The sequence below is a fragment of the Rhodococcus sp. 27YEA6 genome (assembly GCF_044908235.1).
Lineage (GTDB): Bacteria > Actinomycetota > Actinomycetes > Mycobacteriales > Mycobacteriaceae > Rhodococcus_F > Rhodococcus_F qingshengii.
The window spans coordinates 632,717-745,991 of the sequence record NZ_JBIYCY010000002.1 but is presented as its reverse complement, the minus strand read 5'-3'; the positions used below and the strand labels follow the sequence as shown (position 1 = coordinate 745,991).

The following is a 113,275-nucleotide window of genomic DNA, read 5'->3' as shown; positions in this document are numbered from 1 at the left end:
CTCACCCGAGGCGTCGAAATCGATCGGGTAGACCAACGAGGCGAGAAGCACGAAACCCACGAGCGGTCCGGTGACGACCAGCAGGCCGTACCCCTTGCGGAAGAATGCCCCGAGGATCAGGCCGAGCGCGATGACGGCGAGTCCGACAGCACCGACTCGGCCGGGAGTGAACCACTCGTTGCCGGTTGCCGCGCCCGCTGCCCCGGTGACGGCGGCGACGATGATCGCGAGTCCGAGCACTGTCAGCGTCCATCGCGAGCGACGCTTACGTGGTGGCAAAGGCAGCAGCGGCGTGGCTTTGACTGCCGGGTCCGGGAGATCCCAGGCGAACGGAGCGACACCGAGCGGATCCCAGGAGGGCGGTGTGATGGCGGCCTCGCCGATCACCTCGGTCGGATTGGCGGCGGCTGAAGCGCTCGGGTCCTTCGACAGGTTGATCGTCGGATGATCGGCCTGAGATTGCGGTGACTGTTCGGCCGGCGGTTCCTCGGGCACGTAGCTGTCGGGGAGTTTTGTGTACGGCGTGTACACGGGCGGCTGATTGGGTGCGAAGTATCCGGGAGTGAACGGCCCGGGCGTGAATCCCGTGCCTGGATACGCGGTACCCGCGCCGACGTACGGTGACGTGCTCTGTGGCAGTGCAGGCGGCACCGGCGCTCGTTGGTAGAGCAGCCACAGGCCTCCGACCATCAGAATCAGCCCGATCAGACCGGAACCACCCAGGCCGACGCCGACCGGCCCGACGGTCGTAGCCGCGATGGCGAGAGCCACCAACAAGACGATGGTCTTGGTACTGGAATCGGAGCTGTGTCCGCGGCCCATCAACGACTGTGCGGGGGACGATCCGTCACCGGCGCGGGCGAGCACCAACCACCCGGCGAGGTAGAGAAGGATGCCTGAGCCGCCGAAAATAGTGGAGGCCACAAACGCGACACGTACCAGAATGGGGTCGATGCCGTACCGGTATCCGATTCCGGCGCATACCCCGGCCACGTGACCTTGTGCCGGCAGACGCACGGGGCGGGTCCGCCACAGATCCTGGATCTGTTCTTGGAAAGTCGGATTGTTCATGAATCAATCCTGGCTTCCGGGGCGGCCTCCGCGCATCAGGGCCAACCCTGATCTTTGTGACGATCGGGGCCAGGGGCGCCCCCCTGATTCAGGGTTGGACCCTGATGTGACTGCGAGTGGTTCGTGCCAGTATCGACTATGTGCAATATCTGTCAGATCCGCCGTTCGTGAGCGGTCCCGCTCCCGGGTTCACGGGAGGCCCGCCCGTCAACGGGGTACCGGTGCATGCCGTACCCATGAAGAAGGGTGTGCCCATTCCGGGCGGTGTTCCATTGCGAAAGCTGGAGCGGCGCTCCGGCGGTCGCATCGTCGCCGGTGTTGCAGGCGGTATCGCCGATCATCTCGGGATCGACGTCCTGAAGGTTCGAGTCGCCTTCGCGATTCTGGCGGCGATGGCCGGATCCGGCATCGTGATTTACGGCGCCCTCTGGATCTTCACCTCAGCCGGCACGGACACCCAGAAGCCGTCCGCGGCCGAGCGGCAGCGGGCGTACGGCTTGATCGCACTCGGATTGGGCGGCGCAGCCGCGTTGTCCTGGCTGTTCAGCGGCACGGCGGGTTCGGTGCTCGCACCGTTCTTCGTCGTCGCGATCGGTGCCGCTTTGGTGTGGCGCGAGTTCGACTCCGACGGTCCCCGGACCGTCATCGGCTTGCCGCAGCGGCCTACCGTTCTCACGTGGGCGCGGGTGGTCGGGGGAGCGACCTTGATCATCTTGGGTCTCGGCGTCGTCGTCCTCGCTCAGGTCGACCTCGAAGCACTGCGCTCGTCCCTGCTGGCCGTGGTGGTGACGCTGATCGGTGTCGGTTTGTTGACGGTGCCGCTGTGGCTGCGGATGTGGAGGGCTCTCGGCGCCGAGCGTGCGGCCCGAATTCGCAACGACGAACGTGAAGAGATCGCCTCGCATCTGCACGACTCCGTACTTCAGACGTTGGCGCTGATTCAGAAGCAGTCCGACAATCCGCAAGAGGTGGCGCGCCTGGCCCGTGGTCAGGAACGTGAGCTGCGCAAGTGGTTGTTCAGCGGCGGGGATATCGACCACACGAGCCTGACCGAAGGTCTGAAGATCATCGCCGGTGAAGTGGAGGACCAGCATGGCGTCACGGTCCGCCCCGTCACGGTCGGCGACGTACAACTCGAAGGCGAAGGCGTCGAGAACGGTCTGCCCAAGGAAGCGTTCACCGCGCTCCTCGGTGCGACGCGTGAAGCTCTCGTGAACTCGGCAAAGCACTCGGGGGAGAAGGAAATCAATCTTTTCGCCGAGGTCGAGGGCGACCAGGTCAGTGTGTTCGTTCGTGATCGCGGAGTCGGATTCGACGTCAATGCGGTGCCGGAGGACCGTCAGGGTTTGGCCAAGTCGATTCGTGGTCGCATCGAGCGACGGGGTGGCCGCGTCGTGGTTCGATCCGACATCGGAAAGGGCACCGAGATCCGCGTGCACATGCCGCTCGGTGACTCTGCTCTAAAGTGGGACCAGACTGCTGACCGTGTCGACAACCCCGAGGAACAGCCCCAGTGACTTCGCTTGCGCCGCCCCCGTACCGCGTATTTCTTGTCGACGATCATGCAGTGTTCCGCTCCGGGGTGAGGGCGGAACTCTCGCGCGAGGCAGACATGGACGTAGTCGGTGAAGCCGGTGGCGTCGCTGAGGCGATCGCGGGTATCAACTCGACGAAACCGCATGTCGTTCTGCTCGATGTCCACATGCCTGACGGTGGTGGAGTGGCAGTTCTGCGCGGAATCGATTCCGGCCCGGTGTGCTTGGCGCTCAGCGTTTCCGATGCGGCCGAGGATGTGATCGCGGTGATCCGCGGCGGTGCGCGCGGGTACGTGACCAAGACGATCTCGGGATCCGAACTGGCCGAGGGTGTACGACGCGTTGCCGGTGGTGACGCAGTGTTCGGGCCTCGCCTGGCAGGCTTCGTACTGGACTCCTTCACCGGGCGTTCCAACGCACCCGAGCCGCAACTCGATCCGGAACTCGACTCGCTGACTCCGCGAGAACTCGAAGTGCTCAGATTGCTGGCACGTGGGTACACTTACCGTGAAATCGCCGAGGACCTGGTGATTTCCGTGAAGACGGTCGAGACTCACGCATCGAACGTCCTGCGAAAGACTCAGCAGTCCAATCGCAATGCGTTGACGCGTTGGGCACATCGTCGCCAGATCGACTGAATTCCCGCGCGCTCTTTCGCGATTGCGTGTGAAGGCGCACCATGGACCGATGACGGAACCACTGGCGCTCGCGTCGAAGCGTGGGCGTTGGGTTGTCGCCGCCACCGTTCTCGGCTCGAGCATGGCTCTCCTCGACGGCACCGTCGTCAACATTGCTCTTCCTCACATCGGTGAAGAATTGGGTTCCGGTGTCGCCGGACTGCAGTGGACGCTCAGCGGTTACACCTTGGCCTTGGCGTCGCTGATTCTGCTCGGGGGAGCCCTCGGTGATCGTTGGGGTCGGCGACGGGTATTCGTGTGGGGGACGGTCTGGTTCGCGGTCGCGTCGTTGCTTTGCGGAATTGCACCTGACATCACGTTTCTGGTGATTGCACGAATCCTGCAGGGAGTGGGAGCTGCGCTCTTGACACCTGGCAGCCTTGCCATCATCTCCGCGTCACTTCGTGAGGAGGACCGCGGCGCGGCAATCGGATTGTGGTCGGGTTTAGGTGGTGTTGCCGGCGCCATCGGACCGCTTTTCGGTGGTTGGCTGGTGGAAGTGGCGGGATGGCGATCGGTATTCCTGCTCAATATCCCGCTGGCGATCGTCGTGGTGTGGGCAGCGGTGCGCCATGTACCGGAGAGCCGCGACCCGCATCCGCCCGAGCACCTGGACGTGGTCGGATCTGCCTGCGCAGTAGTCGGTCTCGGCGCACTGACGTACGGGCTGATCGAGGTCAACCCGATAGTCGGGCTGATCGGAGTGATCGCGCTCTGCCTGTTCGTCGTGGTGGAACGACGCTCACCGAGTGCCCTTGTGCCGCCGTCCCTGTTCCGTTCGCGGATGTTCGTCGCGGCCAATCTGGTGACCCTTGCGGTCTATGCGGCGCTGGGCGGTGTGTTCTTCCTGCTCGTGCTGCAACTGCAATTGGTTGCCGGGTACTCGCCGGTGGCTGCCGGCGTCGCAACGGTACCGATCACCTTGGCATTGCTGCTGTTGTCTTCGCGCGCGGGCAGTTACGCGCAGACGCACGGACCGCGATTGCCGATCACGGTCGGGCCCGCCGTTGCCGCGGTGGGGTTGGTGTTGATGACGCGGATCGGCCCGGATGCGTCGTACCTGACCGTCGTGCTGCCGGGAGTTCTGGTGTTCGGGCTCGGCCTGGCGGTGATGGTCGCGCCGTTGACCGCCGCGGTGCTTGGTTCGGTACCGGTGGAGCAGTCCGGAATCGCGTCAGGTGTGAACAATGCCGTTGCTCGCACGAGCCAACTTCTTGCCGTCGCGGCCTTGCCTGCCCTCGTGGGTATCGACGCCGAAAGTCTGGTCGATCCGACGAGTTTCTCCGACGGGTTCCGGTACGCGATGTACATCTGTGTGGCACTGCTGTTGGTCGGTGCAGCGATCGCCGCGACGCTGATCCGAACTCCGACAGTAGAGCCTGTTCAGGAAGCGGATTCGGTTGCCTGCAAGCCGCATTGTGATCTGACGGGACCTGCAGTGCAACCGAATCCGATGAGGGACTAGACGCTGATGTCGCGATCGCGGCTGGGCACCAAGGGAATTGCTGCGGCGGGAAATGCCGCGACTATCGCGAAGGCGAGCGGGTAGCCGACCGCGCCGATCAGCGCACCGACCACCGGGCCCACTGCTGACGCGGCAATGAACTGCCCGGTGTTCTGTGCGCCCAATGCTTTTCCTTGCCATTTCGGCCCGGCAGCTTCGGCCACGGAAGTGAATGCCAAACCGTTGTCGGCGACGCTGATAGTGGTTGCCAGCAGCAGGATCAAGGCGGGAACGCCCCAAGGCGCTGCGCCGGCTGCCGCCATTGCCAACATGACCGCAGACGCGGAGACGGCAACCAACCGCAGCGGGCCTACTCTGCTTCCGGCGCGATCACTCCAGATGCCGACAACGATGCGTCCGAGTGCACCCACGAACTGGGAGATCCCGATCAGGAGCCCAGCGGGCGCAGCGTCCCATCCTTGCTCGCTGATCAGCCAGACCAGACCGAATGTCGAGAGGGTGAACTGCGGAAACACCAGCAGTGCCGAGACGACGTGAATGCGCCACAGGAACCAGTTCGAGCGATAAGGATTTACCGTTTCGGCCGGGATGTCTGTGGGCCGCGCCGCCGGCCGCGGGGGATTGATCAATGCGACGGCGCAGATCAAGGCGAGAACGCCGTTGAGAGCTACCGACAGTCCGACGGCCGAACCGATTCCTACGTTCGCAGCGAGAGTCGGGATGGTCAGCGACGCGATGGTCACGCCCAGGGGCTGTGACATCTGCCGGATTCCCATCGCGAGGCCGCGCCGATCCTTGGGAAACCAGCCGACCACAACACGTCCACTGGCAGCGTTGGTGCTCGCCGCAGCCATTCCGCCCAGCAGAAATGCGATCCCGAGGAGGGTGTAGTTGTCGGTGGTGGTCGCGGCCAGCGCGGCGATCGCCGTCAGGCCGAGCCCGATGGAGATGACCCATTTCTCGCCGAATCTGTCAGCCATCGCTCCCCACGCCACCAGCGTGAGAACCATGCCGAAAGTGGGTGCAGCGGCCAGAGTTCCGGCCTGCGTCAACGAGAGGCCGTGTTCGGAATGCAGTAGCGGGATCAAAAAGGCGGGGGTGCTGACGAAGACGGTGCCTGCGGCCTGGGCTGCGACGCCGATTCCGAGCATCGTCCACGCCTTCGGGGAGACGGCCGTCTTTTCCAGCCGCGACGCCTGCGTCATGGTGCCCTCCGATCTCTACGCTGTTCGACGATGCCGACGCTACTCGCGTGGTTTCACATGTTGAAACCAGAATCCCACTATTTGGTCGAACGCGGACGGTTCAGGGTGCGAAGTGCCCACCCCTTTTCGAGCGAACGGTACGACGATCGCCTTGGGTGCGCCGAAAGGTACGTTCGCTCGGGAAGGGGTCAGCGACGGGGCAGGCGAACCGTGAAGACCGTGCGACCATCCACCTGGCCGACGCCGATGGTGCCGCCGTGCAGGTGCACGTTCTCGACGGCGAGCGAGAGTCCGAGTCCGCTGCCCTCGCTGCGTCCGCGCGCGGTGTCGACCTTGTAGAACCGCCGAAAGATCGCCTGCCGGTCTTCGGGTGAGATGCCGGGGCCGTGGTCGACGACGGTGATGACGGAGAAACCGGATTCGACGCTCAACTCGACGCGAACCGGGGGCGCTCCGTGGCGCAGCGCATTGCCGACGAGGTTGGCGACGACAATGTCGATCCGACGCGAATCGACTCTGGCGCTGACACTTTCGGGTGCGCGCAGTTCGACGGTGTCTGTCCATCCGCGGCTCTCGAGTGTGCGCTCGGTCAATTCGACGAGGTCGACGTCGTCGAGGACAAGGTGCGCTTGCTGAGAGTCGTGGCGAGACATTTCGATGAGGTCTTCGACAAGTCGAGTGAGCTTGCCGATCTCACTGCTCACGATGCGCGCGGCAGCGGCGGCGTCGGGCGGAAGATTGGGGATCTCTTCACGGAGGATCTCACTGACCGGCACCAGTGCTGCGAGCGGCGTCCGGAGCTCGTGGGAGACGTCTGCGACAAACCTTCTCGACTGCTCTTCCGATTCTTCCAGACCGCGGATGACCGCTTCGTTGCGAGCGACCATGTTGTTGAACGTTGTTGTGACCTGGGCGAGTTCGGCTACTCCGTCTTCGGGGAGTCGGACGCTGAGGTCGCCGTCGGCAGCACGGGCGGCCGCCTTGTCCAGGCGTTTGAGCGGACGGACAAGCGTCGACGCGATCCACAGCCCGAGTAGTCCGCTCACCAACACACCGGCGGCGAGGGTGAGGCCGACAGCTCGAAGCAGGTCGTCGAACTTGTCCTGCACTCCTACCAGCGGCCGGATGGTGACGGCTTTGACCAATGTCTCGTTGTCGTAGCTGTCGTCCGCGCTCATGTCCACGACATTGACGGACATTCCCAACATGATGCGCTGGGAGTCGAGCCTCTCGAAACGGATCAGCTTCGGACTGTCCAAACCTTCGTCGAAGCTGGGCGGAATGGTCGCCGCATCCACGGATCCTTGACGGATGACTTCGCCGTCGACGATCAGCGTCATGTCGGACTGGAAAATCTGTTGGAGGTTGGCAGGCGTCAACTCGTCTACCGGTGTTCCGTTGACGTATTGCAGTTCGTCGCGAAATTGTGCGGTCGCGACATCCTGAGCGTTGGAATAGATCCACGACCGCGCCATGAACGAGACGACACCCGCGGTTGCCCCGGCGATGATCACGACGATTGCGATGAACACGAGCACGAGCCTGGTTCGCAGACCGTCGACCTGAAGCCAGGTCGGTCTCATCGGGCTGGGCTGGTGTTGAAGCGATACCCGAACCCGCGCACCGTTTCGATGACGGTCGGTGCGGCCGGGTCGTCCTCGATCTTTCCGCGCAGCCGCTGCACTGCTGCATCGACGATTCTGGAATCACCCAGATACTCCTGGTCCCAGGCTGCGGACAACAACTGTCGGCGGCTCAGGACCTGTCCGGGGTTCTCGGTCAGCGCCAGGATCAGTCGGAGTTCGGTCGGGGTGAGGGTCAGCAGCATCCCGGCCTTGCGGACCTGCAGCGACGACCGATCCAATTCCAGGTCGCCGAACGTCTCTGCACCCGGCGTCGCATCCGGGCGCGTCGTTGCCGGTGCCGAGCGCCGCACGACGGCTTTGATACGAGCGTCGAGGACGCGCGGACTGGCCGGTTTGACGACGTAGTCGTCGGCACCGGCTTCCAGGCCGGCGACGGTGTCGATGTCGTCGGATCGAGCGGTCAGAATGATGATCGGGATCGAACTTCGGGTGCGGATACGTCGGCAGATCTCGTAACCGTCGGCACCCGGCAGCCCGAGGTCGAGTAGGACGAGGTCCGTGGCACCCAGGGCGTCGTCGAAATCACCGTTACCGTCGGGGCGATGGCTGACGTCGTGCCCGAGTCGGTTCAGTCCCAACGTGATTGCCTCGGCCACGGCTGGATCGTCTTCTATGAAAAGAATGCTCACCATGAGCTCACCTTGGACTCGCCATGATCAGGGGCCTTCTGCGGTCGGAGAAATCTCGGTCAGCCAAGGGTACAGGGGTCACACTCGCGAGAGTCGCTCGTTGCCTGAGTCTGCCAGCACCGCATGCCGGGCGACGCTGGTGTTCAACGGAAATGCCGACACAGCGAGGGTGTAGCAGCCGACGAGCAGTAGTGCACCGATCACGTCGCTCGGGCGGTGCCATTGCAGCACGACTACCGAGATCGCGGTTCCGATGGTGATCAGCGCACCGTTGACCGCAACGACCGCCCGCCACCTCGAGGGCGTGACGATCACGATCGCGCAGACCAGAGCAGCTATGGCCGTCAAAGTGCCGCTGGGGAAGGAATTGTGCATCACCAGACCGTTCAGGTCCGGTCGATTCAGCGATTGTTTGAGAACCCAGGCCGTCGTGATGGGACCGAGGGTCACGACGACGACGCGTAAAGCTAGCGCAATCGGGTTGTTGCGCAATGTGATCATGAGCGCCACGAGCACTCCTCCCACTATCAGTATCGGGGTGACGAGGCCGATGAACTCGGCGGAGAACACGCTGAGGCGTTCGGAGGTGGCCGCGCCCACCATGAGTTGTTGGTCGACGATCTGACCACCGGTGGTGTTGACCGCCAATTCGAATTCGACGACTCCGAGGATCAAGAGTGCCAGTGCGGCAATCAGTCTCGCTGGTTTGACTCGTGTCATGATCAGCCTTCCGCTCTCTCGTCCGAGGGGTTGCTCAGTTGTGGCGGGCATTCCCCGCCAGGAGTGGTTGCCAATTCGAAATGCCACATCTCGTTGGCGTAGGTCTGGCAGAGGCCGTAATCGCTGCCGTGCTGAATGAGCCAGTCGTCGGCGTCGGTCGGTCCGATGTCGACGGCCTGTCCACTGACATGCTTGGACAGGCTCGGCGAGTGCACCCACTTGGACGCTTCGTCCACGCTGCCGTACTTGACGACGGCTTCGTCGAACAGTCGCTGTTGGTATGCCGCGGACCGCCAACCCGACGTGACGTGCATGTCCACGCCGGATGCCTGTGCGTCGGCCGCTGCCGACTGGAGCGCCGCGAGCAGTGCGGAATCGAGACGGGCAAGCGCGGGCACATGAGTGTCCTGCAAGCTGATGCCGTCCTCGATCTCGCCGCCTGAGGGTCCTGAATCAGGCTGAGTGGCAAGGTAGTTACCGCTCTTCGGTTGTGCTTCTTCTGTGTACGAGCAGGAGCTGAGCGCGACCGCACCGAGCACGACTGCACCGAGTGCGATGAAGCGGATGATTCCGCGGTGGCTGGGCATACAACAGAGACTTCTCGGTCAGTGTCACCGGCAGGTGGTCACCGTTCGTCGACGGTGTCACGGTCTGCAACAGCTCTGTAACAGGACGGAACGGGGCTGGTGAGCGCGCGCTACGCGGGGCGCGGGATCGACGCGAAAGTCGACAGCTCGAACCACGATGGCAGGCTACGACGCAACGCAGTAGGCCCAGAAATGGTGACGTCACCGGACCGTATGGCGTCCGACCAGGTCAGGTTACCTCGCCAGATCTCGGTCATCTGTCGCAAGCCCGCAGAGACCGACACTGCAACGTCGAAACCCGGATCGATATCGCACATGTCCACCTCACCGGAATTGATGACGAGCCACCAGTTCCGCGAATGTCCACGTACTCCGGAGAATGCGAAGTGCACCACGGTCTTGCCTTCAGGCACCACGGAATGATCCACGCGGCGATGCATGTCCCACAGCAGCAGCTTCGGATCCAGATCTTCGTCGCCCAGTTCACCGATCCACCTGGTACCCCAGATGCCGAGAGCTTCGACCACAGGGCGCAGTTCGCGGCCGGCGTCGGTCAGACGATAGCTGACGACACAGTCGGTTTCTTCTCGCTCCACGATGCCGGCGACCGCGAGTTGGTGAAGCCGGGTCGAGAGCAGAGTCGGTGACATTCGCGGGAGCCCGCGGCGGAGATCGTTGAAATGTTCGCTTCCCATGATCAGTTCGCGGAGGAGAAGCAGTGTCCACCGCTCGTCGAGTAGCTCCATCGCCTTGGCGACGGGGCAGAACTGGTGGTACGAGGACCCCATCTCTCGATCGTAGGCCTCCGGGGTGCTCCGGTACAGATTTCGTACTGGAGAGGAGCGAACCGTCGTCGTAGCGTCGGAGTAACGGCATGAACGCTGTCGGGCTCCGAGTACGAAAATTATTGAAGGAGAACGGTAATGAGTGAATCAACGGGGACTCTCGGGTTGGACCGGGAGCTGAAGGCCAAGCACCGGGCAATGTGGGGGCTCGGTAACTATCCGGCGGTGGCGACGCAGGTCATCGCGGAACTCGGACCTGTATTGGTGCGTGAATGCGGCGTGCAGAAAGGAGATCGGGTGCTCGACGTCGCGGCGGGGTCCGGCAACGCCGCCATTCCGGCGGCTGCGCTGGGTGCGCAGGTGATCGCCACCGACCTGGCTCCCGAACTGTTCGTGGCAGGACGGGAGGCCGCGGCACTCGCGGGTGTCGAACTCGATTGGCAGGAGGCCGACGCCGAGGCTCTTCCGTTCGGCGACAACGAGTTCGACGTAGTGCTCTCGTGCGTCGGTGTGATGTTTGCCCCGCATCATCGGCGCGCCGCGGACGAACTTTTGCGAGTATGCCGACCCGGCGGAAAGATCGGAGTGCTGAGTTGGACTCCGACGGGGTTCATCGGCGAGATGTTCAAAACGATGAAGCCGTATGCACCGCCCCCGCCTCCTGGTTCGCAGCCGGCGCCTTTGTGGGGCGACGAGAACCATGTTCGTGATCTGCTCGGCGATGTTGCCGCAAGGAAAGACGTACTTCGTGTGGACACATTCAGCGGGCCGGAAGATTTCCGCGATTTCTTCAAGAAGAATTACGGCCCGACCATCGCGGTGTACCGGAACATCGCCGGCGATCCTGACCGCACACAGGCGCTCGATCGCGATCTGCTCGAGTTGGCAAAGAAGTACGGCAGCGGAAGCGAGCCGTTCGTGATGGAGTGGGAATACCTGCTTCTCACCGCGACACCCGACGAGGGCGGTGCATGATGACGACGGTCGAGTTCGCGCCACTGAAATCGGCGATCACGGGTTCTGTGTTCAGCCCCCGAGATCCGGAGTACGACGACGCCAGGTCGATCTGGAACGGGCAGATCGATCATCGTCCGGCGGTGATCGCCAGGTGCCGGTCGGCGTCGGATGTATCTGTGGCACTAGCATTTGCCAGAGCCCATTCGTTGGAGGTTTCGGTCAGAGGTGGTGGGCATTCCTACCGAGGTACCTCGGTGTGTGAAGGCGGTGTGATGATCGATCTCAGTGCGATCAACGTAGTCAGTGTCGCCCCGTCCGCGAAGCGAGCCAGGGTCGGTGGTGGTGCGACGATTGCCGACCTCGACGCCGCGACGCAGGAACACGGATTGGCAGTGACCGGTGGAGTGATCAGTGATACCGGCGTCGGTGGCCTGACCCTCGGCGGCGGCATGGGGTGGTTGACGCGCACGCTCGGCCTGGCGATCGACAATCTGGTGTCGGCAGAGGTGGTGCTCGCCGACGGTTCGATCGTGCGGGCCTCCGAGAACGATCACAGCGACTTGTTCTGGGCGCTGCGCGGCGGCGGCGGAAACTTCGGAGTGGTCACCGAGTTCGAGTACCGTCTGAGCGAGATCGGTCCGGAAGTGCATCTGGGACTGTTCTTCTGGGGGATGGAGGACGGACCCGCAGCGCTTCGTCTGTGCCGCGAAGTGGTGCCTGCCCTGCCGAGAAATGCCGGAGCGATGGTTGCCGTCGGTTTGTCCGCGCCTCCGGCACCGTTTGTTCCGGATCAGTTTCACCTGCTGCCCGGATACGCGTTGCTGGTAGCCGGTTTCGGATCGGAAGAGGAACACTCGAACGCGATTGCGCCGATTCGAGAGGGCGTGCCGACGCTGTTCGAGTTCGTCACCCCGCTCCCGTACATCGGTTTACAGTCGATGCTCGACGAATCGGAACCATGGGGTGCATACGCCTATGAGAAGGCCTTGGACCTGGTGAATTTCTCCGACGACGTGATCGATGTTCTGACCGAGCAAGCGGGCGAGAAATCGTCGCCGATGTCCTTCATGCCGATCTTTCCGCTGCAGGGAGCTTTCACCTCCGTCGGGGAGGACGACACTGCGTTCGGTGGTTCTCGCACACCACATTACGTGTGCAACATGACGGCTACGGCCACCGATGCCGGGACACTGGAATTGGATCGATCGTGGGTGCGTGAGACCTGGGAAGCCTTGCGTCCGTTCTCGTCCAATCAAGGCGGGTACGTCAACTTCATGACCGATGTCGACGAGGACCGAGTGCGAGCGTCCTACGGTGCGGCGAAGTACGCGCGATTGTCCGCCGTCAAGGCGAAGTACGACCCGGACAACGTGTTTCACCTCAACGCAAACATTCTGCCCGCGTAGAGCGTCCGGTCAGGCCGTGAACACCAGGATGACGACGATCAGTGCGGCCAAGATGATGACGGCAACCATGCCTGTCATGGCGAGGGGAGCCCAAGCCACTACCTTGTCGCGGGTGCTGGCATCGGCGGGGCCGGTCGGTATCCGCGGCGGCCAGGAGAACATGTCCATGGGGCTGGGAACGTTCCGCAGTGGCGTGTTCTGTTGCACTGCAGGCAGTCCGGTGATCGTGGAGCCGGTCAGGCGATTGCGGCGGTGTGGGTCGGCGAGTTGTGTGGTGCGGTGAGCCCACGCCGGCACGGCGCCTTCGGACGAGTAGACGGGAGCGTCGATCAACTGCTCGATCGTGCCACCGCCCGTCGCGGCTGCAGCGAGCGCGTCGCGTGCCTGAGCCATCGTCGGCCGACGGGTGGGGTCCGGCTCGAGGAGCTGAAGGAGAACGTCGGTGAGCGGTCCGGACTTGGTGGGTCGGTAGATCTCGGCCTTGGCGACACGATGCAGTAGAGCGATGGCGTCCGAGTCGATGCCGAAGGGCGGTTGACCCTCGATCACCGTGTAGAGCGTCGACCCGAGTGAGAAGACGTCACTGGCCTCGGTGGGATCGTCGCCGCGGGCAACTTCGGGTGCAAAGTACGCGGGAGTGCCGGTGATGACCTCGTCCTGGGTGTCGGATACGTCGCTCTTTGCGCGGGCGATGCCGAAGTCACTGATCTTGACGGTGCCGAGAGACTTGCCTCGGTCGGCGATCAGGATGTTGCCGGGCTTGATGTCGCGGTGGACGATGCCGGCGGCGTGCGCCTCGGTGAGTGCCGCAGCGATCTGCGCGCCGATCTGCGCGACCTCCAGCGGTGGCAACGTGTCGGCCAGGTTCATCGCCTGGGCGAGGCTGCGGGCGGGGAAGTACTCCATGACCAACCACGGTTCACCGGACTCGATCGCGACGTCGTACATGGCGATGGAGTGGGGGTGGGTGAGCTTTGCGGCGTTCCTGCCTTCGCGCAATGTACGTTCACGGACCTCTTCGGCCGTTTCGGTGTCGAGGCCTTCCGTGCTTGTGACCTGTTTCACCGCGACGTCACGGCTGAGGAGGGTGTCGCGGGCCAGCCAGACGGCGCCCATGCCTCCGTCGCCGATCTTGGAGCGGAGTCGGTACCGCCCCGCCAGCAGGTATTCGGGCCCGATGCCCCTCCCGGTCTGCTCCTGAGCTGTCACATCTCAAGGTTAATGGATTGATGCCACTGTGACGCTCGAGGCTCCTGTGAACTGGGTTTTTTGCTCTGCTTGACGTGTCGGGGGTGACACGGTTTACTGAAAACAGTTCGAAAATATGTTCGAAATTGCTGTTCGTTGGATGCATGTCAGACCCGACTTCCCCGCGGTTTGCCGGCTGGTTATGGATTGCTGCCGAGTGAGTTTTTCCGGTGTTCCGGAGGATGGGGATGACCGAGGTGACCGAGTTGGTGGAGCTGTCGGCAGATGCGGCGGGGTTGTCCCGTCAGGATCGGCTGGCACAGCTCCGCCGACAGATCGCGTCCATTCCCTCTCGCGGCGATACGTCGTTTTCGGGACCGAGTGTTTCCGTGGCTGGTGTTTCCGGGACAAGTGCAGCAGCCTTCGAGAGTGTTGCCGACCGGGAAATGCCGGTCGTAGACCGCGCGCACAAGGCTGGTGTTCTCCCAGTGCCGGAAGGTATCGGGGCATTGCTACCGCAGGGCGGTTTGGTGCGCGGAACCGTGGTGTCCGTCGAGGGCGCTGCTTCCTTGCTCTTGGGATTGGTCGCGTCGGTGACGGCGTCCGGGGGGCATGTGGCAGTCATCGGGCAACCTCGACTGGGATTGCTGGCGGCGTACGAGATGGGTGCGCAACTGGAACGTCTGGCGCTCATTCCGGCGCCTGGGCCGGATCCGGTCGAGATCGCTGCTGTGCTGCTCGACGGTATGGATCTGGTGATTCTGGGATTGGCGGGTGCGTCGGTATCCCCGTCGCGTGCGCGAGCGGTGGTGGCGCGCGCCCGGAGCAAGGGCTCGACTCTTGTTGTCACCGAAGGTCACTGGGACGGGGCCGAAGTTCGGTTGGACGCTCGGGTTCATGGTTACGGTGGGTTCGGTCAGGGCCGTGAGTTGGGGCGTGGTCGGCTCAGTTCCCTGAGCCTCGCGGTTCGTGCTCGGGGGCGCTCGTTCCAGCCCCGGACCACGCGTCTGGACATCTGTAGTGCAGCCGGGCGGGTCGAGTGGGTACCTTCCCGGCCGGTCGAGGCCGTGTCGGAGCAGGTGGTGTCGGAGCAGGTGGTGTCGTCGCGGGTGGTGTCGTCGCGGGTGGTGTCACTGTGAGCAGAGTTCTGGCGTTGTGGTGCCCGGACTGGCCGGCGGTGGCAGCGGCAGCGCTTGCCGATCTTCCTGCCACGCATCCTGTCGCGGTCACCTCGGGTAATCGGGTGATCGCATGTTCGGCGACGGCCCGCGCGGAGGGAGTGCGACGAGGCCTGCGCCGACGCGAGTCGCAGGCCCGCTGCCCGGAACTGTATGTGGCGATGGCAGATCCGGAACGCGACGCCAGATTGTTCGAGCCGGTCGCCGCGGCCATCGATGCGGTGGCACCGGGCGTCGAGGTACTTCGTCCTGGTTTGTTGGTGCTCAGTGCGCGAGGTGTCAGTCGGTACTTCGGTTCGGAGGAAGCCGCGGCGGAACGATTGGTGGATCAGGCATCTGCTGCGGGCGTCGAGAGTCAGGTGGGTGTGGCGGATCAACTGTCCACAGCGGTCATTGCCGCGCGCCGGGCAGCGCTGGTGCCGCCGGGGGAGGGGGCACGGTTTCTGGCGCCGCTACCCATGCCGGAGTTGGCGGCCGAGCCCAGTCTGTCTGCGCCGCATCGCGGGGAGTTGGTGGATCTGCTGCGCAGGCTCGGGATCAGAACCATCGGTGCTTTCGCGGATTTACCGGCAGTGGACGTCGCTTCGCGTTTCGGGGCCGATGCGGTGCTCGCGCATCGTGCGGCGCGCGGTGAACCCGAGCGGCCACCGTCGGCGCGGACGCTTCCGCCGGATCTGGAAGTGGAGCAGCATTACGATCCGTCGATCGAGCGGGTGGATGCCGCAGCGTTTGCCGGGCGCGCCTTGGCGAGTCTCCTGCACGACAAATTGTCGGCTGCCGCAGTGGCGTGCACCCGCCTGTCGATTTCGGCCAGCACGGGCAACGGTGAAAATCTTTCTCGGACTTGGCGTTGCGCCGAACCTCTGACACCGGAGGGAACGGCCGATCGAGTGCGATGGCAACTGGACGGCTGGCTCACCGGGCGCAGTGAGACCCGGCCGACCGCAGGCATAGCGGTGTTGCGTCTGGAACCGGTGGAGGTGGTCAGTGCCGGCGCTTTGCAGTTGGGGCTGTGGGGCGGTGTCGGCGACGAGGAGGAGCGGGCCAGGCGAGCATTGGTGCGCGTGCAAGGTCTTCTGGGCGGCGAATCTGTTCAGGTCGGTGTCCTGAGCGGTGGTCGAGGGCCCTCGGAGCGAATTACCCTGTTGCCCTTGGGTGACGAGCGGGTAGCTGCTCATGATCCGACAGCCCCGTGGCCTGGTCGTCTGCCGCAGCCGTCTCCGGGGTCGATCTTTGTCGACAATCCCAAGGTATGGCTGGAGGATGTGGCCGGCAACGCCGTGTACGTCACTGAGCGCGGTGTCTTCAGCTCGCAGCCGGGAAGGCTGAAGTGGGGGAGCAAGGAATGGGCAGTGCAGGGATGGGCCGGGCCCTGGCCGGTGGACGAGCGATGGTGGGACGCAGCCTCGGCGCGCACGGCCGCGCGGGCTCAGGTGCTGTTGGAGGAATCGCGGGCGTTGCTGATGATCTGTGAAGGCGGTGGATGGTCGGTGGAGGGCGTGTACGAATGAGCTCGTAGGTACAGCCAGCTGTACCGGACATGGTCGAGTCGACTGTACGAACAGTAGGGGCGCTGGCGCCATCGCACCGACGCCATCGGGCGCCTAGCGTTGATGACATTCAAAAACTCACTGTTGCAATGATTCTCGTCGTTGCAACTCTTCGCGAGGAGTGTCATGAAAACGGCGGGTCGAGCTGACGTTTCCGGAACCGATCGACTTCACTACGAGCCGATGGAGCTACGCGACGCACAACTTCTGGCGTACGACGAGACCGGCGAAGGCCGGATCGTGGAGGTGTTCGGCGATGTCGCCACAGTCGAGCACATCATGATCTTCGTGCCGGGCAACGACAACGGACTGGGAAACTACTTCGACGAGAACCGTCCGACAGGACCACGCGCGAGCGGATGGACACTGGGAAGGATGCTCCGAACGCTCGGGCCGAACGACCGCGTCGCGGTGATCGTGTGGGTCGGTTATCGGACGCCGTGGGGATTTCTCGAGTCGTTCTCCCGGACACTTGCAGAACTTGGTGCGATAGATCTGGCGCGGTTGACTCGTATCCTGCCGCGATCGGCGCATGTGACGCTCGTCGGACACAGCTACGGGGCCGTGGTGTGCGGACTCGCTCTCCCGTCGGCGCGAGTGGACGATTGCGTGGTGCTGGGTAGCCCGGGGATGGGGACCAGTTCGCGCGAAGACCTGTGCTTTGCCGGAAATCTCTGGGCTGCGCTTGGTCCGTCGGACTGGATCCGCTATTTCCCACGCGTCAAGATCGGCCGCATCGGCCACGGCCCGTCTCCAGTTCGGGCGCAGCACGGAGCCATTGTTTTCGGTACCGGAGCCGTTCGAGGGCATTGCGGCTACTTCGCCGATGCAAGCGAGTCGCTGCGAAACATCGCGAGGATCGGACTCGGTCGCTACGACGAGGTCACGCGACCAGGGGAGTTGCAGCCTCGGCTGACCGCGTCAGCAATCCGCGAGGACGGGTCTATCCTGGGAACTCGTGAGTGTCGCTAACGTACGAAGTGCCGGCGGGGTCCAGATCAGCTACCGCGATTCCGGCTCGCATCCCAGTGTGGCCGATCTGCCTCCGGTAGTCCTCGTGCACGGGATGGGCGGCGACAGCGGTACCTGGGACAAGTTCGCGCGGACCTTGCGATCACGCAACCGGCGAGTTGTCTCGGTCGACCTTCGCGGCCACGGCCGGAGCGCTCGTGCGTCGTCGTATCTGTTCGAGGAGTTCGCGGACGACGTCATGGACGTGTGTGATCATCTCGAACTCGAGCAGGTGGATCTGGTCGGCCACTCGCTCGGCGGGCACGCGGCGTCGTTGATCGCGCAGAAACGTCCCACTGCGGTGCGGAAGTTGGTCATCGAGGAAGCGCCGTTACCATTACGCGCGGGTGACCCGGAACAGGTGTTCGCGAGGAAATTGCCGAGTGTCCCAGAACTGTGGCACGCCACAACAAGTTTGGTGCGGCATCCGCGAGCCGCGTTGACGTTCGATCGCTCGATGACGCGGTCCGCGCTCGAGCAGTTCCGCCGACCGGATCCGCAGTGGTGGGATCGGTTGCCGCTCATCGAGGCTGACATGTTGTTCCTGCGTGGAGGTCTGGGCGGGATGGTGGATCCTGTTCGCCTCGACGCTGTTGCAGCCACCGTCGCACGCTGCGAATTGGTCTCTTTCCGTACCGGCCACAGTGTCCACCGCGACGGTCATCGCCAATTCGAATCCGTTGTGTTGCCGTTCATTTCCTGAAAGCGCAATACTCGATCGGTGATGCCACGAACCCATCCGAAACGTGTGTGGCACCGAATGTACTTCCATGCATACCAACGGCAACGACTGGTCCGCACACGAATACATCGACGCGGTAGCACGGTCCGTTCACGGTGAGACCGTCCGATGGCCGCAGGGGCCGAGCATGGATGCGGTGATCGTCCTTCCCGTTCATGCCAGGCACCATCCGGGGAAGAACGCAGTTCTGCTCTGGAATCACGACTTCGGTTGGTCGTGGGGTGTCGAGGAGGCTGATGTGCGAAGGACGATTTCGATAGTCGACACCCTCGGTATCGGCCGGACACCGGATCCGCTGCGCTGTGCGGATCGGGTTATCGAACTGATCAGCGCACGGGCAGTTTGCTCGCGCATGTGTAGCGAAGAGTGATTCGGTCAACTCTGGGGCGACAACGCCTCCGAGAGGACGACGCCCGTGAACCCAGAGAACGTTCCAGCCCCGCATTGTCATTCATTGCCGCGCCGGACGTTCCTCGGTGGCGTCGGTGCCCTTGTCCTCGCGGGAGTGGCAGACGTCGCGGCCGGCGCGGTGAGCGCGGCGCCGGTACAAGCAGCACCCGCCGATCGGTTTCCGCAGAAACCCAACATCGTTGTCATCGTCACCGATCAGGAACGCCGGCCGATGTACTGGCCCCAAGGCTGGGCTGAACAGAATCTGCCCAACCGCAAGAGGATTGCCGATCACGGGCTGAGTTTCGACCAGGCAGTGTGCAACACCGCGATGTGCTCGCCCAGTCGCAGTACGTTCTTCACCGGCCTCTACCCCGCGCAGCACGGGGTCACCAGAACGCTCACCGAAGGTGGCACTGTCTCACCCACCGAGCCACAGTTGCAGGTCTCCGAACAGAACATGGCAAAGCTGCTGGCGTCGGCCGGCTACAACGTCCAGTACCGGGGGAAATGGCATCTGAGCAAAGGCGTCGAGGGTGGTGATCCGACAAGCGAGGACGTGGCAGGATTCGGCTTCGAGGGGTGGATTCCGCCGGACGCGGGCCAGGACACCAATCCGGATCATTTCGGTGGCGGGTGCGCAGACCATGATCGCCGTGTCGCCGAGGAAGCTGTCGAGTTTCTCTCCGGACCCGCAGTCGCATCCGGACAGCCTTGGGCGCTGATCGTCTCGTTCGTGAACCCGCACGATGTCCTCGCGTACCCCCAGACGTGGAACGCGATGAACGGCACGTGCGACAACTACGGATCGGACGCGCCGGGCGCCTTCGAGCAGGGTATCGACTTGCCGCCCACCTTCGACGAGATCCTGGCGCTCAATCACAAACCGACAGCCCAGGTTCAGTCGGAACTGCTGTTGGCAGCCGGGCTCGGGCCGCTGCTCGGACCCGATCAGGCGCGTAACTACATCAACTTCTACGCCTATATGCACAAGGTGGTCGACGAACACATCGGCAGCGTGCTCGACGCGATCGAAGCCACTCCACAGATGCTCGACGACACGGTGATCGTTCGGATGTCCGATCACGGGGAGATGGGGATGAGCCACGGAGGTTTGCGGCAGAAAGTGTTCAACGCCTACGAGGAAACACTGCGCGTTCCACTGGTCATCAGCAACCCCTTGCTGTTTCCCGAACCCGTTCGCACCGACGCCCTGGCGTCGTTGATCGACGTGATGCCCACTCTCGCCACACTCGCCCAAGTGCCTGCGCGTCAATCGTGGAACTTCCTGGGTACCGATCTGACACCGGTCATCGTCGACGCTGCGGCGTATCCGAAAAGTCCCAGCGCGCAGGTTCAGGACACGATTCTGTTCACCTACGACGATCAGAACTGTGCGACGCCCGACGGTCAGAACATCGTCACGCAGCCCAACCACATTCGGTGCATACGCGAGAGCCGCTGGAAGTACACGATGTACTTCGATCCTGCGGGAGTTGCTGCGCCGCAATACGAACTGTACGACTTACAAGCCGACCCCTTGGAACTGAACAATCTCGCCAATCCGCTCAACATCGGTTCGTATCGGCCGGATCTGGCAGCTCAGATGAACGCCAAGCTCTTCGCAGTGATGGAGACCAAGGGTGTTTCCCTGAAGGAATAGATCGAATTTCGTCAAAACTGATTCACGTTTCAGTTCTGCGGGCATGCTGGTGGGGCATCTGTCTTCGGTTCGGGAAGAAGGAATGTCATGACTGTCACCTCGCCGGGGCGAGAAGGTTTCAGTTCTCTTCGGTCGGGAGGGTTGAACTGGGATTCGTTCCCACTCCGATTGTTCACCAAGGGAAACGCCAAATTCTGGAACCCAACCGACCTCGATTTTTCGCAGGATGCCCGTGACTGGCAGGAGCTGACCAGCGAACAACAGCGCAGCGCCACCTTCCTGTGTGCGCAGTTCATCGCCGGTGAAGAAGCCGTCACCGAAGACATTCAACCGTTCATGAAAGCAATGTCGACCGAGGGACGATTCGGCGACGAGATGTACTTGACGCAGTTCTGTTTCGAGGAAGCCAAGCACACCCAGGTGTTTCGGCTGTGGATGGACGAAGTGGGATTGACCAGTGACCTGCATTCCTACGTCGCTGACAATCCGTACTACCGGCAACTGTTCTACGAGGAGCTGCCGTCGTCGCTACGCATTCTCGAGACGGACCCCAGCCCGGTCAACCAGGTGCGTGCCAGCGTCACGTACAACCACGTCATCGAGGGCAGTCTGGCGCTGACGGGTTACTACGCCTGGCAGAAAGTTTGTGCGACGCGCGGAATCCTCCCTGGCATGCAGCAATTGGTGCGAAAGATCGGTGACGACGAACGACGGCACATGGCTTGGGGGACGTTCACCTGCCGAAGGCACGTCGCCGCCGACGATCACAACTGGGACGTCGTCCAGCAGCGGATGGGTGAACTCATGCCCACGGCCCTCGGAATGATCAACTGGGTCAACGATCAATTCGAGGTGCAGCCGTTCGGTTTGGACAATCAGGAGTTCCTCGAGTATGCCGCAGACCGTGCACAGCGCCGACTTTCGGCGATCGAGTCTGCACGCGGGCGCGACGTCGCCGAGATCGACCTCGACTATTCGCCGGAGACCCTCGAGGAAAAGTTCGGGGCAGAAGATGCCGCTGCGATGAGTGAGGCGGCCAAATGACTGCGAATTCTATTGGGGCCAAGCCGAGTTCTGGATGACCTCGACAAAATCGATGTGCCGAAATCCCGGCACAAAATGTTCGAGTACGTCAGCGTTCACCGTCCCGAACGTACTTTCGGGACGGTGCTTGAAGCCGTCGGTGAAGGCCTTCAAGATCTGATTCTTGAAATCCGGACGGGGGTGGGCCGCGGTGACGGCGTCGATGTCGGCCCGGTCGAGTTCGCTGTATCCGATTCCCAGTACATCGGTCTCCACACCCGCTGTCACCAAGGCGATTTCGGGCTCCAGCCGCGAGGGGACCTCGGGCGTCGTATGTAGAGCGATGCCTTCCCACACTTTGCGGATGTCGGTTTCGTCGACTTCGTAGCCGGTGAGGAATCGCCGCGCTTCGTCCGCGCTGTCCAATTCGAATCGCGCCGTACTGTCCCGGAATTTCTCGGTGAGCCCCAGGTCGTGAAACATGGCGCCGACGTATAGCAATTCAGGGTCGGCGTGCAGTCCCAAACGCGCGCCTTGCAGCGATCCGAAGAGGAAGACGCGTCGCGAGTGGTGAAACAGTAACTCGGACGCCGTATCTCGGACGAGTTCGGTGGCGTCGGCAGCCATCTTCGAATCGGGGATTTTCACACCGGCAATGATCGTGTTCATCGGTACCTGCTCTGCTCGTCGCTGCTGCGAATTTCTCGGTCTGTCCCAGTGTCGGTCGAGCACGCACGCGGGCGCACCCTGATCTCGGCCATACTGTCCACAGATCAGGACGAAGGGGAGCGATCGTGACCGCAGTGCATCGAGTTGCCGTCCTGGTGTTCGACGGCGTCAAACTGCTCGACGTCGCAGGTCCGAGCGAGGTGTTCGCAGAGGCCAATCGCGGCGGAGCGAACTACGAGTTGGTGATCTGCTCGGTGGGTGGACACGATGTCGACTCGTCGACCGGCATGCGCATTCCGGTCGACTGTGACGTCGCAGATTCCGGTTCCTTCGACACGTTGCTGGTCATGGGTGGCGACGTGTTCCCGTCGATGCCGGTGAGTCCGGAACTGCGTGAGGCAGCGAGCGATCTTGCGGGACGTTCGGGTCGGGTTGCCTCGATCTGTACCGGGACATTCATCCTGGCGGCGAGTGGACTGCTCGATGGACGCCGCGCAACGACGCATTGGCAACACACGGCAACGCTGGCGCGCGCCTATCCGCAGATCACGGTAGTTCCCGACGCCATTTTCATCCAGGACGGCACGGTGTTCTCGTCTGCGGGTGTGACCGCCGGGATCGACCTCGCGCTCGCATTGCTCGAGCGAGATCATGGTGCAGAAATGGCCCGACGTGTCGCACAGCTTCTGGTGGTATTTCTCCAACGTCCAGGTGGGCAGTCACAGTTCTCGCCGTCGTTGAGCGGGCCGCGGCCCCGGGTGCCCGCGCTTCGCGCAGTGGTCGAGGCGGTGGCCGCCGATCCGGCGGGGGAGTACTCGGTCGACGAACTGGCTGCCCTGGCGCACCTGAGCCCACGGCATCTGACGAGGCTCTTTCGGGAAGAACTCGGTACGACGCCGGCCAAATACGTCGAGTTGATCCGTTTCGACTCCGCGAAAGCGCTCCTCGATGCCGGCCACTCGGTGACCGAAGCCGCGCAATTGGCGGGATTCGGCAGTTCGGAATCCCTACGACGAGCATTTTCGACGCATCTCGGAATCTCGCCGCAGGTGTACCGCCGTCGTTTTCAAGCTTTCGGCTGAGACTGACTTTCGTGCTTGCCTTGCGGCGGGCTCATGCCCTGCTTGTCGAGCCAGGCAAGGCTGTAGTCCGCGATCTCACGCCAGCCGTGGTCGATGGTCAGCGAGTGACCTCGATCGCCGAAGACCTTGTATTCGTTGATCGTCGGGGCCTTGGCGTACTTCTTGAACGAGCTGTCCGAACTGGCTTTCGGGACTGTGCGATCCTTGCCGCCGCCGATCATCAGGAGTGGCCCGCGGCGAGCGTTGAAATCTACCGCAGCGGGGCTGTGGGGCGCGAAGTTGGCGAGTGCTGCCTCGAACAACGGCCGACCAGGGGCGGGAATCGCATACTGCTCGAACAAGGCGTCGGACTCGTCCTTGGACACGGCGCTGGCAAAGGATTTGTGGAACGACTCTCTGTTGTGTGAGTACGCCTTCCGGTAGTTCCCGGGGTTGGACAGGACCGGGAAAACACTGCCCAGTTGAACGAGGGGAAGTTTCAACACCCCTTTGGGCTGAGCCGGGTCGATGGCAATTGCCGCGGTCGCCAGCTTCTGGCCCAGAAGTTTCTGCGCGATCAAACCTCCGAACGAATGCCCCACCACGATCGGTGGTTCGTCGAGATCGGCTATCACCTTGGCGTAGTGATCCGTCACGTCCTCGATGCCGTGTCCCGCGATGTCTTCCGGGTGTTCACGCGTCTCACCCACGGTCGACGCGTCCCCTGGCCATCCCGGCGCCATTGTGGAGTACCCCTGCGCGCTGAAAACCTGCGCCCAGGGGTCCCAGGTGGTCGGGTGCATCCAAAGTCCGTGGATGAACAGAACAGTCGGGTTGGACTTGGGCGACATGCGCGCTCCCCGCTATCGGACCGATGATCGATACGGGATGCCCGCTTTTTACAACCTCATTCACATTTTCGGCGAGCTCTTCCGTCGGGCCGTTCCGTTCTGTTGTGCGAAGATGGCACGATCGTGGAATGGCACCAACTGGATCTGCGAAGGCGATGGCACTGTGGACCACCGCTTTTGTTGTCTCACAAGCGAATATTGCTCGCCTACTCGGGCCGGTGGCTCCCAAAGTATTGGAAGTGCAGACGGCGTTCTCCGCTCGCCGGTACGTCGAGATCTTGGACTCCATGGACGAAGAGGCCACGGCACGATTTCGTAGTCACTACTACCCCGACTTCGTACATCCCGCGATCTACGCGATGGCTTTGCGGTCAGCGGGCACGAGGCTCGGGGAGCGGGTTCCCCTTTCCCCGGCAACTCGGCGCGCCCTTGCCGTAGTGCCGGTACTGTCGGCGGCCGGCGACTACGTCGAGAACGTGGTCGGACTCCATTTCCTCGATCATCGCGACAGGATCACCGACTCGAGGGTTCGCGCCGCTTCGACCGTCAGTATTGCCAAATGGGTGCTCGCACTCGGAACTCTCGGATATTTGTCGCAGGGTTTTGTCAGAGTATGGGTATCGCGAAAATGAGGAGCACTGATGGCAGTCGAACTCGATACCGAATACTTCGCTGACGGAGCAGAGTTCCGTCGATGGCTGTCCGAGAACCACGAGGTGGTCCCCGGCCTTTGGCTGAAAATGGCCAAGAAGACCTCGTCGCACAGTTCGATCGACTACGACCAAGCGTTGGACGTTGCCCTGTGCTTCGGCTGGATCGACAGCCTCGCACGGCGAATCGACGACGATTTCTTCGTACAGAAGTTTTCGCGACGCACCGCGCGGAGTCCGTGGTCCAAACGCAACGTCGAGATAGTCGCCCGCCTCGACGCTGCGGGACTTCTCGAGCCTTCCGGCATCGCCGAGATCGAGAAGGCCAAGGCCGACGGTCGATGGGATCGCGCGTACGAGGGATCAGCCAAGGCCGAGGTCCCCAAAGACTTTCTCGATGCGCTCGCGGAAAACCCGAAGGCTCGTGAGTTCTACGCGACGCTCAATTCCACCAACCGATTCACCATCGCGTACCGACTGCAGGAGGCAAAGCGTCCGGAGACGCGAGCCAGGCGGATCGAGAAGTTCGTGAACCAGCTTGCGGAGGGCAAGAAGTTCTATTGAGTTGCCGCGTCACTGGGCCACAGGGACTTGCGAATCGACACCCAGCGAGGCTGACACAATGGGCCTCGTGATCGAAGCCGAAACCTGTTCCGCACTGTCTGCTGTCGATGAGCCGCTGGCAGGCAGCGCTGCCGTCGTGCAGGGCTGGGTATGCCTCGAATTCAATGCCGCGTGGGGTCGTGACGTGTTGGACGGTACGGCCTTGGGAGAGGAGCTTGCCGCCGAGCTGAGCCGCCGAGCCGATGCAGCGAACGTACGAATCATGTTCGTTCGGCGACCCGGGCGTACCGATCCGATGACTGATGGACACACCGTCCTGCTTGCGCGCTCCGATCCGAGCGACTCATGGTGTGAAAGGTTGCACATCGATTCGCCGATGGACTTACTCGACGTCGATTTCTCCCTGTTGGATGGGCCGCCACCAGGACTGGGCGAGCAAGTGACCGAGCCAGTCGTATTGGTCTGCGCGCACGGCAAGCGCGACCAGTGCTGCGCTGTATTCGGCAGGCCGATCGCCGCAGCGCTGATGTCGTCCTTCGGACCCCAGGTGTGGGAGTGTTCGCATACCGGCGGGCACCGATTCGCGCCGTCGATGATCCTGTTGCCGAGCGGCAATACGTACGGCCGTCTGTCGGCAAGTGAGAGTGTCACGGCCGTGGAGGTGGCTTCCCGAGATCAGGTCCATTTGCCAGGCCTGCGTGGACGGAGTTGTTGGTCTCCTGCGGGGCAGGCTTCGGAAATTGCTGTGCGACAGCAAATAACCTGCGGAATCGACGACTTGGCTGTCATCGAGCAGGCGAGTGACGGGACATGCGTCGTCACACATGTGGACGGCCGGCTATGGGCGGTGGAGACGGCACTCTCCGAACTCGCGCCGCGTCCACCGAGTTGCGGCGCGGCGCCCAAGCCGGTCAGGCCAGTTGTGGTCACGTCGATTCGAGACCTGTGATTTCATCGTCGGTTTTCTACGATCAGTCTCGATGAACTCGGGTGTGGGTCGCTACTGCAACAGGAGCGCAATGACTGCGGGCGGTAATTGACGTTGTCCGAGGAGGTTTACGCGTTGGCATCCGTCGAGTTCGACTGCCATCCGCGTGCCGCCCGATCCGTCGGGACGAAGTACGTCGATCGAAGCGATGTGATGGGCGACGAGATCGCATGGGCCTGCAGGTGGCGCGGTGGATGCAACCTCCATCAGATCAGTACTCTGCTGGCGTGACAAGCGGATTCGGGACTCGGGCAGCGGCGGTTCGGTGGAATAGCGGCACACCAGTAGTCTGCCGACGTCGGAAATCGGTGTAGCCAAAGCTGTTTCCGTCAGTGGGCGCGCGTGAGTGTCTTCGTGTTCTGCCATGCGACTCATGTCAGCTTCAGTGGTCGTCGGGAACGGTTGTCCGATCGACTCCGCGCAGGTTCCGGCGTCATCGGAGGAGATGCCGTCGACCGGATGCTGCGCGCGGCTGATCTCATGTAGTTGGCTCAGGGCTGCGTGTGGTTTCTCTTGCAGTCCGCAGGGCGCGGTCGGCCAGGTAGGGCGTATGGCTGCTCCTGCTTCGTCTACCAGCCACAAACCGGCTGGCGGGACGAGACGGTACGCGCAGTCGGCCCGGACGTTGGCAGGAAATCGACGAGACTGCTCGCGGAATGCATCGTCCACCGCGTGGATGTCCCCCTCGAGGCGTATGGAGTCGATGGTCAACCCACCGTCGGACGTTTCTCCGCGTTCGCATCGAACAACGGCAACGGGGCTGAAATCAGGAGGCGGGTAACCACTTCCCTCGGGGCGAAGTGCGATGCTGCTGTCGCGTGCCTCGGGGGCTACGAGCGCGGCGGTGATATCAGGGGCGAGGCAGTCTGCCCGATCGACCGCCGTCGCGACCGGTGGAGTGAAAGATTCATAGTCTCGAACGCCGGTCCAAACCAACGCAACGGCGACGACACTGACGACGACGATAAAGACCCCAGCTGTGAATCGTCCACTCATACATCGACACTATGTGCTTTTGCGATGGATTGAGGCGAAGTCTCGACCATTGCGGGTGCGACGTAGCATCGCTGCTATGACAGTCGATTTGGTTGCGCCTGACGAGGCCTTGTGGGTGTCCTGGTTGGAGTCGCGTGACGAGTGGGGCGGACCGCAGGCGGATCAGCCCGGCTCGGCCTTGGGAGTTGCGCAACGTCTGGATCTCGACCTTGCCTCCCGCGATGGGTTCGGGCACTGGGTGCAGGAGTTGTTGGCGCAGCCCGAGGCGTTGCCGGGGCCCGACATTGTCCCGGCAACCAACTGGTGGATCGTTCGAGACGGCAGGTATCTCGGTGCTATCCAGTTGCGGCACAGCTTGAATGAGTTCTTGGCCGATGTCGGTGGTCATATCGGCTATGGGGTCAGGCCGTCGGAACGCCGGAAAGGGATAGCGTCGGCTGCTCTGCGGGAAGTGCTCACGTATGCCGGCGACCCGGTGGGGCTCAGTCGCGTCCTGATTACCTGCGACGAAACGAACGCGGGTTCGCGTAATGTTATCGAAGGGTGTGGGGGACTTCTCGATAGCGTGCGCCCGGCTGATCAGTTGTCGCGCAACCTCGGCCATGCGGGAGACACGCTTCGCTACTGGGCGGCCACGGGCCGGTCAAGCGTCAGTTGACCGTTTTTGACCGTCAACGGGAAGTCGCGGTCGCAGGGTAGGCGACACGGGACGCGATGCTTTCGCTGAGGTCGTGGATTTCTGCGGCGAGGACGTCTCGGCTCTTCGTGTCCGACTCGTGAACGAAGGTTGTCGATCCCAGTGTGGCACCGCAATATTCGATGATTCCGCGTTCGATCTGTGTCCGGAAGGCCTCGTACACGCCGTGTCGGTCGAAACTCTCGGCGTCGTCACCTGCGACTGGAATCAGGTGGACGGTGAGTCGGTCCAGTTTCTTCACGAATTCGCTTCCCGGGGTGAATTCGTACGCCCATCCGCTGACGAAGACTCGATCGATCCAACCTTTGAGTAGTGCGGGCATCGACCACCAGTACATCGGAAACACGAGAATCAGATCGTCTGCACGATCGATTCGGTCCTGCTCGGCTACAACGTCGGCCGGGGGAGTCCCTTTGCCGCGGAACAGGTTCACATCGGCTTCGGCGAATCGGGGATCGAAACTCTCGGCATGTAGGTCCGCGAAGTCGACGTCGCCGCCCAGGTCGCGGATCGCGTCGGCGGTAGAACGGGCGACATGCTGGGTAAGTGACTGGGGATCGGGGTGGGAGACTACGACGAGTGTGGTCATGAGCGTCCTTCGGTAGATGGTGCGCTTATGTACTAAGAGTAGGTTACTATTGGTATATAGCGCAAGGAGGTGTCCGATGGCACGTACGAGACTGTCGCGAGCCGGCAGGTACGAACAACTCGTGGAGGTGTCGTGGGCATTGGTGCGAGAGGAGGGTGCGGACGCGCTGACCCTTGGCCGGTTGGCTGAACGTGCCGGCGTTGCAAAGCCAGTTGTATACAGCCATTTCGCCTCTCGCGCCGCGTTGTTGGCAGCGCTCTTCAAGGAATTCGACGATCGTCAGACGGTGATGCTCGAGGAGTATCTCGATGCCGCGGATGAGTCTCTGAACGGACGCGCGAATGCCATCGCCGACTCCTACGTCGGATGTTCGCTGGCGCAGGGGCGTGAACTGACGGGTGTGCTTGCAGCGCTGGAGGGTTCGCCCGAGCTGGAGCGGGTCAAGCGTGAATCGGAACACGCCTATTCCGAACGATGTCGGGAGGTGCTGACTCCCTTTGGTGCGGGCGGAGGACTTGCGCAACCTTCGATGACCGCAATATTCGGTGCTGCAGAGGCACTCTCGCATGCGGCGGTAGCGGGAGCGCTCTCGCCCGACGATGCTCGAAGCGAACTTGCCGCACTGATAGTCGCGGTGGTCGGCCGGACCTGAGGTCACCGGTTATCTTGGTGCCCATCCAATTCGACGCGCTCACGCATGGATTCGGATATCGCTGTCAGAGTTCTGACGAACGCGTCGATCGCGGGAGCAAGTGGAGGTTTGCCGTAGGTTGCGACGGAGACAGTGCGTCGCTCGCCGGGAATGCGGTGTGCGCGGATACTCGGGTTCTGATGTGCCTGGAGGGCGAGGGCCGGAAGGGTGCTTACCCCGCTTCCGGAGGCGACCAGGGCTTGGACGGCGACGTAGTCGTCGGTCTCGAACTCGATCCGCGGAATGAATCCAGCTCGATTGCAAGCGGTGAGGAGGTGGGCTCGGCAGCTCGGGCAACCGGCAATCCAGGTCTCACCGGCGTAGTCCGTGATCTCGTTGGCGGCATCTGCATTCCGCGCAGAGGTGATCAGGTACAACGGATCTTCCAGTAAAGCCGTCTGCGCGACATGCTTGAGCCCGACTTCAGGGGTGTCCTCGTGCGCGAAGACAACAGCTACGTCGACATCGTTGTTACGAAGCAGTGCAAGTGCTTTGGGTGGTTCTGCATCAACGAGGCTGATGGACACATCGGGGTACTGGGACGTGAACGCTGCCATCGCCTGCGGAATCAAACTCGCCAGGGCTGACGGGAATGCGGCCAGTCGTACCCGCCCGGCCCTCAGTCCTGCGTACGTCTGGACTTCGGCTACCGCTGCGTCGACGTGGCCGAGGATCTCGGTGGCTCGCCGAACCAGCACTGCGCCGGCGTCCGTCAGGCGCAGTCCACGACCCGCTCTCTGGAACAGTGGAACCCCGACTTCCGATTCGAGCTGTCGAAGGTGGTGACTGATGGAGGGCTGCGCGTAACCGAGAGAATCGGCGGCGGCTGTCACCGACCCTTCCTGTGCAACAGCGACCAGGACCCTCAGCCGAATTAGATCGAGCATGCCAAAATCATAGAAGATTTCGATGCTTTGGACGAAAACACGTATTGGATCTATGAATCGGTGTTTGGCAGGGTGAATCACATGGCACCGGCATCTGATCTCACGGCATCAAACCAGCTACATCCACCCGTATGGGCAGACATCGAGCGTGCCAGTCAGGTCGTCCGTCGGCATCTACCGGTCACGCCCCTGATATCGCACCCGACCTTGGGTGCGGGCTCGTGCAGCCAATTGTTCGTCAAACACGAGAACGTGCACCCCACGGGTGCGTTCAAGGTTCGCGGCGGACTGAACCTGGTGGCAGGACTGGATGAGGCGACGCGGGCGCGGGGGATTGTCGGCTACTCGACCGGAAACCATGCTCAATCCTTGGCGTATGCCGCGGCGGGTGCGGGCGTGCGGTGTGTGATCGTCATGCCGGTTGGGGCGAATCCAGTCAAGGCTCACGCTGTCCGCATGCTCGGAGCCGAGCTCATCGAGCACGGTGTGAACTTCGACGAGGCACGTGCTCATGCCGATTTCATCAGCGAACGTGACGGCCTGCGTCTCGTGAGCGCCGCCAATGAGCCGGCAATCCTCGCCGGTGTTGCAACGGCCTACGTCGAACTCCTCGAACAACAACCTGATCTGGACGCGGTGGTGGTCCCAGTCGGTGGCGGCAGCGGTGCGGCGGCGGCGTGTCTCGTCGCCAGTGCGCTTGCACCGCACCTCGAGGTGTTCGCAGTGCAGTCTGAGGCCGCACGAGCCGCACATGACTCGTGGAGTTCCGGCACGTGCGTCGAGCGCCCGAACACCACCCGTGTCGAAGGGCTTGCGACCGGTGCCGGGTTCGCACTGACTCAACGTGTCTTGCGTGAACGCCTCGGGGGATTCCTGCTCGTCACGGACGACGACATCACCCTCGCACAGCGGGCGTTGCTCTACGACGCTCACACTTTGAGCGAAGGTGCTGGTGCGGCCGCACTTGCTGCGGTCTATTCGCATCCGAACACCTTCGCTGGCAAGCGCGTTGCTGTTGTCTGCACGGGCGCCAATGCCTCCGAGAATGAGATCCGCAGGGTCGTCGGCTGACCGATGGCATGATCGGAACCATGGGCCAGTTTGGTAGGGCGGCACCAATTTTGCATCGCGTATGTGTGTCTGGAACAAGATTTCGCTTCCACGATTCAGCAAAGTGAACAGGGTCGCATCTCGCGACAGCAAGGCCACCGTGGAGGAGACGTGATGCTGCCGACAATCGTCGTTCGGGACGGGACTGTGCTCGATGGTAGAGGGAGCCCGCCCAGGAAAGCGGATGTTGCGATCTCCGGTGACACGATCGTGGAAGTCGGAACGATCGGTGCTGTGCCGGGGGCGATCGACATCGATGCTCGCGGTTGCATGGTGGCTCCCGGTTTTGTGAATGTGCTCAGCCATAGTTACCTCACGCTGCAGCAAGACCCACGAGGATTGTCGGACTTGTATCAGGGGGTCACAACCCAGGTCTTCGGTGAAGGCGTGTCTCTCGGACCGGTCACGGGTTCGATGACTCCGGCGATGCTCGGATTGGGCGCGATTCCAACTGGGGTGCAATCACATTGGCCGAGGTTGCATGATTTTCTCGAATCCTTGGAGACGAACGGCGTCGGTTTCAACGTGGCGAGCTTCGTCGGCGCGGCGAATCTGCGCATGGTGGTTGCGGGAGTGGACAATCGCCTGTTGAGTGAACAAGAGCTGACCGAAGCGTGTGCCCTGCTCGACGAGGAGCTTGAAAATGGAGCTCTCGGAGTGGGTTCGGCTCTGATCTATCCACCCGGAAGCTATGCGGATTCCGGCGAGTTGCGAGCATTTTCGCAGGTGCTCGCCAGACACGATGCCGTCCATATCTGCCATCTCCGAAGCGAAGGGCAGAGGTTTCTCGAAAGCATCGAGGAACTGGTCGATATCGCTCGAACGACAGGAGCGCGCGGGGAGATCTACCACCTCAAGGTTGCTGGTAAGTCGCACTGGCACAAAATGTCCGAGGCCTTGCAATTGGTTGAGTCGGCTCGCGAGGACGGTGTGCGAATCACCGCGGACGTATATCCGTACGAGGCGGGGAACACGCTGCTCAGTGCCGCGTTGCCACCGGAGTTTCGGTGTCGTGACACGACGGCCGGGCGCACGCACCTGAACTCGACCGGTGTCCGAGAGCAGATCCGCGAGAGGATCCATCGTGAGGACGAGGACTGGGAGAATCTCTACGCTGCGTCCGGAGGCGCCGATGGGGTGACGATCTTGTCCGAGGTACCGGCACTCGGGATCCGAGCGGGGGAAGCTCTGGGATCTATTGCTCGGAGGATGGGGCATCACGACCCGGTAGACACCGTACTGGCTGTTCTCGACGCTCTCCCCACAGCCGAGGCTGCCTATTTCATTGCGTCGGAGGACAACACGCGAATTGCCTTCGAGCGTCCCTGGGTTTCGGTTGGTTCCGATGCCGATGCTCAAAGCACGGAGACCCTTTTCGCGGGGCAACCCGTCCACCCCCGTTCATTCGGAACTTTCGCCCGTATTCTGAGCCGCTACACCCGCGGCATTGGCGGGCAACCAGTCGAGGAATGCGTTCGCCGAATGACCAGCCTTCCTGCTGAAAACTTCGGTTTGGCGAAGCGGGGCTACATTGCGCCAGGGGGATACGCCGATCTGGCGATCTTCGACCCCTCGCAGGTAGAGGATCTCGCGACATACGACAACCCAAGAGTGTATGCGACCGGAATGCGGCACGTTGTGGTCAATGGGCAACCGGCACTGTCGGACGGGGTGCCGACGGGGAAGCTTGCAGGGCGCGCACTTCGGCGCTCGCGCAACGGGTTCGACGCAGTGAGGTGACGAGCTGGCACCGGGGTCAGCTCCGGATCGGCGAAGCGGCCACTGCCGGGAACGACCCTTCAGCGGCCACTTCGCCGGACCACGTGAGAGCCCTCAGAATTTCGCCGGGGTTTGCGGAACGATCATGGCCACCAAAGCCGCCGCAGCCGTCGCGCCGACCAGGACTCCGAACGCGGCCATGTACGAGAACTGGTCCACCATCCATCCCATCACGAGGGGGGTGATGAAACCGGCGAGCTGTCCACAACCGTTGATCAAACCCATTCCGGAACCGAGGAATTCGGCAGGCAATGCCCGCAACGGGAGGGCGAAGATCGACATCGAGCACAGTCCGCTGACGCCCATCGCGAGGGTTTGATAGAACGTGAACATCGCGACGGTATCGGTGGTAGTCATCAAGAACAGCAGAATGGCGGAGGTGGCCATGCACGGAACGAGCAGAATGCGCGCGCTGTCGTGAAAGTACTTGTCCACCAGACGTCCACCGACGACGATGGCCAATGCCGTGACGATGAACGGGATCGCCGCGAAGATTCCCGTATCGATCAGCGAGAGCCCCTTTTCGTTGAGGAGGTAGCTCGGCACCCAGGTCAACAGCCCATATCCGGCCATGTTGGCCAGGCAGAACAGAAGTGCGAACTTCCAGACCGAAACGGACTTGAATACCGCGGCGCGTGAGTGTTCACTGGCGAGCGGTTGCAGTGCGGCCTCCGGATCTTCCGTGATCTCTGTGTCCAACGGCGCCGGGAGCACCAACCAGACGACTGTGCCGATCACGGCGCCGACTATGGCCACCAGCCAAAATGCGTCCCGCCAACCGACGGCCATGAGAACTGGGGCGATGATCAATGGTGCGATGCCGGGGCCCAGGTTGTTTGCACCGATCATGAAGCCCATGGCCGTGGCGCGAGTTTTCGGACGGGTTCGCTCAGCCAGAGCTTTGAACGACGCTGCTGGGAAGAGACCCTGGCTGAGACCGAACATCGCACGCATGACCATCAGCGAGACGAGTCCCCAGGCGAATCCTGTCAGTGCGGTGAACACCGACCACAGGATCAACGCAACGATCAACAGTGGCCGGGGTCCGAATCGGTCGGCCAGCATGCCGCCGGGGACCTGCCCGAGCATGTAAAAGATGGCGAAGATCGACACGACTCCGCCCAATTGCGTATTACTGAGGGAGAATTCGTCTCCGATCATCGGCAGTGCAAGCCCGATCATCACGCGATCTATCATGTCGATCATCCAGATCGTACTGAGCAGCCCAACAGTCATAGTCGTTGTTCGACGAATTGACTTGTTGTCCAATATGTTTTGTATCGACTTGCCGCCGCTATGCGAGGGTTCCTCAACTGTGGCGCGTTCCGACTTCATCATGCCTCCTGAATTGCGTTGTGCCGCATGGACTGATGAAGTGTGGCAGCGGACACGTAGGCCGCATTGGTCCGTTTGGCCAATAACCGACCGAATGTTTCGTCGGGCGGTACAGCGTCACTCGGGTGAGATTCCGGGTGACGCTGTCACCAGAGCTTTAACTGCACAAAGCTCTGTCCACGGTGTCTACGACGTGTTGCGTGGCGGACGCAGTCGTGGGAAGAGCAGTCACCGCAAGGTTTACGGCGCGCCCGTTGTCGGTGATGCCGCCGCGGGTCTCGTAACCGACTATGTCGCCGCCATGGCCCCAGTAGACCCCGCCGCACGAGAGAGTCCTGCTGGTGAGGCCGAGGCCGTACTCGAGTCCGGTGGGCCCGCCGACGTGGACGGTCGTACGCATCTGGTCGAGTTCGGCTGCGGGGAGCAGTCGTCCGTCGAGTAGCGCGTAGAGGAACTGGTTGAGGTCCGAGGTGGTGGAGATCAGCTGCCCTGCGGCCCATCCCCACGACGGGTCCATCTCTGTGACGTCACTCAGTGGGCTGTCTGGTGCGGTGCGGTGGTATCCCTTGGGATGGGGACCCCGGATGGTCATGTCTCCCGGGGATGGGAAGTAGGTGTCGCGCAGGCCGATCGGCACGAAGATACGTCGATTCATCTCCTCGGCGAGGGGGCGGCCGGTAACCTTCTGTACGAGTAGGCCGGCCAGAATGTAGTTGGTGTTGCTGTACCCCCAACTCGTTCCGGGCGGTGCGTCGGCGGGGTGTTGGAACGCGACGTCGAGCAAATCGTGGGGGTCGGCGTAGCGGTATCTGATCTCTTCGTCATTGACGTGTATTCCGTAATCGGGGAGTCCGCTGGTGTGTTGGAGGAGTTGGCGGATGGTGATGTTGTGGCCGTCGATCCCGTCTCCGCGGACGAGTCCGGGTAGGTAGGTCTCGATGGGGGTGTCGAGTTCGATCTTTCCTTCGGCGACCAGTTGCAGGACCACTACTGCGGTGAAGGTTTTGGTGTTGCTGCCGATTCGTATCTGGCCGTTGGGGGGTACCTCTGATCCGGTGGTCAGGTCACCCACTCCTGCGGTGTAGTTGTGGGAGTTGCCGTTTCGGTCTTGGATGCTTGCGAGGGCGGCGGGTAGTCCGTCCTCGCTCACCAGTGCGTCGAGGGAGCGTTGAACCGCGTCGGACTCGGTGGAGGAAGAACCGACGGTATCGGGACTGAGGGCGGATGACGGCGAGCAGGACGCCAGCGTCATGGCACCGAGGGCCGCCGCGGCAACGACCGAAAAGGTCCGGTGCCGTTTGCGGTCCTGCCGGCGATCTGAGGAAGGGAAGCCCTTTCGAATATTGTTACGCATCAGTAGAACTCCTGAGGATTGGTAGGTTCGGGACATCGTTCGCTCGGGAAGAATTGTTGTTCGATGTTGCGTGCGAAGTCGTGCACGAACATGTTTCCTTCACTTCTCGCACATCGCTGCGTCGACAACTCGCTGTGCTGCTACGAAGGCGTCCTCGCTCATCGGGATGTGATTGAGGGTGAGAGTCACAGCGCGTCCTGTGGTATCGACTCCGCCCGAGGTGCCGAAGCCGGGAATTCCGCCGCCGTGACCCCAGATCTCCTTCCCGCAGGAGCTGTTCACGCGGACTAGTCCGAGTCCGTAGCTGTCCTGCGGGCTCCTGTCGAACGGCACGGTGTGTTTCATCTCGGCGAGCCTGTCATTCGAGACGAGATCGCCGCGTAGCAAAGCCGTGAAGAAAGTGTTGAGGTCGGCGCCCGTTGCGACCATCGCACCTGCGGTGTCGGCCCACGACACGTCGCCATCGGTGACATCGACCTGAATGCCGTCAATCGGGTGATAGCCCTGTGCATGAGAACCGCGGATCTGTGTCTCGCGGGAGGCGGGAAAATAGGTGTCCATCAGTCCGAGCGGATCGATTATGCGGGTGGTGATCTCCTGCGCGGCAGGGCGTCCTGTGACCTTCTCGATGAGCATCCCGAGCAGAATGTAGTTCGTGTTCGAATAGACAGCCTTGTCTTTGGCTGCCGGGCCGGGTGGAAGAGACATCGCGATATCGACCAGTTCAGTGGGGGAGAAGTGCTCCGGTGGTTGTGCGCTTGTCCCCACCAGCAGCTGGCCGGGCTTGATGTCTTCCGGCCGTGCTCCGCCGGCGGCGAGGTAGTCCGTCAGGCCACTGGTGTGCTGCAAGAGATCTCGAATGGTGACTCGGTTGCCGTCGTTCCCGTTGCCTACGACCGTTCCGGGCAGGTAGTGCTCGATGCTCATATCGAGGTCGAGCAGTCCGTCGTCGACGAGTTGCATGACGACGGTCGAGACGAAGGCCTTTGTGTTGCTGCCGATTCGGACCCGCGCATCATCGGGGATAGGCTCGCCGGTGGCGGTGTTTCCCATTCCTGCACGAATGATGCGAGTGCCCCGCGACGGGTCGGAGATCACGAGTTGTGCGCCGGGGAGCCCCTGCTCGATGACGCCGTCGAGCGCCTGTTGCACGGCAGCGTCGCTTTGCCGAGTGGAATCAGTGGAGTCAGTGGTGTCACCACATCCGCTCACGCCCAATATGAGGGCTGCAGCGGTGACTGCCGGAAGCACGGTGAGCAGGGGGCGACGTCGAAGGGTGGTCATTGGTTGTGGTCTCCTGTTCGTCGAATCTCGTGGTGAGTTCCACATGCAGAGAACAGTATTGACGTGCGTACGCGTCCTCCATGGTGCGAAGTGCAGTCTCTCGGTGGTGCGTGCCGGAGCGTACGGGGTGTAGCTGGCTGCACCTCGGAGTCCGGCGTCTCGCGGCCGATACTGTCGGTTTGACGAGCTATTTCGGAGTAGGCGGCCTTTGGTGATTGACAGGAGGCCTCAGCGACAAAGGGCGATATCCACCGCGTGTTCGAGTTTTCTCCGGGTGGCGTCGTCGACTACTTGCATGCTGACCGCGATGTTCGCTTCGCGTCCGTCGTCGGTAGCGCCCCCGCGTGTCTCGTATCCAGGGAAACTGCCGCCGTGGCTCCAGGACAGGCCGCCACACGGTAGCGGGCGGCTGACCAATCCAAGTCCGTAGCGGGCATCGGGTCCGAAGGTTTCCTCCGCGGGGACGGTAGTGCGCATCTGGTCGAGTTGGGCTGCGGGGAGCAGTCGTCCGTCGAGGAGTGCGTGGAGAAACTGGTTGAGGTCCGAGGTGGTGGAGATCAATTGCCCTGCGGCCCATCCCCACGAGGGGTCTATCTCTGTGATGTCGACGGGAGGCGCGTCCGATGACTCCCGGTAGTAGCCGCGGGGGTGAAGTTCCGAGATCTTCTCGTCGTATGGTTCAGGAAAGTATGTGTGCTGCAGATCGATCGGCGCGAAGATTCGCCGGTTCATCTCCTCGGCGAGGGGTTTTTCAGTGATCTTCTGTACGAGTAGGCCAGCGAGGACGTAGTTGGTGTTGCTGTACTTCCAACTCGTTCCGGGGGCGAAGTCGGCAGGATGTTCGAGCGCGATGTCGAGAAGTTCCCGTGGGTCGTAGTATCGGACTTCGTCTTCCAGGTAGTTGCTGTAGTTGGGGAGTCCGCTGGTGTGTTGGAGGAGTTGGCGGATGGTGATGTTGTGGCCGTCGATCCCGTCTCCGCGGACGAGTCCGGGTAGGTAGGTCTCGATGGGGGTGTCGAGTTCGATCTTTCCTTCGGCGACCAGTTGCAGGACCACTACTGCGGTGAAGGTTTTGGTGTTGCTGCCGATTCGTATCTGGCCGTTGGGGGGTACCTCTGATCCGGTGGTCAGGTCACCGACTCCTGCGGTGTAGTTGTGGGAGTTGCCGTTTCGGTCTTGGATGCTTGCGAGGGCGGCGGGTAGTCCGTCCTCGCTCACCAGTGCGTCGAGTGAGTGTTGAACCGCATCGTGCCGCGCAGCGACGGTATCGGCGGACGACGAGCACGCACCGAGGGTGACCACGCTGAGAGTCATTGCGACGGAACAGAGGGCGCGGTGCCGTTTCCGGCTTTGTCTTTGGGGTGAGGGAGGTTGGCCCTGTCGACTGTGGCGGCGCATCAGTAGAACTCCTTGGAGAGATTGATCGGTCTGGACACGATCCTGTCTGCTGGAGGATTGGTCGCGCATCGCTCCGACGCGGGAAAACCATCTCCCTCGATCGGGGGAGGCCATCGCCGAGCGGCCCAGTCATACTTGTCGAATCATGATCACAGGACTACGACCGCTGATGCGGGGCTCTACATACTCAGCTGTACTTTTCGCCTTTTGTGGTGTGTTGGCAAGCCTGCCACTTCTGGTGGTTGCGATGTTGCCTGCTCTCGCGTGGCAATCCGCACCCGAGTTCGTCCGGGTGCTTTCGGTCCTGCTCATATGGGTGACTTTGGTAGGAGCACTCGGCCTGGTGCATCCTGTGCGACGCGCGCTCATCGTTACTGCCCGCCGACTGCTGCAGGTGTCGCTGCCGAGTCCAGCGCTCGGACACCGTACTCCTAACCTCTCGGAGATTGATCGCTGGCGGGCCCCGCTCTGGATTGTCCTGCATGTCATGGTGGGTTGGCTGGCGGCGCTCGCGACCAGCGTCCTTTTCATCATGGGGATTTCGCTCCCGGGGAACTGGCTCGGCGGCACGGCGCGAATCAGTCTGTTCGATACGTCGGTTGACGTGACGGGTGGATGGACCTGGATCGTGGCGGCCGGCTGCCTCCTGCTTGCGGTAGGAATTTGTGTCCTGGTGGCAACACTGCTGAGATGGCTGGCGCCACGACTGTTGGGGCCGTCCACGGCTGAACGGCTCGCGCTGGCGGAAGAACGCGAACTGCAACTGGCCGAACGTAATCGGGTCGCTCACGAGTTGCACGACTCGATCGGACACACGCTCACCGCCGCCACGATCCAGGCGGCGGTGGCCGGCGAGGTGCTTGCCTCCGATCCTGCCGCAGCGAGGGCCGCCATGCGTAGCATCGAGGAGTCGACACGGGCAGCGCTCGAGGACCTGGACTACGTACTGGGTGTACTTCGCGAGGAGAGGCCTGGGGCTGTACCTTCTCGGACGCTGTCGGACTTGCCTGCGTTAATTGATCGGTTGCGGCATGCGGGGGCGGTTGTGGAGGTGAACCTTTCGGGTGACCTTTCACAGATCCAGGGGACACTCTCTCGCGCGGCGTACCGGATCCTGCAAGAGGGGACGACCAATGCTCTGCGGCACGGGGACAGCGGGCCGATCGAAATCACGGTGGCAGTCGGCTCGGAGAGCGTCGAGCTCAGAGTGGTCAACAGCATCGGGGCAGTGACCGGGGGAAAGGCAGACGTAGTTCGAAGATCAGGGCGCGGCCTGGCAGGTTTGGCCGAGCGCGTGCGACTCTTGAACGGTGAGTTCAAGGCTGGACCGGACGGAGCCCAGGGCTGGCGATTGAGTGTTCAGTTGCCGGTACGGGTGGCACGATGACCGAAGCCAATTGGAGTGAGGACGCCGCCAACCCTGCAAGCATGCCAGTCACCCTGCTGATTGCGGATGACGACGACGTTACCCGCAGCGGCCTGCGTATGCTGCTCGCAGCTCAGCCCGGGATTGTGGTCGTCGGCGAGGCTTCCGACGGTATCGAAGCAGTGGAGCTTTCGCGGCAACTTCGTCCGGATGTGGTGCTGATGGACGTGCGGATGCCGCTGCGCAACGGAATAGAGGCAACTCGGCACCTCCAGGCCGAGTGCACCGAACCGCCGAAAGTCTTGGTAATCACCACTTTCGAAAACGATGGCTACGTCACGGCCGCACTCAGTGCGGGCGCGAGTGGCTTCGTGCTGAAGCGGCTCCCAGTCCCGCAGATCGCAGCGGCAGTACGTGTGGTGGCGGCGGGCGAAGTGATCCTGTTCCCTGCCGCGCTACGCCGGATGGTTACGCCCCGCCCGTTGGTCTCCGCTGAGGCGTTCCCGAATGCAGCGCTGACAGCAAAGGAGGAAGAGGTATTGCGGTTGATGGCCACCGGGCTGTCCAACTCGGATATTGCTCAGGTTCTGGTTGTGAGCCTGGAGACAGTGAAAACGCATGTCGGGAACGTGCTGGCAAAGCTCGGTGCTCAGAATCGGACGCACGCTGTCGTCATCGCCTACGAGTCTGGTCTGGTGGTCCCGGGGTCAGGCACCGATACGGAACCCTGTGCAACTGGCGGTTGATTGATTTTGTCAGCGTGACCCGGTGAGGATTCGCCGACTGAACCTACAGATCCGTTCCTCTTGCCGAAACGCTCCGAGACGAAGTCACACCACCGGTCACCAGTGCGTACCGGGCACGAGTCGGGCGGCACGACGGCCGAGTTTGCGGATGCGCGAGCGCGAGTGGTGCTGTCGCGCCGGTGTTGCCGGAGCGTCTGCCGGAGTTTCCTTGTCTACCTGACCCTTTGCCGCCGGAGAATCGGGGAAGGCCTGGTACATCTGGTTGAGAATTCGGTCCTTGGTGTGCGGTGCGAACAGGGTTCCCAGATCACCCAGGGTTCCCAGTGGTACGTCGATGCGTTTGGGGCGGTCGATCAGCGCGCGGATCACCATTGCCGCAGCCTTTTCCGGGCTGGTGATCGGGCCGTTGTTGTATTCGCCGGTCGGAGCGATCATCGGTGTTTCGACCAGCGGCATGTGGATGGTCGTGAAAGTGATTCCGTCCGCCAGGGTTTCAGAGGCGGCTACGTCCGAGAAACCGTCGAGGGCGGCCTTGCTCGCCACGTAGGCCGAGAATCTAGGCGTTGCCGCCTGGACTCCCGCGCTGCTGATGTTCACGATGTGGCCGAAGCGGCGAGAACGCATGGTCGGTAACAAGGCGAGCACCAATCGCACAGCGCCGAAGTAGTTCACGGCCATCGTTCGTTCGTAGTCGTGGAAACGATCAGTGGAGTGGTAAATGCCGCGCCGGATGGATCGGCCGGCGTTGTTTACCAACATGTCTACGTGATCGTGTTCTGTCAGAATGCTTTTGATCGTGTGCTGGACCGACTCGTCGTCGGTGATGTCGCAGGGGTAACCGAACGCCTTGCCTCCGGCTGATCGAATCTGCTGTACTGCGGCATCGAGTTCGTCGGTGCGGCGTGCGATCAGGAGAACGGTGGCGCCCTTCTGAGCGGCGGCAATGGCCGATGCCTTGCCGATTCCGGAAGAGCCTCCGGTGATCAGAACGATCCGACCCACGAGTGGTCCTTCGGGACTGTTACGTCGTGCGCGATTGGGATCGAGGTTTGCGCGCCAGTACTTCCACAACACAGTGGAGTACGACCCGAACTCGGGGACCGCCAGTCCCGATCCGGCCAGGGCGGCAACGGTTCTCTCCGAGGTGAAGGTCGGCGCCATCGTCATGTTGTCGAGCAATGCTGCAGGCATGCCGATGCGATCGAGGAAGACCTTCCGTGCCGATTCTGCCGAGTCCATCGGCAAGGGCGAGACAAAGGGTTTGGCGATCACGCCCGGAAGGCTGAGTGCGGGCCGGGGTGCTCCGGCGGCCTTGGCGAGTCCGGCATAGATTTCGCGTACCGGTTGAGGTTTCGGATTCACGAGATGGAATGCTTCGCCGTCGTGGCCGGGCGCGTGCATCAATTCGACGAGGGCGGCGGCTACGTAATCGACGGGCACCACATTGGTTGCGCCGAGGTTGGGGATCGGGACGGGGAGTGCTGCAGGTAGTTTCGCGAGTAGCGCCAGTCCTGGAAACAAGTAGTACGGACCGTCGATCTTGTCCATCTCCCCGGTGACGGAGTTGCCGACCACGGCAGACGGCCGATAAACACGCCAGGTGAGGCCTTCTCGTTCTCGAACGAGCTTCTCGGCCTCGAACTTGGTTCGGTGGTAGGGCGTCGGAAAGCCTTGGCCGCAATCGAAATCGGTCTCGCTGAACGTGCCCGGATAGTCGCCTCCGACTGCGACCGATGACACGTGATGAAGGGTGGCTCCCAGTTTCGCAGCAAGTTCGACCACGGAGCGTGTGCCCTCGACATTCGTCGAAGCCTGCTCGTCTCCGGCGGTGATGTCGTAGATCGCGCCGAGGTGAAGGACGTGGTCGGCAGGTGGGGGAGAATCGATGCCCAGCCCAGGCTCGGTCAGATCTCCAATGAGCGGATGCACGCGATCGCCGCCGGGAATTGCCGACACCTGTTCTTCGAGTTTGGCGACAGAACCGGCTCTGACCAGCACATGGATCTGAGCAGTTTGATCACGCTCGAGCAGGAGTGGCAGTGCAGCTCGTCCGAGAAACCCGGTACCGCCAGTGACGATGTAAGTGGCCATAGTCGGTAACTTACTCCAAAGTAAGATCAGCGGCTAGAGGGAAACGAACATCAATGCGTCATGACCCCGTCCTCGGCGTCGAAGTCGATGCCCGCGGAGATGATTCCGGAGAACAAGAACGCGACGGCAAGCGCAAGAGCGGGGATTGCAAGGATCCATTCGAAAATTGTCATGCTCCAAGTCTGACGAAATCAGCTTCGGAGAACATCGCCCTGCGGAGCGATTTAGACGATCGGGCAGTCATCCTCGAGGACGACTGCCCGATCAGGGAAATCCACTAGGTCTGTTGCTGAAGAGTTTCGGGCGCAGTGGGGTGCGCGCTCGTCCTTGCGTCGCGTGACGTGATTTCGGATGAGATGTGGGCGGCCGTTGTTCCGAGGGTGTGAAGGCCATGCGCCGTCCGCCAGTAGACCGGCGCACCATCGTCGAGGCGATGGAGTGGCCAGGCCGGCAAACCCTAGGCCGGTTCAGCGCCCGACAAGTCCTCGACCGCATACGGGGTCGTTCCTTCGAACAGAACACCGATCCCGAAAGGATCGGCCATCTCGAGCCTTGACTCAGCGAACCGCAGCAGCCAGGTTCCGTCAGCCCAGATCACCGCCTCAGGTTCGCCGAACAGTGACTCCGTGGCGTCCAACTCCACGAGTTCGGAGTGGCGGAGGCCGAACTGTGGCCCACGCAGCTGTTGACGCAGGTAATCGGCGGCGACTTCGGCAAACTCACCGAACCGGGCCATCACGGTCGCAGCGAGCTCACACACCGCAGACTCCGGCACGGTGGCCGGCTCGATAACCAGACTCACCGGCCTGGAGTCACCGACCCCCTGGACATCGATGATCGATGTCCAGCACGCCAACGAATCGTCCGAGTCGACACGCGAAAACACTGCTGAGCCGACCACAACACTCTCAGGTAAGTCATCCACGACCCCTAGTCAAACACGGCTCTCCGCAGGATCCCAGGCACTCTTCAGCGACATGATCCAGTCGCGATCAGTGGCCGATGCCGACCTTCTCGTGAACCTTTTTCATCCACACAGGAGCCCACCAGTTCGCTTCGCCCATCAACTTCACGAGCGAGGGCACGAGCAACATGCGGATGATGGTCGCGTCGACGATCAGCGCGACGATCATGCCGACGCCCAGGAACTTCATCACTGACAGCCCTGACATTGCGAAGGCCCCCGTCACCACTATCAGGAGTAAGGCGGCAGCCGTCACGATGCGGCCGGTGCGCTCGGTTCCGAACTTGACCGCTTCCTCTGTCGTCGCTCCCGCGTTCTTGGCCTCGACCATCCGTGACATCAGGAAAACCTCGTAGTCCGTGGACAATCCGAACACCACCGCCAGGATGAGCACGACGAACGTCGCCTCCAGCGGAGTTTGACTGACCCCGAGGAGTTCGACGCCGTGTCCGTCCTGGAAGACGAAGGTGAGGACACCGAAGGTGGTCGCGAGGCTCAGGGCTGCCATCAGCACCGCCTTGATCGGCAGCACCACCGAACCGAACGCGAGGAACAACAGGATCAGGGTGGATCCGACCATGATGAGGATCATCACCGGTAGCCAGTGCAGGACGGCGTTGTTGCCGTCGTCGACCATGGCTTGACCGCCGCCGACAAGCAGCACCGTTCCGTCGGGAGCGGAGATCGCACGCAGATCTGTCACTGCGGCGCTCTGTGATTGGGGTGTAGAGCCCTCGCTGTAGAGAGCCTGAACCGCGACGAGTTGATTGGTGCTCGCGACGACGGTCGCCTGACCGATGCCCTCGACTTGACCGGCGGACTCGGCGATCGCTGCACCTTCGGCCGGGGTGAGAGTGTTCCCGTCCTCGGCCTGAAGGATCATCGTTGCGCCGTTTCCGGTTTGCGGGAAGTCGTTGACCAACGTGTCCATTGCGACGCGAGCGGGGTCGTTGTCCGGTAGTGCGGTGTACGAGAGTTCTCCCAGCCGGGCGCCGAGCAGCGGCGAGGCCATCACGAGCAGCACAGCCACGATCGTCACCGAGACTGCGACCGGACGCTTCATCACCCACGTGACGACGCGGCCCCAGAACTTGCGCGAGCGTTCCTCGCCGCGTTGCGCCGCATCCTTGCGCCACGTCAGGGCGTTGATGCGATGCCCCAGAATGGCAAGCAGCGCAGGCACAGCGGTCAGCGACAGGACGGCCGCGCTCAATACCGCAGCGATCGCGCCGAAGCCCAGAGACCGGATGACGGCCTGGGGGAATACGAGCATGCCGCTGAACGCACAGATCAGCAGTAGACCCGAGAACATGACGGTGCGACCCGCCGTCAGAACTGTCCGCTGAGCAGCCGCTCCCGGGTCCGAGCCCGAATTCAGTTCTTCACGGAACCGACCGACCACGAACAGTCCGTAGTCGATGGCAAGTCCCAACCCGAGAAGAGAAGCGACGTTGATCGAGAACGAGGACACATCGGTGATCAGCGTGAGGATTCGCAGAACGGCCAAAGCGCTCAGGACACTGAGTACACCCACGAACACGGGCACGGCAGCGGCGACGATGCCGCCGAAGATGAAGACCAACAGCACCAGAGTGATCGGAATGGCGATGGCTTCGGCGACCACCAGGTCCTTCTCGAGCTTGGTGTTGAATGCGACGCCGACGACGGTGTTACCCGCGAATTGTGCCTCGGCACCTTCGACTTCGAGCTTCGGCAGGAGATCGGCGAAAGTGGCGGGCGTGACGCCCGAGTCCGGTGCCAACGTGATCGCAACGGCCGCCATGGATCCGTCGTTCGAGAGCAGGCTGGCCTTCGCTGCGGCGTCTGTTCCCCAATACGATTTCACCGAAGCGGTCGGCACTTCGGTTTTGAATTGGTCGACGGCGGCTGTCACTGCCGGCCCGATGTCGTCCAGAGTCTTGCCGTCCGTGGGCGAGTAGATCGCGATGATGTCCGGGGTCTGCGGTCCGAGATTGTCTTCGATGATGTCGGCGACCTTCGCGGAGTCGCTGCCCGGATCGATGAAGCCGCCCTGGCTGAGCTTGCCGAACACTCCGAGTCCCCACACCCCACTGATGAGAACTATCAGAACCGCGAGGCTCAGTACCCACCATTTCCGGGCGACGACGGTTTGGGCCCAGCGTGTCATGTATCAACTCCGGTGTGTGGGGGCGTCTGGCCAGATCGACTGTAGTGGGCGTTTGGTCTTGAATCGGAAACGTCATGCATACTGCTCGAAGCACTTGCAAGCCACGCGTGTGGGGGAAGCCGGTCCGAATCCGGCGCTGACCCGCAACGGTAGGTCGATTCTCGGTAGTCACCGAGTGTCGGCAAGCCCGATTACCCGCCGCGCGGTGTGCGACATCCATTCGTCGTGGTCTACGAAAAGGAAGTCCAGCAGGAGCTCTGGCCGAGGATCAGCGTGCGGGCGGAGTTGTCTGTCGGATTCTCATTCGTGGCTCAGAGCCCTTACGAGGTCCCCGTGTCACTTCAGTTCTCCCCGTCCCGCGCCGCCGCTGTTCTCATCGCGGTCGCCTTGGTTTCGGCAGGTTGTTCCAAAGGTCAGGAATCAGAGTCGGCGTCTGCTGCGGAATCCTTCGCACAGCCGGTATCCGTGACCAACTGCGATCGCGAGATGACCTTCGATTCGCCGCCGCAGCGCATCGTGTCTTTGAACGGACACGTCACCGAAGCCCTCATCGAGATCGGCGCGGGTGATCGGATTGTCGGGCGGGCGTACAGCGACAACCCGCCAACTGCCGAGACCGCCGATGTATTCAACAAGATTCCCAGCCTTTCCGATACGTTCCCCAGCATGGAGCAGGTCCTCGACGTCGATCCGGACTTCGTGGTCGGAGGAATGACCAGTGCCTTCAACGAGAAGCAAGGCCGTTCCCGAGACGCTTTCGGCGAGCGCGGAATCAACACCTTCCTCTTCTCGGAATACTGTGGCACCGGTTTCCCCGACATCGGATTGCTCGAGAACGACTACACGCAACTCGGTCGAGTCCTGGGCGTCGAAGATTCCGCCCGCGAGGTCGCAGAGCAGATCAGCGATGGTCTCGATTCCGTCCGCGCTTCGGTCGGAGACGCGGCGCCGGTACCGACCTTCTTCTACGACAGCGGTGACCAGGTTCCGACGACCATCGGCGGAGTCGGCGTCGGTCAATTGGTCGCGGAATACTCCGGCGTCTCGAACATCTTCGCCGAAGGGACAAAGCCCTACATCGACGCATCGTGGGAAGCTGTTGCCGAGCGTGCACCCCAGGCAATCGTGGTCATCGACTACGGCGACAAGACCGCCGAGCAGAAGATCGACTTCCTCCGTGCCCAGCCGTTGATGGCGACCACCCCTGCTGTGCAGCAGAACCGGTTCGTCGTGGTTCCTCTCGCTGACCTGTTCGAGAGTTCACGGTTGGTGCGTTCGGCACAGACCATCGCAACAGCCTTCCATCCAGGCGCTGACGCGGCGAAGTGACCCGCACGCATTACGGGTACGGCGCCCTGCTTGTCGGCTTGGCGGTCGCCTTGGCGATCGTCCTGGGGTTGGCCGTCTCCTTGGGATCGGTTCGCATTCCCGTCGGTGACGTCTGGGCGATAGTCGGAGCCCGTTTGGCGCCAGGGACTTTCGAGACGTGGTGGACCGCGGCGCGGGAGTCGATCGTGATCGACTCCCGCCTGCCACGTGCACTCACTGCCGCGGTAGTGGGTGCTTCGTTGGCCATGGCAGGTGCAGTTGCTCAAGCTGTCACCCGTAATCCGCTTGCCGATCCGTATCTGCTCGGAGTCTCGTCGGGCGCGGGATTCATGGTGGTGCTCGTGTCGGTGCTGGGTTTCGGCGCCGGCCTCCTCGGGGTTTTCACGATTCCGGTCGCAGCATTCGTCGGGGCGATGATCCCGTTGTTTCTCGCACTGCTGATCGGCGGCCGGTATCCGCAGCCGACCGCGATCATTTTGGTGGGTGTCGCGCTCGCCCAGATATTCTCGGCGCTCATCACCTTTTGCATCCTGGTATTGGCCGATGATCGGCACGTGACGTCGGTGATGCACTGGATTGCCGGCGGATTCGGTGATGCACGATGGTCGACGCTGATCTTCCCGACGATCACACTGGCCGTCGTCGGCACAGCCCTTCTGTTCAGTTCGCGATGGATGGACGTTTTGCAGACCGGTGACGACGGGGCTGCTGCACTCGGTATGAACGTCCGACGGTTCCGTGTGTTGTCCTTGCTCGCGGTCTCCGTACTGGCGGGCGCAGCAGTCAGCGTTGCCGGTGGAATCGGTTTCATCGGTCTGCTGATCCCGCATCTGGCCGGCTTCATCGTCGGCACCAGAGCAATTCGACTGCTCCCTGCTGCAGCCCTGCTGGGCGCCGTCGCGATGGTTGCCGCAGATACCGCTGCGCGCTCGGTGGCACAATCCACTGAAGTTCCGGTCGGAGTGATCACGGCCCTCGTGGGTGCACCGATCTTCGTCTGGATGCTCTACCGGCAGTATCGGAGGCTCGAACAGTGACACAGGCCAGAACAGTGACACAGGCCAGAACAGTGGCACTCCCGAAAGACTCCGAAACTGCGCCCCTGCTCGAACTCGTCGAGACCCGGGCGCGGCTCGGAAATCGCGAAGTGTTGCGCGGCATCACTTTCGCAGTCAAGTCCGGTGAAATATTGGGCTTGGTCGGGCCGAACGGCAGTGGCAAGACGACGGCGCTGCGCTGCTGCTACAACGCTTTGACGCCGACAGGTGGCGCAGTTCTGATCGATCAAGTCGACTCGACGACGCTCTCGCGTAAGGACATCGCCCGAACTGTCTCGGCAAGTGTTCAAGAACCCACTGTCTCGGCAGGACTGTCGGTTCGTGAATCGATCGCGCTCGGACGAACTCCGCACCGCAGCTGGTTGGACCGAAGCACGGAGCGCGATACCGCCATCGTGGACCGGTGCATCGAGCAGGTCGGTTTGGTCGAGCTTGCCGGACGAGACGTATCGACCCTGTCGGGTGGTGAGCGGCAACGTGTCTCGATAGCTCGCGCATTGGCTCAGGAGCCCAAGGTTCTGTTGTTGGACGAGCCGACCAATCATCTCGATCTTCGTCACCAGTTGATCGTGATGGAACTGCTTACCGAACTTGCGTCGGCGGGGCTCGCAGTTGTGGTCACGATGCACGATCTACGGTTGGCAGTCGAGTACTGCGACAACCTTGCCGTGCTCACCGAAGGTGAACTCCGCGCGTGTGGGTCTACGGTCGAGGTGTTGGACGAGCCGTTGTTGGCCGAGGTTTTCGGCATCAGGGCGCGAGTCGAACGCGGAGTACGTCCGCGGATGGAGATATTGGGGCTGGCATGACGGAATCGGTGGCCGGGATCTACGCCCGTATGGCAGTAGCTGTGCCGTTCTTCGACAACCTGAGCGCGTATCCGGATACGGTGCCCGCGGTCTTGATGACCGACCCCCAGTGGTTGGCAGCACGTGTCGCCGATACGGCAGAGCGATGGGGGAGTGCGGACAGTCGAGTGAACGGCACGTTGTGGTGGTACTCGGCCAGCTCGACGCTGACCGGCATTCCGATCGGAACCGGGATGGTCACCGGGTTCGCGGCCGATCCATCGTTGGACGGTGGGCGGATCTTCTTGCGTGACAACGGCTATCTGGGCGGGTTTGCTGCCGGATCGGTCATTCCGATCTCGCGGAGTGTGGCGGAGTTGGGCCACGCGATGTTCCGCTCACTCAGTCCCGTGATCGAGGTACTCGCCGAGGTGTCCGGCGTTCGGCAGCAGGCGCTGTGGGCGATCACAACGGACTCCATCGCCAATCGCAGCCTCGATGCCGCCGGTAATGCGCGGGAGCGCGGAAGTGCATTTGCGGCCGGTCTGATCGAAGTTCTCCGCGGTGAGAACCCGGGCATTCCGGTCCCGCGTTTCGTGGACGTGGATCGCAGAGAATCTGCTGTGCGCGTAAGTAATCCATTGACGCCGGTGGCATTCGGGCGACGCAGATTCACGCAGCGGGCGTCGTGCTGCCTGATCTACGAGGTACCCGGTGAAGGCAAATGCACCAGTTGCCCGAAGCGCGCACCCGAAGATCGGGTGCGCGCCTTGGCTGCTCTGGTGTGACTGTGGGTGGGCGGATTCAGGTGTTATCGGATCAGTGAGCTGCGACCTTGGAACGGTCGAGTCCCAGCGCGTCGGTCATCGTGAAGAACAGGTCGGTCTGGTCCGTGAGACCGCTGACGTTGGCCGCATGCGGGCCGAAAGCTGCTACGCGCAACTGAGTTCCGGTGTGTCCTTCGGACTCGACGGCCGGATCCTCGGACGTTCCGTAGCTGATCGTCATCTCCGAGCCGTCCTTGGTGGTCAGCTTGCGGGTCAGGCCGGGGTAGACGATTTCCTGGGCGCGCTCGACCGGGATGTTCTGGTCCTTGGCGATGGTGGCGATGTCGTCGGCGCTGACATTGGTGACGATCTGGCTGGTGTGAGCGTGGTCGGCTGTGACGATGACCAGGGTTTCTCCGTCGGTCTTCGCGAATTCGAGTGCCTTCTGCACAGCTTCGTCGAGGTCGACGGTTTCACCGATCTGACCGCATGCGTTGGCTGCGTGATCCTGCTTGTCGATCGAGGCACCTTCGACCTGGAGGAAGAATCCGTTGTCGTTGACCTTCAGTAGGTCGATGGCCTTCTGAGTCATGTCCGCGAGCTTGGGCACGTCGGAGGTTCGCTTGGGGTTGTCGACGCAGGTTTCTGCGGGCTGCAGGTAACCGTCACGGGTGGCGACAGAGCCTTCCCAGCGGACGGGCATGTTGCCGTCGGCGAACAAGCCGAGCACGGGTGCATCCTGATCGGCCTTGCCGACCTCGTTCATCTCGGCGGCATTCTTCACCAGCTGGTAGCCCCGAGCTGCGGCCTGCTCGTTGAGTGTCTTGCCCTGCCAGTCACCGGCTTTCGCAGTCTCGGCGAAGGACTTGGCGCCGCCGGCGAAGGTGACGTCGGCGCGGGTGTCGAGGAGTTGTTCGCTGATCGACCCCTTGCCGCCGTTCTCGAGGGCGTTCTCCGGGCAGGACTTGGACGTTGCCTCCGGTCCGTAGCACTTGCGGCCACTGACGTGCGCGACCTGCACTGCGGGGGTGGCGTCCTGCACCTCGGCGGTGGAGACGTTGCCGGTGGCCTTGCCGTTCGCCTTGGCGATCTCGAGGACGGTCGACTGGGCCTGACCCTTGATGTCGACGGAAATCGCGCCGTTGTAGGTCTTGGTGCCGGTGGACCATGCCGATCCGCTGGCTGCGGAGTCGGTGACGTAGTCGGGCTTGCCGTCCTTGGTCAGTGCGTAGTGCGTGTACTGGCCGGTGATCGGCAGGGCATCGAGACCGGGGAAGCTGCCGGCAGCGCCCTCGGCGTAGTTGCGCGCGGCGGTGATCTCCGAGTCGCCCATGCCGTCGCCGATCAAGAGAATGACGTTCTTCGCGCCGGAAGCGTTGACGGCGTCGCGCACTGCGGCCGACTGATCACCGTCGATGCGGCGAGCACCACCGTTCGAGGACAGTTCGCCGGTCGCGGCGCGATCGACGGTCGTGCCGTTCGAGCCGGTGGCCTCGTCGGCGCTGCTGCTGCAGCCGGCAGCGGCCAGAACGGCGACGGCGCCGGCGACGGCCGTCAACCTACGTGTGTTGCGCGAGAACGACATACGAGTAGTACTCCTGGAAACAGTATGGATGGAGATTATGAACGCCGCTAATGATCTGGGGCGAAAGTGAACGGAGTGCAGACATGCGTACATCTGAATGTGACGAGACGGTGAGGGTTGAGATTCGCTCTGTTGACTGTGGGTGAGTGACCTGTCAGACTGAATCTGCATCGAACATCAGTTCGATGCATGTGGTGCGTCTTCCCTTTCGGCATCCTCGAGCAGTCGGTCGTCCCTGACGGCCGACTCGATCAGGTGCGAGGTCAGTGTGGGTTGGGGAAATGGGCCGCCGACGTGGTCCGAGATGGAACGGGTGCTTTCCGGACGACCCGGCCGTGTGGAACATGAGGATTTGTTTCCGGGCGATGGAAGCGACAGCCCCGCCTGGTCAAGAAAGCGCGGCGAGTACCACGCGGGCGAGCTCACCCGTGGTGCCGGTGTAGTTCCTTACGCAGAACTGCACGCTCACTCGGCCTTCAGTTTCCTCGACGGTGCATCACCGCCGGAAGAGCTGGTCGAGGAAGCAGTGCGTCTCGGGCTCGAAGCTATCGCCGTCACCGATCACGACGGCTTCTACGGCGTGGTGAGGTTTGCGGAAGCCGCACGTGAATGGGGAATGCGCACCGTGTTCGGGGCCGAGTTGTCTCTGGATTCGGTACCCAGAACCGGCACGGCAGATCCCGGTGGAACGCACCTCCTGGTACTTGCCCGTGGGCAGGAAGGGTATCGCCGGCTCTCGCGGGAGATCGCTGCCGCGCATCTGGCGGGCGGCGAGAAGGGCAAACTGCAGTACGACTACGACGTGCTGACCGAAGCGGCCGGTGGTCACTGGCAGATCCTGACCGGGTGCCGGAAAGGTCATGTGCGGCAAGCCTTGACGTCGGGTGGTCGCGAAGCAGCGGCGGATGCCTTGGGGGATCTGGTCGAGCGTTTCGGGGCGGAGCGAGTGTCGGTGGAACTCACTCATCATGGGTTGGCGGAGGACGACGAGCGCAATGCCGTTCTGGCCGAATTGGCGAGAGAGCATGGACTACGTACGGTGGCGACCACCGCCGCGCACTTCGCCGCTCCTCCGCGTCGACGCCTCGCCATGGCAATGGCGGCTGTGCGGTCGCGTCAAAGCTTGGACGAGGCAGCAGGATGGTTGGCCCCTACCGGCGGAGCGCACCTGCGGTCCGGCGCGGAGATGGCGGCACTGTTCTCGCTCTATCCCGAGGCTGTCAGTAGTGCCGCCGATCTTGGTCGTGAGTGCGCTTTCGATCTCAAGCTCATCGCGCCCAAATTGCCACCGTTCGACGTGCCAGCCGGGCATACCGAGGCGTCGTGGTTGCGTGAGCTCACCATGGTGGGGGCGCTGGAACGCTACGGACCGCCGGAAGGTGCACCGAAGGCATACAAACAGCTCGAACATGAACTTGCCATCATCGAGGGATTGAACTTTCCCGGATATTTCCTGGTGGTGCATGACATCGTGTCGTTCTGCAAGAACAACGACATCCTCTGTCAGGGAAGAGGTTCCGCTGCGAACTCGGCGGTGTGTTACGCGATCGGCATCACCAATGTCGATCCGGTTCGCAACAAACTGCTGTTCGAGAGGTTTCTTGCGCCTGAACGTGACGGCCCGCCGGACATCGACGTGGACATCGAGTCGGATCGCCGGGAAGAGGCGATCCAGCACGTGTACGCGAAGTACGGGCGTACGTATGCCGCGCAGGTAGCCAATGTCATCACCTATCGAGGAAAGTCGTCGGTGCGGGACATGGCTCGGGCGCTGGGCTTTTCGCAGGGACAGCAAGATGCGTGGAGTAAGCAGGTCGGCCGGTGGGGTGGTATCGACAAGAATGCGGATACCGATATTCCGCGTCCGGTACTCGAACTGGCGGCGCAGATCGAAGGCTATCCGCGGCACCTCGGTATCCACTCAGGCGGCATGGTCATCTGCGATCGTCCCATCGCCGACGTCTGCCCGGTGGAGTGGGCGCGGATGGCCAATCGCAGTGTCCTGCAATGGGACAAGGACGATTGCGCTGCCGCTGGGCTGGTCAAGTTCGATCTGCTCGGCCTCGGCATGCTCTCAGCTTTGCACTACATGATGGATCTGGTGGCCGAACACAAAGGCATCACAGTCGATTTGGCGCAACTCGATCTGTCGGAAACAGCGGTGTACGAGATGTTGCAGCGGGCAGATTCGGTGGGTGTGTTCCAAGTGGAATCACGTGCGCAGATGGCGACACTGCCGCGTCTGAAGCCTCGAAACTTCTACGACCTGGTAGTCGAGGTCGCGCTCATCCGTCCGGGGCCGATCCAAGGCGGGTCAGTGCATCCGTACATTCGTCGGCGCAACAAACTCGAACCTGTGTCCTACGACCATCCGTCGCTCGAGAAGGCACTCGAACGCACGTTGGGGGTTCCGCTGTTCCAGGAACAGTTGATGCAGATGGCCGTCGACGTTGCGGGCTTCACGCCGTCCGAGGCCGATCAATTGCGTCGGGCAATGGGATCGAAACGCTCCACCGAGAAGATGGAACAACTGCGTGCGAGGTTCTATCAGGGCATGCGAGACCTACACGGCATCGGTGACGAGGTTGCCGACCGGATCTACGAAAAGCTGTATGCATTCGCTAATTTCGGTTTCCCGGAAAGCCATTCACAGAGTTTTGCCGCGCTGGTCTTCTACTCCTCGTGGTTCAAACTTCATCATCCCGCTGCGTTCTGCGCCGGACTTCTGCGCGCGCAGCCCATGGGTTTCTACTCGCCGCAGTCCTTGGTTGCCGATGCGCGCCGGCACGGAGTGCAGGTACACGGTGCAGACATCAATGTCAGCCTCGCGCATGCCACCGTCGAGGCAGGTGGATTCGAGGTTCGGCTGGGGCTGGGGGAAGTGCGCAACATCGGCGATGCACTCGCCGAGAAAATTGTCGAACAGCGCGACCTCGGTGGACCGTTCACGTCGTTTCTCGATCTGACGGGGCGGGTGGAACTGACTACCGCACAAGCTGAATCGCTGGCGACCGCCGGTGCGCTAGCCAGCTTCGGTATCTCGCGTAGAGAAGCGCTGTGGGCAGCGGGCGCTGCGGCGGGGGAGCGCCCCGACCGCTTGCCCGGTATCGGTGCGTCGGTCACAGCTCCCACCTTGCCCGGCATGAGTGACGTCGAATTGGCGGCGGCGGATGTCTGGGCGACAGGAGTATCTCCCGACACGTACCCGACACAATTCCTCCGCCCACAGCTCGACGCGCTCGGCGTGGTGCCGGCGTCGAGACTTCTCGACATCCCGGACGGTGACCGTGTGCTGGTGGGGGGAGCAGTCACACACCGGCAGCGTCCGGCCACAGCTGCGGGCGTCACGTTCATCAACCTCGAGGACGAAACCGGCATGGTCAACGTCGTGTGTTCGGTGGGGTTGTGGGCAAAGTACCGAAAATTGGCAAATACGGCGCCGGCGTTGCTTATTCGAGGGAAGGTGCAGAATGCAGAAGGCGCTGTCACCGTCGTGGCAGACCGGATGCAGCTGATGGATCTGCGAGTAACGGCCAAATCGCGAGACTTCCGTTAACGCCTGATTCTGGCCACCGTGTTAGTGCCGAGAGACAGTTTTGTGCCGAGAGGACAAATGTGGAGCTCAACTCTGACCTCCGAGCATATGGTGCGGGTCACATTTGCTCCCTAGGGTTGTCGCTTGAGCGCGATCGATTCACCACACGCAGCCGCGGTCAGTTGCCTTGCGCGTGAATATCGTCGCCTTCCAAACGCGCTGAACCAAAGCACTTCGAGTCGAAGAGGAACTTCATGAGCACAGCGATTCTCGTCGCACACGTACACCCCGCCGATCCGTCTTCGGAGGATGCGTTCAACCGTTGGTACGACGACGTGCATATTCCGCAGGTCGTCGAACGAGTGCCCGGAGTTGTCTCCGCCTCCAGATTCTTCCTGGCGGATGTGCAGTTGCTGCCCGAGGATGCATTGCCCGCGCGCCGCTACCTGAGCATCTATCAACTCGACACGGAAGATCTCGCGGGCACCGCGCAGGCGTTGGGAAGTGCTTTGGGCGACGGAACTCTCGACATGTCCGAGGCCATCGCGACCACCGGCGACACCGGACCCGAATTGCTTTTCTACGTCCCGACCGAGAATTGAAGGGGAACGCTGACATGTCCGATCTTCTCGCGAACAAAGTTGCAATTGTCACCGGCGCAGGTGCCGGAATCGGCGCCGCCATTGCCCGGGCGTTCGGGGCGGAGGGCGCGAGGGTCGTGGTCTCCGACATCAACGGTGGCGGAGCACAGGCAGTGGCGGACTCGATCGACGGAGCTATCGCTGTCACAACTGATGTCACCGACGAACAGCAGGTCAAGGATCTCGTCGCCAGAGCGGTCGAAGAGTTCGGCGGACTGAACGTCGTAGTACCCAACGCCGGTATCGCCACCACGACCCCGCTGATCGAGACCTCGTTCGAGGACTGGCGGAAAGTGATGTCGGTCAACCTCGATGGAGTGTTCTTGACAGTGCGTCATTCGCTGCCCGCTCTCGTCGCATCCGGTGGCGGTTCGATCGTGAACATCTCGTCGATCTCGTCGACCACCGGCTCGCCTTTGATCGGCAGCTATGCCGCAGCCAAAGCAGCAGTTCGCAATCTCACCGAAACCCTGTCAGCCGAACTTCGCTTCCACGGAATCCGCGCGAATGCATTGCTGCCCGGATTCATCGATACCGACCTGGTCAAGAGTCACCAGCAGGATTTCGAGAATGCCCTCGGCCTCGAGTCCGGGGGATTCGACGACTTGATGGTCACGAAGCAGACGCGCTACGGCCGGACCGAGGAAGTTGCCGCCGCCGCAGTGTTCTTTGCGAGCGACCAGTCGTCGTGGTGCAACGGCAGCAGCCTGGTTCTCGACGGAGGGTTCACCGCTTCTCTCCTCTGAGCAGCAGAACCCTTTCCGAACGTCACCCGATCACCATTCGTGCGAGGATCCACACCATGACCAACCGCGCCGTGTACGTACTCCCGCCTGGAGGATTGAACAACCTCGAATCGAGGACGATCGAGACCCCGGGCCCGGGTGCGGGTGAGGTGACGATCGCGATCCACGCGAATTCGCTCAACCACCATGACTACCTCGTGGCGACCGGAGAGATAGCAACCGACGGTCCGCGGATCCTGTTGTCCGATGCTGCCGGGGAGGTCGTTGCGGTCGGAGACGGCGTAACGCAGTTCAGCGTCGGAGATCGCGTGATGAGCACCTATTTGCCGCATTGGCGGAGCGGCACACCGGATTTCGACGGATTCGGAAATTCGCCGGGTGACGGTGTCGACGGGTTCGCCCGCGACACCGTCACCGTGCCGGTATCTGCTGTGACAGTGATGCCGCGAAACTACACCTACGAGGAAGCCGCTACCTTGCCCACCGCAGGTTTGTCAGCGTGGCGCGCACTATTTGCCGGAGTCCCGATCATCCCAGGGTCGTCGGTGTTGATCCCTGGGACCAGCACGGTGGCGCTGTTTGCCGTCCAGCTGGCCAAAGCTGTTGGAGCTCAGGTGATCGCAACGTCGTCGGCCCCCGACAAGATGGCACGATTGGTCGAGCTCGGTGCCGATCACGTGGTCAACTACCGTGAGCGCCCGGACTGGGGTTCGGAAGCGATGCGGCTCAGCGGCGGGATCGACCTCGTCCTCGACGTCGGCGGGCCGTCCACCCTCGGCCAATCTCTGGCGGCAGTCCGACCAGGCGGGCGAATCTGCGCGCTTGGCATCATGAACGGCCCCTCGTCGTCGATCGACCTGACTTCGCTACTGACCAAACAGGTCACCATCGAAGGTGTTCTGGTGGGCAGTCGTGCACATCAGGAGGAGATGGTCGCCGGGCTGGAGAGCCTGGCGCTTCGTCCCGTCATAGATTCTTCCTTCAGCCTCGACCGCCTCGCTGACGCTTTCGAGCAGCAGAAATCCGGGCAGGCCTACGGCAAGATCGTCATCACAAACCCTTGATCGCTTGCCGGTCCCAACGGGGATCGGTGAGGATTTCCGCCGAGTCGCCGACAAATGCACGTGCGGCAGTCTGGTCGCCGCTCAGGGTGAATCTCAGCCACGCGGTGAGGTAGCCCCGGAATCCTTCGCCATCTGCGGCCCAATTGTGGCCGACGCCAAGCAGTCTGCCGCGGACCGCCGGTCCGGCGGTTTTGTCGAAGTACTCAGCTTGCGGATCGGCGGTGGAGACCGGGTCGTCGGCGCCGGTCATGAAGAACGTCGGTCCGGTCAACTGGGCCACGTCGATCACGTCGACAGGTCGCGAGGCCCACCACGGGTCAGGCAAATCGAGTACCGCCGTGGCGGTGATCAGATTCGCGGACTGGGTTGCCGCGTTGATCGCGCCACCGGCGCCCTGGGAGTGTCCGACCGAGGCAATGTTGTCGGTGTCGATCCGCTGGTGAAAAATGCTCTCAGCGTTGGTGTTCTGATCGACGACGTACTGGGCAGCCCCCAAGATCTCCGTCCCGTCGCCGGTGACGCTGCTGTCGGCCACCACAACGACAAAACCCCAAGAAGCGAGATGCTGCAGGAGCGCTTCGTACTCTTCGTAAGTCGCATAGCTGCCGTTGCCGAAGGTGACGACGGGATGCCGATTGCCATCAGACGACAAGTCGGCTGGGTAGAACAGTTGGTACCCGGGAACTGAATCGGCAGCCACTTCGTGCGCGCCCTGGGCTGCATACAGATCGCTGATCGATTCCGACGCGATGGATTCGGTGGTCGCGACTTCGGGAGTTGTCGGAACCCCCGCGGTGGCATGAGTGACGGCACCGGAGAGTGCCAGCACACACGATGCAGTCACGACGGCGAACGAGTACTTGGTTCGAGAAGGCATGGGCACAAGTATGTCTTGTACGGTCGCGGTCGGTCAGGCCGAGACGGGTGTGTGCCGTTCTTCGCCGATTCGATCTCGGATGAGGAAGACGGCGATCACCCCGAAGACGACCAAGAGGACCGTCAGTAGAGAGGTGATGGCGGCGGCGCCGCTCACTTCCGTGGTCACCGAAGTGTCCAGCCCGCCGGTCGAGAGAATTGTGGTGGGGTCGGTGAGGCCGTGTAACACGATTGCGGCCCAGATCGTGCCCGTCACACGCATTGTCAGGTACATGCACATACCGAAACCGAAGGTGTAGACCACGGTGACAAGGACGGTTGACGCCTTCATCCCGGCGATGAGGTTGACGGTGTGCATGAGTGCAAACACCAGGGACGACACGACGGCGACAAAGCGTTCCCGGTGGCCGGCGTCGCGCAACATCTTCACTGCCAGGCCACGGGTGGCCAATTCCTCGGTCAGGCCGACGCACGCACCGAGCACCAGCAGGGCGATTACCTCGCCGGTGGTCCAAGCGCTCCAATCGGTTCCCGCCAGATGCGCAACAATGGCGGCGACCACGATGATCGGACCGATCCACATCCAACCGCGCCCACGAATGGGTTGTGGGCCGAAGACGCCGCGCAGCCAGCCGACCTTTGTCGTGAAAACCAGCAGGGCGATCCCGCCGATCGCGATGGGCAATGCGACGCCGAGGAGGATGCTGGAGGCGCTTGCCACGACATTGTCCGTGTCGATCTGGTCTGCAAAAACCCTGGAGGTAACCTGCCCGACAGCAAGATAGAACGCCAGGTAGACGACGATCAGCAGGAGCACTTTCCATACGGTGGGGCGACTCCAAAAACCGGACTTTTCGGGAACCGTATTGGTCATTGTCAGATCGTAAAGGGAGCTGCACGAAAACGCGCGGGTACCGTCTATTCGGACAGCAGCGAACACGAAGGCAGGCGCAGAAGAAATGTTGGAAGTCGATTTGAATGCACTGGACACGGCTTTGGCAGCGGGTGAGCCGTTGATCGACGTCCGTGAGGCCGATGAGTTCGCTCAGGTCCGAGTTCCCGGTGCGACGCTCATTCCGCTCAGCGAATTCGTCTCTCGCGTGGGTGAAATTCCGGACGCGGAAACGGTGTACATCATCTGCGCCGTCGGTGGTCGGAGCTTGCAAGCCGCTGAGTATCTGCAGGCTCGCGGCATCAATGCCGTTTCGGTGGCCGGTGGAACGATGGCGTGGTACCAGTCGGGGCGCCAGGTCGAGACCGGCGAATAGTGCGTAACTGTTGGGGCAGCTCCCGTTTACGGAGCTGCCCCAACACGTCACTTCCGCCAGAACAGGTGGTGCGTCACGCCGCTCGGGCTCGGCACAACGTCGAGGTTGAAGCGGTCGAGTAACTCGTCAGGTGTCTCCCACAGTCGTAGACCGGATCCGAATTCGATCGGGGAGACAGCGATGTGCATCGTGTCGACCAGATCGGCGTCGAGGAATTCACGGATAGTGCTGACTCCGCCGCCGAGTCGAACGTCCTTGCCCTGCGCTGCCTCACGTGCCTGCGCGAGGGCCGTCGCGGGGTCGGCGTCGACGAAGTGGAATGTCGTGTCCGATAGCGTGAACGACGGCCGCACGTGGTGGGTCAAGACAAAAACCGGGGTGTGGAACGGTGGCTCGTCGCCCCACCAGCCCTGCCACTCGAGATTCTCCCAAGGGCCGCGGTAGGGTGAGAATTTGTTGCGGCCCATGATTTCGGCGCCGATGTTGTTGGAGAAGTCCCGCGTGAAATAGTCGTCGAGGCCTCGGCTGCCGCCGGGATCGGTGCGATTGGGCCAGCTGGCCGTAGCTCCTGCCCACGCAAACATTTCACCGTGGTCCAGGCCGAACGGGCTCTCGAAGCTCTGGTCCGGACCGCAGGCTATTCCGTCACTCGAAACGCCGAAATTCTGCACTCGCAATAACTGACTCACCGTGTACTCCTGCTCTCGACAATGGTCTACGTGAGTACAGACCGTACGGCGAGCCAAAACTCATCGGTGCGAATTCATGCAGCCGCCGGTAGAACTCCACTGCGGATCGACCGGACGGTCCTGACCGCGACGGTTGCCCAGATGGGGATCAGTACGGTCAGCAGGGCAAGTGCGATTCCCAGGATCAGGGTGGAACCGGTGGCGACTCCGAAGGCATTCGCTCCGACGGCACATGCTCCGATGGGGAAGGTGAAGCTCCACCAGCCGAGCGAGAAGTCCAAGCCGCGGCGCAGTGCGTGGATGGTGACGACGGTGACGGTGACAAACGCGATCACGCCGATGATTCCGACGACGGTTCCGTAGGCGATCCCGAATTCGTGCAGGGTGTCGGCATGCTCGGGGCTGAGTGCATGCCGTGAGGCGGCGGCCAACAGGTTGGATGCCGCGATCGACTGTCCGATCACGCCCAACGGAATCCACAGTGAGGGAATGGCATTGAACGGGATCACGTCGACGCCGGCCGAACGGTTGCGTGCGAACTGCCTGGCGACGGCTACCAGAATGCCGATGGCGGCGGTCAGCGCCAGAGCGAACAGGATGTAGCAGAAAACCAGTACCGCGATGCGTGGAGCGCCTTCGGGCATGTGGGTGCTGACCGCTGCGCCGGTGGTGGCCGAGACCATCGGAGGTACGACGGGCATGAGCCAGAACGGCATTGCCGTCGCCATCCCGGCATCTCGAACGAGTCGAATCATCATCACGACGTAGGTGACCAGGCCGAGTGCCGTGCCGAGTGTCCACAGTGTCAGCGACACGGTGATCGCCACGTCGTGGCCGAGGAAGTCCGGGCCGGTGATGCCGGTTGCGGATCCCACGGTCAGCAGTGCCATTGCGACGGCGCCGTAGAAGGGGAACATCGCGGGGCTGTGCAGGTAGGCGAGGGCCTGACATCGATGTTGTGACCAATGGGTGGCAAATGCTCCGATCAAGGCGCACAGTACGAGAACCGCCAGAACCCAGAAGATCTCGGAGACCAGTTTCAAGCCCTCGATCTCCGGTTCGAGCGAAGCGGCGGCCACCGACACGATTCCCGTTCCCATCGCTGCCGCGAACCAGTTCGGAGTGATGTGGGCGAAGGTGGAACTCGTTGTGGTGGTCATGTATTTCACTGTCGTCTCATCCGGTCCGTACCGGTAGACCGGTTGTTCTTGAATGCCCACAAACTCGCCTTGTGGGTCTAATCTTGGGACTATGTCGTTGTCTCCTCGGGTGCCGGAACTCAGTGCCCTCGACGTCCTCCTTTCCGTAGGGCGTCTGGGCAGCATGGGTGCTGCCGGCCGGGAGCACGGACTCAGTCAGCAGGCGGTCAGCGCCCGGGTGCGTTCGGTCGAACGCCAACTCGGAATCAAGGTGTTCGATCGAGCGGCGACCGGTGTTCGTCCCACCGCCGAGGGCGGTCTGATTCTCGAGTGGGCAAGTCACATCCTCGTCAGTGCCGAGGAAATGGCATCGGGAGTTGCCGCACTTCGCGGTGAACGTGATGCTGCCGTCACGGTTGCCGCCAGCATGACCATCGCCGAGTATCTGGTTCCCGGATGGACGGTCGCGATGCGGCACAAGTTCCCCAACGTCGTGGCGTCGGTGAGCTTGCACAATTCCTCGGACGTCTCTGCTCAAGTTCAGGCCGGCCAGGCCGATATCGGATTTGTCGAAGGGCCGGATGTGCCGTCGGCGCTCGCGTCGTGCGAAGTAGCGCGTGATCACCTCGTCGTGGTTGTGCCGCCGGGACACGACTGGGCGAATGGTGTGCCCGTTCCGGTCGAGGAACTCGCACGCACACCGCTGATTCAGCGAGAATCAGGGTCCGGTACGCGCCTGACGCTCGAGAATGCTGTTCCCGATTGTGTGCCGCCGCTGCTCGAGCTCACCTCGTGTACCGCTGTCAAGGCTGCGGTGGTGGCAGGCAACGCCCCGGCTGTTCTGTCGTCGCTGGCAGTTGCCGCCGACCTGACGGACGGCCGACTGGTCGCGGTCAACGTCGACGGCTTGCGGATGCCGCGTCGACTCCAAGCCGTCTGGGATCCCGATCGCGGATTGCGCGGTGCGGCAAGAGATTTCCTCGATATAGCGCTCGGATCCAACACCGCTGTTCATTCACGCTGACGGCTACGGCCGCTATCGGACGGTGTCGATCCCCGCGAGGATGAGCTCGATGCCTGCCAGAAACTGTTCTCGGTCGTCGTGGTCGCGCAACTGCGCCGTCACCTGATTGAGGAACGGGTACTTCGCAGAGTCGAGTTCTTCCCATCGCGTGGCGACGCCCGCGAGGAAAGCGGACCGATCTGTCTCACGGGGGAGCAGACGGGCGCCCGCGGCGTACTGTCCGGCGAGACCGAGCACGTAGTTCAGGAGCGCGGACGCGCAGTCGAACTGTGCCGATTCGGGAACGCCGAGCGCCTGGAGTTGCTCGCCGAGACTTTCGAAGATCTGCATCACCGCTGATTGCCACGGTTCACGTGAGAGTTGGGTGCCGACCCAGGGGTGGGCGTCGATCGCGTCGAACACGCCGAGGGTGATGGTCCGGATCGCCTCCCGTGGGGCTGCGCCTTCGGTTGCACCGGTTGTCACGCGGGCGATGACGTCGTCGGTCGCCGCGGCGAGCAGTTCGCTCTTGTTGGCAACGTGCCAGTAAATCGCCCCGCTACCTGTTGCCAGGCGTGCGGAGAGTGCGCGAAATGTCAGCGCGGCTTCGCCCTCGTCGTCGAGGATCTCGATCGCAGCCTCGACGATTCGCTCCTTCGAGAGCGCATCCGTACGTCGTTCGGTCCGCTGATTCCTGGTCGCCATGCGAACCATCTTGACATATCTGGAACGCCGTTCCAAGATGTCATTGGAACGACGTTCCAATCGAAGCCTGAAAGGAAACAAACATGAGCAACTCGATAACGATCATCGGGGCGGGCCTCGGCGGTCTGACCCTCGCGCGTGTCCTTCACGTTCATGGAATTCGGTCGAAGATCTACGAGGCGGAACTGTCGGCAGAAGCTCGCACGCAGGGCGGTCAACTCGACATCCACGAACACAACGGTCAGGCCGCGCTCGACGCTGCCGGCCTTACCGACGAGTTCCGCGCGATCATCCACGCGGGCGGCGCCGCGTCGCGCGTACTCGATCAACACGCCGCCGTGCTCCTCGACGAACCCGACGACGGCACGGGAGCACGTCCCGAGGTGCTGCGCGGCGACCTCCGTCGAATCCTGATTGATTCCCTTCCGGACTACACGATCGAATGGGGACGCAAAGTCGACACTGTGCGCTCGCTCGGAGATGATCGCCACGAGTTGACCTTCGTCGACGGTTCGACAGTGACCACCGACTTTCTCGTCGGTGCAGACGGTGCCTGGTCGAAGGTCCGGCCGCTGCTCTCCGATGCGAAGCCGGAATACGTCGGCACCACGTTCGTCGAGACCTACCTCTACGACGTCGACGAGAAGCATTCGGCTGCAGCCGAAGCCGTCGGGGACGGGGCGATGTACGCGCCCGCACCAGGAAAAGCGATCGCCGCGCATCGAGAGGCGGGAGACATCGTGCACACCTACGTTCAGCTGAACCGTCCGGCGGAGTGGTTTGCCGGTATCGATTTCACCGACGCCGCCGCTGCGACAGCGCGGGTCGCGGCCGAGTTCGACGGTTGGGCACCGGAACTCACGGCGCTGATCACCGATGGCGAAACCGCTCCGATTCCGCGCGCGATCCATGCACTTCCCGACGAGCACCGATGGGATCGCGTGCCTGGGGTGACGCTTCTCGGTGACGCGGCGCACCTGATGTCCCCGTCCGGTGAGGGTGCGAACTTGGCGATGTTCGACGGCGCCGAACTGGGAAAGGCGATCGCCACGCACCCCGACGACATCGAAGGGGCACTCGCCGAGTACGAAGAAGCGATGTTCGTGCGCAGCGCATCCGAGGCCGCGGACTCGCACGTGATCCTTGATCTCTGCCTCGGTGAAGGCACACCGTATTCACTGGTCGATTTCTTCACCGGCGCTGCTTCCATATCCGGATAATGGGCGAATGCCTGTTGATTCCACTCCTTGGTCTGCCGCGATTGCGCACGTGAGCGGTCTCTCGAAGGGCGGCCCGTTGGATCGAAATCACCGGGTGACGTTGCACTTTCATCCGGACCTCCCGTCTGAACGTGGTCTGACACTGGCCTCGATCGCACGTCAAGGCACCTATGTGACCCAGTTCGAGACTCGAACGAGCAACGGCGGACTGACGGCGCATCACGGCGGCGATCGTTGGCGTTGGGAGAGTCGGATATTCGGCGGAGCTTACGACGAGCGAGAGCCCTCGGAACGGCCGAAGTACGGAGCGTTGAACTTCTCCGCCGATCCCTACGGGGCATCCCCTCGGTTCGGCTCGTCCTACTTCCGGCTTGCCGAGCACACACTCGACCGCACCACCTTCTGCTTTCCCGACAGCGTCTTCGAGCCTGATCTCTTCGGAACGGCCGAAGCGATGAGCTTGGTCGACGCCGCACGGGCTGCCGAGCTCGACGATCCGCTCGACCACTACATCGAGGCGCACGTCCACGGCGCCGTCGACATCGGAACGGACGTCGAGGCGCTCGTTCTGGATCCGAGTTACCGGGGCACACTGATCGAAGAGATCGCCCACTCGTTCACGTGCCCGGTGCTGTGGCACGAGGGATACGCGGTCGATGTCGACGAGATAGCCGAACATCCCGAATACCGGGGAGCGGCCGTGATCGACCTTGCCCGAGAAATTGCGCACGGCAGGCGGCTGACGCCTGCCGTACTGGGGCTCGCACGGGGTGCATCCTTCGATCCGCAGGACGTCAAGAAGGTTTGGCACTACATCGCTCGATTCGGCGGCAGAGCGTAGAACTGGGCATTCGCGTACAGCTGCCCGTCGACGACCGCCGGTCCCGGGACCGCACATCGGTCCGAAGGGCGCGGTGAGGAAAGAGTGATTGATACGCAACATCGAGCATGAACTCCCGAAACAACTGCATCCGAAGATAGAAGTCGACCTTGATCCTCGGTCGAAGGGATGCATGAATCGATGGGCGCTCAACTCACCACCACCAGTGTCGACACACTCTGCGCGTACTGCGGGGTCGGCTGTGGTCTTGTCCTCGCCATCATCACCGATCCGGAGACGGGACGTCGGAAGGCTGCGAAGTCTTCCGGTCTGAAGACACATCCCACCAACTTCGGGCGTCTGTGCACCAAAGGCACCACGACCGCAGACATGCTCGCAGGCCCGGGGCGCATGGAATCTGCATATCGCCGTCCGCGCCGAGGTGATGCGATCGAAGCGGCGGACATGGCCGCAGTCATCACTGACACCGCCCAGCGCCTGCGGGCAATCATCGACGAGCACGGTCCCGACGCGTTTGCGTTGTACGTGTCCGGGCAGATGTCACTCGAAGCTCAGTACCTGTCGAACAAACTGGCCAAGGGCTTCATCGGGACCAATCAGATCGAATCGAATTCCCGACTGTGCATGGCAAGTGCCGGCACCGGATACAAGCAATCGCTCGGGGCCGACGGACCGCCCGGTTCCTATCAGGACTTCGAACATGCCGACGTGTTCTTCGTGACCGGCGCGAACATGGCGGACTGCCATCCGATCCTCTTCCTTCGAATGCAGGAGCGGGTCAAGGCGGGCGCGAAGTTGATCGTCGTCGATCCTCGACGCACCGCCACCGCCGACAAGGCGAACTTGTTCCTGCAGATCGCTCCCGGCACCGATCTCGCGCTACTCAACGGACTACTCCACCTGCTCGTCGTAAACGGCCACACCGATCCGGACTTCATCGCCGACTTCACCGAAGGCTGGGAGGTCATGCCCAGTTTCCTCGCGGAGTACACGCCTGCGAAGGTCAGCGAGATCACCGGTATCTCCGAAGCCGACATCCACACGGCAGCGCAGTGGATCGGTGAGGCCGCCAACTGGATGAGCTGTTGGACAATGGGTTTGAACCAGAGCACCCACGGCACGTGGAACACCAACGCCATCTGCAACCTTCACCTCGCGACCGGTGCGATCTGCAAGCCCGGCAGCGGTCCGTTCTCGTTGACCGGTCAGCCGAACGCCATGGGTGGGCGTGAAATGGGCTACATGGGGCCAGGTTTGCCAGGTCAGCGCGCCGTGATGGTCGACGCCGATCGCGACTTCGTCGAGGACCGATGGGGGATCCCGCAGGGCTCGCTGCGCACCGACATCGGCGGTGGCACCATCGACATGTTCTCCCGAATGGCGGCGGGCGACATCAAAGCGTGCTGGATCATCTGCACCAATCCCGTTGCGACGGTAGCCAACCGCAAGACCGTCATCGACGGCTTGGAGAAGGCCCACCTCGTCATCACCCAGGATGCTTTCCTGGGCACCGAGACCAACGAATACGCCGATGTTCTGCTGCCTGCTTCGCTGTGGACAGAGTCCGACGGAGTGATGATCAATTCCGAACGCAACCTGACGCTCTTTCAGCAGGCACTGGATCCGGTTGGGCAGGCGCTGCCTGATTGGCAGATCATCGCCCGGATCGCCTGCGAGATGGGGTACGCCGAAGCGTTCACCTACACCTGTGCCGAAGAGGTGTTCGAAGAGATCAAGCAGTTCTGGAATCCGAAGACCGGCTACGACTTACGCGGCGTCACCTACGAGCGCCTCCGCAAGACATCGATTCAGTGGCCATGCCCGCCAGACAGTGATCAGGACCGTCATCCCATCCGATACGTCAATGACGGTGTCAGTCAAAGGCTCCTGATCCGCGAGGACGGCAGCACTCCGCGGCTCGCATTTCCCACCGCCACTGGCCGTGCGATGTTCTTCGCACGGCCGCACATGCTTCCCGCCGAAATGCCCGACGACGACTACCCCTTCCTGCTCAACACCGGTCGTCTCGCGCACCAGTGGCACACCATGACCAAGACCGGCAAGGTGGCCAAGTTGAACAAGCTCAACCCAGGTCCCTTCGTCGAGATCCATCCCGACGACGCCGCCAGGCTCGGCATCGTCGACCAGGATGCGATCGAGGTTGCCTCACGTCGCGGTCGCGCTGTGCTTCCGGCTGTTGTCACCGACCGAGTGCGTCCGGGGAACTGCTTTGCCCCATTTCACTGGAACGACGCCTTCGGTGAATATCTGTCCATCAACGCCGTCACCAACGACGCCATCGACCCTGCCTCGCAGCAACCGGAGTTCAAAGCCTGCGCTGTCACTATGACGAAGGTCGCCGTGAACACACCTGAAACAGTGCTCGCCGAGGCGGCGCTGCTGGCTCCCGCGCCAGCTGATCGGGCGTTGTCGCGAACCGATGTCCTCGCGGGCGTCCTCGGTCAAACTGGAACACCTGCAGTGGTATTCGATGCGCTCCAGCAGAGCTACCTGGCCGGCCTTCTCGCTGCGTTGCGTGCGGACGCCGATCGCACTGCCGGGGTACCTACCTTGCCGTCGACGGCACCCTTCGATGCCGAAAAGCGGATGTGGGTCGACGGTGTTCTGGCCGGCCTGTACTCGCGGATCTCACTTCCTGACACCGACGGGCCTGCGTTGTCATCGAGTCCGAGTATTGGATCCGAGCGCGCGCCGATCGTGGTGCTCTGGGCATCGCAGACCGGAAACGCGGAAGAATTCGCTGCTGAGTGCGCCACTCGTCTCGGGGGAATCGGCTTGCCCGTCGTGATGCACGCGATGGACGAATTCCCGGCCGCCGACCTGGCAGCTACCAGAGAGGTCCTGCTGATCACCAGTACCTCCGGTGACGGCGAATCCCCGGACAACGGCAGCGGTTTCTGGGATGCGTTGTCTGCTGACACGGCGCCCCGCATGTCCGAGACACGTTATGCAGTAATCGCTTTCGGTGACTCGAACTATGCCGACTTCTGTGGACACGGACGAAAGCTCGACGCCCGCCTTGCCGAACTGGGAGCCAGTCGTATCGTCGATCGCGCCGACTGCGAGCCCGATTTCGAGGACACCGCTGCTGGATGGCTGGAGGCGGTCACGGCTGAGCTTCGGAGCTCGGTGGCCGGCGAGACGACCGACGTCGTCGTTGCAAAGAAGAATTCTGGGACAACCGTTGCAGCCGCGCCGATTTCACCGGCGATGTCGCCGCCGCTGCGATACAACAAGAAGGCGCCACTGACCACAGCCTTGACGCGCAATGTCGTGCTCAACCGTCCGGGTTCTTCCAAAGACGTGCGGCAGTTGGGCTTTCACCTTCCAGGTGACACGGTCAGTTACGAAGCCGGCGACGCTCTCGGAGTCTGGCCCCGAAACAGCTCTCCGTTCGTCGACGAGTGGCTCACCCTTACTGGCCTCGACGGTGACGAGACCGTCGAACTGGGGCTGTACGGGGAAATGACGCTGCGTACCGCGCTCACCGAGCGCCTGGAGATCACTCGAATCTCGACCGACATGATTCGATTCGTGCATCAACGAACCCGCGATTCGGACCTGGCCGAGTTGTTGAAGCCGGAGAATGTCTCCACGTTCAAAGACTGGTCGTGGGGACGACAGTCCGTCGACATTCTCGCGCAGTCGCCCGTTCGTGCCTCGACCGACGAATGGCTCTCGCTGCTCAAACCGATTCAGCCGCGGCTGTATTCGATATCTTCCAGTCCGAAGGAGAACCCACGCGAAGTGCAGTTGACGGTGTCCGCGGTGCGATACAACGTTGCGGGTGTCCCACGGCGTGGAGTGTGCTCGACTTACCTCGCCGACCACGCTCACGATGACGACATCGGTATCTACGTGCAGAAGTCGACCCACTTCCGGCCACCTTCCGATCCCGAGACCCCGATGATCATGGTCGGTCCGGGGACTGGCATTGCACCGTTCCGTGCCTTCCTGCATGAGCGGCGGGCATTGGGGCACACGGGCCCGAACTGGCTGTTCTTCGGAGAACAGCACGCCGCGACCGACTTCTACTACCGCGAAGAAATCGAAGAATTGCGGAAAGACGGATTCCTCACCGAACTCGACCTCGCGTTTTCCCGGGATCAAGCCGACAAGGTCTACGTGCAGGACCGGATGCGTGAGCGGGGTGCGCTGCTGTGGGAGTGGTTGCAGAAAGGAGCGCACTTCTACGTCTGCGGCGATGCCAACCGGATGGCCAAGGACGTCGACAGTGCCCTCAACGGGGTGGTCGCTCAACACGGAAAACTGGCTCCTCGCAGTGCCGAGGCATACGTGAAGGCTCTTTCGGCGGAGAAGCGCTATGTCCGGGACGTCTACTGACGTCGATCAGACAGCGCCCTTGAACCCGTGCTGACGCCAGGCCTCGTACGTCACGAGGGCGGCAGCGTTGGACAGGTTGAGGGACCGGCGTCCGGGCAGCATCGGGATACGCAGGCGCTCGGTGACGTGTTCGTCCGCCAATACTTCTTCGGACAGTCCGGTGGGTTCGGGTCCGAACAGCAGGACGTCGCCGGGTTGGTAGGCGATATCGGCATACGACGTGGTCGCGTGCGCGGTGAAGGCGAATACGCGAGCGGGGGTGACGGCTTCCCAGGCAGCGGTCAGGTTTTCGTGGACCGTGACAGTCGCCAGGTCGTGGTAGTCCAAGCCTGCGCGCTTGAGCTTCGGCTCCGACAAGTCGAACCCGAGAGGGCCGACCAGGTGGAGTTCGCAACCGGTGCCCGCGACCATGCGGATCGCGTTTCCGGTGTTGGGTGGGATGCGGGGCTCGTGGAACATCACTCGGAACACTCGAGGAACTGTACCGGGCGGCATATCGGTGCCCGCGTCTGCGAGAAGAGCGGTGGAGAAGTGTGGGCGAATTGGTAACAAACCGGCCAGTCCGTGCGAACCTATTTCCGGCACTCTTCTCAGAACGGACATTTCATGAACCCTCCCGCCGGTTGGAACCCCGACCCCTTCGACCCCACGATCGACCGTTACTGGGACGGTCAGCAGTGGACCGCGCAGACACGGCCCAAGGGCGTCGACGCACCCACTCAGGCTTTCGGCACTCCCACGCAGGTCTTCGGCGCACCCGGATCGGCGGTGCCGGACACTAACGCCGAGGAAGGCAAGACGCGGCGTAAGTGGCCGTGGATCGCCGGCGCGGCAGTCGTGGGGCTGGTTGCCATCGCCGCGGCGACGGGAGCGGGCAAGTCGGAAGAATCGACGACGCCTGCTGCGACCTCTTCGACGACAGCTGCAGCGACGACAACCAAGAGCACTGTCCCGTCGACGACGAAGACCACGACTTCGTCCCTCTTGCCGACGACGACAACGATCGTGCCGCCACCGACGACAACCACCGTGGCAATAGTGCCGCTGGTTCCGCAGGTCTCGGAGACCACGACTACGCCGTATGTTCCGCCCGCTCCGGCGTACACACCGCCGAAGACAACGGAACCGGCGTACGTTCCGCCGAAACCGTCGGGAGGAACGGTGAATCCGGGCTCGTTCTGTTCGACCCCTGGAGCAACAGGCGTGACGACAAAGGGCAGAGCGATGGTGTGTGGGATTGGTAGCGACGGACGAGATCGCTGGGTGTCGGCCGGCTGATTGTCCGCCGCCACCAGGGGCGCCGAACCGGTGTCGGTGCGGCGGGGCAGTATGGACGGCATGCTCCCCGAAGAATCCGACGATGTCGTCGGCGAAGATTATTCAGACGCGCGGCTGGCCGGGCAGAAGTGGCGTCAGCGCACTTTCACCAATTGCAATTTCCGAGATGCCGATCTCACGGGACTCACGACGGAGTCTGTGGTGTTCACGGACTGTGATTTCACCGGCACCGATCTGGGGGAGTCCGTGCACACGGGAACTGCGTTTCGCTCGTGCAATTTTGCCCGGACCAGCCTGTGGCACAGCACGTTCCGAAACTGCAGTCTGCTCGGGTCGACGTTCGACGGTTGCCGCATCCGGCCGTTGACGCTCGACGAAGTCGACTTCTCGTTGACCTCACTCGGCGGGGCGGACCTGAGAAAGATCGACTTCACCTCATGCCGCTTCCGTGAAGCGAACCTGGTTCGGGCCGACATGCGGGGCGCGGTGCTGGCGTCGGCGGATCTGTCCGGTGCTCGTACGGGTGGACTCAAACTCGAAGGTGCAGACCTGCGCGGTGCACGGATCGATCCGAGCCTGTGGACGTCCGCGTCCGTCGGAAACGCGCAGATCGAGTTGATGCAGGCGGTGGCGTACGCGTCGGCGCACGGTCTTGTCGTCGACATGAAGTAGCAGCGCCTAGCTCTCCAAGCGCTCCTCGAGGCGCACCGTCACCAGCTCGCCGGTCTCCTTGCCGATGGCTTTGCGAAGATCGGCTTTGACCGGCAGCTTGTGGTTACCGTCTCCCAACGCCATGAACGAACTCTGAAACGGATGTCCGTCGATCGTCCCGCGTACCTTGACCAGGCCGCGGGTGCCGAAGAACTCGGCGGACTCCGGCCAGATCACATAAGTCCACCCGCCCTTGGCGTCGCTCTTCTGCAGGGTGGCCGTGAATTCCTTGTCCAGCAACATGATGTCGGTCCTTTCGAACTCGTCCCAGTCGATCAGCGGATGAATTCCCGTGCGAGCAGATCCATCAGCAGTCCGTCCTTCCACACACCATGGCGATCTCGCGAATACTCGCGCATCACCCCGACGTCTTTGAACCCCACCGATCGGTAGCACGGGATGGCGACGGAGTTGTCGACCTCCGGGTCGATGACCAGACGGTGGAATGCGAGGTCGTCGATCAGGTGGGCACACAGCACGCGAATCGATTCGCGACCGAACCCTCGGCCGTGGAAGTCGGGATCGAGGAACAAGTCGAGCCCGGCGTGGCGGAAGTCGGGGTTGTCCTCCGCCTCATACCACTGGATGAAGCCGATCAGGTGGTCGCCGTGGAAGATGCTGTAGCGCGTGGTGCCAGCCTCCGGCGCTGCAGGCCAGTCGTCGTCGGGATTTTGCCACCAGTGCACGACGTCCGGGTGCAGGTGAATTGCCCGCAGACGGGCGTGATGATCGGGCGCGACGGGGGAGAGGAGCACCCTCGGGCCGCGTAGTTCCGGAGCCGTTGTCACTCATCGACCCTAACCTGGAACAATGGTCGCCGTGACTGCAACGATCCTCGACGGCAAAGCTACCCGCGACGAAATCTTCGAAGACCTGAAGGTGCGGGTGAGCGCTCTGAAGGCAGAGGGCATCACACCCGGCTTGGGCACCATCCTGGTGGGCGACGACCCCGGATCCGCGGCTTACGTGCGCGGCAAGCACAACGACTGCGCCAAGGTCGGTATCAATTCTTTGCGACGCGACCTGCCTGCCGACATCACGCAGGAGCAGCTCAACGCGACGATCGACGAGCTCAATGCCAATCCCGAGTGCACCGGCTACATCGTGCAGTTGCCGCTTCCCAAGCACCTTGACGAGAACGCAGCCCTCGAGCGCATCGACCCCGACAAGGACGCCGACGGCTTGCACCCGGTCAACCTCGGTCGACTGGTGTTGGGCAAGGAAGCCCCGCTGCCGTGCACCCCGCGTGGAATCCTGCATCTCCTGCGCCGCTACGAGGTCCCTATTGCAGGCGCACACGTGGTGGTAGTCGGACGAGGCGTCACAGTCGGTCGCCCGATCGGATTGCTGCTGACGCGTCGTAGCGAGAACGCGACGGTCACGCTCTGCCACACCGGTACCCGCGATCTCGCGGCCGAGGTTCGCCGCGCCGACATCATCGTCGCTGCCGCCGGCGTTCCCGGCCTCATCACCGCAGACATGGTCAAGCCCGGGGCAGCGGTCCTCGACGTCGGCGTCAGTCGCACCGACGACGGCCTGCGCGGCGACGTCGCAGCCGACGTCAACGAGGTCGCCGGCTTCGTCTCACCCAACCCCGGTGGTGTCGGACCGCTGACCCGCGCGTTCCTGATCACCAACGTGGTCGAGCGCGCCGAGCGGGTTCTGGCCGGAGTCTGAGTCCGATGTCCTCACTGGTCGGCCTCGCGAAGAAGAATCTGCCCATGCTCGCGGTCCTCGCCGTGATCGCGGCGGCCGTGGTTCTCGTGCTGGCCGACCGGTGGCGCCGCGGCGCCCTCGTCTTCGGTGTTGCCGTCATCATCGGAGCTGCCGCTCGGTGGTTCGTTCCCGAGAACCGTGTGGGGTTGCTCGCGGTGCGTGGAAGGGTCTTCGACACTGCGGCGATGGGCGTTATGGGTGTGCTGATCGCGACGCTCGCCCTGACCATCGATCCGCTCGGTACCGACTGAGAAGGTCAGTCCCCGTAGAACGAGCGGATGTTGATGTCGCTCAAGGGGATCCACTCCGGTGACTGAGTGGATGCCGACTTCTTTCCGGCCTTGTCCGGTGCACTTCGCAGCGTCACTGCGAGGACCGGTTCCTCGTCGATTCGCCCGGCCAGGGCGTAGATTGCGGCGAGATGGTGAACGCACGGCGAGCGTCGGCCTGAGCAGTCGCAGCTGGCAGTACACTCCGAAAGATCAACGGCTACTGCGATATTTCGAGCCTGCAGTTCGGTGACGACGCTGTCCGGTAGTTCGCCGGTGGAGACGGATCTGTTCGCCTTTCCAGCCGAACGGAGAAGGCTCTTCACTGCAGCGATCTCGGATTTGGTCCAGAGCGGGACACCAATCGTCACTGACGAAGTTTTTGCCTTGGTGCTCACCTCGGCGACGACGGTCCCCGACGAGACGACGGTGAACTCCACGGAACCGTTGCGTGCCAGGGTGCGAGCCGTCGGCAGGGACGGGTTCGGACCGGACGCCGCGGTCCGCTCCACCGTGCGCAGCCACGCTCGACCCCAAGCGGTGACGCCGAATTCGTTGGCCATCAGATGATCACCGCGCCGTCGAGTTCGAGAAGTTCACGCAGTTCGGCGTCGGGGAGATCGGCCAGCGCGGCCTCGACGTTCCCGGAGACAGCATCGGCCACAGCTCGTTTGGACTCGTGCATCGCTGCTATGTGATCCTCCACGGTACCGCCCGTCACCAAGGTATGGACGTTGACGGTGCGTTTCTGGCCGATGCGGTGTGCCCGGTCGGTTGCTTGATCCTCGACGGCTGGGTTCCACCACCGGTCGTAGTGCACGACATGACTTGCGCGCGTGAGGTTGAGGCCGAAGCCGGCGGCGCGCAAGCTCAGAATCAGAACCGGTGGTGAATCCGTCTCGTTCTGGAACGCGTCGACCATCGCGTCTCGTTTGTCGGTGTTCAGGCCGCCGTGGAGGAAAGGCACGGCACCGATACCCAGTTCGGCTCCCAGGTGTCGCGAGAGCATCTCGCCCATCGTCCGGTACTGCGTGAATATCAGCGCGCGATCGCCGTCGTCGACGATCTCGGCGATCATTTCCGTTGCGCGGTCGAGCTTTCCGGATCTTCCGTAGAGGTCGTCCGTATCGCCGGTGACCTGCGCCGGGTGATTGCATACCTGCTTGAGAGTGGTCAGAAGCGCAAGGATGTTGCCACGCCGGGCAATTCCCGTGCCCAATCCGGAGTCGAGCGCATCGGCAACTGCCGACCGGTAGATGCGCGCCTGTTCCGACGTCAGAGTGCACGAGACCGTGGAGAACTGCTTGGGCGGAAGATCCTTGGCCACTGTGTCTTTGGTTCTGCGCAGAATGAAGGGATCGATGACCGCGGCAAGCCTGGTCGCCGCGGTGGCCGATCGACCGGACTCGATCGGTACGGCAAAGCGTTGACGAAACCGTGCGCGAGTTCCGAGGACGTCGGGATTTGCGACGCGAAAGAGTGACCACAATTCTTCGAGGCGGTTCTCCACCGGCGTGCCGGTCATCGCTACCTTGACGTCCGCCGACAACTGCATTGCTGCTTTCGCGGCGAGGGAAGCGGGGTTCTTGATCTGTTGCGCCTCGTCGAAGACCACTGAACTCCAATGGACCGGGGCAAATTGGGCTGCGTCGGAACGCAAGACGCTGTAGCTGGTCAGAACCGTAGTGCCGGCGGGGATACGAGTGGGAAGTGCACGGGCGGCCCCGTGATGAACGTGCAGTGGCAGATGCGGAGCGAATCGCTCGATCTCGCGGCGCCAGTTTCCTATCACCGAGGTGGGACACACAACCAGATGCGGACCGTCGCCGGCGCGGATCGCGATCATCGAAATCGCTTGCAGTGTCTTACCCAAACCCATCTCGTCGGCCAAGATCCCACCACCCGAACCCGACAGAGCCGTCAGCCAGGCAACTCCCTGCATTTGATACGGGCGAAGAGTCGCCTGAATCTTTGCTCGGCGAAGGCTGTCCACGGCTGTACGCGCATCCGTGAACAACCGCACCGTGGACTCGGCGCTTCGGATCTTCGTGTCGTCGCGCTCGATAGCGGCATGCGCTGCGGTCGGAATGTCATGTGCGCCGGTGTCGATGACGCGCTTCCACGCGAGCAGCGACGATCCGAGGTCGCCGCGACCAGCATCGAGGTTGTGGAACGCGTCGATCGCGGTGGTGAGGTCGAGCAGTTGCGCTCCGACGTCGGTTGCTGTGATCGACTCGTCGACCGGGATCGCAAGCCTGCACACGCCCGGCGACCCGGTCGGCATCCCCAGTGCCGACAGCCGCGCTGCCGGGTCTGCGTCACCCCAGAACGCGAAGGACATGTGCTCGGGAATGTACGTAGCCTGCAGGCGCGTCGAGCATGGCTGATTCACGTTCGCCGATGCTAGCCGCGCCGGCTCACGTTCGCCAATGAGAATGTCGGGAAAACCCGCAGATCAGCTGTGGTTTTCCCGACATTGACGAATCCTGAAAACGTGGCTCTGTGCCGAATCAGCGAGCCGTACGTGCGAACTCCATCGTTCGGCGAAGCAGTCCGGCGACGGCGTCCGCCTCCGTCAGGAAGCCGTCGTGGCCGTCCTTGGACTTGAGAATCTCGAGGCCGCTGCACGTGGAAATTCCGTCGGCGATCTCCTCCTGCAAGCGAAGGGGATACAGCCGATCCGAGTCGACGCCGCCCACCACGACCGGTGCCGTGATCGATGCCAACGCCGCCGCAACACCGCCGCGTCCACGACCGATGTCGTGCCGGTTCATGGCCTCGGTCAGGAGGACGTACGTGCTCGGGTCGAAGCGGTCGACCAGCTTGTCTGCCTGATGTTCCAGGTAACTCTGTACGGCGTATCGTCCACCGTTCCAAGGATTTTCGTCGTTCTGAGCGGAGTTCTCGAAGCGCGCGTCCAGTTCGGACTCGGTGCGGTACGTCAGGTGCGCGATGCGACGGGCGATGCCGAGTCCGGTGCGAGGTGCCCGCCCCGTTCCGTGGTAGTCACCGCCCTGCCAATCCGGATCGGAGACGATGGCAGCGATCTGCGTCGTCTGGGTGCCGATCTGATCTGCAGTGGCCCGTGAACCGGTTGCGAGAACCAACGCGGAGCGAATGCCGTCCGGGTAGGTAACTGCCCATTCGAGGGTGCGCATGCCCCCCATGGATCCGCCGACTACCGAGGCCAACTGGTCGATCCCGAGGAGATCGACGAGCTTCTTCTCCGCCGCGATCTGATCCCGGATGGAGATCTCCGGGAACCTGCTGCCCCACGGCTTGCCGTCGTCGGCCGGCGAACTGGGACCGGTCGTGCCGCGACAACCACCGAGGACATTGGTTGCGATGACGCACCATTCGCCGGTGTCGATCGGTTCGCCGGGGCCGACCATCCCGTTCCACCAGCCGGGGGAGGGCTGATTCGCGGAGATCGGTCCGGTGACGTGTGAGTCTCCGGTCAGTGCGTGCTCGACGAGTACGACGTTGTCGCGGTTCGGGGAAAGCTCACCCCACCGCTGAACGGCGAGCGAAACCGATGGGAGCACCGCGCCGCTCTCGAGTTCCAAGGCACCGATGTCGACGAACCCCACCTGGCCGTCGGGCGGGGGCAGGAGGTCGATCCTGGGCTCCAATTCGTTCACGGTCACGAGTTTGCCACCGCTGCCAGGCCGACGGAGAGATCGGCGAGGATGTCGTCGATTCCTTCGATGCCGACCGCGAGGCGGACGAGTCCGGGGGTGACACCGGAGGCGAGCTGCTCTTCGGGGGTGAGCTGCGAGTGTGTCGTCGAGGCGGGGTGGATCACGAGTGAGCGAACGTCACCGATGTTGGCGACATGGCTGTGCAGCGTCAGGGCGTTGACGAACGTCTTGCCCGCATCGATACCGCCGGGCAATTCGAAGGTGACGATGGCGCCGGTTCCCTTGGGCGTCAGCTGCTTTCCACGTTCGAACCATGGCGAGGAGGGAAGTCCCGCGTAGGAAACGGAGGCCACCTCGACGTGACCGTCGAGGAATTCGGCGACCTTCTGTGCATTCGATACGTGGCGCTCGATGCGCAGGCTCAAGGTTTCGATACCCTGCGCGATGAGGAACGCGTTGAACGGCGCCACGGCGGAGCCGAGATCGCGCAGCAGTTGGACGCGGGCCTTGAGTGCGAACGCCGGCGCGCCGAGGTCCGCGAAGGTGACGCCGTGGTAGCTGGGATCAGGCGTCGTGAAGTTCGTGTGGCGACCCTGTGTCCAGTCGAAAGTGCCACCGTCGACGATGACGCCGGCGATCGCGGTGCCGTGTCCACCAAGGTATTTGGTGGCGGAGTGAACGACGATGTCGGCGCCGTGTTCGAGTGGGCGAAGCAGGTACGGCGTCGCGACTGTGTTGTCCACGATCAACGGAAGACCGTTCTCGTGGGCCAGCGACGAGATACCGGGTAGGTCGAGGATGTGGTTCTTCGGATTGGCGATCGTTTCGCCGTAGAACGCCTTCGTATTCGGGCGAATGGCTTCGCGCCACTGCTCGAGATTGTCGGGATCCTCGACGAACGTGACTTCGATACCCAGCTTGCGAAGGGTGTAGTGCAGGAGGTTGTACGTGCCGCCGTACAGGTACGGGCTGGAGACGATGTGGTCGCCGGCCTCGGCGATGTTGAGGATCGCGATGGTCTCGGCGGCCTGACCCGAGGAGAGGAGGAGTGCGGCGACTCCGCCTTCGAGGGCAGCGATGCGCTGCTCGACGGCGTCCTGTGTGGGATTCATGATCCGCGTGTAGATGTTGCCCGGCTCGGCGAGGCCGAACAGTGCAGCAGCGTGATCGGTGCTGTCGAAGACGTAGCTGGTGGTCTGGTAGATCGGCAGAGCGCGCGCATTTGTGGCGGTGTCCGCTGTTTGTCCGGCGTGCACCTGCTTGGTCTCGAACGACCAGTTCGCGGTCGGATCCGAAGTTGCTGCGGCGTCGGCTGTGTTGTCGGTCATGATTTGTTCACTCCAGTGGTCTGACGGATAGATGTCGGACGGGGGCGAATGATCGCCGCCCCGTGCTGGGGTCTATCTACAAGTGCGACACATACTGAAATACCTCCGTGGGGCTCGGCCCGGTCTGGGGTCCGTCCCTGTCGGACCCGCGCTTGTCACCCGAATTGCGGTGGAACTGCGCGAGCAGATCCACGTCGGGAAACCTGGTCATCACCCGGGGCACCCCACCGCGGTTGGAGGGTTGCCGTCCAGCGAGCCGGGGCTTGACGCTGGCACTCATGACCAAGTCGGATTCTACCGGGAAGTGAGCGCAGTCCTGACACGGGGCGAAATGTGAGCCGCAACCGCACGCGAGACAGAGCGACGCAGCCCACTAGCAGGCAAAAGTTACTCGCGAGTAGAGACCGATGAGTGGACCTGCCGGTTGCGGCCTCACGGGTTAGCAGTACGCTTGTCTTGTTTGGGACTCATCTCCCGAGATCAGTCCACACCGTCTAGGTTTGATAATCGAACCGTTCGCGGACCCACTCACAAAGTGTGACCGCAACCGTGTAACCAGGGAAACTTCCTAGGAGGACGCGAAGCACCCATGTCCAAAATCAAGGTTGAGGGCACCGTCGTCGAACTCGACGGCGATGAGATGACGCGCATTATCTGGCAGTTCATCAAAGACAAGTTGATCCATCCGTATCTCGATGTGAACCTCGAGTACTACGACCTCGGTATCGAGTACCGCGACGAGACCGACGATCAGGTCACCATCGACGCAGCGCACGCGATCCAGAAGCACGGCGTCGGCGTCAAATGCGCCACGATCACGCCGGACGAGGCACGTGTCGAGGAATTCGGTCTCAAGAAGATGTGGCGTTCCCCGAACGGAACGATCCGCAACATTCTCGGCGGCACGATCTTCCGCGCACCGATCATCATCTCCAACGTTCCGCGACTCGTTCCGGGCTGGACCAAGCCGATCATCATCGGCCGTCACGCATTCGGCGACCAGTACCGCGCCACAGACTTCAAGGTCCCCGGCCCCGGCAAGGTGATGATCACCTACACGCCTGAGGACGGCAGCGCACCGATCGAGCACGAACTGGTCAACTTCCCCGAAGAGGGCGGCGTCGTCCAGGGGCAGTACAACTTCACCACGTCCATCCGTGACTTCGCTCGCGCGTCGCTCACCTACGGACTGCAGCAGAACTACCCGGTGTACCTGTCCACCAAGAACACCATTCTCAAGGCGTACGACGGTGCCTTCAAGGACATCTTCCAGCACGTCTACGAGACCGAGTTCAAGGCTGAGTTCGATGCTGCAGGTCTGACCTACGAGCACCGCCTCATCGACGACATGGTCGCTTCCGCACTCAAGTGGGAGGGCGGATACGTCTGGGCATGCAAGAACTACGACGGCGACGTCCAGTCCGACACCGTGGCCCAGGGCTTCGGTTCGCTCGGCCTCATGACGTCGGTTCTGCTGACACCGGACGGAAAGACCTGTGAGGCAGAGGCTGCTCACGGCACCGTGACGCGTCACTACCGTCAGCACCAGCAGGGCAAGCCCACCTCGACCAACCCGATCGCGTCCATCTTCGCGTGGACCCGCGGGCTCGAGCATCGTGGCAAGCTCGACAGCACCCCTGAGGTCATCGGCTTCGCGCAGGCGCTCGAAGACGTTGTCATCAAGACCGTCGAAAGCGGCCAGATGACCAAGGACCTCTCGATGCTGGTCGGCGGCGATCAGGGCTACCTGACCACCGAGGAGTTCCTCGGCGCGCTCGACGTGAACCTGCAGAAGGCCATGGCCGCGAAGTAGATTCACCGCTTCACCTGTCAAATGGGACGTCTGGGAAACCGGGCGTCCCATTTGTGTTCGCGGTCTCAAGTGAGTGAACTCACCCGCTCTCACTTGGAAGTTCAACCAGGTGTGAGACCACAATTGATCAGTGACTTCGTCTACCCTCTCCCTTTCTGACACCTCGACACCCGGGGTTCGTTCCGCCAGAGGTCCGGCGATGCTCGCTCTTGCCCTCGGCGGTTTCGGTATCGGCACCACCGAGTTCGTCGCCATGGGATTGCTCCCGGAAATGGCAACCGGGCTCGGTGTCTCGGAACCCATCGCGGGCCACGTGATCTCGGCATACGCGCTCGGGGTTGTCGTCGGTGCTCCACTGATCGCTGCACTCACCGCACGGGTTCCGCGCCGCACCCTGTTGATCGCACTCATGGTCGCGTTCACCGTCGGCAATGCCGCTTCGGTTTTCGCGCCCTCGTACACGACGCTGATGATGGCCCGCTTCGTCGCCGGATTGCCGCACGGCGCCTACTTCGGAGTCGCCGCACTGGTCGCAGCTCACCTGGCCGAACCGGGAAAACGCGCGAAGGCCGTCGCGATGGTGATGATGGGTCTTTCCGTGGCCAACGTGATCGGTGTGCCGGTCGCGGCCTGGATCGGCCAGGCACTCGGCTGGCGCAGCGCCTTTGCCTTGGTTGCGGTGATCGGAGTGGCAACGGTTGCTTCGCTGTTCGTCTGGATTCCGCGGTTGGACGGTATGCCGGTGACGAATCCGATCACCGAACTCGGGGCACTGGGCCGCGTTCAGGTGTGGATGACCTTGATCGTGGGCATGGTCGGATTCGGCGGGATGTTTGCCGTCTACACCTACATCAGTACGACTCTCACCGACGTGTCCGGGCTTGGCGCTTCGTTCATTCCCCTCGCACTCATGCTGTACGGACTGGGCATGGTGGCCGGCAACTTCGTCGGTGGATACCTCGCGGATCGCGCACTGATGAAGGGCTTGTTCCTGTCGATGGGATCCCTCGTTGTGATCCTCGCGGTCTTCGTGATCGCCGTGCGCAATCCGTACACGGCACTGATCTTCGTCTTCCTCATCGGGCTCGCCGGGTCGTCGATGGTGCCTGGCCTCCAGACACGGTTGATGGATGTCGCCGAGGATGCTCAGACCTTGGCCGCGTCTCTCAATCACGCCGCACTCAACATCGCCAACGCCTTCGGAGCGTGGATCGGCGGCGTCGTCATCGCAGCCGGTTACGGGTACACCGCGCCGGCAGCGGTGGGGTCGTTGCTGGCCGTCGCGGGTCTCGTCGTGCTGGCGGTAGCGGTGATTCTGCAGCGTAGGGCCGCGCGCTGACCTGGGCGCCCATCCGCGTCGGTGGAATCGGCTACGGTGCTTGCCGTGCCACAAACTGCTGACTCCCACATTCTTGCGCCCCACACCATCACGTCCGTGAACGTCAACGGCGTTCGAGCAGCTGCCCGCAAGGGCATGCTCGACTGGCTGGAGAAGACGTCGGCGGATTTCATCTGCCTTCAGGAAACGCGTGCGTCGGACGATCAGCTTCGCGAGACTCTCGAGCCGGCACTCGGCAACGGATGGTTCCTGGTCTCCGCCGAGCCGTCCGCGAAGGGACGCAACGGAGTCGCGGTGCTCTCACGCACGGAACCGGACGCGGTGCGGATCGGTCACGGGGACGACGAGTTTCTCGACGCCGGTCGATACATCGAAGCCGACTTCGCGGATCTGACCGTCGCGAGCCTGTACCTGCCCTCCGGTGAGGCGCTCACGCCGAAGCAGGAGGAGAAGGAGCGGTTCATGGCATCCTTCGCAGTTCACCTCGCTACCACCGCTGCGGCGGCCGAGGCTGCCGATCGTCACGTGGTGGTCAGCGGCGATTGGAACATCGCGCACACCGAACTCGACCTCAAGAACTGGAAGACCAACAAGAAGTCTTCGGGATTCCTCCCCGAGGAGCGCGCCTGGATGGATCTGCTGTTCGCCGAAGATTCCGCGTGGGTGGACGTCTTCCGCACCCTCCATCCGGGTGTCGAGGGCCCGTACTCGTGGTGGTCGTACCGCGGAAAGGCATTCGACAACGATTCGGGTTGGCGTATCGATTACCAGGTTGCCACTCGCGGATACGCCGAGCGGGCCAAGGTCGCGCTCGTGGAACGCGCTGAGTCCTACGACCTCCGTTGGTCGGATCATGCGCCTGTCACCGTCTCGTACCGATAGAGACGCGTATGTCTGAAGGTCTGAAAATGCCGAGCGCAAAGACGCGCAACGCCATCATCACCGTCGTGGTGGCGGTGGTTGCGCTCGTACTGGCGGTCACCCTTTCTTCACGTGACTCCGACAGTTCGGCGTCGTCGGTGACGAAGTCCTCGAGTGCCCAGTCCTCGACTGTTCAAGCCAAGCCGGGTGCTACCACCAAGGCTGCGCCGTCGAGTTCCGTGCCCTCGAGCTCCGCTGTCAAGACAACGCAGCAGACGAACAGCGATGTGCCGGCGCGGGTTCTCGCCACGCTGGTGGAGATCGACGCCGGGCGGTGGCCGGATTCCGCCAATGCGCCGGGCACCAAGGGCGGCATCACCTTCCGCAACAGCGAAGGCCGTCTGCCCGCTGTCGGTGCCGGTGGCGGACGTGTCGTCTATCAGGAATGGGACGTGAACCCGAAGAAGAACGGCCAAGGACGCGACGCCGAGCGAATCGTCACCGGCAACGACGGTTCGGCGTGGTACACCCTCGATCACTACGACACGTTTGTGAGGATTCGCTGATGTCCGATTCGTCTACGGTCAGCGTGGCGCAGTGGCTGGATCCGTCTTCGGATGTGGCTTCGGTGGCGCTGCAGAGCGACCCGGCCGTTGCAGATGATCTTGCACGTCAACTCCGTGCCGAGAATTTTGTCGTTCGGGTGGTTCGCGGAGAGAACATGCGGACAACGGCGCAGGTCTTCGACGAGTTTGCGGCAGCCTTCCAGTTTCCGTCCCACTTCGGGCGAAATAAAGACGCTTTCGACGATGTCATGCGCGATCTCGACGACGTCCTCGGACTCGGCGCCGGATATGTAGTTGTGGTCCGAGGCGCGGGTTCTCTACTGTCCGAGCAACAGGATCAGTTGGAGTGGTTCTGCGAAACGATGGACTTCTACGCCGAAGAATGGGAACCCGTCGTTTTCCGGACCGTCTACCAGTTCGGTGCGGAGGACCTCACCGCCCACGGTGAAGACCTCGTCGAACTCGACTACCCGGGCACCACGCCACTGCACTGATTTCCACTCGTGAAAAGATCGGAACCATGTCGACCCCTGCAGAACAGAAGCCCACCGCAAAGCCTCGCGTGCTTTCCGGAATCCAGCCGACGTCGGATTCTTTCCACCTCGGCAACTACCTGGGTGCGCTGCAGCAGTGGGTTCCGTTGCAGGACGATTTCGACGCTTTCTACTTCATTCCGGATCTTCACGCCATCACGGTGACGCAGGACCCGAAGGAATTGCGTCGTCGCACCAAGGTTGCGGTCGCTCAGCTCCTTGCGGTGGGGATCGATCCGGATCGGGCGACGCTGTTCGTACAGAGTCAGGTTCCCGAGCACGCACAGTTGGCGTGGGTCCTGAACTGCATCACCGGTTTCGGTGAAGCCAGCCGTATGACGCAGTTCAAGGACAAGTCCGCCAAGCAAGGCAGCGACAACGCCAGTGTCGGCTTGTTCACGTATCCGGTTCTGATGGCCGCGGACATCCTTCTGTACCGCCCGCAGCGAGTCCCCGTGGGTGAGGATCAGCGTCAGCACCTCGAACTCGCACGCGATCTGGCCGGACGGTTCAACACCCGCTACGGCAAGGCGTTCGTCGTTCCCGAGCCGCAGATCATCAAGGGCACGGCAAAGATCTACGACCTGCAGGATCCGACCGCGAAGATGAGCAAGTCCGCTGCCAGTGCGGCCGGACTGATCAATCTGCTCGACGATCCGAAGGTGTCGGCGAAGAAGATCAAGTCGGCCGTCACCGACAACGAGCGCGAGATTCGTTTCGACCCGCAGGCCAAGCCGGGCGTCAGCAACCTGCTCACCATTCAGTCGGCTCTCTCGGGAGTACCGATCGAGACTCTGGTGGCCGGTTACGAGGGCAAGGGGTACGGCGACCTCAAGACCGATACCGCTGACGTGCTGACCGAGTTCGTCACCCCACTCAAGGCGAAGGTCGACGGTTACCTTGCCGACGAGGCAGAGCTGGATCGCATCATCGCGGCCGGAGCGCACCGCGCCCGTGAGGTGTCTTCACGCACTCTCGCCGCTGTCTATGACAAGGTCGGATTCCTGGCACCGAAGGGCTGACTTACGCGAATTCGGACTCACGACGCCTGACCGAACATGAGGGGGACGGCAATGGCTGACACGGACGACGACGCACCGAGCTTCCTCGAGAAGCAACGGGCAGCGCGACCCTGGCTCGATCATCTGGTTCGCGCGGCCGGACGGTTTCAAGAGCAAAAAGGCGACTATTACGCTGCTGGTATCACGTACTTCAGCGTTCTCGCGTTGATTCCGATCATGATGGTCGCGTTTGCAGTGGCCGGTTTCGTATTGGCCGGGCATCCCGAGTACCTGGAGTCGATTCAGGAGCAGATCACCAAGAGCATTCCGGGCAGCTTGGGTGACACCATCAACACGCTGATCGATTCGGCCATCGACTCGCGCGCGAGCGTCGGAATCTTCGGCCTCCTGGGTGCCGCGTACGCGGGTCTCGGTTGGATGGCAAACGTTCGCGACGCGCTGACGGCGATGTGGGAGAGCAAGCGCGAGCCGAAGGGTTTCGTACGTACCAAACTTGGTGACGCGGGGGCCCTCGTCGGTCTGGCTCTCGCCATGGTCGTCTCACTGGGAATGTCGGCGCTGAGCAGTGGGCCGGTTGCGACTCAGATCGTGAAATGGCTCAACCTCGAGAACATCACCGGTGTCGGCGTGGGGCTCAGAGTCATTTCACTGTTGCTCTCACTCCTGGCGACGTGGGCGGTGTTCCTGTGGGTGATCGCCCGGCTGCCGCGCGAGCCTGTCACGCTGCGTAGCGCTGCGCAGGCAGCGCTTATCGCCGCAGTTGTGTTCGAGATCTTCAAGCAGGTGGGTGCGATCTACCTCGCTGCCGTCACCAACGGACCAGCGGGCGTGGCATTCGGTCCGATCATCGGTTTGCTCGTGTTCGTGTTCACGGCGTCACGGATGCTGCTGTTCTGCACGGCGTGGGCGGCGACGACCAAGGAAAGTATGGCCCTGGCGTTCGTTCCGCCGCCGGATCCCGCCGTGATCTCGCCGCGAATCGTTGTCAGTGACGGTGCTTCACCGTCTCGCGTGGCTGCGCTGATCGCCACGGGTGCGGTTGCCGGCCTGGGTCTTTCGGGCTTCATGCGTCGTCGGCCGCGCTAGCGCCTCCGACGGTTGAGGGCAACGGCTCCCGCCACCAGCGCGATCACCACTACTCCGCCGACCGCACCGATGAGTATGCGGTCAGTGGTGTCGGATTCGGCGTCGGTAGCGGTGGGTGCAGCCGAGATCGAGCCTGGTGCAGCGGCAGACGGTGTGCGAGTGACCTCGGGCGAGGCATCGTCGGTGGATCGGTCCGTCAACGAGCCGACGGTTGTGCTCGCGGGGAGTGCATATCCGTAGTCGAGTAGACGGGCAGCTTGTTCCCACGGACGGATCGGCTTGGCTTCGCCGCCCATCAATGTCACCAGTAGTTTCCGGCCGTTACGCTCCGCGCCACCCACATACGTGTGGCGGGCGTCGTCGGTGAAGCCGGTCTTGCCGCCCAATGCGCCGTCGTAGTTGTAGAGCAGCTGATTGTCGTTGGCGAGAGTGAATCCGGGGCGGTCCTGATCGTCGGGAATCGTCGGATCCTTGGGGAAGCCGGGAAATTCGACGGTCTCGGTATGGATCAGACCGGCAAACGTCGGATTCTGCAGGGCGGTATGGAAAATCACGGCCAGGTCGTACGGCGAGCTGCTCATCCCCGGGCCGTCGAGTCCGGATGGAGTTGCCGTGCGAGTGTCGAGGGCGCCGAGTTCGGCCGCGAGCGCGTTCATTTTCGACACGGCTGCAGCGTCACCGCCGAGTTGGCGGGCAAGAGCATGCGCGGCATCGTTTCCCGACGCCATGACCAGACCCTGCATCAGTTGCCGGTTGGTGTACTTGCCGCCCTTGCCGATGCCGACAGCGCTACCTTCAGCGTCCGCGTCTTCGGCCGTTGCGGTGATTTCGGTGTCGAGATCGAGTTCGTCGAGCGCGACAAGAGCCAAGAGCATCTTGATGGTGCTGGCCGGGCGGTAGCGACCGTGCGGATCTTTGGCGGCGAGGACCTCGCCGGTTTCGGCGTCCGCGAGTACCCATCCTGATGCCGCGATGTCGGCCGGGAGCGGGGGAGCGCCGTCAGGGAGCACAACACCGCACTCGCCGAGCTTGTCTCCACCGACGGGGCTTTCCGGAATCGGGACAGCAGTCGGGGCCGTGGATCCGGGCGCGGGTGCTTCGGAGAGATCGATCGCCGGTGCCGGGCTACTCGTGAACGGGCAGCTGTCGGTGTTGGGTGTTGTGAACGGCGCTTCGGTGGTGGTGGGCGGCGGGGCCGGTTGGGCGCCGGCCACTCCCGAGGTCCCTACGACACCGGTAAACGCAATGCTCCCTGAGAGCACTGTTCCGGCTACTGCCACTGCACACTTTCGACGCCACATCATCGATATACGAGGGTATGCGAACGTGAGGGAACGTCCGAATCGCCACGCAAGCAGAGGGATCGAAAACAGGCGATTCGGTTTGTACATCGGTCATAGTGGACGATCGCCGCCGATGAGTTCCACCACCACGCAGAGTCTGTAACAGTGGGGTAGTCGGCTACTCGAATGGCGCACACGCACTGACGACAGGGGATCGGTATGGGCAAGATCGTGGTGACAGAATTCGTGTCCTTGGACATGGTGATGGAAGCTCCCGGTGGCGAACCGGGTTATGCGCACACTGGATGGGTCTTTCCGTACCAGGAGGGCGATCAGATGAAGTTCAAACTCGACGAAACCCTCGCCGCGGACGTCCTTCTGCTCGGGCGGCGGACCTACGAGAGCTTCGCCGGTGCCTGGCCCGAGCGCGAGGACGACCAAGGCTTTGCGGACAAGATGAACGAGATGCCCAAGTACGTCGTCACGAGTTCGACCGAACCGCTCGAATGGAACAACTCGACGGCGCTCGACGGTCCCATCGAGGAATCTGTCCCGAAGCTCAAGGAGCAGATCGACGGCGAGATCCTGGTCGCGGGAAGTCGGACGCTCGTCCACGCGTTGTTGCTGGCCGGTCTGGTCGACGAGCTTCGTCTGATGGTCTTCCCGGTCATTCTCGGGTCCGGCGGGAGAGTGTTCCCCGAATCGGCCGACAAGATCGTCCTCGAGTTGAAGGACGATCGTCGGTACGAATCCGGAGTTCAAGTACTGACGTACCACCCCACGGTCACGTAGACCTCTCGAAAACATCTGTGGCCGAGACTCTTCGAGAGTCTCGGCCACAGATGTCTTGCCGGCTAACTGTTCTCGGGGAATCCGAGGTTGATTCCGCCGTGGCTGGGGTCGAGCCAGCGACTGGTGACGGCTTTACCTCGCGTGAAGAAATGAACACCTTCTGTCCCGTGAGCGTGGGTGTCACCGAAGAGGCTGTTCTTCCAGCCGCCGAAGCTGTAGTAGGCCATGGGAACCGGGATGGGGACGTTGATGCCGATCATTCCGACCTCCACCTCGTTCTGGAAGCGTCGGGCAGCGCCGCCGTCGTTGGTGAAGATGGCGGTGCCGTTTCCGTACGGGTTGTTGTTGATCAGTTCGAGGGCTTGGTCGTAGGTATCGACACGCACGACGGACAGGACAGGTCCGAAGATTTCGTCGGTGTAGATCGACATGTCGGTGGTGACGTGGTCGATGAGGGTGGGCCCGAGCCAGAAGCCGTCCGGTCCACCATCGGCCTGAACTGTGCGTCCGTCGACCACGATCGTGGCACCGTCCTTCTCGCCGGCATCGACATAGGACGCGACTTTGTCGCGATGGGCCTTGGTGACGAGCGGACCCATGTCGGAGTTCTTGGTGCCGTCACCGGTGACGAGGGGAGTGGTGCGTTCGACGATCTTGGCAACCAGTTCGTCGGCGATGTCGCCGACTGCGACCAGGGCGGAGATCGCCATGCATCGTTCGCCCGCGGAGCCGAATCCCGCGTTGACCATTGCGTCGGCGGCGAGGTCGAGGTCGGCGTCCGGCAGAACGATGGCGTGGTTCTTGGCGCCGCCGAGTGCTTGCACGCGTTTGCCGTTGGCGGTGCCGGTGGCATAGACGTACTGGGCGATGGGGGTGGATCCGACAAACGAAATCGCTTTGACTGCTTTGTTTTCCAGAAGTTCGTCGACGGCGAGCTTGTCACCTTGGAGGACGTTGAAGACACCAGGAGGCAGACCGGCTTCGGCCCAGAGTTCGGCGAGCCAGATCGCGGCGGTGGGGTCCTTCTCCGAGGGCTTGAGAATCACGGTGTTCCCGGCGGCAATGGCGACCGGGAAGAACCACATCGGGACCATCGCGGGAAAGTTGAAGGGCGAGATGATGCCGACGGGGCCGAGGGGTTGGCGGATGGAGTAGACGTCGACCTTGGTCGATGCATTCTCGGTGTATCCGCCCTTGAGGAGATGCGGTATTCCGCAAGCGAATTCGACAACTTCCTGCCCGCGGCTGATTTCGCCGAGGGCGTCGGAGAGAACCTTGCCGTGCTCGGCTGTGATGATCTCGGCGAGTTCACCTTTGCGAGCATTGAGGAGTTCGCGGAAGCTGAACAGTACCTGTGTGCGCCGGGCCAGTGAGGTGTCACGCCAGGCGGGGAAGGCCGCCGCAGCCGCGTCGATGACAGCGCGGGCGTCCTCGAGGTTCGCCAGGGCCAGTCGGCCGGTGATCTGTCCGGTGGCGGGGTTGGTGACGGTGGCGGTGTCCTCGGACGTTCCGGCGAACGGCTTGCCGTCCAGCCAGTGCGCGATGACGCGAGTATCAGTGCTGGTCATGGTATTTCCTAGTGGTCTGGTGACTCAGGAGTTCGGGGAGGTGTACTTGGCGACGTAGTCGTTCATCGTCTCGCGCTGGTACCGGGAAACCTCGTGCGCGTTTTCGTTCTCGGCGAAGACGCTCGACACCATCACGGTGTTCTCACGTTCGTAGAAGCCGAGTTTGCCGAGACCGCCGAAGAATTCGTCCCAGTTGACGTCTCCGTCACCGATTTTGAGATGCTGATGCACTCGAACGGCATTGCCTGGCGGGTTGGTGATGTAGCGCAGTCCGTGGGAACGGTGATGATCCATGGTGTCCGCCACGTGAACGAGTCGGACCATGTCGCCGGCGGCCTCCATGATGGCGGGAAGGTCCCCACCCATGTGGAATTGGTGGCACGCCACGATCACCATGCCGAGGTTCTTGGAGTTCACACCACGGATCGTGCGGATCGCGGCTAGTCCGTCTTCGACAAAATCGTCCGGGTGGGGGTCGATCAGGACGTCGATTCCCTCGCGTTCGATGATCGGAACCAGTTCCTCCATCGAACGATAGAACGCACGCTCGGACTCTTCGGCCTTTTCGGGGCGGCCGGAGAATTCGGTGTTCATGACGTTGACACCGAGATCGACCGTGATCTGGATGGCCCGCTTCCAGTAGCGCACGGCTGCTTCGCGAGCGTCCTCGTCCGGGCCGGACCACCGAAGGACCGGGAGCACCGACGCGATGCCGACTCCCGCACTCGCGCAGGCCTTCCGGAACTCGGTGACGAGCGCGTCGTCGGCTTTCGGGTGATTGAAGAACGGGATCATGTCGACGTGCGGTGTGAGCTGCAGGTACTCGTACCCGAGATCGGCAACAACTCGGGGTAGCTCGAGTAGTGAGTAATCGTGATGGAAAGGTGTGGGGTCGAGTGCGACCTTCATCGCTAAGCTCCGGCCACAGAGTCGCGCGCAACCATGTCCACGACGACGCGCTGACCCGTCTCCAGAGACTTCACACCGGCGGCGCAGACAGCGGCCGCGGCGTACCCGTCCCAGGCACCTGGTCCGTCGATGTAGTTGCCGGTGCCGGCGCCCGTCTTCACTGCCTTGATCCACCGGGCGAACTCGGTGTCGTAGGCCTGCCCGAAGCGTTCGCGGAATCCTGGGGTGATCTGCCCACCCCAGTTGCCGGGCTTGGTCTTTCGGATCAGTCCCACGTCGAGTCCGATCATCGCGCTTCCGAGTTCGCCGACAACTTCGGTGCGCACCTCGTAGGCAACTCCGGTGGTGACAAACACCTCGGCGTCGACGTGTCTACCGGACTCGGTCTCGAATATCGCGATCTGTGGGTCTTGAATGCCCTCGGGAGCAAGCGAATTCGCGGCCGGTCGGATGATCTGCACCGAGGTGATCTCTTCGTCGAGCAGGAATCGTGTCACGTCGACCTCGTGGACGAGTGAGTCCTTGACGATCATCGCGCTGTCGAAGCCGTTCGGAACCGCAGGATTGCGGTGAGCGCAGTGCACAACGAGAGGGCGACCGAGATCGCCGCTGTCGATCAAATCCTTGAGCTGGGTGTATTCGTGGTCGAACCGGCGCATGAAACCAACCTGGATCAGTCTTTTTCCCAGCGCTGCTTCGGCTTTGACGATCGTGAGCGAACTGTCCGCGTCGGTGGTCAGCGGCTTTTCGCAGAGAACAGGCTTGCCCGCTTCGAGGCAGGCAAGAACCTGCTTCTCATGGGTCGGGCCCGGGGTTGCGAGAACAACGGCGTCGACGTCCTCGGCTGCGATGGCATCGAACGGATCGACGACGACGCGCGCCCCTGGCGTCAGTGCTGCGATTTCCTCGGCGCGGGCGAGAGAGTAGTCGTTGACGACGGTGACGCGGGCACCGCCGATTTTGTTGGTGATGCGGTCGACGTGATCGGCCCCCATGATGCCGACGCCGAGCACTGCGATCCGGAGATCCTGGTTGTCAGACATGCGGTGGTACTCCTCGATTGTGTTGCTCAGTTGAAACGGACGGCGGGGACGCCACAGGTGGACAGGTATTTCTGAGTGCGCGCTGCGATGGGCAGCGGTGTGTCGGGATGGCAGGGATACATGTCCTGCTCGACGATCGCGAACACGTCGATGCCGAGCTTCTCGATGGCCTCCAGAAGCGGCGGCATGTCGGGGATTCCGCGCGGCGGTTCGATCATGGCACCGAGTTTGACGGCCTCACCGAACGGCAGGTCCTCCGCCTCAACCTTGGCGACTATCGCCGGATCCACCTGTTTGAGGTGTAGGTACCCGATGCGCTCCGGATGTTTGTTGATAATTGCGAGATTGTCGCCGCCGCAGTAGCTGATGTGGCCGGTGTCGAGACACAGATTCACGAAACGCTCGTCGGTCCCTTCGAGGAACTTGTAGACGTTGTCTTCGATGTCGACGTGACTGTCGGCATGAGGATGGTACTGCGCCATGACGCCGTACTCCTCGAGCATTGCCTTCCCGAGAGCGTTCATGCCGTCGGTTTTCTTACGCCACTGCTCGGGCGTCAGATTGCGGTCTTCGAGTACCGCTCCGGTGGAAGGGTCGCGCCACATCTCAGGGATGACCACCACGTGCTTGCCGCCGACGGCTGCGGTCAACTTGGCGACGTCCTTGATCTGATTCCAGACGGCATCCCAGGAATCGTCCTGGTGCAGGTGTTCGAAAACGGTACCGGCCGAAAGCTTCAGGCCGCGGGCGCCGAGTTCGTCCGTCAACTTGGCTGGATCGGTCGGAAGGTATCCGAACGGGCCGAGTTCGATCCATTCGTATCCCGACGCGGATACCTCGTCGAGGAATCGTGTGTAAGGGGTCTGCTGTGGATCGTCCGGAAACCACACGCCCCAGGAGTCGGGGGCTGATCCGACGCGAATCGCGCTCATGTCTAGATTCCTTTCGCGGGCAAGCTTTATGGGGTGTGGTTGTGCGGAATTTTCATTCGGATGGACGGAGGTACGGTCGCTGGATCTTCTTCCAGGACTCGTACGTTGTCCGTGCTTTCTTGGTGGACTCCAGTTCGGAGGTGGCCGATACCGGTACATCCCACCAGGATTCGCTGTCCGGGGCGCCGATCAGCGGATCGGTTTCGACGTGGATGACGGTGCTGGTGTCGCTTGCTTTGGCAACCTTGATCGCGTCGGCGAACTCTGCAGCGGTGTTGGCGCGGATGACGTCGACACCGAGGCTGGCGGCGTTCGCGGCCAGATCGACCGGGAGAACCCCTCCGTCGAGACGTCCGTCATTCGAGCGGTAGCGGTACTGCGTGCCGAAGCGCTGGGAACCCAGCGACTCGGACAGTGAACCGATGGAGGCAAATCCGTGATTCTGCACCAGGACGACGATGACCTTGAGGCGTTCCTGTACGGCGGTGACCAATTCGGTGGCCATCATCAGATAGGAACCGTCGCCGACCATCACGAACACGTCGCGATCGGGGCACGCCATGCGGACGCCTAGACCGCCGGCAACTTCGTATCCCATGCACGAGTACCCGTATTCGACGTGATACCCCTTGGAATCACGGGTTCGCCACAGCTTGTGGAGGTCACCCGGCATGGACCCGGCAGCGCACACCACGACGTCACGTGGATCGGACAGCGTGTTGACCAGGCCGATCACCTGATTCTGATTCAGTGACCCGTCGGCAGCGGATTCGGCTGGGTTGTAGACGGATTCGACGATCGCATCCCAATCGCGAGCGAGGTCACCGATCCTGGACGCATATTCGTCGTCCACCCAGTAGTCGTTCAGTGCAAGTGCCAGCGCGTCGAGTGCCTCACGTGCGTCGGCGACAACGCTGACTCCGCCCTGCTTCACGGAGTCCAGTGATGCGACGTTGATGTTGACGAAGCGAACGTCGGGATTGGTGAACGCGGTGCGGGACGCGCTCGTGAAATCGCTGTACCGCGTACCGATTCCGATGACGACGTCAGCCTCGGTGGCCAGTGCGTTTGCAGCCGTAGTGCCGGTGGACCCCACCGCCCCGACGGATTGTGGATGGTCGTAGACCAATGAACCCTTGCCGGCCTGGCTCTGCCCCACGGGGATTCCGGTCTGCGCGCAGAACGCTGCCAGAGAGTCGGTGGCCTGGCTGTAGATCACGCCGCCGCCGGCGACGATCAGTGGCTTGCGAGCCGAGCGGATGATCGCGGCGGCGCGTTCGATCACCGATCGTTCGGGCAGCGGGCGGGCCACGTGCCACACCCGTTCGGCGAAGAAGGACTCGGGCCAGTCGAAAGCCTCGGCCTGCACGTCCTGCGGGATGGCGATGGTGACCGCGCCGGTCTCGACGGGATCAGTGAGAACGCGCATCCCGGCGAGCAGAGCGCTCGGCAACTGCTCCGGGCGCCATACCCGATCGAAGTATCGTGAGACGGGTTTGAAAGCGTCGTTGACTGTGACGTCGCCGCTCGACGGGAGTTCGAGTTCCTGTAAGACGGGGGCACTGGCGCGGGTCGCGAAAGTGTCTGCGGGAAGGAGTAATACAGGTAGACGGTTGATGGTGGCCAGTGCCGCGCCGGTGATCATATTGGTGGCACCGGGGCCTACGCTGGACGAGACCGCCCACGTCTGCAGGCGGTCCTTCATGCGGGCGTGCGCGACAGCCGAGTGCACCATCGCCTGTTCATTGCGGCCGAGCACGTAGGGGAGTGTCGGCTCACGGCCGGCGTCGAGATCCTGGATCTCGGCCTGCAAGAGTGCCTGCCCCAACCCGGCGACGTTCCCGTGCCCGAAGATTCCGAAGCAGCCGGCAAACAGCTTGGTGCGCTGGCCGTCGCGTTCGGTGTACTGGTTGGCGAGGAAGCGGACGACAGCTTGAGAAACGGTGAGGTATACGGTCGGCTCGTCGCGAGGTGGACGATTGCCGGTTGCGTTGTTGGTGGGTGCCACAGCTTTCACTTCCGTCAGTTGTGGGACTGCAACGGCAGTCGAGGGTCGATGTCCTGGTGATCCCAGCTTCCACGTAGCCAGGTGTGTTGCGGATCGTCACAGATGTTCCACGCCCGGATCTCGCCCGAACCTGCCATGACATTGAGGTAGTACATGTGGTGGCCCGGCGCTGCGATGGACGGGCCGTGATAGCCGTGCGGCACGAGAACGACGTCGCCCGAGCGGACTTCCTCGAGCACTTCGATAGGTCTCTCGGCGGTTCCGTACACGCGGTGGTAGCCGAAACCTTCGGTCCCGGTGGGGCTTCTGTCGATCTCGAAGTAGTAGATCTCTTCCAGGGCCGATTCGACGTCGCTGTTCTCGTCGTGTTTGTGGCTGGGATACGACGACCAGTTCCCGCCGGGGGTGATGACCTCACACGCGATGATGGAGTCGGCCTCGAAGGTGTCTGCGGTGGCGAAGTTGTGAACCTGTCGGCTGCAGTTCCCGGCACCGCGGAGCTCGACCGCAACTCCTGATGCGGGACCGTATCGATGGGGGAGCTTTGCGCCGGCGCGTGCTCCGCACAGAGCGAAGCGGCCCCCGTCAGCGCTGCTGACCGAGTAGTCGGCGTCGCGTCCTACGTACGCGAAATCGCTCGGGCCGTCGAAAACCGATGCGCGGCCAGTGAGGGGAATCTCCGTCCCCTCGGCAACAACCACGGCCGAACCCGCCAGTGGAACGACGATGATCTCGTTATCGCCGGACTGCAGGTGGACGTCAGCGCCAGGGGCGAGTTCGAGTGTCCACAAGCTGGATTCGGTCCACCCGGCGGACTCCGGCGTGACCACTGTCGTGAAATCACCGTCGGCGGACGATCCGGCGGGGACGTAGTACTTGCTGAACATCTTGCTCCTGCCAGGTCGCTTCTAGTGGACGAGCTTGACTGCGGTGTCGACGGCCGCGGTGACGTCGCCGTCGGGTGGGTAGAGCAGCGCGCGTCCGACGATCAGTCCGCGCACGGACGGCAGCTGAAGTGCAGCGTCCCACTTTGCGTACGTTTCTTCCGGCGCGATCTGCGGATCGCCGCCCAACAGGAGCGTCGGGAGGGTGGTCGCATCCATGACGCGTTCCATCTCGTCGACGACCGGCAGTTTCATCCACGTGTACGCCGAGGTGGAGCCGAGACCTTGGGAGATGTGGATGGATTTGATGACGGCGTCAGGGCTGAGATCGTTGACCACCTTGCCGTTTACGCGACTGGAGAGAAACGGCTCGAGCATCGCGATCAGTCCGGCCGCGGCCAGTTCGTCCACGGCTTCGGCACATGCCGTCATGGTGGGCAGTGTGCCCGCGTCGTCGAGTGCGATGCGTAGCAGCATCTTTCCGCCGTTCATTCCGAACTTCGCGGTGCCCGCCGCGGTGTATCCCGTCATGCGGTCGTCGAGTTCGAAGCTTGCGCCTGCCAGGCCGCCGCGGTTCATCGACGAGAAGACGACCTTGTCGTCGAGGGCGCCGAGGAGGAGCAGATCGTCGAGAATGTCCGCGGTGCCGAGAACGCCGTCGACTCCGGGGTTGTCGAGCGCAGTGCGTAATCTGTCGAGCAGATCTGTACGACTGTTCATCGCTGTCGGCTTGCCACCGACAGACAGTGCCCCACGGGCCGGGTGATCGGCAGCGACGATCATCAGTCGACCATTGCCTCGAACAGTGGCGCGAGGAGTTCGCGCTGCCCAGGCCTTTTCGATGATCTGCGGATCGCTCGCACGCAGTTCCGTCACTTCGGCGTAGGTGGTGGCGAGGGGGCGGGCGGCGAGCTTGTCAGACATTGACTGCCTCCGTGGCTGTGGCTTCGGCGAGATCGTGGACTTCTTCGGCGGTCGGCATCGCAGTGGAGCATTCGAGCCGAGCTGCGACTATCGCGCCGGCCGCGTTGGCGTACCGCAGTACCTTCTCCAGCGGCCACCCGGCCAACAGTCCGTGGCACAGTGATCCGCCGAAGCTGTCGCCTGCTCCCAGCCCGTTGACCACGTCGACGGCGTTGGGCGGCACGGTGATCGACTGCTTTCGCGTTTTGCCGAGTACGCCCTTCGGGCCCTGCTTCACGATGGCCAGTTCGACGCCGAGGTCGAGAAGCGCGTCGGCGGCCTTGTTCGGATTGGTCTCACCGACCGCGATCTCGCACTCTTCGCGGTTTCCGACGGCTACTGTCACGTGCGCCAGAGCGCGCTGCACCTGAGTGGTTGCTTCCTGGGGCGTCGACCAGAACATCGGGCGGTAGTCCAGATCGAGGACCGTCAGCGGGCGTCGTTCGCGGGCTTCCCAGGCCGCGAAGTGTGCACTGCGACTCGGTTCTTCGGACAGCCCCGTCACAGTCGACCAGTAGAGGGACGCTGTTCGAACGGCGTCGAGGTCGATGTCTTCCGGGGTGATCCGAAGATCGGGCGCATGCGGCTTGCGGTAGAAGTACAGCGGAAAGTCGTCAGGAGGGAAGATCTCGCAGAACGTCACCGGTGTCGGGTACTCGGAATTGGTGACGACAAACCTGTTGTCGACGCCCAGACGTGCCAACTCGCGTGTGACGAACTTCCCGAAAGGATCGCTGCCTACGCCGGAGATCAGTGCTGCTCGCCGGCCGAGGCGTGCAGCCGCCACCGAGACATTGGCTGCGCTGCCGCCGAGGAACTTGCCGAACGTCTCGACGTCCTCGAGTCCGACACCGGTCTGAAGTGGGTAGATGTCCACACCCGATCGGCCGATGGCAAGCACGTCGAAGGGTGCGTCAGGGATGTGTGACCCGCTCTGGTGAGTGTTGATGCTTGTCAAAACTGACTCCCGAGAGTTCGTGGTGGGTTGCCCACGCAGGGCACCGATGTATGACTGAAACTGTGCGCCGCGACACAGCGATTGTCAATAGTTTGTCTGGACATTATGACTTGCGGTCAAGTGAATGTTAGTGTTCGCATACACTGCCGAGAGAAGTAGCGTCGATACGGCGCCTTCCCAAGACAGATCGGAGTTGGCCGTGGTCGCAGCACTCGCCGTCGAGTTGGACCGCTCGAGCCCGGTGCCGCTGTATTTTCAGCTGGCACAGGCAATCGAGGGCGCTATTCTCGGTGGCGAACTTGCCCCAGGTGATCGCTTCGAGAACGAACTGGCGTTGGCCAAACGGCTCAATCTCTCACGTCCGACCACTCGACGCGCGATCCAGGAACTGGTGGACAAGGGACTACTTGTTCGTAAGCGGGGAGTCGGAACACAGGTGGTGCAAAGTCCGGTGCACCGCCCGGTCGAGCTCACCAGCCTGTTCGACGACCTTGCGAGGGCCGGCCAGGCGCCGACGACCAAGCTGCTCGAGTTCACGGTGGGAGTTCCCGCCGAGGACGTTGCCGCGGAACTCAACCTCGAACCTGACGCCGAAGTGGCCACCATCAGGCGTCTGCGAAGCACCAACGGCGAACCGCTTGCCGTGATGACCAATTACATTCCGGTGGACATCGCACCCGATCCCGAGGAGTTGGAGACGCAGGGGCTGTACCAAACCTTGCGAACTCGCGGCGTTCACATCCGTGTCGCGCGGCAGCGAATCGGCGCTCGGGCGGCGACTCGCGAAGAAGCAGGATTGCTCGACGAGAAAGTGGGTGCTGCCCTCTTGACCATGAGCCGCACTGCATTTGACGATTCAGGTAGCGCCGTCGAGTACGGCAGCCACTGCTACCGAGCGTCGCGTTACTACTTCGACACCACCGTGGTCGACCGCTAGATCTCGATCCCGGTGACACGAGTACCCGCCTGACCGAGTCAGTGGGGGTGATTTGTGATCCCAGCATTTCTGCGATCCTTCGATCATTTGACCCGAACGGAGCCTCATGACAGGCATTTCAGTAGCAGTTGCCGGATTCGGATGGATGGGCCGCGTCCACACGCAGGCGTATCTGCGTCTGCGGCAGCACTATCCGCAGCTTCCCGTGATCCGCCTGGCCGCCGTCGCCGACGAGGTGCCTGGCAGAGGGGAGGAAGCAGCGGACCAGTTCGGTTTCGAAGCTTTCACCCAGGATTGGCGCGATATCGCAGCCGATCCGGCCATCGACGCGGTGAGCATCACGGCCCCGAACTTCTTGCACCGTGAAATCGGCGTCGCAATGGCAGAGGCCGGCAAACACATCTGGATCGAGAAGCCCGTCGGCTTGTCCACGGAAGACGCCAAAGCTGTTGCCGTAGCAGTCTCGAAGGCCGGTGTGCAGTCGACCGTCGGCTTCAACTACCGAAACGCGCCGGCTGTGGCCCTGGCAAAGAGCCTGATCGACTCAGGGGAGTTGGGCACGATCACGCACTCGCGTTTTCGTTTCCTCAGCGACTATGCGGCCCACCCTGAAGGTGCTTTGAGTTGGCGATACGAGCGTGAGCGCGGCGGCGCCGGCGTCCTGGGCGATTTGGCTTCGCACGGCATCGATCTGATTCGTTATCTTCTCGGTGACGTCGACGCTCTCGTTGCGGATACTGCGATCTTCATCCCGGAGCGTGCGCGTCCGTCCGCCGCTACCAGTGGACATGCGCGGGCCAGCGGTGGGGAGATGGGGGCTGTCGAGAACGAAGACTTCGTCAGCGCACTGCTGCGCCTCGGGTCGGGTGGCCGGTGCACCCTCGAAGCATGCCGCGTCGCCGTGGGAGAGCAGAACAATTACGGATTCGAGATTCACGGCACGAAAGGTGCCGTGTTCTGGGACTACCGGCGGATGGGTGAACTGGGCACCAGCCTCGGCTCGAAGTACCAGGACCAATCCGTCACGACGGTTCTGGTCGGCCCCGAGTCCGGTGAGTTCGGCCGCTTCCAGCCTGGCGCGGCCAACGCGATGGGCTACGACGACCTGAAAGTGATCGAGGCTCGCAATTTCATCGCCTCGATCGTGGACGGAGCGCCGCAGGGCGCGACCATCGCTGATGCAGTCGCGTCCGCACAGGCTCTGGACGCGATGGTCGCCTCGGTGACCTCCGGCAGCTGGATTTCTCTCGGCTGATCGACAGCTCCTCCGAAAGGCTCTGGTGCAGTGACATTTCCCCGCGGACTGGCGCTGCTCGTGGCAGCAGCGCTGTTCATGGAGATGCTGGACGCGACGATTCTCGCAACGGCACTGCCGTCGATCGCCCAATCTTTCGGAGTTGATGCCGTCGACGTCAATGTCGCCGTTTCTTCGTACCTCCTGGTGTTGGCCGTCCTGATCCCGGCGAGCGGATGGATGGCCGACAGATTCGGAACGCGACGTGTCTTCATCTCTGCCATAGCCGTTTTCGCGGTGGCATCGGTGGGATGTGCACTGAGCACCTCCCTCCCGATGCTGGTGGGAATGCGTGCTTTACAAGGGGTAGGCGGCGCCATGATGGTGCCGGTAGGGCGGCTCGCAGTATTGCGGGTGACGTCGAAGGCGGAACTCGTACGGGCTATCGCTTACTTGACGTGGCCGGCGCTCACAGCGCCGGTTCTTGCGCCCGCTGTGGGTGGAGCCATCGTGTCGATCGCTTCGTGGCGCTGGATCTTTCTGATCAACGTTCCGATCGGGATCGTCGGGTTTCTGCTGGCATTGCGCATGGTGCCCGACATTCGGCAAACGCAGAAACGGAGCCTTGACTGGCTGGGATTGGTGGTGATCGGAGCAGGCGTCGCAGTGCTTGTCGTGGCGCTCGATAACGTGCACAGTGCCGGAACCGACTGGCTAAGAGTGTGCCTCGGGATCGTTGCGGCTCTGATCTTGTTGAGCTTGGCCGTCATTCACCTCGTCCGGTCGGATCATCCGCTCATCGCGCTCGGCGTCCTCCGACTTCGATCGTTTCGGCTCGTCGCGTCGAGCGGCTCGCTGTACCGGCTCGTGATCATGGGCGTGCCGTTTGTGCTGCCGTTGTTGTTCCAAGTGGGATTCGAAATGTCGGCGTTCAAGGCCGGTCTGCTGGTGATGGCTCTGTTCGCGGGGAATATCGCGATCAAACCGCTCACCACTCCGCTCATGCGCAGGTTCGGGATCAGACTAGTTCTGGTGGGAAACGGAGTTCTGTCGGTGGTGTGCTTCGGTGCGCTGGTACTGATCTCGTCGACGACACCGGACGTCGTAATCGCTGTCGCACTGTTTGTCAGTGGCGCGTTGCGATCCATCGGGTTCACCGCGTACAACAGCTTGGCGTTCGCCGACGTCGACTCGGGTGAGCTGACCGATGCCAATACTCTGCATGCAACGCTGCAAGAGTTGGCATCCGGTCTGGGTATTGCACTGTCCGCGTTGGTGATCACGCTCTGCACACCGTTGGCGGAGTCGGGGGATCTGAGCGGCGGAGTGCCGTTTTCTCTGACGCTGGGTGTTCTCGGGGCCATGCTGGTGCCGACGGTGATCGAGAGTTGGCGGCTCCCACGCGATGCAGGTGCTGTGGTGTTGGTGCGCCGATGATGAAGCGTCTTCCGCCACCTTCATCATAACGCGGGACCCGGGGCTTGCGGCAAGGCCCCGGTGATGGTGCACACTCGTCTGCTGCGAGCAAGCAAAAGCCTTGCCCGAAGGAGGGGATCGCATGAGTGACGTCATCATTGTCGGTGCTGGACCAACTGGATTGATGCTGGCAGGTGAGCTCCGGCTGCAGGGCGTCGATGTCGTCGTCGTGGACAAGGACGAGGAGCCGACTCAGTTCGTCCGTGCCCTCGGCATCCATGTGCGCAGCATCGAAATCATGGAGCAGCGCGGGTTGCTGGACAAGTTCCTCGCGCACGGCCGCAAATATCCGCTCGGTGGATTCTTCGCGGGGATCAGCAAACCGGCACCGGCGCACCTCGATACTGCGCACGGGTACGTACTGGGCATTCCTCAGCCCGAGATCGACAGGATTCTTGCCGAACATGCCACCGAAGTCGGTGCGGACATTCAGCGAGGGAAGCGCGTCGTCGCGATCCGTCAAGACACCGATAGCGTCACAGCGGAATTGTCCGACGGCACAACACTTCACGCGCGTTATCTCGTGGGCTGCGACGGCGGCCGCAGCACTGTTCGGAAGCTGATCGACGTCGGGTTTCCCGGCGAGCCGTCGAGCGCCGACACGTTGATCGGCGAAATGGACGTGACCATGCCGGCTGATGAACTGGCCGCCGTTGTCGCCGAAATCCGGGAAACGCACAAACGATTCGGAGTCGGTCCCGCCGGCAATGGTGCTTTTCGCGTCGTGGTACCCGCGGCCGAAGTTGCCGACGGTCGCGCGGTTCCCACCACCCTCGACGACATCAAGCAACAGCTACTGGCCATTGCGGGCACCGACTTCGGTGTGCACTCACCGCGGTGGCTCTCGCGCTTCGGTGACGCCACCCGTCTGGCGGAGCACTACCGGCGCGACCGGGTGTTCCTCGCGGGCGATGCCGCACACATCCACCCACCGATGGGCGGACAAGGCCTCAATCTCGGTGTCCAAGATGCCTTCAACCTCGGCTGGAAGCTCGCCGCAGAGATCAACGGCTGGGCACCGGACGTCCTGCTCGACACGTACGAATCGGAACGGCGTCCGGTGGCTGCCGACGTTCTCGACAACACGCGCGCGCAGGCGGAGCTGATCTCCACCGCAGCCGGTCCACAAGCTGTGCGACGCTTGATCTCCGAGTTGATGGACTTCGAAGACGTCATGCGTTATCTGACCGAGAAGATCACTGCGATCTCGATTCGCTACGACTTCGGCGAAGGTGACGACCTACTCGGTCGGCGGCTGCGGAACATCGCGTTGACGCGCGGCAACCTGTACGACCTGATGCGATCCGGCCGCGGACTTCTTCTCGACCAGGGTGGCCAACTGTCCGTCGATGGTTGGAGCGATCGCGCCGACCACATCGTTGACACAAGCACTGAATTGGACGCTCCGGCTGTCCTGCTTCGGCCGGACGGTCATGTGGCATGGGTCGGGGATTCGCAGGCGGAGTTGGATACTCAGCTGTCCACGTGGTTCGGCCGGCCGGCGACGGGCCCCGTGTGACTCTTCGGATTCGGCAACCGAGCACCGTGGCGACTCGGACGCACTACCGTTGACGACTATGAGGCGAAGGTCAGCACAGGTTGCGGCTGCGGCAGCGGGCTCTGTGGGAGCGCTGATGCTGACAAGCTGCACGACCAATGTCGATGTGCCGAAAACCTTTGCCGCCACGATAACGGTGACCGGTCAGGCAGAGCAGGCCGAGACGGTCTCTGGAGAGTGCGTGATCGACATGATTCGTGTTGCTCCGAACGACCAGATTCAGATTTTCGGGGGCAGCGGCGCTGCATCCACAAGGTCGGCACTCGAGGTCGAGGCAATCGATCAACTTCCCGACGGAATGAGCACCTGCTCCTACACCGCACATTTTGATGCCGTCCCCGCAAACCAGAGAAACTATGAGGTGAGCTTGGGCCACTTCTCTCCGGAGTCCTTCAGCTCAGATGAGTTGGAGAACGGTGTCACCTATCAACTTCGCCGGCCCTGACTGAACCAGTTCTCCCTCGCGTTGTATCCGGTCCGACTTTCACTGAGCTCGCTTGGTGGTCCCGTCGCCTCCGCGCTGTCGAGCCTTACCGGGGTTGATGTGGAGCCGAACACCCTCGTAGGCGACTGTGTACGGCACATCGTCGTCGTTGTCCGGGTCGCCGGAGCCCGCAGGATCCGGAAGTTCCGCGATCTGTTCGATGACAGTCTGTGCTCGCGCCGCACCGGGATCGAACATCTCCTGAAACGGCCCGACGAACGACCCCCCAAGCCCGCGGCGCCTTGCCCGAACAGCCGCCCACCCGAACACCGCCAACGGGCCGATCATGGCGAACAGCACTAACAAGTCCCACCCCATGCCACGAGCGTACCGACTGACCGGCATTGGGCGGTCCAAGTCTCGTCAGCGCTGTCGTCCCTCAGGCCATTCGTCTCTCGGACTGTGCCTTCAGCAACTCGGCCAGATGGTCAGGCGAGATCCGCTCGCGAACCGCCTCCATCACTAGTTCGGCCTGCGTCTGAGGCGCGAGGCCGTCGATCGGTTGGTCTCGGTCCAGATTGGTCGGGAAGGCGTAGCCCTCAGCGGAAGCGGCGACGGCACAGCGAACGGACTCGTCGGAACCTGCTTCGCTGAGGGCGAGCAGTGCCGGATAGATCGCGTTGACGAGCGCCTCCCGGTCAATGGTTCCGAGGGCGCGACCGAAGGCTGACGACACCTGAAGAAGATTTGCCATGCGCAGGACGTCGGCGGATTTGTTGTGCCCGGCGGCGTGGAACAGTGCAGGGTTGAAGAAGACGGCATCTCCCTTCTCCAAAGGTAATTGGACGTAATTGGCCTCGAAGAACTCCTTGAACTCGGGACGCTCGAACGCGAGGTATCCGGATTCGAATTGTTGGGAGTAAGGCAGATATTTCGTCGGGCCCGTCTCGACCGGCATGTCCACATGGGCGACTGCACCTTGCAAGGTGAGGGCGGGGGTCAAGCGATGAACGTGCGCTCGGAACTTCGCAGCGACGTCGCTCGACATGAAACCGAGGTGGTAGTCGCGATGTGGATTCTGTGCGGCGCCACCGGGATTGACGACGTTGACGTCCGACGTCACCTGATACATGGGGCCGAGCCAGGCTTCCGAAGCCAAAGCGACAATGCTGTTTGCGTAGTAGTCGACGTAAGCCTTGGGATCTTCGAGCGCCAACTTCAGTTGTGCTCCCCAGATCCGGTCATTGGCTCCGGGTTTGGCGAAGTGATCCCCGGACGTCGCGCCGGATTCGTGTTGGCGCGCAATGAGTTGCCGGAAGATCTCGCTGGCGCGATCCAGTATCTCCGCGTCGAACGCGCCCTGAAAGACTGTGATGCCGGGGCCGGTGAGTAACGCCCGGGCGATCTCGTCTTGGATCTCGGCCCGGATTTCTGGATTCGACGATTGCTCGACCAATGCTGCCGAGTGGTACAGAAGAACCCCGTCGGCCACTGAATGGGCGTATGGGTATTCGGCGAGGTCTGTGCGGTGCGCGACCAAAGCGGCGAGGTCGTCGATGTTGCAGTCTTCTCGGTGCAACCTACCCGCGAACGGCACGGTGTGGTCGGTCAGTGCTGGAGTCATTCGGGGGCCTTCCTGCGGAGTTCACGATGTGCTGTGACTCAAAGACTGCCAAGGAAAAGCCATCGAAACTACCCCTGAAATCCATCAAAAAGACCTCAGGAAGCGCTCCCCGTGGACTCGACCGGTGACGGAAGATCTGCGCGCTACGACGGGATCACGTTCCTGGGTGAGAGTTAGAGAGTGAAGGCGTTCCGGAAAGCAGTGAGTGCGGTGTCACTGTCTCCGGATGCCCAGCCCTCCAATCCGATCGTGCCGGTGTAACCCTGCTCGGCGAGAACGCGTGCGATGGCTGGGTAGTTGATCTCGCCGGTTCCGGGTTCGCATCGGCCGGGTACGTCGGCCACCTGAATCTCCCCGATGTTGTCACCACAACGCCGCACGAGTTCGATGAGGTTTCCTTCGCCGATCTGTGCGTGGTAGAGGTCGAGCATCATCTTGAGATTGGGGTGTGAGACGGATTCCACCAGTGCCAGAGTGTCTTTGGCTCGGGCCATCGGTACGCCGGGGTGATCGACGATCGTATTGAGATTCTCGAGGCAGAAGACGACTCCGGCGTCTTCACCCAGTCGCGCGATCTTCTCGAGAGCGCGTTGGGCCGTCAGCCACATCGCTCCCGTAGTTCGATACTGCGGGCGCGCGGCCTGTCCGTCGATCAGCTCGCCGGTATGGAAGTTCAGCCGAGGAACGCCGAGTTTCGCTGCCGGCGTGAGGCATAGCGCCGCTGTACGTACGAGTTCGGCGCTGCCCGCTTCATCGAACAAATCGCCGTGAAGATAGCCGGTCATCGAGGAGAACCGAGCCCCGGTGGCGACCAGAGCATCGAGGTCCTTGTCTTGCCAACTCCAGATCTCGGCTGCGAACCCCGCCTCCGAGATCCGCCGAATGCGTTCGACGACAGGGAGTTCGGTGAACGTCATCTCGGCAGAGACCGCCAAATCGAAGGGGCTCACTGCGGCACCGACAGCAGCGATACGGGCAGTCCGGTTTCCACGGATTCTTTTGCAGCCAGTGCGATTTCCAGGGCGTTGCGAGCATCGAGACCGTCGACCGACGGCGCGCTGCCGGAGAGGATGCAGTCTGCGAAGTGCGCCAGCTGGGCAACATAGGCGTCGTGAAACAGTTCGATGTTCACCCGAGGTGTGTCGGCCAGAACGCCCGGTGAGCTGTAATGACGCATCGCGGTCCGCGTGACCTCGCCTGCACTCACCATTCCACCGGAACCGAAAACCTCGCCGCGAACGTCGTAACCGTAGGTGGCCTGGAAGTTGGCCTCGGCCGACGCGAGGGCGCCGTTGTCGAACCGCAACTGAACCATCGACGTATCGAGGTACCCCTGCTCCTTGTACTGCGGATGGACGAGAGCATCGGCCTGCGCGAACACCTCGACGACGCGTGCCCCCGGGTTGAGCCAGAGCAGGGCGTCGAAGTCGTGAATCAGTGTCTCGTTGAAGATCGTCCACGGCTTGACTCGAGAGGCGACGTCGGCGGTGATTCCCGGATCGCGAGTCAGAGAGCGAAGTAGCTGCGGTGTCCCGATCCCACCGGAGGTGATCACGTCGTGTGCCGCGGCGAAGTCGGCGGCGAAGCGCCGGTTGAAACCGACCTGCAGCGCAACATTGTTCGCGGCGCATGCGCCGATTGCGCGATCGGCGTCCTCGAGTGTCAAAGCCATCGGCTTTTCGCAGAAGACATGCTTGCCGGCCTCCGCTGCTGCTACCACGAGATCGGTGTGAGTTGATGCGGGCGTACTGATGAGCACCGCTTCGACGGTCGGATCGGCAATCAGCTCAAGGGCGTCGGTGTACGCGCGGGCGTCGGGACTGACACGTTCGATCAACGACGCCGCAGCGCCGGGCGCAGGATCGGCGACGGCGACGAGACGGGTGCCGGGGATACGCAGCGCGACGGACTCGCCGTGGAAACGGCCGATCCATCCAGCGCCGATCAGACCGACTGCAACAGAGGCAGACATGGGGGCTCCGTTCGGAGTGAGGATGAGGAACTAGATCGTTCTAGTCGTGTCAGTAAAGCGCTGGTTGCCTCGTGCGTCAACGTTTCGGCGTGTATTCGCTGGAACGATCTAGTCTGTGGAGGTGAACAGTCGACGCCCCACCTTGCAAGACGTAGCAGACCTGGCCGGTGTGTCACGCGCACTGGTGTCCATAGTCATTCGCGATGTCCCGGGTGCCAGCGATGCGACGCGGGTACGGGTCAAGGCGGCCGCGGACGAACTCGGCTATCGACCCGACAACGCGGCGCGACTGCTGCGCCAGCATCGCAGCCGCCTGATCGGTGTCAGTTATGTTGCCGCGCAAACCTTTCACGCGGAACTGCTCGACGAGATCTACGACGCAGCCGAACGCTTGCGCTACGACGTCGTTCTCAGTGCCGTCTCGGACCGCAGGCCTGGCTCGCGCGCCGTGCGCACCCTGCTCGACGACCGATGCGAGGCGATCTTGCTGTTGGGTTCGCAGGCGCCGGAATCGGAGATCGTCGACCTGGCGGCCAAGGTTCCCGTCGTCGTGCTCGCCCGGAAGATGCCCTCAGCACATGTGGACGTTGTCCGCACGGACGACGAGGCGGGCGCCGTGATGGCCGTGAATCATCTCGTCGGACTCGGGCACCGCTCGATCGTCCACGTCGACGGCGGACGCGGTCCGGGTGCCCAGGAGAGGCGTCAGGGCTACCGGAAGGCCATGCGGGCGGCCGGACTGGAATCGCGGATACTTCCCGGCGGCCTCACGGAGGAGTTCGGCGCGGACGCCGCGCGGTCGATGGTCGAACAAGGGATTCCCGGTGCGGTCTTCGCTTTCAATGATCGTTGCGCGCTAGGAGTCCTGGACGTCTTCTTGCGTGCGGGAGTCTCGGTGCCCGGCGACGTCTCCGTGATCGGATTCGACAACAGTGCATTGGCAGGTTTGGCGCACATCGATCTGACCAGTGTCGGGCAGCACACGGCGTTTCTGGGTGGCGCCGCGGTGGAGCGAATCTCCGAACGTCTCGACGCCGGAAGTGGACTCTTGGGCAAGGACATAGTCGCGCAACCACAACTAGTGGTTCGAGGTTCAACTGGACCTGCAGCGCGTTGACCTGGCCTTTCCACTCCCTTCAGTTTGTCTGGTCTTTGATAAGCAGTCCTAATGTCAGAACAAACTATTGACATTCGACTGTGACGGGTATTACATCTTTCACATACAACCGAGCACCATCCGTTCGCGGGCCGTTGGTTGATGTCGAGAGGGAGTTCACATGTCGTTTCTCACGGGGCGCAAGAGCGTTGCCGTACTGGCCGGAGCCTCAGTCGTGGTCTTGGGTCTGGCCGCCTGTTCCAGCACCGGCGGTAAGCCGGATTCATCCGGATCCGGAATGGGCGCGGGTACGGCGGACACGCCCCGCGCCACCATTGCGATGATCACCCATGAAGTTCCCGGTGACACGTTCTGGGATCTGGTGCGCAAGGGCGCCGAAACCGCAGCGGCCAAGGACAACATCGAACTTCGGTACTCCGCCGATCCCGAGGCACCGAACCAGGCCAACTTGGTTCAGAGTGCGATCGACAGCAAGGTCGACGGGATCGCCGTCACGCTCGCGAAGCCCGACGCCATGGTTGCAGCGGTCCAAAGTGCCACCGCCGCGGGCATTCCGGTGGTCGCCCTCAACTCGGGCCTCGAAACCTGGAAGGACATGGGCGTCAAGGAGTACTTCGGTCAGGACGAGTCGATTGCCGGTGAAGCTGCCGGCGAGCGACTCAACACCGAAGGTGCCACCAAGGTGCTGTGCGTGATTCAGGAGCAGGGCAACGTGAGCCTCGAATCACGGTGCGCCGGTGTGAAGAAGTCGTTCAAGGGAACGACGGAGATTCTCAACGTCAACGGCAAGGACATGCCGTCGGTGGAGTCGACCATCACCGCGAAACTTCAACAGGACCCGGCAATCGATCGAGTTCTCGCGCTCGGTGCGCCGTTCGCATTGACGTCCGTGACGTCGGTCGGCAATGCGGGCAGCAAGGCGAAGGTCGTCACCTTCGACACCAACGCGGCGCTCGTCGACGCTATCAAATCCGGTGACGTGCAGTGGGCAGTGGACCAGCAACCCTTCCTGCAGGGCTACCTCGCCATCGATTCGCTGTGGCTTTACCTCAACAACGGCAACGTGATCGGTGGTGGCTTGCCCACCCTGACCGGACCCGCGTTCATCGACAACACCAACATCGACTCGGTCGCCGAGTACGCCAAGAACGGAACTCGCTGATCCGGGCGCACGGAGGGCTGAGAGTCCGCCCTCCGTGCGCCTGTCCAGCACGGAAGGGAAATCATGTCCACTCAGGCAGATCTCGACCTTGCCGCCCATAAAGTCGTGACCGATGAACGGGTGAAGGAGCAAAAGCGCATTCAGCGTCTGCTGCTCCGCCCGGAGATGGGTTCACTTGTCGGCGCCATCGCCATCTTCATCTTCTTCTGTATCGTCGCGGCACCGTTCCGTACGCCGGAAGCGCTTGCGACAGTGCTCTACTCCAGCTCCACGATCGGCATCATGGCTTGCGCGGTCGCCCTGCTCATGATCGGCGGCGAGTTCGACCTCTCCGCCGGCGTCGCAGTCACCACGTCCTCGCTCGCCGCGTCGATGATCGCCTACAACCTGCACCTCAACCTGTGGGTGGGCGCGATTCTGGCGCTGGTCGTCTCGCTCGCCGTCGGATTCTTCAACGGCTACCTCGTCATGAAGACGAAAATTCCCAGCTTCCTCATCACCTTGAGTTCTTTCCTGATGTTGACCGGTATCAACCTGGCCGTCACCAAGCTCGTGAGTGGTCAGGTGGCCACACCCAGCGTCTCCGACATGGCTGGATTCGATTCCGCCAAAAAGGTATTCGCGTCGTCGTTCTCGGTCTTCGGGGTGTCCGTCAAGATCACGGTCGTGTGGTGGCTGCTGTTCACCGCGATTGCAACATTTGTTTTGTTCAAGACCAAGATCGGCAACTGGATCTTCGCGGTCGGCGGCAATCAGGACAGTGCCCGCGCGATCGGTGTGCCGGTGACCGCAGTCAAGATCGGCTTGTTCATGACCGTCGGCTTTGCTGCCTGGTTCGTGGGCATGCATCTGCTGTTCTCGTTCAACACCGTTCAGTCCGGTCAGGGTGTCGGTAACGAGTTCCTGTACATCATCGCCGCAGTCATCGGCGGTTGCCTGCTCACCGGTGGTTACGGAACCGCGATCGGCGCTGCGATCGGTGCATTCATCTTCGGTATGACCAACCAGGGCATCGTCTACGCAGGCTGGAACCCGGACTGGTTCAAGTTCTTCCTCGGCGCCATGCTGCTCTTCGCGGTCATCGCCAACAACGCATTCCGCAACTACGCTGCGAAAAGGTGACACATGAGTACCACAGCTGAAGTTCCCGCTCTCTCGAACTCGGGCGGCAACGTGCCACTGATCGAGCTCAAGGACGTCGGTAAGCAATACGGAAACATCATCGCGCTCAAGGGAATCAACCTGCGCGTCGGTGCGGGTGAAGTAACGGGCGTGCTCGGTGACAACGGCGCAGGCAAGTCCACGCTGATCAAGATCATCGCGGGTCTGCACCAGCAGAGCGAAGGTGAACTACTCGTCGACGGCGAACCGACAACGTTCCACTCGCCGAAAGAAGCTCTCGGCAAAGGCATCGCGACGGTCTATCAGGACCTCGCCGTCGTTGCGTTGATGCCGGTGTGGCGCAACTTCTTCCTCGGGCAGGAACTGCGCAAGGGTGGTCTGATCAAGTCGCTCGACGCCAACGCCATGCGCGCGACGACTCTTTCGGAACTGTCGAAGATGGGCATCGAACTACCTGACGTCGACGCACCGATCGGTAGTCTCTCGGGCGGTCAGCGTCAGTGTGTTGCCATCGCCCGCGCCATCTTCTTCGGCGCGCGCGTGCTGATTCTCGACGAGCCGACAGCAGCGCTCGGCGTCAAGCAGTCGGGAATGGTGTTGCGCTACATCACCGCTGCCAAGGAACAGGGATTCGGCGTCATCTTCATCACGCACAATCCGCACCACGCGTACATGGTCGGCGATCACTTCGTGCTCCTCAACCGAGGCAGGCAGAAGCTCGACGCCAAGTACGACGACATCTCACTCGAAGAACTGACCAAGGAGATGGCGGGCGGTGACGAGCTCGAGACGCTGACCCACGAGCTTCGCCGCTAGATCAAAACCTCGCGACTACAGCCTCGGTTCGAATCGAACCGAGGCTGTAGTCGTTTCGTCACAGGATGGTCGTCGGCCGAACCCCGAGGCCGGAATGCATGTACGCCTCGTCGATCATCGTCATGTTGGCTACCGCGTCGCCCGGGCCGATCGGCAGCGCCGAGACCCCGGACAGATGATCGGCGAACGCTTCGAGTTGATAGGTGTACGACGACTTCGTGCCCAGATGCTCGACGCTCGTGCGCCCACCGGCCGTGACGGAGACACGGTCGTCGATGTCCGGCTGCAGGAAGTTGTGCACCAGGACGTCTCCTTCAGTGCCGAATACTCGGAAGGTGAAGTGATACCGCTCGTCCAACATCGTGGTCACCACGGATGCCGTGGCGCCGCTGGGGTATTCGAGTTCGATGTCGAACCACGAATCGACCCCCGGAGCGTATTCCTCGTGGCGGGTCCCGGTCACCACTGGCGCACCGCCACAGACGTCACTCAGCGTCCGGGAAGCATGTAACCCGTAGCAGCCCAGGTCCATCAGTGACCCGCCTGCCAATGCGAGCTCCCACCGCGGGTCGTTCTCGGATGGTGTGGGCATCCGCAGTACGGTTTCCACCCGAGTGACCGCGCCGACTGTGCCGCTCCGAACCACATCCAGCAGGCGCCGGTTCACCGGATGAAAGAGGTAGTGGAACCCCTCGAGGAGCGTCACTCCGCTCACGCGCGCTGCCTCGCCTACAGCACGCGCTTCCACCGCATTGCTCGAAAACGGTTTCTCCGTCAGCACGTGCTTGCCGGCCTGAACGGCGGCGAGATTCCATGGTCCGTGCAGGCTGTTGGGCAGCGCGTTGTAGACGACGTCCACCTCCGGATCCGAGATCAGTTCCGCGTACGAACCGACCACCCGTTCGATCCCATGCTGGGCCGCATAGGCTCTGGCACGCTCGGGGTCGCGTGCGGCAACGGCCACCAGGCGGTGCCCGGTGGCCGTTGCAGGTTTGATCATCGCGTTCTCGGCGATGCGTGAGGCTCCCAGAATGCCTATCCGCAGCGGGGTAGGAGGTGTCACAGAACCGACCGCAGATACTCGACGCTCGCTCGCACATCGCGCACCGGTCCCTCGTCCGACGGCGCTTCGGCCAGAATGGTGTCCTGCTCGAGCACGTACCACCCGTCGAAACCGTGGCGCTGCAATATGGCTGTGACACCGGCGATGTCGACGTCGCCGCCACCGAGTGGACGGTACATTCCCGCCTTCACGCCGTCGGTGTAGGTGAGCTCACCTCTGCGAACGCGTGATGCGAGGGCATCGTCGACGTCCTTGAGATGCACGTGGGTGATGCGCTCGGGAGCTTGACGCGCCAGGTCGACCGGATCGGTGCCGCCGATCAACAGGTGGCCGGTGTCCAGGCACAGGGGGATGGCCGAGCCGTCGAGCACTCGCAGGACCTCGTCGCGCTGCTCGATCATCGTTCCGACGTGAGGGTGGACAACTGCCCTGATTCCGCGCTCGGCCGCGGCGTCGGTGAGGCGATCGAGATTGTGCAGCAGGGTTTTCCAACTCTGCTCGTCCAGTTCCGGGCGTGAATCGTAGCCGTCGGAACCCGTCGCGGCGGCCAGGACCAAAACTTCGGCACCCGAGGCGACGAAACCATCGAGGATGGGGGAGATGCCGGGAACCGGATCATGATCGCGATCATGCAGCAGTACCGGTGCGAACCCGCCGACTGCGCTCAGATCGTGATCCGCGAGCACCTTGGCCATTTCGGCGGGTGCAGTCGGCAGAAAGCCCTCCGGTCCGATTTCCGTTGCCGCCAGACCGACTTCGCGCATTTCCCGGAGGACTTGCGCAGGGTCGAGCTGGTAGCCCCAGCCCGGGACTTCGCACACGCCCCAGGAGATCGGTGCGCCGGCGATGCGAGGAGTGCTCATGTGTGTGCCTCATTCTTGTCGTGAAGGAACAGATCTTTGACTTCGGTGATCGTGACGGGCCGACCCTCGCGCAGAGAGTGCGTTGCAGCTTCGGAGATCCAGGCCGACTCGACCGCATCTGCGGGCGTGCACGGTGATTCCCGACGCCCGGCGACAACGCCGAGGAATGCTTCGAGTTCCGCACGGTAGGCGGACGTGAAGCGGTCCATGAAGAACGTGTACGGCTCCTTCGAGGGGAACGATGTTTCGGGGTCGAGAGAGCGGAGTGGCAAGCGGTCGTCCAGCCCGGCAACGACGGAGTCCGCCGAGCCGAGTACCTCGAGTCGGCAGTCGTAGCCGCGGCCGTTGTAGCGGGTATTCGACACGACCGCGATGGTTCCGCCTTCGAAAGTGAGAACCGTTGCGGCGGTGTCGACGTCACCGGCATCGGCGATCCCGCGATCACCCTGATTCGAGCCGGTGGCAATAACAGTGGTGACTTCGCGGCCGCTGATCCACCGGACGATGTCGAAGTCGTGGATCGAGCAGTCGCGGAAGATGCCGCCGGAGTGTTCGATGTACGAGATCGGCGGGGGAGCGGGGTCGAGGGTGGTCGATCGGAGAGTGTGGATCCAACCGAGTTCTCCAGATCGAACCGCGTCGTACGCCGCCACAAATGACGGGTCGAATCGGCGCTGAAATCCGATCTGGACTGGCACCGACGTCTGCTCGGCAGTCGCGAGTACACGAACGGAGGATTCGATGGAGTCTGCTACCGGCTTTTCGCAGAACGTCGGGATGTCTCGGCGGACAGCGGCTTCGATCAAATCGGCATGTGAACTCGACGACGCGGCGATCAGAACGCCGTCGATGCCCGACGCTAGAAGCGCGTCGGGATCGGCAGCGGACTCCACGTCGAGTTTGCTTGCCACGTCCGAGGTTCGACGTGCGTCGACATCGGTGACAACCAGTGCGTCGACGCCGTTTAGTGTCAGTAGATTTCGGGCGTGGTAGCTGCCGATTCGTCCGAGGCCGACGACTCCGATGCGAGCGCCCATCAGTCCAGCCCTCCGAAGACGTTCTGGTCCCAGTCGATGATCGAACCCGTCACGACTCCGCTGCGATCGGAGAGCAGGAAGACGACGAAGTCGGCGATTTC

107 protein-coding genes, 1 pseudogene and 2 riboswitches (2 of these 110 cut by a window edge) are annotated in these 113,275 nt (G+C 62.5%); of the genes and pseudogenes, 56 read left to right on the top strand and 52 right to left on the bottom strand.

Going from position 1 to position 113,275, the window contains the following annotated elements; genetic code table 11:
• Positions 1-1,071, bottom strand: partial view of a PspC domain-containing protein gene (locus tag ABH939_RS09925; protein ID WP_338927807.1) — the 5' portion only. Its footprint begins 315 nt before the window's first position; the window shows 1,071 of its 1,386 coding nt (coding positions 1-1,071); the start codon lies at positions 1,069-1,071; the stop codon falls past the left edge of the window.
• Positions 1,072-1,307: 236 nt separating this feature from the next.
• On the opposite strand from ABH939_RS09925, the gene ABH939_RS09920 reads away from it, so the two are divergent.
• From ABH939_RS09920 to ABH939_RS09910, 3 genes are read left to right on the top strand one after another with little or no spacing between them, the layout of a single operon-like run.
• Positions 1,308-2,588 carry an ATP-binding protein gene (locus ABH939_RS09920; protein ID WP_037125680.1) on the top strand — a complete coding sequence of 427 codons (1,281 nt, stop codon included), beginning with the start codon at positions 1,308-1,310 and terminating at the stop codon, positions 2,586-2,588.
• Positions 2,585-3,244, top strand: coding sequence for a response regulator transcription factor (locus tag ABH939_RS09915; RefSeq protein WP_003940972.1), 660 nt, complete (start codon positions 2,585-2,587; stop codon positions 3,242-3,244). The genes ABH939_RS09920 and ABH939_RS09915 overlap by 4 nt, the downstream gene beginning before the upstream one ends.
• 49 nt (positions 3,245-3,293) lie before the next feature.
• A complete protein-coding gene (locus ABH939_RS09910) occupies positions 3,294-4,748 on the top strand; it encodes an MFS transporter (RefSeq protein ID WP_054782321.1) in 1,455 nt (484 codons plus the stop codon).
• Here the strand turns inward: ABH939_RS09910 and ABH939_RS09905 are convergent.
• The 6 genes from ABH939_RS09905 to ABH939_RS09880 all read right to left on the bottom strand — a co-directional run bounded on the left by ABH939_RS09905 (position 4,745) and on the right by ABH939_RS09880 (position 10,323).
• A complete protein-coding gene (locus tag ABH939_RS09905; RefSeq protein ID WP_338927808.1) occupies positions 4,745-5,953 on the bottom strand; it encodes an MFS transporter in 1,209 nt (402 codons plus the stop codon). The two genes, ABH939_RS09910 and ABH939_RS09905, sit on opposite strands and share 4 nt — an antisense overlap.
• Before the next feature lie 188 nt (positions 5,954-6,141).
• Positions 6,142-7,536, bottom strand: a complete 1,395-nt coding sequence (locus ABH939_RS09900) for a cell wall metabolism sensor histidine kinase WalK (RefSeq protein WP_064689594.1) — start codon at positions 7,534-7,536, stop codon at positions 6,142-6,144.
• Positions 7,533-8,231, bottom strand: a complete 699-nt coding sequence (locus ABH939_RS09895) for a response regulator transcription factor (RefSeq protein WP_058039028.1) — start codon at positions 8,229-8,231, stop codon at positions 7,533-7,535. Before ABH939_RS09895 ends, ABH939_RS09900 begins: the two co-directional genes overlap by 4 nt.
• Positions 8,232-8,306: 75 nt before the next feature.
• The gene (locus ABH939_RS09890; RefSeq protein ID WP_007727498.1) at positions 8,307-8,948 is read right to left on the bottom strand and encodes a phosphatase PAP2 family protein; all 642 of its coding nucleotides are present in this window, start codon (positions 8,946-8,948) and stop codon (positions 8,307-8,309) included.
• Between the two features lie 2 nt (positions 8,949-8,950).
• Positions 8,951-9,535 (bottom strand): M15 family metallopeptidase, encoded by a 585-nt coding sequence (locus tag ABH939_RS09885; protein WP_218680941.1) that lies wholly within the window; start codon positions 9,533-9,535, stop codon positions 8,951-8,953.
• 110 nt (positions 9,536-9,645) lie between these two features.
• On the bottom strand, positions 9,646-10,323 hold the full coding sequence (locus ABH939_RS09880) for a helix-turn-helix domain-containing protein (RefSeq protein WP_003940889.1): 678 nt from the start codon (positions 10,321-10,323) through the stop codon (positions 9,646-9,648).
• A 135-nt stretch (positions 10,324-10,458) separates the two neighbouring features.
• On the opposite strand from ABH939_RS09880, the gene ABH939_RS09875 reads away from it, so the two are divergent.
• Positions 10,459-11,295, top strand: a complete 837-nt coding sequence (locus ABH939_RS09875) for a class I SAM-dependent methyltransferase (RefSeq protein WP_047270192.1) — start codon at positions 10,459-10,461, stop codon at positions 11,293-11,295.
• A complete protein-coding gene (locus tag ABH939_RS09870; protein ID WP_208689691.1) occupies positions 11,292-12,683 on the top strand; it encodes an FAD-binding oxidoreductase in 1,392 nt (463 codons plus the stop codon). Before ABH939_RS09875 ends, ABH939_RS09870 begins: the two co-directional genes overlap by 4 nt.
• A gap of 9 nt (positions 12,684-12,692) precedes the next feature.
• Here ABH939_RS09870 and ABH939_RS09865 read toward each other — a convergent pair whose 3' ends face one another.
• The gene (locus ABH939_RS09865) at positions 12,693-13,892 is read right to left on the bottom strand and encodes a serine/threonine-protein kinase (RefSeq protein WP_003940952.1); all 1,200 of its coding nucleotides are present in this window, start codon (positions 13,890-13,892) and stop codon (positions 12,693-12,695) included.
• Between the two features lie 227 nt (positions 13,893-14,119).
• Here ABH939_RS09865 and ABH939_RS09860 point away from each other — a divergent pair, with 227 nt between their 5' ends.
• The 7 genes from ABH939_RS09860 to ABH939_RS09830 all read left to right on the top strand — a co-directional run bounded on the left by ABH939_RS09860 (position 14,120) and on the right by ABH939_RS09830 (position 21,449).
• Positions 14,120-15,010 (top strand): hypothetical protein, encoded by an 891-nt coding sequence (locus ABH939_RS09860; protein ID WP_003940694.1) that lies wholly within the window; start codon positions 14,120-14,122, stop codon positions 15,008-15,010.
• Positions 15,007-16,560 (top strand): DNA polymerase Y family protein, encoded by a 1,554-nt coding sequence (locus ABH939_RS09855; protein ID WP_003940966.1) that lies wholly within the window; start codon positions 15,007-15,009, stop codon positions 16,558-16,560. Before ABH939_RS09860 ends, ABH939_RS09855 begins: the two co-directional genes overlap by 4 nt.
• Before the next feature lie 165 nt (positions 16,561-16,725).
• Positions 16,726-17,571 (top strand): alpha/beta hydrolase, encoded by an 846-nt coding sequence (locus ABH939_RS09850; protein WP_404649586.1) that lies wholly within the window; start codon positions 16,726-16,728, stop codon positions 17,569-17,571.
• Complete coding sequence (locus ABH939_RS09845) at positions 17,558-18,313, top strand: alpha/beta fold hydrolase (protein ID WP_030535116.1); 756 nt, start codon at positions 17,558-17,560, stop codon at positions 18,311-18,313. Before ABH939_RS09850 ends, ABH939_RS09845 begins: the two co-directional genes overlap by 14 nt.
• 67 nt (positions 18,314-18,380) lie before the next feature.
• A complete protein-coding gene (locus tag ABH939_RS09840) occupies positions 18,381-18,722 on the top strand; it encodes a DUF6292 family protein (RefSeq protein WP_003940902.1) in 342 nt (113 codons plus the stop codon).
• A gap of 45 nt (positions 18,723-18,767) precedes the next feature.
• Positions 18,768-20,405: a sulfatase-like hydrolase/transferase gene (locus ABH939_RS09835; protein ID WP_338927810.1), complete on the top strand. Its 1,638-nt coding sequence runs from the start codon at positions 18,768-18,770 to the stop codon at positions 20,403-20,405.
• 87 nt (positions 20,406-20,492) lie between these two features.
• Positions 20,493-21,449, top strand: coding sequence for a R2-like ligand-binding oxidase (locus tag ABH939_RS09830; protein WP_217018641.1), 957 nt, complete (start codon positions 20,493-20,495; stop codon positions 21,447-21,449).
• A 9-nt stretch (positions 21,450-21,458) separates the two neighbouring features.
• On the opposite strand, the gene ABH939_RS09825 is transcribed toward ABH939_RS09830, so the two are convergent.
• On the bottom strand, positions 21,459-22,097 hold the full coding sequence (locus ABH939_RS09825) for an HD domain-containing protein (protein WP_030535114.1): 639 nt from the start codon (positions 22,095-22,097) through the stop codon (positions 21,459-21,461).
• A gap of 125 nt (positions 22,098-22,222) precedes the next feature.
• Between ABH939_RS09825 and ABH939_RS09820 the strand changes: the two genes are divergently transcribed.
• A complete protein-coding gene (locus ABH939_RS09820; protein WP_030535113.1) occupies positions 22,223-23,179 on the top strand; it encodes a GlxA family transcriptional regulator in 957 nt (318 codons plus the stop codon).
• Here the strand turns inward: ABH939_RS09820 and ABH939_RS09815 are convergent.
• Positions 23,164-24,009 carry an alpha/beta hydrolase gene (locus ABH939_RS09815; protein ID WP_003940761.1) on the bottom strand — a complete coding sequence of 282 codons (846 nt, stop codon included), beginning with the start codon at positions 24,007-24,009 and terminating at the stop codon, positions 23,164-23,166. The genes ABH939_RS09820 and ABH939_RS09815 overlap by 16 nt on opposite strands.
• A 128-nt stretch (positions 24,010-24,137) precedes the next feature.
• On the opposite strand from ABH939_RS09815, the gene ABH939_RS09810 reads away from it, so the two are divergent.
• The 3 genes from ABH939_RS09810 to ABH939_RS09800 are packed head-to-tail and all read left to right on the top strand — an operon-like array spanning position 24,138 to position 26,172.
• A complete protein-coding gene (locus tag ABH939_RS09810) occupies positions 24,138-24,641 on the top strand; it encodes a hypothetical protein (protein ID WP_037129197.1) in 504 nt (167 codons plus the stop codon).
• A 9-nt stretch (positions 24,642-24,650) separates the two neighbouring features.
• Complete coding sequence (locus ABH939_RS09805) at positions 24,651-25,223, top strand: YdeI family protein (protein WP_003940957.1); 573 nt, start codon at positions 24,651-24,653, stop codon at positions 25,221-25,223.
• Between the two features lie 58 nt (positions 25,224-25,281).
• The gene (locus ABH939_RS09800; protein WP_058039035.1) at positions 25,282-26,172 is read left to right on the top strand and encodes a sucrase ferredoxin; all 891 of its coding nucleotides are present in this window, start codon (positions 25,282-25,284) and stop codon (positions 26,170-26,172) included.
• Positions 26,173-26,223: 51 nt separating this feature from the next.
• Here the strand turns inward: ABH939_RS09800 and ABH939_RS09795 are convergent, their stop codons facing one another.
• Complete coding sequence (locus ABH939_RS09795; protein WP_285181802.1) at positions 26,224-27,207, bottom strand: hypothetical protein; 984 nt, start codon at positions 27,205-27,207, stop codon at positions 26,224-26,226.
• Between the two features lie 76 nt (positions 27,208-27,283).
• Between ABH939_RS09795 and ABH939_RS09790 the strand changes: the two genes are divergently transcribed.
• The gene (locus ABH939_RS09790; protein WP_042449701.1) at positions 27,284-27,865 is read left to right on the top strand and encodes a GNAT family N-acetyltransferase; all 582 of its coding nucleotides are present in this window, start codon (positions 27,284-27,286) and stop codon (positions 27,863-27,865) included.
• A gap of 13 nt (positions 27,866-27,878) precedes the next feature.
• Here ABH939_RS09790 and ABH939_RS09785 read toward each other — a convergent pair whose 3' ends face one another.
• A complete protein-coding gene (locus ABH939_RS09785; protein ID WP_042923456.1) occupies positions 27,879-28,493 on the bottom strand; it encodes an NAD(P)H-dependent oxidoreductase in 615 nt (204 codons plus the stop codon).
• Between the two features lie 76 nt (positions 28,494-28,569).
• Here ABH939_RS09785 and ABH939_RS09780 point away from each other — a divergent pair, with 76 nt between their 5' ends.
• The gene (locus ABH939_RS09780) at positions 28,570-29,145 is read left to right on the top strand and encodes a TetR/AcrR family transcriptional regulator (protein WP_042449699.1); all 576 of its coding nucleotides are present in this window, start codon (positions 28,570-28,572) and stop codon (positions 29,143-29,145) included.
• Between the two features lie 2 nt (positions 29,146-29,147).
• Here the strand turns inward: ABH939_RS09780 and ABH939_RS09775 are convergent, their stop codons facing one another.
• On the bottom strand, positions 29,148-30,071 hold the full coding sequence (locus ABH939_RS09775) for a LysR family transcriptional regulator (RefSeq protein ID WP_058039038.1): 924 nt from the start codon (positions 30,069-30,071) through the stop codon (positions 29,148-29,150).
• Positions 30,072-30,152: 81 nt separating this feature from the next.
• Here ABH939_RS09775 and ABH939_RS09770 point away from each other — a divergent pair, with 81 nt between their 5' ends.
• Positions 30,153-31,142: a threonine/serine dehydratase gene (locus ABH939_RS09770; RefSeq protein WP_404649585.1), complete on the top strand. Its 990-nt coding sequence runs from the start codon at positions 30,153-30,155 to the stop codon at positions 31,140-31,142.
• 153 nt (positions 31,143-31,295) lie between these two features.
• The gene (locus ABH939_RS09765) at positions 31,296-32,921 is read left to right on the top strand and encodes an amidohydrolase family protein (RefSeq protein WP_404649600.1); all 1,626 of its coding nucleotides are present in this window, start codon (positions 31,296-31,298) and stop codon (positions 32,919-32,921) included.
• A gap of 93 nt (positions 32,922-33,014) precedes the next feature.
• Here the strand turns inward: ABH939_RS09765 and ABH939_RS09760 are convergent, their stop codons facing one another.
• The 4 genes from ABH939_RS09760 to ABH939_RS09745 form a co-directional block, all read right to left on the bottom strand.
• The gene (locus ABH939_RS09760; RefSeq protein WP_230691667.1) at positions 33,015-34,157 is read right to left on the bottom strand and encodes an MFS transporter; all 1,143 of its coding nucleotides are present in this window, start codon (positions 34,155-34,157) and stop codon (positions 33,015-33,017) included.
• A 295-nt stretch (positions 34,158-34,452) separates the two neighbouring features.
• A complete protein-coding gene (locus ABH939_RS09755) occupies positions 34,453-35,649 on the bottom strand; it encodes a serine hydrolase domain-containing protein (protein WP_404649584.1) in 1,197 nt (398 codons plus the stop codon).
• A 99-nt stretch (positions 35,650-35,748) separates the two neighbouring features.
• Complete coding sequence (locus ABH939_RS09750; protein WP_404649583.1) at positions 35,749-36,933, bottom strand: serine hydrolase domain-containing protein; 1,185 nt, start codon at positions 36,931-36,933, stop codon at positions 35,749-35,751.
• Between the two features lie 228 nt (positions 36,934-37,161).
• Positions 37,162-38,247 carry a serine hydrolase gene (locus ABH939_RS09745; protein ID WP_230359678.1) on the bottom strand — a complete coding sequence of 362 codons (1,086 nt, stop codon included), beginning with the start codon at positions 38,245-38,247 and terminating at the stop codon, positions 37,162-37,164.
• 229 nt (positions 38,248-38,476) lie between these two features.
• Between ABH939_RS09745 and ABH939_RS09740 the strand changes: the two genes are divergently transcribed.
• Both ABH939_RS09740 and ABH939_RS09735 read left to right on the top strand, forming a co-directional pair.
• On the top strand, positions 38,477-39,718 hold the full coding sequence (locus tag ABH939_RS09740; RefSeq protein ID WP_064112345.1) for a sensor histidine kinase: 1,242 nt from the start codon (positions 38,477-38,479) through the stop codon (positions 39,716-39,718).
• Positions 39,715-40,443: a response regulator transcription factor gene (locus ABH939_RS09735; protein WP_054826543.1), complete on the top strand. Its 729-nt coding sequence runs from the start codon at positions 39,715-39,717 to the stop codon at positions 40,441-40,443. The genes ABH939_RS09740 and ABH939_RS09735 overlap by 4 nt, the downstream gene beginning before the upstream one ends.
• 96 nt (positions 40,444-40,539) lie before the next feature.
• Here ABH939_RS09735 and ABH939_RS09730 read toward each other — a convergent pair whose 3' ends face one another.
• The 4 genes from ABH939_RS09730 to ABH939_RS09715 all read right to left on the bottom strand — a co-directional run bounded on the left by ABH939_RS09730 (position 40,540) and on the right by ABH939_RS09715 (position 45,647).
• Entirely contained in the window at positions 40,540-42,534 is a 1,995-nt protein-coding gene (locus ABH939_RS09730; RefSeq protein ID WP_404649582.1) for an SDR family oxidoreductase, read from the bottom strand.
• Positions 42,535-42,584: 50 nt separating this feature from the next.
• Positions 42,585-42,707: a hypothetical protein gene (locus ABH939_RS09725; RefSeq protein ID WP_003940840.1), complete on the bottom strand. Its 123-nt coding sequence runs from the start codon at positions 42,705-42,707 to the stop codon at positions 42,585-42,587.
• 284 nt (positions 42,708-42,991) lie between these two features.
• Positions 42,992-43,459, bottom strand: coding sequence for a hypothetical protein (locus ABH939_RS09720; RefSeq protein ID WP_231915037.1), 468 nt, complete (start codon positions 43,457-43,459; stop codon positions 42,992-42,994).
• A gap of 67 nt (positions 43,460-43,526) precedes the next feature.
• Positions 43,527-45,647 (bottom strand): MMPL family transporter, encoded by a 2,121-nt coding sequence (locus ABH939_RS09715; RefSeq protein WP_075832774.1) that lies wholly within the window; start codon positions 45,645-45,647, stop codon positions 43,527-43,529.
• Positions 45,648-45,718: 71 nt separating this feature from the next.
• Positions 45,719-45,865, top strand: a riboswitch (cobalamin riboswitch).
• A gap of 115 nt (positions 45,866-45,980) precedes the next feature.
• Here ABH939_RS09715 and ABH939_RS09710 point away from each other — a divergent pair.
• Genes ABH939_RS09710 through ABH939_RS09695 form a run of 4 tightly spaced genes read left to right on the top strand, consistent with a single transcriptional unit; the run spans position 45,981 to position 49,610 of the window.
• Entirely contained in the window at positions 45,981-46,976 is a 996-nt protein-coding gene (locus ABH939_RS09710; RefSeq protein ID WP_054188177.1) for an ABC transporter substrate-binding protein, read from the top strand.
• A complete protein-coding gene (locus ABH939_RS09705; protein ID WP_404649581.1) occupies positions 46,973-48,013 on the top strand; it encodes a FecCD family ABC transporter permease in 1,041 nt (346 codons plus the stop codon). Before ABH939_RS09710 ends, ABH939_RS09705 begins: the two co-directional genes overlap by 4 nt.
• Positions 48,010-48,843 (top strand): ABC transporter ATP-binding protein, encoded by an 834-nt coding sequence (locus tag ABH939_RS09700; RefSeq protein WP_082238961.1) that lies wholly within the window; start codon positions 48,010-48,012, stop codon positions 48,841-48,843. Before ABH939_RS09705 ends, ABH939_RS09700 begins: the two co-directional genes overlap by 4 nt.
• Positions 48,840-49,610 carry a (2Fe-2S)-binding protein gene (locus ABH939_RS09695; protein WP_404649580.1) on the top strand — a complete coding sequence of 257 codons (771 nt, stop codon included), beginning with the start codon at positions 48,840-48,842 and terminating at the stop codon, positions 49,608-49,610. The genes ABH939_RS09700 and ABH939_RS09695 overlap by 4 nt, the downstream gene beginning before the upstream one ends.
• 31 nt (positions 49,611-49,641) lie before the next feature.
• On the opposite strand, the gene phoA is transcribed toward ABH939_RS09695, so the two are convergent.
• Positions 49,642-51,174, bottom strand: a complete 1,533-nt coding sequence (gene phoA, locus ABH939_RS09690) for an alkaline phosphatase (protein ID WP_064112340.1) — start codon at positions 51,172-51,174, stop codon at positions 49,642-49,644.
• Between the two features lie 268 nt (positions 51,175-51,442).
• Between phoA and ABH939_RS09685 the strand changes: the two genes are divergently transcribed.
• From ABH939_RS09685 to ABH939_RS09670, 4 genes are all read left to right on the top strand, one after another.
• Positions 51,443-54,730, top strand: coding sequence for an error-prone DNA polymerase (locus ABH939_RS09685; RefSeq protein ID WP_404649579.1), 3,288 nt, complete (start codon positions 51,443-51,445; stop codon positions 54,728-54,730).
• 233 nt (positions 54,731-54,963) lie between these two features.
• Complete coding sequence (locus ABH939_RS09680) at positions 54,964-55,311, top strand: hypothetical protein (RefSeq protein ID WP_007727425.1); 348 nt, start codon at positions 54,964-54,966, stop codon at positions 55,309-55,311.
• Positions 55,312-55,325: 14 nt separating this feature from the next.
• Positions 55,326-56,096, top strand: coding sequence for a glucose 1-dehydrogenase (locus ABH939_RS09675; RefSeq protein ID WP_030535097.1), 771 nt, complete (start codon positions 55,326-55,328; stop codon positions 56,094-56,096).
• A gap of 56 nt (positions 56,097-56,152) precedes the next feature.
• Entirely contained in the window at positions 56,153-57,160 is a 1,008-nt protein-coding gene (locus ABH939_RS09670; protein WP_058226423.1) for an NAD(P)-dependent alcohol dehydrogenase, read from the top strand.
• Here the strand turns inward: ABH939_RS09670 and ABH939_RS09665 are convergent.
• The gene (locus ABH939_RS09665; RefSeq protein ID WP_058226424.1) at positions 57,147-58,037 is read right to left on the bottom strand and encodes a dienelactone hydrolase family protein; all 891 of its coding nucleotides are present in this window, start codon (positions 58,035-58,037) and stop codon (positions 57,147-57,149) included. The two genes, ABH939_RS09670 and ABH939_RS09665, sit on opposite strands and share 14 nt — an antisense overlap.
• A gap of 33 nt (positions 58,038-58,070) precedes the next feature.
• Positions 58,071-58,910 (bottom strand): CPBP family intramembrane glutamic endopeptidase, encoded by an 840-nt coding sequence (locus tag ABH939_RS09660; protein ID WP_058226425.1) that lies wholly within the window; start codon positions 58,908-58,910, stop codon positions 58,071-58,073.
• Positions 58,911-58,995: 85 nt separating this feature from the next.
• Between ABH939_RS09660 and ABH939_RS09655 the strand changes: the two genes are divergently transcribed.
• On the top strand, positions 58,996-59,304 hold the full coding sequence (locus ABH939_RS09655) for a rhodanese-like domain-containing protein (RefSeq protein ID WP_003940684.1): 309 nt from the start codon (positions 58,996-58,998) through the stop codon (positions 59,302-59,304).
• 47 nt (positions 59,305-59,351) lie between these two features.
• Here ABH939_RS09655 and ABH939_RS09650 read toward each other — a convergent pair whose 3' ends face one another.
• Together ABH939_RS09650 and ABH939_RS09645 are read right to left on the bottom strand one after the other, a co-directional pair.
• A complete protein-coding gene (locus ABH939_RS09650) occupies positions 59,352-59,993 on the bottom strand; it encodes a dihydrofolate reductase family protein (protein WP_003940771.1) in 642 nt (213 codons plus the stop codon).
• A gap of 74 nt (positions 59,994-60,067) precedes the next feature.
• The gene (locus ABH939_RS09645) at positions 60,068-61,153 is read right to left on the bottom strand and encodes a TDT family transporter (RefSeq protein ID WP_042449826.1); all 1,086 of its coding nucleotides are present in this window, start codon (positions 61,151-61,153) and stop codon (positions 60,068-60,070) included.
• Positions 61,154-61,244: 91 nt separating this feature from the next.
• On the opposite strand from ABH939_RS09645, the gene ABH939_RS09640 reads away from it, so the two are divergent.
• On the top strand, positions 61,245-62,156 hold the full coding sequence (locus tag ABH939_RS09640; protein ID WP_030535095.1) for a LysR family transcriptional regulator: 912 nt from the start codon (positions 61,245-61,247) through the stop codon (positions 62,154-62,156).
• A gap of 12 nt (positions 62,157-62,168) precedes the next feature.
• Here the strand turns inward: ABH939_RS09640 and ABH939_RS09635 are convergent, their stop codons facing one another.
• Positions 62,169-62,849 (bottom strand): TetR/AcrR family transcriptional regulator, encoded by a 681-nt coding sequence (locus ABH939_RS09635; protein ID WP_007727412.1) that lies wholly within the window; start codon positions 62,847-62,849, stop codon positions 62,169-62,171.
• A 74-nt stretch (positions 62,850-62,923) separates the two neighbouring features.
• Between ABH939_RS09635 and ABH939_RS09630 the strand changes: the two genes are divergently transcribed.
• The 3 genes from ABH939_RS09630 to ABH939_RS09620 all read left to right on the top strand — a co-directional run bounded on the left by ABH939_RS09630 (position 62,924) and on the right by ABH939_RS09620 (position 69,266).
• Positions 62,924-64,060: an NAD(P)/FAD-dependent oxidoreductase gene (locus ABH939_RS09630; RefSeq protein ID WP_007727411.1), complete on the top strand. Its 1,137-nt coding sequence runs from the start codon at positions 62,924-62,926 to the stop codon at positions 64,058-64,060.
• 7 nt (positions 64,061-64,067) lie between these two features.
• Entirely contained in the window at positions 64,068-64,901 is an 834-nt protein-coding gene (locus tag ABH939_RS09625; protein ID WP_404649578.1) for a DUF3626 domain-containing protein, read from the top strand.
• A gap of 180 nt (positions 64,902-65,081) precedes the next feature.
• The gene (locus ABH939_RS09620; protein ID WP_404649577.1) at positions 65,082-69,266 is read left to right on the top strand and encodes a molybdopterin-dependent oxidoreductase; all 4,185 of its coding nucleotides are present in this window, start codon (positions 65,082-65,084) and stop codon (positions 69,264-69,266) included.
• A gap of 6 nt (positions 69,267-69,272) precedes the next feature.
• Here the strand turns inward: ABH939_RS09620 and ABH939_RS09615 are convergent, their stop codons facing one another.
• Positions 69,273-69,737, bottom strand: coding sequence for a tRNA (cytidine(34)-2'-O)-methyltransferase (locus ABH939_RS09615; RefSeq protein ID WP_007727408.1), 465 nt, complete (start codon positions 69,735-69,737; stop codon positions 69,273-69,275).
• A 135-nt stretch (positions 69,738-69,872) separates the two neighbouring features.
• On the opposite strand from ABH939_RS09615, the pseudogene ABH939_RS09610 reads away from it, so the two are divergent.
• Positions 69,873-69,968 (top strand): annotated as a pseudogene (locus ABH939_RS09610) (DUF2510 domain-containing protein); the annotation flags it as partial.
• A 17-nt stretch (positions 69,969-69,985) separates the two neighbouring features.
• On the opposite strand, the gene ABH939_RS09605 reads toward ABH939_RS09610, so the two are convergent.
• Positions 69,986-70,606: a hypothetical protein gene (locus ABH939_RS09605; protein ID WP_404649601.1), complete on the bottom strand. Its 621-nt coding sequence runs from the start codon at positions 70,604-70,606 to the stop codon at positions 69,986-69,988.
• Between ABH939_RS09605 and ABH939_RS09600 the strand changes: the two genes are divergently transcribed.
• Positions 70,596-71,216 (top strand): pentapeptide repeat-containing protein, encoded by a 621-nt coding sequence (locus ABH939_RS09600; protein ID WP_003940770.1) that lies wholly within the window; start codon positions 70,596-70,598, stop codon positions 71,214-71,216. The two genes, ABH939_RS09605 and ABH939_RS09600, sit on opposite strands and share 11 nt — an antisense overlap.
• 6 nt (positions 71,217-71,222) lie before the next feature.
• Here the strand turns inward: ABH939_RS09600 and ABH939_RS09595 are convergent, their stop codons facing one another.
• Positions 71,223-71,498, bottom strand: coding sequence for a DUF1905 domain-containing protein (locus ABH939_RS09595; protein ID WP_007727403.1), 276 nt, complete (start codon positions 71,496-71,498; stop codon positions 71,223-71,225).
• A 32-nt stretch (positions 71,499-71,530) separates the two neighbouring features.
• A complete protein-coding gene (locus ABH939_RS09590) occupies positions 71,531-72,043 on the bottom strand; it encodes a GNAT family N-acetyltransferase (RefSeq protein WP_404649576.1) in 513 nt (170 codons plus the stop codon).
• 31 nt (positions 72,044-72,074) lie between these two features.
• On the opposite strand from ABH939_RS09590, the gene ABH939_RS09585 reads away from it, so the two are divergent.
• Positions 72,075-72,932, top strand: a complete 858-nt coding sequence (locus ABH939_RS09585) for a bifunctional methylenetetrahydrofolate dehydrogenase/methenyltetrahydrofolate cyclohydrolase (RefSeq protein WP_007727401.1) — start codon at positions 72,075-72,077, stop codon at positions 72,930-72,932.
• Positions 72,933-72,937: 5 nt separating this feature from the next.
• A complete protein-coding gene (locus ABH939_RS09580; RefSeq protein ID WP_003940740.1) occupies positions 72,938-73,222 on the top strand; it encodes a DUF3017 domain-containing protein in 285 nt (94 codons plus the stop codon).
• A gap of 5 nt (positions 73,223-73,227) precedes the next feature.
• On the opposite strand, the gene ABH939_RS09575 is transcribed toward ABH939_RS09580, so the two are convergent.
• From ABH939_RS09575 to ABH939_RS09560, 4 genes are all read right to left on the bottom strand, one after another.
• Positions 73,228-73,803 carry a hypothetical protein gene (locus tag ABH939_RS09575; RefSeq protein WP_064443385.1) on the bottom strand — a complete coding sequence of 192 codons (576 nt, stop codon included), beginning with the start codon at positions 73,801-73,803 and terminating at the stop codon, positions 73,228-73,230.
• Positions 73,803-75,632 (bottom strand): DEAD/DEAH box helicase, encoded by a 1,830-nt coding sequence (locus ABH939_RS09570; protein WP_404649575.1) that lies wholly within the window; start codon positions 75,630-75,632, stop codon positions 73,803-73,805. Before ABH939_RS09570 ends, ABH939_RS09575 begins: the two co-directional genes overlap by 1 nt.
• Before the next feature lie 118 nt (positions 75,633-75,750).
• Complete coding sequence (locus ABH939_RS09565; protein ID WP_007727395.1) at positions 75,751-76,887, bottom strand: homoserine O-acetyltransferase; 1,137 nt, start codon at positions 76,885-76,887, stop codon at positions 75,751-75,753.
• Positions 76,884-78,209 carry a bifunctional o-acetylhomoserine/o-acetylserine sulfhydrylase gene (locus tag ABH939_RS09560; RefSeq protein WP_073512454.1) on the bottom strand — a complete coding sequence of 442 codons (1,326 nt, stop codon included), beginning with the start codon at positions 78,207-78,209 and terminating at the stop codon, positions 76,884-76,886. Before ABH939_RS09560 ends, ABH939_RS09565 begins: the two co-directional genes overlap by 4 nt.
• A 143-nt stretch (positions 78,210-78,352) precedes the next feature.
• Positions 78,353-78,493: riboswitch (SAM riboswitch) on the bottom strand.
• 305 nt (positions 78,494-78,798) lie between these two features.
• Here ABH939_RS09560 and ABH939_RS09555 point away from each other — a divergent pair.
• The 7 genes from ABH939_RS09555 to yhjD all read left to right on the top strand — a co-directional run bounded on the left by ABH939_RS09555 (position 78,799) and on the right by yhjD (position 85,429).
• Entirely contained in the window at positions 78,799-80,022 is a 1,224-nt protein-coding gene (locus ABH939_RS09555) for an NADP-dependent isocitrate dehydrogenase (protein WP_003940772.1), read from the top strand.
• 199 nt (positions 80,023-80,221) lie between these two features.
• Positions 80,222-81,361, top strand: a complete 1,140-nt coding sequence (locus ABH939_RS09550; protein WP_075832786.1) for an MFS transporter — start codon at positions 80,222-80,224, stop codon at positions 81,359-81,361.
• 36 nt (positions 81,362-81,397) lie between these two features.
• Positions 81,398-82,243 carry an exodeoxyribonuclease III gene (locus ABH939_RS09545; RefSeq protein ID WP_082931376.1) on the top strand — a complete coding sequence of 282 codons (846 nt, stop codon included), beginning with the start codon at positions 81,398-81,400 and terminating at the stop codon, positions 82,241-82,243.
• 26 nt (positions 82,244-82,269) lie between these two features.
• Complete coding sequence (locus tag ABH939_RS09540; protein WP_064688996.1) at positions 82,270-82,788, top strand: ribonuclease domain-containing protein; 519 nt, start codon at positions 82,270-82,272, stop codon at positions 82,786-82,788.
• Positions 82,788-83,282, top strand: a complete 495-nt coding sequence (locus ABH939_RS09535; protein ID WP_030535081.1) for a barstar family protein — start codon at positions 82,788-82,790, stop codon at positions 83,280-83,282. Before ABH939_RS09540 ends, ABH939_RS09535 begins: the two co-directional genes overlap by 1 nt.
• Before the next feature lie 26 nt (positions 83,283-83,308).
• Positions 83,309-84,343 carry a tryptophan--tRNA ligase gene (gene trpS / locus ABH939_RS09530; RefSeq protein ID WP_003941025.1) on the top strand — a complete coding sequence of 345 codons (1,035 nt, stop codon included), beginning with the start codon at positions 83,309-83,311 and terminating at the stop codon, positions 84,341-84,343.
• A 51-nt stretch (positions 84,344-84,394) separates the two neighbouring features.
• Positions 84,395-85,429, top strand: a complete 1,035-nt coding sequence (gene yhjD, locus ABH939_RS09525; protein WP_050654860.1) for an inner membrane protein YhjD — start codon at positions 84,395-84,397, stop codon at positions 85,427-85,429.
• Here the strand turns inward: yhjD and ABH939_RS09520 are convergent.
• On the bottom strand, positions 85,426-86,733 hold the full coding sequence (locus ABH939_RS09520) for a serine hydrolase (protein ID WP_404649574.1): 1,308 nt from the start codon (positions 86,731-86,733) through the stop codon (positions 85,426-85,428). The two genes, yhjD and ABH939_RS09520, sit on opposite strands and share 4 nt — an antisense overlap.
• A gap of 198 nt (positions 86,734-86,931) precedes the next feature.
• On the opposite strand from ABH939_RS09520, the gene ABH939_RS09515 reads away from it, so the two are divergent.
• A complete protein-coding gene (locus ABH939_RS09515; protein ID WP_003940686.1) occupies positions 86,932-87,504 on the top strand; it encodes a dihydrofolate reductase family protein in 573 nt (190 codons plus the stop codon).
• A gap of 62 nt (positions 87,505-87,566) precedes the next feature.
• On the opposite strand, the gene ABH939_RS09510 is transcribed toward ABH939_RS09515, so the two are convergent.
• From ABH939_RS09510 to iolC, 8 genes are read right to left on the bottom strand one after another with little or no spacing between them, the layout of a single operon-like run.
• The gene (locus ABH939_RS09510; RefSeq protein WP_003941032.1) at positions 87,567-89,072 is read right to left on the bottom strand and encodes a CoA-acylating methylmalonate-semialdehyde dehydrogenase; all 1,506 of its coding nucleotides are present in this window, start codon (positions 89,070-89,072) and stop codon (positions 87,567-87,569) included.
• 24 nt (positions 89,073-89,096) lie between these two features.
• Positions 89,097-89,981, bottom strand: a complete 885-nt coding sequence (locus tag ABH939_RS09505; protein ID WP_217018652.1) for a sugar phosphate isomerase/epimerase family protein — start codon at positions 89,979-89,981, stop codon at positions 89,097-89,099.
• A 2-nt stretch (positions 89,982-89,983) separates the two neighbouring features.
• Positions 89,984-91,024 carry a Gfo/Idh/MocA family protein gene (locus ABH939_RS09500; RefSeq protein ID WP_007727372.1) on the bottom strand — a complete coding sequence of 347 codons (1,041 nt, stop codon included), beginning with the start codon at positions 91,022-91,024 and terminating at the stop codon, positions 89,984-89,986.
• A gap of 26 nt (positions 91,025-91,050) precedes the next feature.
• The gene (locus ABH939_RS09495) at positions 91,051-91,956 is read right to left on the bottom strand and encodes a sugar phosphate isomerase/epimerase (RefSeq protein WP_007727370.1); all 906 of its coding nucleotides are present in this window, start codon (positions 91,954-91,956) and stop codon (positions 91,051-91,053) included.
• A gap of 52 nt (positions 91,957-92,008) precedes the next feature.
• A complete protein-coding gene (gene iolD / locus ABH939_RS09490; RefSeq protein ID WP_404649573.1) occupies positions 92,009-93,964 on the bottom strand; it encodes a 3D-(3,5/4)-trihydroxycyclohexane-1,2-dione acylhydrolase (decyclizing) in 1,956 nt (651 codons plus the stop codon).
• A 14-nt stretch (positions 93,965-93,978) separates the two neighbouring features.
• A complete protein-coding gene (gene iolB, locus ABH939_RS09485) occupies positions 93,979-94,851 on the bottom strand; it encodes a 5-deoxy-glucuronate isomerase (RefSeq protein WP_030535075.1) in 873 nt (290 codons plus the stop codon).
• Positions 94,852-94,872: 21 nt separating this feature from the next.
• Complete coding sequence (locus ABH939_RS09480; protein WP_021332504.1) at positions 94,873-95,772, bottom strand: hypothetical protein; 900 nt, start codon at positions 95,770-95,772, stop codon at positions 94,873-94,875.
• A complete protein-coding gene (gene iolC, locus ABH939_RS09475; protein ID WP_234551610.1) occupies positions 95,765-96,769 on the bottom strand; it encodes a 5-dehydro-2-deoxygluconokinase in 1,005 nt (334 codons plus the stop codon). The genes ABH939_RS09480 and iolC overlap by 8 nt, the downstream gene beginning before the upstream one ends.
• Positions 96,770-96,968: 199 nt before the next feature.
• Here iolC and ABH939_RS09470 point away from each other — a divergent pair, with 199 nt between their 5' ends.
• From ABH939_RS09470 to ABH939_RS09450, 5 genes are all read left to right on the top strand, one after another.
• Positions 96,969-97,706: a GntR family transcriptional regulator gene (locus ABH939_RS09470; protein WP_003941006.1), complete on the top strand. Its 738-nt coding sequence runs from the start codon at positions 96,969-96,971 to the stop codon at positions 97,704-97,706.
• A 106-nt stretch (positions 97,707-97,812) separates the two neighbouring features.
• Positions 97,813-98,961 carry a Gfo/Idh/MocA family protein gene (locus ABH939_RS09465; protein ID WP_404649572.1) on the top strand — a complete coding sequence of 383 codons (1,149 nt, stop codon included), beginning with the start codon at positions 97,813-97,815 and terminating at the stop codon, positions 98,959-98,961.
• A 30-nt stretch (positions 98,962-98,991) separates the two neighbouring features.
• Positions 98,992-100,377 (top strand): MFS transporter, encoded by a 1,386-nt coding sequence (locus ABH939_RS09460; protein ID WP_083954658.1) that lies wholly within the window; start codon positions 98,992-98,994, stop codon positions 100,375-100,377.
• 121 nt (positions 100,378-100,498) lie between these two features.
• Entirely contained in the window at positions 100,499-101,935 is a 1,437-nt protein-coding gene (iri, locus tag ABH939_RS09455) for a rifampin monooxygenase Iri (RefSeq protein WP_285181824.1), read from the top strand.
• A 58-nt stretch (positions 101,936-101,993) separates the two neighbouring features.
• Complete coding sequence (locus ABH939_RS09450) at positions 101,994-102,419, top strand: hypothetical protein (protein ID WP_100245418.1); 426 nt, start codon at positions 101,994-101,996, stop codon at positions 102,417-102,419.
• Positions 102,420-102,458: 39 nt separating this feature from the next.
• Here ABH939_RS09450 and ABH939_RS09445 read toward each other — a convergent pair whose 3' ends face one another.
• The 4 genes from ABH939_RS09445 to ABH939_RS09430 all read right to left on the bottom strand — a co-directional run bounded on the left by ABH939_RS09445 (position 102,459) and on the right by ABH939_RS09430 (position 105,994).
• Entirely contained in the window at positions 102,459-102,776 is a 318-nt protein-coding gene (locus ABH939_RS09445) for a hypothetical protein (RefSeq protein ID WP_404649571.1), read from the bottom strand.
• A 61-nt stretch (positions 102,777-102,837) separates the two neighbouring features.
• Complete coding sequence (locus tag ABH939_RS09440; protein ID WP_404649570.1) at positions 102,838-104,022, bottom strand: phytanoyl-CoA dioxygenase family protein; 1,185 nt, start codon at positions 104,020-104,022, stop codon at positions 102,838-102,840.
• 173 nt (positions 104,023-104,195) lie between these two features.
• Positions 104,196-104,972, bottom strand: a complete 777-nt coding sequence (locus ABH939_RS09435; protein ID WP_080726629.1) for a TIM barrel protein — start codon at positions 104,970-104,972, stop codon at positions 104,196-104,198.
• Positions 104,969-105,994, bottom strand: a complete 1,026-nt coding sequence (locus ABH939_RS09430) for a Gfo/Idh/MocA family oxidoreductase (RefSeq protein WP_234551620.1) — start codon at positions 105,992-105,994, stop codon at positions 104,969-104,971. The genes ABH939_RS09435 and ABH939_RS09430 overlap by 4 nt, the downstream gene beginning before the upstream one ends.
• A 115-nt stretch (positions 105,995-106,109) precedes the next feature.
• Between ABH939_RS09430 and ABH939_RS09425 the strand changes: the two genes are divergently transcribed.
• The 4 genes from ABH939_RS09425 (at position 106,110) to ABH939_RS09410 (ending at position 110,211) form a co-directional block, all read left to right on the top strand.
• Entirely contained in the window at positions 106,110-107,111 is a 1,002-nt protein-coding gene (locus tag ABH939_RS09425; protein ID WP_404649569.1) for a LacI family DNA-binding transcriptional regulator, read from the top strand.
• A 160-nt stretch (positions 107,112-107,271) separates the two neighbouring features.
• On the top strand, positions 107,272-108,273 hold the full coding sequence (locus ABH939_RS09420; protein ID WP_007727338.1) for a substrate-binding domain-containing protein: 1,002 nt from the start codon (positions 107,272-107,274) through the stop codon (positions 108,271-108,273).
• Positions 108,274-108,336: 63 nt separating this feature from the next.
• Positions 108,337-109,395, top strand: coding sequence for an ABC transporter permease (locus ABH939_RS09415; protein ID WP_003940759.1), 1,059 nt, complete (start codon positions 108,337-108,339; stop codon positions 109,393-109,395).
• 3 nt (positions 109,396-109,398) lie between these two features.
• The gene (locus ABH939_RS09410; protein ID WP_007727336.1) at positions 109,399-110,211 is read left to right on the top strand and encodes an ATP-binding cassette domain-containing protein; all 813 of its coding nucleotides are present in this window, start codon (positions 109,399-109,401) and stop codon (positions 110,209-110,211) included.
• Positions 110,212-110,269: 58 nt separating this feature from the next.
• Here the strand turns inward: ABH939_RS09410 and ABH939_RS09405 are convergent, their stop codons facing one another.
• The 4 genes in view from ABH939_RS09405 to ABH939_RS09390 are tightly spaced (each overlapping or abutting the next) and all read right to left on the bottom strand, a layout consistent with a single transcriptional unit that may run on beyond the window.
• Positions 110,270-111,274, bottom strand: a complete 1,005-nt coding sequence (locus tag ABH939_RS09405; protein WP_082931379.1) for a Gfo/Idh/MocA family protein — start codon at positions 111,272-111,274, stop codon at positions 110,270-110,272.
• Positions 111,271-112,137 (bottom strand): TIM barrel protein, encoded by an 867-nt coding sequence (locus ABH939_RS09400; protein WP_007727332.1) that lies wholly within the window; start codon positions 112,135-112,137, stop codon positions 111,271-111,273. The genes ABH939_RS09405 and ABH939_RS09400 overlap by 4 nt, the downstream gene beginning before the upstream one ends.
• The gene (locus ABH939_RS09395; RefSeq protein ID WP_404649568.1) at positions 112,134-113,174 is read right to left on the bottom strand and encodes a Gfo/Idh/MocA family oxidoreductase; all 1,041 of its coding nucleotides are present in this window, start codon (positions 113,172-113,174) and stop codon (positions 112,134-112,136) included. Before ABH939_RS09395 ends, ABH939_RS09400 begins: the two co-directional genes overlap by 4 nt.
• On the bottom strand, positions 113,174-113,275 hold the 3' end of the coding sequence (locus ABH939_RS09390) for an SDR family oxidoreductase (protein ID WP_003940964.1). The gene runs 690 nt beyond the window's last position; only the last 102 of its 792 coding nucleotides appear in the window; its start codon lies off the right edge, out of view; the stop codon is at positions 113,174-113,176. Before ABH939_RS09390 ends, ABH939_RS09395 begins: the two co-directional genes overlap by 1 nt.

What these genes read in the sequence shown, in the direction of transcription:
- ABH939_RS09920 (WP_037125680.1), top strand. Translation starts at nt 1,308, where the DNA reads ATGAAGAAGGGTGTGCCCATTCCGGGCGGTGTTCCATTGCGAAAGCTG.
- ABH939_RS09910 (WP_054782321.1), top strand. Translation starts at nt 3,294, where the DNA reads ATGACGGAACCACTGGCGCTCGCGTCGAAGCGTGGGCGTTGGGTTGTC.
- ABH939_RS09905 (WP_338927808.1), bottom strand. Translation starts at nt 5,953, where the DNA reads ATGACGCAGGCGTCGCGGCTGGAAAAGACGGCCGTCTCCCCGAAGGCG.
- ABH939_RS09900 (WP_064689594.1), bottom strand. Translation starts at nt 7,536, where the DNA reads ATGAGACCGACCTGGCTTCAGGTCGACGGTCTGCGAACCAGGCTCGTG.
- ABH939_RS09895 (WP_058039028.1), bottom strand. Translation starts at nt 8,231, where the DNA reads ATGGTGAGCATTCTTTTCATAGAAGACGATCCAGCCGTGGCCGAGGCA.
- ABH939_RS09890 (WP_007727498.1), bottom strand. Translation starts at nt 8,948, where the DNA reads ATGACACGAGTCAAACCAGCGAGACTGATTGCCGCACTGGCACTCTTG.
- ABH939_RS09885 (WP_218680941.1), bottom strand. Translation starts at nt 9,535, where the DNA reads ATGCCCAGCCACCGCGGAATCATCCGCTTCATCGCACTCGGTGCAGTC.
- ABH939_RS09880 (WP_003940889.1), bottom strand. Translation starts at nt 10,323, where the DNA reads ATGGGGTCCTCGTACCACCAGTTCTGCCCCGTCGCCAAGGCGATGGAG.
- ABH939_RS09875 (WP_047270192.1), top strand. Translation starts at nt 10,459, where the DNA reads ATGAGTGAATCAACGGGGACTCTCGGGTTGGACCGGGAGCTGAAGGCC.
- ABH939_RS09870 (WP_208689691.1), top strand. Translation starts at nt 11,292, where the DNA reads ATGATGACGACGGTCGAGTTCGCGCCACTGAAATCGGCGATCACGGGT.
- ABH939_RS09860 (WP_003940694.1), top strand. Translation starts at nt 14,120, where the DNA reads ATGACCGAGGTGACCGAGTTGGTGGAGCTGTCGGCAGATGCGGCGGGG.
- ABH939_RS09850 (WP_404649586.1), top strand. Translation starts at nt 16,726, where the DNA reads ATGAAAACGGCGGGTCGAGCTGACGTTTCCGGAACCGATCGACTTCAC.
- ABH939_RS09840 (WP_003940902.1), top strand. Translation starts at nt 18,381, where the DNA reads ATGCATACCAACGGCAACGACTGGTCCGCACACGAATACATCGACGCG.
- ABH939_RS09830 (WP_217018641.1), top strand. Translation starts at nt 20,493, where the DNA reads ATGACTGTCACCTCGCCGGGGCGAGAAGGTTTCAGTTCTCTTCGGTCG.
- ABH939_RS09825 (WP_030535114.1), bottom strand. Translation starts at nt 22,097, where the DNA reads ATGAACACGATCATTGCCGGTGTGAAAATCCCCGATTCGAAGATGGCT.
- ABH939_RS09815 (WP_003940761.1), bottom strand. Translation starts at nt 24,009, where the DNA reads ATGTCGCCCAAGTCCAACCCGACTGTTCTGTTCATCCACGGACTTTGG.
- ABH939_RS09810 (WP_037129197.1), top strand. Translation starts at nt 24,138, where the DNA reads ATGGCACCAACTGGATCTGCGAAGGCGATGGCACTGTGGACCACCGCT.
- ABH939_RS09805 (WP_003940957.1), top strand. Translation starts at nt 24,651, where the DNA reads ATGGCAGTCGAACTCGATACCGAATACTTCGCTGACGGAGCAGAGTTC.
- ABH939_RS09800 (WP_058039035.1), top strand. Translation starts at nt 25,282, where the DNA reads ATGGGCCTCGTGATCGAAGCCGAAACCTGTTCCGCACTGTCTGCTGTC.
- ABH939_RS09795 (WP_285181802.1), bottom strand. Translation starts at nt 27,207, where the DNA reads ATGAGTGGACGATTCACAGCTGGGGTCTTTATCGTCGTCGTCAGTGTC.
- ABH939_RS09790 (WP_042449701.1), top strand. Translation starts at nt 27,284, where the DNA reads ATGACAGTCGATTTGGTTGCGCCTGACGAGGCCTTGTGGGTGTCCTGG.
- ABH939_RS09785 (WP_042923456.1), bottom strand. Translation starts at nt 28,493, where the DNA reads ATGACCACACTCGTCGTAGTCTCCCACCCCGATCCCCAGTCACTTACC.
- ABH939_RS09780 (WP_042449699.1), top strand. Translation starts at nt 28,570, where the DNA reads ATGGCACGTACGAGACTGTCGCGAGCCGGCAGGTACGAACAACTCGTG.
- ABH939_RS09775 (WP_058039038.1), bottom strand. Translation starts at nt 30,071, where the DNA reads ATGCTCGATCTAATTCGGCTGAGGGTCCTGGTCGCTGTTGCACAGGAA.
- ABH939_RS09770 (WP_404649585.1), top strand. Translation starts at nt 30,153, where the DNA reads ATGGCACCGGCATCTGATCTCACGGCATCAAACCAGCTACATCCACCC.
- ABH939_RS09765 (WP_404649600.1), top strand. Translation starts at nt 31,296, where the DNA reads ATGCTGCCGACAATCGTCGTTCGGGACGGGACTGTGCTCGATGGTAGA.
- ABH939_RS09760 (WP_230691667.1), bottom strand. Translation starts at nt 34,157, where the DNA reads ATGATAGATCGCGTGATGATCGGGCTTGCACTGCCGATGATCGGAGAC.
- ABH939_RS09755 (WP_404649584.1), bottom strand. Translation starts at nt 35,649, where the DNA reads ATGCGTAACAATATTCGAAAGGGCTTCCCTTCCTCAGATCGCCGGCAG.
- ABH939_RS09750 (WP_404649583.1), bottom strand. Translation starts at nt 36,933, where the DNA reads ATGACCACCCTTCGACGTCGCCCCCTGCTCACCGTGCTTCCGGCAGTC.
- ABH939_RS09745 (WP_230359678.1), bottom strand. Translation starts at nt 38,247, where the DNA reads ATGACTCTCAGCGTGGTCACCCTCGGTGCGTGCTCGTCGTCCGCCGAT.
- ABH939_RS09740 (WP_064112345.1), top strand. Translation starts at nt 38,477, where the DNA reads ATGATCACAGGACTACGACCGCTGATGCGGGGCTCTACATACTCAGCT.
- ABH939_RS09735 (WP_054826543.1), top strand. Translation starts at nt 39,715, where the DNA reads ATGACCGAAGCCAATTGGAGTGAGGACGCCGCCAACCCTGCAAGCATG.
- ABH939_RS09730 (WP_404649582.1), bottom strand. Translation starts at nt 42,534, where the DNA reads ATGGCCACTTACATCGTCACTGGCGGTACCGGGTTTCTCGGACGAGCT.
- ABH939_RS09725 (WP_003940840.1), bottom strand. Translation starts at nt 42,707, where the DNA reads ATGACAATTTTCGAATGGATCCTTGCAATCCCCGCTCTTGCGCTTGCC.
- ABH939_RS09715 (WP_075832774.1), bottom strand. Translation starts at nt 45,647, where the DNA reads ATGACACGCTGGGCCCAAACCGTCGTCGCCCGGAAATGGTGGGTACTG.
- ABH939_RS09695 (WP_404649580.1), top strand. Translation starts at nt 48,840, where the DNA reads ATGACGGAATCGGTGGCCGGGATCTACGCCCGTATGGCAGTAGCTGTG.
- phoA (WP_064112340.1), bottom strand. Translation starts at nt 51,174, where the DNA reads ATGTCGTTCTCGCGCAACACACGTAGGTTGACGGCCGTCGCCGGCGCC.
- ABH939_RS09680 (WP_007727425.1), top strand. Translation starts at nt 54,964, where the DNA reads ATGAGCACAGCGATTCTCGTCGCACACGTACACCCCGCCGATCCGTCT.
- ABH939_RS09675 (WP_030535097.1), top strand. Translation starts at nt 55,326, where the DNA reads ATGTCCGATCTTCTCGCGAACAAAGTTGCAATTGTCACCGGCGCAGGT.
- ABH939_RS09670 (WP_058226423.1), top strand. Translation starts at nt 56,153, where the DNA reads ATGACCAACCGCGCCGTGTACGTACTCCCGCCTGGAGGATTGAACAAC.
- ABH939_RS09665 (WP_058226424.1), bottom strand. Translation starts at nt 58,037, where the DNA reads ATGCCTTCTCGAACCAAGTACTCGTTCGCCGTCGTGACTGCATCGTGT.
- ABH939_RS09660 (WP_058226425.1), bottom strand. Translation starts at nt 58,910, where the DNA reads ATGACCAATACGGTTCCCGAAAAGTCCGGTTTTTGGAGTCGCCCCACC.
- ABH939_RS09655 (WP_003940684.1), top strand. Translation starts at nt 58,996, where the DNA reads ATGTTGGAAGTCGATTTGAATGCACTGGACACGGCTTTGGCAGCGGGT.
- ABH939_RS09645 (WP_042449826.1), bottom strand. Translation starts at nt 61,153, where the DNA reads ATGACCACCACAACGAGTTCCACCTTCGCCCACATCACTCCGAACTGG.
- ABH939_RS09640 (WP_030535095.1), top strand. Translation starts at nt 61,245, where the DNA reads ATGTCGTTGTCTCCTCGGGTGCCGGAACTCAGTGCCCTCGACGTCCTC.
- ABH939_RS09635 (WP_007727412.1), bottom strand. Translation starts at nt 62,849, where the DNA reads ATGGTTCGCATGGCGACCAGGAATCAGCGGACCGAACGACGTACGGAT.
- ABH939_RS09630 (WP_007727411.1), top strand. Translation starts at nt 62,924, where the DNA reads ATGAGCAACTCGATAACGATCATCGGGGCGGGCCTCGGCGGTCTGACC.
- ABH939_RS09625 (WP_404649578.1), top strand. Translation starts at nt 64,068, where the DNA reads ATGCCTGTTGATTCCACTCCTTGGTCTGCCGCGATTGCGCACGTGAGC.
- ABH939_RS09620 (WP_404649577.1), top strand. Translation starts at nt 65,082, where the DNA reads ATGGGCGCTCAACTCACCACCACCAGTGTCGACACACTCTGCGCGTAC.
- ABH939_RS09600 (WP_003940770.1), top strand. Translation starts at nt 70,596, where the DNA reads ATGGACGGCATGCTCCCCGAAGAATCCGACGATGTCGTCGGCGAAGAT.
- ABH939_RS09605 (WP_404649601.1), bottom strand. Translation starts at nt 70,606, where the DNA reads ATGCCGTCCATACTGCCCCGCCGCACCGACACCGGTTCGGCGCCCCTG.
- ABH939_RS09595 (WP_007727403.1), bottom strand. Translation starts at nt 71,498, where the DNA reads ATGTTGCTGGACAAGGAATTCACGGCCACCCTGCAGAAGAGCGACGCC.
- ABH939_RS09580 (WP_003940740.1), top strand. Translation starts at nt 72,938, where the DNA reads ATGTCCTCACTGGTCGGCCTCGCGAAGAAGAATCTGCCCATGCTCGCG.
- ABH939_RS09575 (WP_064443385.1), bottom strand. Translation starts at nt 73,803, where the DNA reads ATGGCCAACGAATTCGGCGTCACCGCTTGGGGTCGAGCGTGGCTGCGC.
- ABH939_RS09560 (WP_073512454.1), bottom strand. Translation starts at nt 78,209, where the DNA reads ATGACCGACAACACAGCCGACGCCGCAGCAACTTCGGATCCGACCGCG.
- ABH939_RS09555 (WP_003940772.1), top strand. Translation starts at nt 78,799, where the DNA reads ATGTCCAAAATCAAGGTTGAGGGCACCGTCGTCGAACTCGACGGCGAT.
- ABH939_RS09550 (WP_075832786.1), top strand. Translation starts at nt 80,222, where the DNA reads ATGCTCGCTCTTGCCCTCGGCGGTTTCGGTATCGGCACCACCGAGTTC.
- ABH939_RS09540 (WP_064688996.1), top strand. Translation starts at nt 82,270, where the DNA reads ATGCCGAGCGCAAAGACGCGCAACGCCATCATCACCGTCGTGGTGGCG.
- ABH939_RS09535 (WP_030535081.1), top strand. Translation starts at nt 82,788, where the DNA reads ATGTCCGATTCGTCTACGGTCAGCGTGGCGCAGTGGCTGGATCCGTCT.
- trpS (WP_003941025.1), top strand. Translation starts at nt 83,309, where the DNA reads ATGTCGACCCCTGCAGAACAGAAGCCCACCGCAAAGCCTCGCGTGCTT.
- yhjD (WP_050654860.1), top strand. Translation starts at nt 84,395, where the DNA reads ATGGCTGACACGGACGACGACGCACCGAGCTTCCTCGAGAAGCAACGG.
- ABH939_RS09520 (WP_404649574.1), bottom strand. Translation starts at nt 86,733, where the DNA reads ATGATGTGGCGTCGAAAGTGTGCAGTGGCAGTAGCCGGAACAGTGCTC.
- ABH939_RS09515 (WP_003940686.1), top strand. Translation starts at nt 86,932, where the DNA reads ATGGGCAAGATCGTGGTGACAGAATTCGTGTCCTTGGACATGGTGATG.
- ABH939_RS09510 (WP_003941032.1), bottom strand. Translation starts at nt 89,072, where the DNA reads ATGACCAGCACTGATACTCGCGTCATCGCGCACTGGCTGGACGGCAAG.
- ABH939_RS09505 (WP_217018652.1), bottom strand. Translation starts at nt 89,981, where the DNA reads ATGAAGGTCGCACTCGACCCCACACCTTTCCATCACGATTACTCACTA.
- ABH939_RS09500 (WP_007727372.1), bottom strand. Translation starts at nt 91,024, where the DNA reads ATGTCTGACAACCAGGATCTCCGGATCGCAGTGCTCGGCGTCGGCATC.
- ABH939_RS09495 (WP_007727370.1), bottom strand. Translation starts at nt 91,956, where the DNA reads ATGAGCGCGATTCGCGTCGGATCAGCCCCCGACTCCTGGGGCGTGTGG.
- iolB (WP_030535075.1), bottom strand. Translation starts at nt 94,851, where the DNA reads ATGTTCAGCAAGTACTACGTCCCCGCCGGATCGTCCGCCGACGGTGAT.
- ABH939_RS09480 (WP_021332504.1), bottom strand. Translation starts at nt 95,772, where the DNA reads ATGTCTGACAAGCTCGCCGCCCGCCCCCTCGCCACCACCTACGCCGAA.
- ABH939_RS09465 (WP_404649572.1), top strand. Translation starts at nt 97,813, where the DNA reads ATGACAGGCATTTCAGTAGCAGTTGCCGGATTCGGATGGATGGGCCGC.
- iri (WP_285181824.1), top strand. Translation starts at nt 100,499, where the DNA reads ATGAGTGACGTCATCATTGTCGGTGCTGGACCAACTGGATTGATGCTG.
- ABH939_RS09450 (WP_100245418.1), top strand. Translation starts at nt 101,994, where the DNA reads ATGAGGCGAAGGTCAGCACAGGTTGCGGCTGCGGCAGCGGGCTCTGTG.
- ABH939_RS09445 (WP_404649571.1), bottom strand. Translation starts at nt 102,776, where the DNA reads ATGGGGTGGGACTTGTTAGTGCTGTTCGCCATGATCGGCCCGTTGGCG.
- ABH939_RS09440 (WP_404649570.1), bottom strand. Translation starts at nt 104,022, where the DNA reads ATGACTCCAGCACTGACCGACCACACCGTGCCGTTCGCGGGTAGGTTG.
- ABH939_RS09430 (WP_234551620.1), bottom strand. Translation starts at nt 105,994, where the DNA reads ATGTCTGCCTCTGTTGCAGTCGGTCTGATCGGCGCTGGATGGATCGGC.
- ABH939_RS09420 (WP_007727338.1), top strand. Translation starts at nt 107,272, where the DNA reads ATGTCGTTTCTCACGGGGCGCAAGAGCGTTGCCGTACTGGCCGGAGCC.
- ABH939_RS09415 (WP_003940759.1), top strand. Translation starts at nt 108,337, where the DNA reads ATGTCCACTCAGGCAGATCTCGACCTTGCCGCCCATAAAGTCGTGACC.
- ABH939_RS09410 (WP_007727336.1), top strand. Translation starts at nt 109,399, where the DNA reads ATGAGTACCACAGCTGAAGTTCCCGCTCTCTCGAACTCGGGCGGCAAC.
- ABH939_RS09400 (WP_007727332.1), bottom strand. Translation starts at nt 112,137, where the DNA reads ATGAGCACTCCTCGCATCGCCGGCGCACCGATCTCCTGGGGCGTGTGC.
- ABH939_RS09395 (WP_404649568.1), bottom strand. Translation starts at nt 113,174, where the DNA reads ATGGGCGCTCGCATCGGAGTCGTCGGCCTCGGACGAATCGGCAGCTAC.